The organism is Sulfurimonas gotlandica GD1 (assembly GCF_000242915.1).
Classification (GTDB): domain Bacteria; phylum Campylobacterota; class Campylobacteria; order Campylobacterales; family Sulfurimonadaceae; genus Sulfurimonas; species Sulfurimonas gotlandica.
The window spans coordinates 288,358-403,700 of record NZ_AFRZ01000001.1; the positions used below are offsets into that span (position 1 = coordinate 288,358).

At 33.6% G+C, this 115,343-nt stretch carries 107 protein-coding genes and 6 tRNA genes (2 of these 113 only partly in view); 55 read left to right on the forward strand and 58 right to left on the reverse strand.

Annotated elements, in window-relative coordinates:
- The 3 genes from SMGD1_RS01395 to SMGD1_RS01405 form a co-directional block, all read right to left on the reverse strand.
- Positions 1 to 1,168: the 5' portion of a hypothetical protein gene (locus SMGD1_RS01395; protein WP_008340013.1), read on the reverse strand. It extends 68 nt beyond the left edge of the window; 1,168 of the gene's 1,236 nt are visible here — the first part of the coding sequence; it begins with the start codon at positions 1,166 to 1,168; its stop codon lies off the left edge, out of view.
- Between the two features lie 9 nt (positions 1,169 to 1,177).
- Entirely contained in the window at positions 1,178 to 1,519 is a 342-nt protein-coding gene (locus SMGD1_RS01400; protein ID WP_008339943.1) for a hypothetical protein, read from the reverse strand.
- A gap of 115 nt (positions 1,520 to 1,634) precedes the next feature.
- Positions 1,635 to 2,867, reverse strand: a complete 1,233-nt coding sequence (locus SMGD1_RS01405) for a glutamate-5-semialdehyde dehydrogenase (protein WP_008339914.1) — start codon at positions 2,865 to 2,867, stop codon at positions 1,635 to 1,637.
- A 148-nt stretch (positions 2,868 to 3,015) separates the two neighbouring features.
- Between SMGD1_RS01405 and SMGD1_RS01410 the strand changes: the two genes are divergently transcribed.
- Entirely contained in the window at positions 3,016 to 3,774 is a 759-nt protein-coding gene (locus SMGD1_RS01410) for a pyrroline-5-carboxylate reductase (protein WP_008340426.1), read from the forward strand.
- Here SMGD1_RS01410 and thrC read toward each other — a convergent pair.
- The 8 genes from thrC to SMGD1_RS01450 form a co-directional block, all read right to left on the reverse strand.
- Positions 3,769 to 5,238, reverse strand: coding sequence for a threonine synthase (gene thrC, locus SMGD1_RS01415; protein WP_008339904.1), 1,470 nt, complete (start codon positions 5,236 to 5,238; stop codon positions 3,769 to 3,771). The genes SMGD1_RS01410 and thrC overlap by 6 nt on opposite strands.
- A gap of 46 nt (positions 5,239 to 5,284) precedes the next feature.
- Positions 5,285 to 5,656 carry a hypothetical protein gene (locus SMGD1_RS01420; RefSeq protein WP_008340076.1) on the reverse strand — a complete coding sequence of 124 codons (372 nt, stop codon included), beginning with the start codon at positions 5,654 to 5,656 and terminating at the stop codon, positions 5,285 to 5,287.
- A 113-nt stretch (positions 5,657 to 5,769) separates the two neighbouring features.
- Positions 5,770 to 6,993 (reverse strand): murein hydrolase activator EnvC family protein, encoded by a 1,224-nt coding sequence (locus SMGD1_RS01425; RefSeq protein WP_008340081.1) that lies wholly within the window; start codon positions 6,991 to 6,993, stop codon positions 5,770 to 5,772.
- Positions 6,990 to 7,802 carry a hypothetical protein gene (locus SMGD1_RS01430; protein WP_008340429.1) on the reverse strand — a complete coding sequence of 271 codons (813 nt, stop codon included), beginning with the start codon at positions 7,800 to 7,802 and terminating at the stop codon, positions 6,990 to 6,992. Before SMGD1_RS01430 ends, SMGD1_RS01425 begins: the two co-directional genes overlap by 4 nt.
- Positions 7,789 to 8,460: a cell division ATP-binding protein FtsE gene (locus SMGD1_RS01435; protein WP_008340024.1), complete on the reverse strand. Its 672-nt coding sequence runs from the start codon at positions 8,458 to 8,460 to the stop codon at positions 7,789 to 7,791. Before SMGD1_RS01435 ends, SMGD1_RS01430 begins: the two co-directional genes overlap by 14 nt.
- Complete coding sequence (gene trmB, locus SMGD1_RS01440) at positions 8,453 to 9,625, reverse strand: tRNA (guanosine(46)-N7)-methyltransferase TrmB (RefSeq protein ID WP_008340086.1); 1,173 nt, start codon at positions 9,623 to 9,625, stop codon at positions 8,453 to 8,455. Before trmB ends, SMGD1_RS01435 begins: the two co-directional genes overlap by 8 nt.
- Positions 9,626 to 9,635: 10 nt before the next feature.
- A complete protein-coding gene (locus SMGD1_RS01445) occupies positions 9,636 to 10,988 on the reverse strand; it encodes a fibronectin type III domain-containing protein (protein WP_241761419.1) in 1,353 nt (450 codons plus the stop codon).
- Positions 10,936 to 11,913, reverse strand: a complete 978-nt coding sequence (locus tag SMGD1_RS01450) for an RluA family pseudouridine synthase (RefSeq protein WP_008339919.1) — start codon at positions 11,911 to 11,913, stop codon at positions 10,936 to 10,938. The genes SMGD1_RS01445 and SMGD1_RS01450 overlap by 53 nt, the downstream gene beginning before the upstream one ends.
- Before the next feature lie 49 nt (positions 11,914 to 11,962).
- Here SMGD1_RS01450 and SMGD1_RS01455 point away from each other — a divergent pair, with 49 nt between their 5' ends.
- Both SMGD1_RS01455 and SMGD1_RS01460 read left to right on the forward strand, forming a co-directional pair.
- Positions 11,963 to 13,075: an FtsW/RodA/SpoVE family cell cycle protein gene (locus tag SMGD1_RS01455; RefSeq protein ID WP_008339924.1), complete on the forward strand. Its 1,113-nt coding sequence runs from the start codon at positions 11,963 to 11,965 to the stop codon at positions 13,073 to 13,075.
- A 119-nt stretch (positions 13,076 to 13,194) separates the two neighbouring features.
- Positions 13,195 to 13,791, forward strand: a complete 597-nt coding sequence (locus tag SMGD1_RS01460; RefSeq protein WP_008340004.1) for a transglutaminase-like cysteine peptidase — start codon at positions 13,195 to 13,197, stop codon at positions 13,789 to 13,791.
- 130 nt (positions 13,792 to 13,921) lie between these two features.
- Here the strand turns inward: SMGD1_RS01460 and SMGD1_RS01465 are convergent.
- From SMGD1_RS01465 to SMGD1_RS01495, 7 genes are all read right to left on the reverse strand, one after another.
- Positions 13,922 to 13,998 (reverse strand) — tRNA-Asp (locus SMGD1_RS01465).
- 27 nt (positions 13,999 to 14,025) lie between these two features.
- A tRNA-Val gene (locus tag SMGD1_RS01470) sits at positions 14,026 to 14,101 on the reverse strand.
- Between the two features lie 30 nt (positions 14,102 to 14,131).
- Positions 14,132 to 14,207, reverse strand: a tRNA-Glu gene (locus tag SMGD1_RS01475).
- 27 nt (positions 14,208 to 14,234) lie between these two features.
- A tRNA-Val gene (locus tag SMGD1_RS01480) sits at positions 14,235 to 14,310 on the reverse strand.
- 20 nt (positions 14,311 to 14,330) lie between these two features.
- Positions 14,331 to 14,407 (reverse strand) — tRNA-Asp (locus SMGD1_RS01485).
- A 24-nt stretch (positions 14,408 to 14,431) separates the two neighbouring features.
- A tRNA-Lys gene (locus SMGD1_RS01490) sits at positions 14,432 to 14,507 on the reverse strand.
- A gap of 74 nt (positions 14,508 to 14,581) precedes the next feature.
- Positions 14,582 to 15,751, reverse strand: a complete 1,170-nt coding sequence (locus tag SMGD1_RS01495; protein ID WP_241761420.1) for a CinA family protein — start codon at positions 15,749 to 15,751, stop codon at positions 14,582 to 14,584.
- Positions 15,752 to 15,793: 42 nt separating this feature from the next.
- Here SMGD1_RS01495 and ileS point away from each other — a divergent pair, with 42 nt between their 5' ends.
- The 3 genes from ileS to gatA are packed head-to-tail and all read left to right on the forward strand — an operon-like array spanning position 15,794 to position 20,011.
- Entirely contained in the window at positions 15,794 to 18,553 is a 2,760-nt protein-coding gene (gene ileS, locus SMGD1_RS01500; RefSeq protein ID WP_008339983.1) for an isoleucine--tRNA ligase, read from the forward strand.
- Complete coding sequence (locus SMGD1_RS14980) at positions 18,546 to 18,668, forward strand: hypothetical protein (protein ID WP_008339946.1); 123 nt, start codon at positions 18,546 to 18,548, stop codon at positions 18,666 to 18,668. Before ileS ends, SMGD1_RS14980 begins: the two co-directional genes overlap by 8 nt.
- Entirely contained in the window at positions 18,668 to 20,011 is a 1,344-nt protein-coding gene (gene gatA / locus SMGD1_RS01505) for an Asp-tRNA(Asn)/Glu-tRNA(Gln) amidotransferase subunit GatA (protein WP_008339999.1), read from the forward strand. Before SMGD1_RS14980 ends, gatA begins: the two co-directional genes overlap by 1 nt.
- Before the next feature lie 45 nt (positions 20,012 to 20,056).
- Here gatA and SMGD1_RS01510 read toward each other — a convergent pair whose 3' ends face one another.
- Entirely contained in the window at positions 20,057 to 22,564 is a 2,508-nt protein-coding gene (locus SMGD1_RS01510; RefSeq protein WP_008340118.1) for an EAL domain-containing protein, read from the reverse strand.
- A gap of 168 nt (positions 22,565 to 22,732) precedes the next feature.
- Here SMGD1_RS01510 and SMGD1_RS01515 point away from each other — a divergent pair, with 168 nt between their 5' ends.
- Together SMGD1_RS01515 and SMGD1_RS01520 are read left to right on the forward strand one after the other, a co-directional pair.
- Positions 22,733 to 23,587, forward strand: a complete 855-nt coding sequence (locus SMGD1_RS01515; protein ID WP_008340114.1) for an ADP-ribosylglycohydrolase family protein — start codon at positions 22,733 to 22,735, stop codon at positions 23,585 to 23,587.
- A 28-nt stretch (positions 23,588 to 23,615) separates the two neighbouring features.
- Positions 23,616 to 24,188, forward strand: a complete 573-nt coding sequence (locus SMGD1_RS01520; RefSeq protein WP_008340040.1) for a hypothetical protein — start codon at positions 23,616 to 23,618, stop codon at positions 24,186 to 24,188.
- 15 nt (positions 24,189 to 24,203) lie between these two features.
- Here the strand turns inward: SMGD1_RS01520 and SMGD1_RS01525 are convergent, their stop codons facing one another.
- Positions 24,204 to 24,605, reverse strand: coding sequence for a hypothetical protein (locus tag SMGD1_RS01525; RefSeq protein ID WP_008340009.1), 402 nt, complete (start codon positions 24,603 to 24,605; stop codon positions 24,204 to 24,206).
- A gap of 11 nt (positions 24,606 to 24,616) precedes the next feature.
- Positions 24,617 to 25,603, reverse strand: a complete 987-nt coding sequence (locus SMGD1_RS01530) for a hypothetical protein (RefSeq protein ID WP_008340015.1) — start codon at positions 25,601 to 25,603, stop codon at positions 24,617 to 24,619.
- 151 nt (positions 25,604 to 25,754) lie between these two features.
- On the opposite strand from SMGD1_RS01530, the gene SMGD1_RS01535 reads away from it, so the two are divergent.
- The 4 genes from SMGD1_RS01535 (at position 25,755) to SMGD1_RS01550 (ending at position 31,370) form a co-directional block, all read left to right on the forward strand.
- A complete protein-coding gene (locus SMGD1_RS01535) occupies positions 25,755 to 26,447 on the forward strand; it encodes a response regulator transcription factor (protein ID WP_008340021.1) in 693 nt (230 codons plus the stop codon).
- A 53-nt stretch (positions 26,448 to 26,500) separates the two neighbouring features.
- Positions 26,501 to 29,323 carry an ATP-binding protein gene (locus tag SMGD1_RS01540; RefSeq protein ID WP_241761421.1) on the forward strand — a complete coding sequence of 941 codons (2,823 nt, stop codon included), beginning with the start codon at positions 26,501 to 26,503 and terminating at the stop codon, positions 29,321 to 29,323.
- Positions 29,324 to 29,412: 89 nt separating this feature from the next.
- A complete protein-coding gene (gene guaB / locus SMGD1_RS01545) occupies positions 29,413 to 30,858 on the forward strand; it encodes an IMP dehydrogenase (RefSeq protein WP_008339991.1) in 1,446 nt (481 codons plus the stop codon).
- 11 nt (positions 30,859 to 30,869) lie between these two features.
- Complete coding sequence (locus SMGD1_RS01550) at positions 30,870 to 31,370, forward strand: RDD family protein (protein ID WP_008340017.1); 501 nt, start codon at positions 30,870 to 30,872, stop codon at positions 31,368 to 31,370.
- Here the strand turns inward: SMGD1_RS01550 and SMGD1_RS01555 are convergent.
- The gene (locus SMGD1_RS01555) at positions 31,367 to 31,804 is read right to left on the reverse strand and encodes a bacteriohemerythrin (RefSeq protein WP_008339902.1); all 438 of its coding nucleotides are present in this window, start codon (positions 31,802 to 31,804) and stop codon (positions 31,367 to 31,369) included. The genes SMGD1_RS01550 and SMGD1_RS01555 overlap by 4 nt on opposite strands.
- A 141-nt stretch (positions 31,805 to 31,945) precedes the next feature.
- Between SMGD1_RS01555 and gltB the strand changes: the two genes are divergently transcribed.
- From gltB to SMGD1_RS01575, 4 genes are all read left to right on the forward strand, one after another.
- On the forward strand, positions 31,946 to 36,457 hold the full coding sequence (gene gltB, locus SMGD1_RS01560) for a glutamate synthase large subunit (RefSeq protein ID WP_008339932.1): 4,512 nt from the start codon (positions 31,946 to 31,948) through the stop codon (positions 36,455 to 36,457).
- A gap of 1 nt (position 36,458) precedes the next feature.
- Positions 36,459 to 37,922 carry a glutamate synthase subunit beta gene (locus tag SMGD1_RS01565; protein WP_008339973.1) on the forward strand — a complete coding sequence of 488 codons (1,464 nt, stop codon included), beginning with the start codon at positions 36,459 to 36,461 and terminating at the stop codon, positions 37,920 to 37,922.
- Positions 37,923 to 38,217: 295 nt separating this feature from the next.
- Positions 38,218 to 38,550 carry a hypothetical protein gene (locus SMGD1_RS01570; RefSeq protein ID WP_008340043.1) on the forward strand — a complete coding sequence of 111 codons (333 nt, stop codon included), beginning with the start codon at positions 38,218 to 38,220 and terminating at the stop codon, positions 38,548 to 38,550.
- Between the two features lie 100 nt (positions 38,551 to 38,650).
- On the forward strand, positions 38,651 to 39,301 hold the full coding sequence (locus tag SMGD1_RS01575; RefSeq protein WP_008340003.1) for a hypothetical protein: 651 nt from the start codon (positions 38,651 to 38,653) through the stop codon (positions 39,299 to 39,301).
- A 137-nt stretch (positions 39,302 to 39,438) separates the two neighbouring features.
- Here SMGD1_RS01575 and SMGD1_RS01580 read toward each other — a convergent pair whose 3' ends face one another.
- Positions 39,439 to 39,792 carry a rhodanese-like domain-containing protein gene (locus SMGD1_RS01580; protein WP_008339928.1) on the reverse strand — a complete coding sequence of 118 codons (354 nt, stop codon included), beginning with the start codon at positions 39,790 to 39,792 and terminating at the stop codon, positions 39,439 to 39,441.
- A 157-nt stretch (positions 39,793 to 39,949) separates the two neighbouring features.
- On the opposite strand from SMGD1_RS01580, the gene SMGD1_RS01585 reads away from it, so the two are divergent.
- The 7 genes from SMGD1_RS01585 (at position 39,950) to SMGD1_RS01615 (ending at position 46,828) form a co-directional block, all read left to right on the forward strand.
- Complete coding sequence (locus tag SMGD1_RS01585) at positions 39,950 to 41,215, forward strand: O-acetylhomoserine aminocarboxypropyltransferase/cysteine synthase family protein (RefSeq protein ID WP_008339922.1); 1,266 nt, start codon at positions 39,950 to 39,952, stop codon at positions 41,213 to 41,215.
- 98 nt (positions 41,216 to 41,313) lie between these two features.
- Complete coding sequence (locus tag SMGD1_RS01590; protein WP_008340019.1) at positions 41,314 to 43,011, forward strand: sensor domain-containing diguanylate cyclase; 1,698 nt, start codon at positions 41,314 to 41,316, stop codon at positions 43,009 to 43,011.
- Between the two features lie 88 nt (positions 43,012 to 43,099).
- Positions 43,100 to 44,206, forward strand: a complete 1,107-nt coding sequence (gene metX, locus SMGD1_RS01595; protein WP_008340441.1) for a homoserine O-acetyltransferase MetX — start codon at positions 43,100 to 43,102, stop codon at positions 44,204 to 44,206.
- Positions 44,199 to 44,387, forward strand: coding sequence for an exodeoxyribonuclease VII small subunit (xseB, locus tag SMGD1_RS01600; RefSeq protein WP_008340046.1), 189 nt, complete (start codon positions 44,199 to 44,201; stop codon positions 44,385 to 44,387). Before metX ends, xseB begins: the two co-directional genes overlap by 8 nt.
- A complete protein-coding gene (locus SMGD1_RS01605; protein ID WP_008340112.1) occupies positions 44,387 to 45,184 on the forward strand; it encodes a carbon-nitrogen hydrolase family protein in 798 nt (265 codons plus the stop codon). Before xseB ends, SMGD1_RS01605 begins: the two co-directional genes overlap by 1 nt.
- Before the next feature lie 60 nt (positions 45,185 to 45,244).
- Entirely contained in the window at positions 45,245 to 46,078 is an 834-nt protein-coding gene (locus SMGD1_RS01610; protein ID WP_008340056.1) for a flagellin N-terminal helical domain-containing protein, read from the forward strand.
- Between the two features lie 78 nt (positions 46,079 to 46,156).
- Positions 46,157 to 46,828 (forward strand): HesA/MoeB/ThiF family protein, encoded by a 672-nt coding sequence (locus SMGD1_RS01615; RefSeq protein WP_008340116.1) that lies wholly within the window; start codon positions 46,157 to 46,159, stop codon positions 46,826 to 46,828.
- Here the strand turns inward: SMGD1_RS01615 and SMGD1_RS01620 are convergent.
- On the reverse strand, positions 46,823 to 47,263 hold the full coding sequence (locus tag SMGD1_RS01620) for a c-type cytochrome (RefSeq protein WP_008340446.1): 441 nt from the start codon (positions 47,261 to 47,263) through the stop codon (positions 46,823 to 46,825). The two genes, SMGD1_RS01615 and SMGD1_RS01620, sit on opposite strands and share 6 nt — an antisense overlap.
- 93 nt (positions 47,264 to 47,356) lie before the next feature.
- On the opposite strand from SMGD1_RS01620, the gene SMGD1_RS01625 reads away from it, so the two are divergent.
- The 17 genes from SMGD1_RS01625 (at position 47,357) to SMGD1_RS01705 (ending at position 64,031) form a co-directional block, all read left to right on the forward strand.
- Positions 47,357 to 48,493 carry a succinyldiaminopimelate transaminase gene (locus SMGD1_RS01625; protein WP_008339927.1) on the forward strand — a complete coding sequence of 379 codons (1,137 nt, stop codon included), beginning with the start codon at positions 47,357 to 47,359 and terminating at the stop codon, positions 48,491 to 48,493.
- On the forward strand, positions 48,490 to 48,990 hold the full coding sequence (locus SMGD1_RS01630; protein WP_008340053.1) for a hypothetical protein: 501 nt from the start codon (positions 48,490 to 48,492) through the stop codon (positions 48,988 to 48,990). Before SMGD1_RS01625 ends, SMGD1_RS01630 begins: the two co-directional genes overlap by 4 nt.
- 4 nt (positions 48,991 to 48,994) lie before the next feature.
- Positions 48,995 to 50,308: a UDP-N-acetylmuramate--L-alanine ligase gene (gene murC, locus SMGD1_RS01635; RefSeq protein WP_008340097.1), complete on the forward strand. Its 1,314-nt coding sequence runs from the start codon at positions 48,995 to 48,997 to the stop codon at positions 50,306 to 50,308.
- A 2-nt stretch (positions 50,309 to 50,310) separates the two neighbouring features.
- The gene (locus SMGD1_RS01640) at positions 50,311 to 50,640 is read left to right on the forward strand and encodes a hypothetical protein (RefSeq protein WP_008339956.1); all 330 of its coding nucleotides are present in this window, start codon (positions 50,311 to 50,313) and stop codon (positions 50,638 to 50,640) included.
- Between the two features lie 199 nt (positions 50,641 to 50,839).
- Positions 50,840 to 51,058, forward strand: a complete 219-nt coding sequence (locus SMGD1_RS01645; protein ID WP_008339977.1) for a cold-shock protein — start codon at positions 50,840 to 50,842, stop codon at positions 51,056 to 51,058.
- A 141-nt stretch (positions 51,059 to 51,199) separates the two neighbouring features.
- Positions 51,200 to 53,419 (forward strand): endonuclease MutS2, encoded by a 2,220-nt coding sequence (locus tag SMGD1_RS01650; RefSeq protein ID WP_008339965.1) that lies wholly within the window; start codon positions 51,200 to 51,202, stop codon positions 53,417 to 53,419.
- 45 nt (positions 53,420 to 53,464) lie between these two features.
- On the forward strand, positions 53,465 to 53,902 hold the full coding sequence (locus tag SMGD1_RS01655; RefSeq protein ID WP_008340071.1) for a thioredoxin family protein: 438 nt from the start codon (positions 53,465 to 53,467) through the stop codon (positions 53,900 to 53,902).
- A complete protein-coding gene (locus tag SMGD1_RS01660) occupies positions 53,899 to 54,345 on the forward strand; it encodes a hypothetical protein (RefSeq protein ID WP_139064115.1) in 447 nt (148 codons plus the stop codon). Before SMGD1_RS01655 ends, SMGD1_RS01660 begins: the two co-directional genes overlap by 4 nt.
- Positions 54,338 to 55,108 (forward strand): class D beta-lactamase, encoded by a 771-nt coding sequence (blaOXA, locus tag SMGD1_RS01665; RefSeq protein ID WP_008340453.1) that lies wholly within the window; start codon positions 54,338 to 54,340, stop codon positions 55,106 to 55,108. Before SMGD1_RS01660 ends, blaOXA begins: the two co-directional genes overlap by 8 nt.
- Positions 55,109 to 55,130: 22 nt before the next feature.
- Entirely contained in the window at positions 55,131 to 56,324 is a 1,194-nt protein-coding gene (locus SMGD1_RS01670; protein ID WP_008339985.1) for a BaiN/RdsA family NAD(P)/FAD-dependent oxidoreductase, read from the forward strand.
- Between the two features lie 41 nt (positions 56,325 to 56,365).
- Entirely contained in the window at positions 56,366 to 58,366 is a 2,001-nt protein-coding gene (locus SMGD1_RS01675) for an ABC transporter substrate-binding protein (RefSeq protein WP_008340059.1), read from the forward strand.
- Positions 58,356 to 60,230: a sensor histidine kinase gene (locus tag SMGD1_RS01680; protein ID WP_188093532.1), complete on the forward strand. Its 1,875-nt coding sequence runs from the start codon at positions 58,356 to 58,358 to the stop codon at positions 60,228 to 60,230. Before SMGD1_RS01675 ends, SMGD1_RS01680 begins: the two co-directional genes overlap by 11 nt.
- Entirely contained in the window at positions 60,227 to 60,916 is a 690-nt protein-coding gene (locus tag SMGD1_RS01685) for a response regulator transcription factor (RefSeq protein ID WP_008339907.1), read from the forward strand. The genes SMGD1_RS01680 and SMGD1_RS01685 overlap by 4 nt, the downstream gene beginning before the upstream one ends.
- 8 nt (positions 60,917 to 60,924) lie before the next feature.
- Positions 60,925 to 61,482 (forward strand): LemA family protein, encoded by a 558-nt coding sequence (locus SMGD1_RS01690; protein ID WP_008339958.1) that lies wholly within the window; start codon positions 60,925 to 60,927, stop codon positions 61,480 to 61,482.
- A 2-nt stretch (positions 61,483 to 61,484) separates the two neighbouring features.
- Positions 61,485 to 62,447 (forward strand): DUF3137 domain-containing protein, encoded by a 963-nt coding sequence (locus SMGD1_RS01695; protein ID WP_008340070.1) that lies wholly within the window; start codon positions 61,485 to 61,487, stop codon positions 62,445 to 62,447.
- Positions 62,444 to 63,235 carry an EI24 domain-containing protein gene (locus SMGD1_RS01700; RefSeq protein ID WP_008339982.1) on the forward strand — a complete coding sequence of 264 codons (792 nt, stop codon included), beginning with the start codon at positions 62,444 to 62,446 and terminating at the stop codon, positions 63,233 to 63,235. Before SMGD1_RS01695 ends, SMGD1_RS01700 begins: the two co-directional genes overlap by 4 nt.
- On the forward strand, positions 63,225 to 64,031 hold the full coding sequence (locus tag SMGD1_RS01705; protein WP_008340041.1) for a paraquat-inducible protein A: 807 nt from the start codon (positions 63,225 to 63,227) through the stop codon (positions 64,029 to 64,031). The genes SMGD1_RS01700 and SMGD1_RS01705 overlap by 11 nt, the downstream gene beginning before the upstream one ends.
- A gap of 4 nt (positions 64,032 to 64,035) precedes the next feature.
- On the opposite strand, the gene SMGD1_RS01710 is transcribed toward SMGD1_RS01705, so the two are convergent.
- Positions 64,036 to 66,120, reverse strand: coding sequence for an ATP-dependent helicase (locus SMGD1_RS01710; RefSeq protein ID WP_008340033.1), 2,085 nt, complete (start codon positions 66,118 to 66,120; stop codon positions 64,036 to 64,038).
- Positions 66,121 to 66,331: 211 nt separating this feature from the next.
- Here SMGD1_RS01710 and napG point away from each other — a divergent pair, with 211 nt between their 5' ends.
- The 6 genes from napG (at position 66,332) to SMGD1_RS01740 (ending at position 72,968) form a co-directional block, all read left to right on the forward strand.
- Positions 66,332 to 67,147, forward strand: a complete 816-nt coding sequence (gene napG, locus SMGD1_RS01715) for a ferredoxin-type protein NapG (RefSeq protein ID WP_008339988.1) — start codon at positions 66,332 to 66,334, stop codon at positions 67,145 to 67,147.
- Entirely contained in the window at positions 67,140 to 67,961 is an 822-nt protein-coding gene (gene napH / locus SMGD1_RS01720; protein ID WP_008339975.1) for a quinol dehydrogenase ferredoxin subunit NapH, read from the forward strand. Before napG ends, napH begins: the two co-directional genes overlap by 8 nt.
- 3 nt (positions 67,962 to 67,964) lie before the next feature.
- Positions 67,965 to 68,912 (forward strand): WD40 repeat domain-containing protein, encoded by a 948-nt coding sequence (locus SMGD1_RS01725; RefSeq protein ID WP_008339937.1) that lies wholly within the window; start codon positions 67,965 to 67,967, stop codon positions 68,910 to 68,912.
- Between the two features lie 91 nt (positions 68,913 to 69,003).
- Positions 69,004 to 69,825 (forward strand): GGDEF domain-containing protein, encoded by an 822-nt coding sequence (locus SMGD1_RS01730; protein WP_008340106.1) that lies wholly within the window; start codon positions 69,004 to 69,006, stop codon positions 69,823 to 69,825.
- Positions 69,826 to 69,850: 25 nt separating this feature from the next.
- Positions 69,851 to 70,282, forward strand: a complete 432-nt coding sequence (locus tag SMGD1_RS01735; protein WP_008339918.1) for a hypothetical protein — start codon at positions 69,851 to 69,853, stop codon at positions 70,280 to 70,282.
- A 64-nt stretch (positions 70,283 to 70,346) separates the two neighbouring features.
- Entirely contained in the window at positions 70,347 to 72,968 is a 2,622-nt protein-coding gene (locus tag SMGD1_RS01740) for a valine--tRNA ligase (RefSeq protein WP_008340054.1), read from the forward strand.
- Between the two features lie 21 nt (positions 72,969 to 72,989).
- Here the strand turns inward: SMGD1_RS01740 and SMGD1_RS01745 are convergent, their stop codons facing one another.
- Together SMGD1_RS01745 and SMGD1_RS01750 are read right to left on the reverse strand one after the other, a co-directional pair.
- Positions 72,990 to 73,553, reverse strand: coding sequence for a YajG family lipoprotein (locus SMGD1_RS01745; protein ID WP_008340034.1), 564 nt, complete (start codon positions 73,551 to 73,553; stop codon positions 72,990 to 72,992).
- A 94-nt stretch (positions 73,554 to 73,647) separates the two neighbouring features.
- Positions 73,648 to 74,457 (reverse strand): EAL domain-containing protein, encoded by an 810-nt coding sequence (locus SMGD1_RS01750; protein WP_008340050.1) that lies wholly within the window; start codon positions 74,455 to 74,457, stop codon positions 73,648 to 73,650.
- 66 nt (positions 74,458 to 74,523) lie between these two features.
- Here SMGD1_RS01750 and SMGD1_RS01755 point away from each other — a divergent pair, with 66 nt between their 5' ends.
- Both SMGD1_RS01755 and SMGD1_RS01760 read left to right on the forward strand, forming a co-directional pair.
- Positions 74,524 to 74,838, forward strand: a complete 315-nt coding sequence (locus tag SMGD1_RS01755) for a transposase (protein WP_008340464.1) — start codon at positions 74,524 to 74,526, stop codon at positions 74,836 to 74,838.
- 11 nt (positions 74,839 to 74,849) lie between these two features.
- Positions 74,850 to 75,713: an IS3 family transposase gene (locus tag SMGD1_RS01760; protein ID WP_241761503.1), complete on the forward strand. Its 864-nt coding sequence runs from the start codon at positions 74,850 to 74,852 to the stop codon at positions 75,711 to 75,713.
- A gap of 36 nt (positions 75,714 to 75,749) precedes the next feature.
- Here the strand turns inward: SMGD1_RS01760 and SMGD1_RS01765 are convergent, their stop codons facing one another.
- Positions 75,750 to 76,760: a sensor domain-containing diguanylate cyclase gene (locus SMGD1_RS01765; RefSeq protein ID WP_008339951.1), complete on the reverse strand. Its 1,011-nt coding sequence runs from the start codon at positions 76,758 to 76,760 to the stop codon at positions 75,750 to 75,752.
- 153 nt (positions 76,761 to 76,913) lie between these two features.
- Between SMGD1_RS01765 and SMGD1_RS01770 the strand changes: the two genes are divergently transcribed.
- Positions 76,914 to 78,452, forward strand: coding sequence for a SulP family inorganic anion transporter (locus tag SMGD1_RS01770; RefSeq protein ID WP_008340102.1), 1,539 nt, complete (start codon positions 76,914 to 76,916; stop codon positions 78,450 to 78,452).
- Between the two features lie 84 nt (positions 78,453 to 78,536).
- The gene (locus tag SMGD1_RS01775; RefSeq protein ID WP_008340035.1) at positions 78,537 to 81,236 is read left to right on the forward strand and encodes an EAL domain-containing protein; all 2,700 of its coding nucleotides are present in this window, start codon (positions 78,537 to 78,539) and stop codon (positions 81,234 to 81,236) included.
- A gap of 3 nt (positions 81,237 to 81,239) precedes the next feature.
- Here the strand turns inward: SMGD1_RS01775 and SMGD1_RS01780 are convergent, their stop codons facing one another.
- Positions 81,240 to 82,817, reverse strand: a complete 1,578-nt coding sequence (locus SMGD1_RS01780; RefSeq protein ID WP_241761422.1) for a hypothetical protein — start codon at positions 82,815 to 82,817, stop codon at positions 81,240 to 81,242.
- Positions 82,762 to 83,484, reverse strand: a complete 723-nt coding sequence (gene flgH, locus SMGD1_RS01785; protein WP_008340055.1) for a flagellar basal body L-ring protein FlgH — start codon at positions 83,482 to 83,484, stop codon at positions 82,762 to 82,764. Before flgH ends, SMGD1_RS01780 begins: the two co-directional genes overlap by 56 nt.
- A gap of 66 nt (positions 83,485 to 83,550) precedes the next feature.
- On the opposite strand from flgH, the gene SMGD1_RS01790 reads away from it, so the two are divergent.
- Positions 83,551 to 83,994, forward strand: a complete 444-nt coding sequence (locus tag SMGD1_RS01790; RefSeq protein ID WP_008339944.1) for a GatB/YqeY domain-containing protein — start codon at positions 83,551 to 83,553, stop codon at positions 83,992 to 83,994.
- A gap of 11 nt (positions 83,995 to 84,005) precedes the next feature.
- On the opposite strand, the gene trpC is transcribed toward SMGD1_RS01790, so the two are convergent.
- The 4 genes from trpC to SMGD1_RS01810 are packed head-to-tail and all read right to left on the reverse strand — an operon-like array spanning position 84,006 to position 87,139.
- The gene (gene trpC / locus SMGD1_RS01795) at positions 84,006 to 84,791 is read right to left on the reverse strand and encodes an indole-3-glycerol phosphate synthase TrpC (RefSeq protein WP_008340099.1); all 786 of its coding nucleotides are present in this window, start codon (positions 84,789 to 84,791) and stop codon (positions 84,006 to 84,008) included.
- Positions 84,788 to 86,074 (reverse strand): tetratricopeptide repeat protein, encoded by a 1,287-nt coding sequence (locus tag SMGD1_RS01800; protein ID WP_008340062.1) that lies wholly within the window; start codon positions 86,072 to 86,074, stop codon positions 84,788 to 84,790. The genes trpC and SMGD1_RS01800 overlap by 4 nt, the downstream gene beginning before the upstream one ends.
- On the reverse strand, positions 86,067 to 86,456 hold the full coding sequence (locus tag SMGD1_RS01805) for a YkgJ family cysteine cluster protein (RefSeq protein ID WP_008340466.1): 390 nt from the start codon (positions 86,454 to 86,456) through the stop codon (positions 86,067 to 86,069). The genes SMGD1_RS01800 and SMGD1_RS01805 overlap by 8 nt, the downstream gene beginning before the upstream one ends.
- The gene (locus SMGD1_RS01810) at positions 86,444 to 87,139 is read right to left on the reverse strand and encodes a tRNA1(Val) (adenine(37)-N6)-methyltransferase (protein ID WP_008340101.1); all 696 of its coding nucleotides are present in this window, start codon (positions 87,137 to 87,139) and stop codon (positions 86,444 to 86,446) included. The genes SMGD1_RS01805 and SMGD1_RS01810 overlap by 13 nt, the downstream gene beginning before the upstream one ends.
- 59 nt (positions 87,140 to 87,198) lie before the next feature.
- On the opposite strand from SMGD1_RS01810, the gene kdsB reads away from it, so the two are divergent.
- The gene (gene kdsB / locus SMGD1_RS01815; RefSeq protein ID WP_008340001.1) at positions 87,199 to 87,915 is read left to right on the forward strand and encodes a 3-deoxy-manno-octulosonate cytidylyltransferase; all 717 of its coding nucleotides are present in this window, start codon (positions 87,199 to 87,201) and stop codon (positions 87,913 to 87,915) included.
- On the opposite strand, the gene SMGD1_RS01820 is transcribed toward kdsB, so the two are convergent.
- From SMGD1_RS01820 to SMGD1_RS01900, 17 genes are all read right to left on the reverse strand, one after another.
- Positions 87,912 to 88,118, reverse strand: a complete 207-nt coding sequence (locus tag SMGD1_RS01820) for a hypothetical protein (protein ID WP_008340467.1) — start codon at positions 88,116 to 88,118, stop codon at positions 87,912 to 87,914. The genes kdsB and SMGD1_RS01820 overlap by 4 nt on opposite strands.
- Before the next feature lie 13 nt (positions 88,119 to 88,131).
- Entirely contained in the window at positions 88,132 to 89,448 is a 1,317-nt protein-coding gene (locus SMGD1_RS01825; protein WP_008339953.1) for a response regulator, read from the reverse strand.
- Positions 89,448 to 90,191 carry a ParA family protein gene (locus tag SMGD1_RS01830; RefSeq protein ID WP_008340028.1) on the reverse strand — a complete coding sequence of 248 codons (744 nt, stop codon included), beginning with the start codon at positions 90,189 to 90,191 and terminating at the stop codon, positions 89,448 to 89,450. The genes SMGD1_RS01825 and SMGD1_RS01830 overlap by 1 nt, the downstream gene beginning before the upstream one ends.
- Positions 90,172 to 90,441 (reverse strand): hypothetical protein, encoded by a 270-nt coding sequence (locus SMGD1_RS01835; protein WP_008340031.1) that lies wholly within the window; start codon positions 90,439 to 90,441, stop codon positions 90,172 to 90,174. The genes SMGD1_RS01830 and SMGD1_RS01835 overlap by 20 nt, the downstream gene beginning before the upstream one ends.
- 21 nt (positions 90,442 to 90,462) lie before the next feature.
- Positions 90,463 to 90,894, reverse strand: coding sequence for a chemotaxis protein CheW (locus SMGD1_RS01840; protein WP_008340064.1), 432 nt, complete (start codon positions 90,892 to 90,894; stop codon positions 90,463 to 90,465).
- 13 nt (positions 90,895 to 90,907) lie between these two features.
- Positions 90,908 to 93,676, reverse strand: a complete 2,769-nt coding sequence (locus SMGD1_RS01845; RefSeq protein WP_008340030.1) for a chemotaxis protein CheA — start codon at positions 93,674 to 93,676, stop codon at positions 90,908 to 90,910.
- A gap of 10 nt (positions 93,677 to 93,686) precedes the next feature.
- Positions 93,687 to 94,052 (reverse strand): response regulator, encoded by a 366-nt coding sequence (locus tag SMGD1_RS01850; RefSeq protein WP_008340083.1) that lies wholly within the window; start codon positions 94,050 to 94,052, stop codon positions 93,687 to 93,689.
- Positions 94,053 to 94,060: 8 nt separating this feature from the next.
- Positions 94,061 to 94,453, reverse strand: coding sequence for a hypothetical protein (locus tag SMGD1_RS01855; RefSeq protein ID WP_008339971.1), 393 nt, complete (start codon positions 94,451 to 94,453; stop codon positions 94,061 to 94,063).
- Positions 94,454 to 94,464: 11 nt separating this feature from the next.
- Complete coding sequence (locus SMGD1_RS01860) at positions 94,465 to 94,836, reverse strand: response regulator (protein ID WP_008340077.1); 372 nt, start codon at positions 94,834 to 94,836, stop codon at positions 94,465 to 94,467.
- Positions 94,837 to 94,845: 9 nt separating this feature from the next.
- Positions 94,846 to 95,676: a CheR family methyltransferase gene (locus tag SMGD1_RS01865; protein WP_008339930.1), complete on the reverse strand. Its 831-nt coding sequence runs from the start codon at positions 95,674 to 95,676 to the stop codon at positions 94,846 to 94,848.
- 2 nt (positions 95,677 to 95,678) lie between these two features.
- On the reverse strand, positions 95,679 to 96,302 hold the full coding sequence (locus SMGD1_RS01870) for a HEAT repeat domain-containing protein (RefSeq protein WP_008340036.1): 624 nt from the start codon (positions 96,300 to 96,302) through the stop codon (positions 95,679 to 95,681).
- Positions 96,303 to 96,315: 13 nt separating this feature from the next.
- Positions 96,316 to 97,371 (reverse strand): protein-glutamate methylesterase/protein-glutamine glutaminase, encoded by a 1,056-nt coding sequence (locus SMGD1_RS01875; protein ID WP_008339967.1) that lies wholly within the window; start codon positions 97,369 to 97,371, stop codon positions 96,316 to 96,318.
- A gap of 8 nt (positions 97,372 to 97,379) precedes the next feature.
- Entirely contained in the window at positions 97,380 to 98,738 is a 1,359-nt protein-coding gene (locus tag SMGD1_RS01880) for a chemotaxis protein CheW (protein WP_008340038.1), read from the reverse strand.
- A gap of 6 nt (positions 98,739 to 98,744) precedes the next feature.
- Entirely contained in the window at positions 98,745 to 100,643 is a 1,899-nt protein-coding gene (locus SMGD1_RS14985; RefSeq protein WP_008339912.1) for a methyl-accepting chemotaxis protein, read from the reverse strand.
- 18 nt (positions 100,644 to 100,661) lie between these two features.
- Positions 100,662 to 101,090: a PAS domain-containing protein gene (locus SMGD1_RS01890; RefSeq protein WP_008339910.1), complete on the reverse strand. Its 429-nt coding sequence runs from the start codon at positions 101,088 to 101,090 to the stop codon at positions 100,662 to 100,664.
- Between the two features lie 214 nt (positions 101,091 to 101,304).
- Positions 101,305 to 101,580, reverse strand: a complete 276-nt coding sequence (gene rpsO, locus SMGD1_RS01895; protein ID WP_008340111.1) for a 30S ribosomal protein S15 — start codon at positions 101,578 to 101,580, stop codon at positions 101,305 to 101,307.
- 76 nt (positions 101,581 to 101,656) lie between these two features.
- On the reverse strand, positions 101,657 to 103,996 hold the full coding sequence (locus tag SMGD1_RS01900) for an EAL domain-containing protein (protein ID WP_008340092.1): 2,340 nt from the start codon (positions 103,994 to 103,996) through the stop codon (positions 101,657 to 101,659).
- A gap of 105 nt (positions 103,997 to 104,101) precedes the next feature.
- Between SMGD1_RS01900 and SMGD1_RS01905 the strand changes: the two genes are divergently transcribed.
- The 3 genes from SMGD1_RS01905 to SMGD1_RS01915 all read left to right on the forward strand — a co-directional run bounded on the left by SMGD1_RS01905 (position 104,102) and on the right by SMGD1_RS01915 (position 107,790).
- Positions 104,102 to 104,503 (forward strand): RrF2 family transcriptional regulator, encoded by a 402-nt coding sequence (locus tag SMGD1_RS01905; protein WP_008339936.1) that lies wholly within the window; start codon positions 104,102 to 104,104, stop codon positions 104,501 to 104,503.
- Positions 104,504 to 104,597: 94 nt separating this feature from the next.
- Positions 104,598 to 106,676, forward strand: a complete 2,079-nt coding sequence (gene flhA, locus SMGD1_RS01910; protein ID WP_008340472.1) for a flagellar biosynthesis protein FlhA — start codon at positions 104,598 to 104,600, stop codon at positions 106,674 to 106,676.
- Positions 106,677 to 106,707: 31 nt separating this feature from the next.
- Positions 106,708 to 107,790 carry a DHH family phosphoesterase gene (locus SMGD1_RS01915; RefSeq protein WP_008340107.1) on the forward strand — a complete coding sequence of 361 codons (1,083 nt, stop codon included), beginning with the start codon at positions 106,708 to 106,710 and terminating at the stop codon, positions 107,788 to 107,790.
- A 105-nt stretch (positions 107,791 to 107,895) separates the two neighbouring features.
- Here the strand turns inward: SMGD1_RS01915 and SMGD1_RS01920 are convergent, their stop codons facing one another.
- From SMGD1_RS01920 to SMGD1_RS01950, 7 genes are all read right to left on the reverse strand, one after another.
- Positions 107,896 to 109,296 (reverse strand): N-acetylmuramoyl-L-alanine amidase, encoded by a 1,401-nt coding sequence (locus tag SMGD1_RS01920; RefSeq protein ID WP_008340087.1) that lies wholly within the window; start codon positions 109,294 to 109,296, stop codon positions 107,896 to 107,898.
- Between the two features lie 7 nt (positions 109,297 to 109,303).
- Positions 109,304 to 110,395, reverse strand: coding sequence for a nitronate monooxygenase (locus SMGD1_RS01925; RefSeq protein ID WP_008340474.1), 1,092 nt, complete (start codon positions 110,393 to 110,395; stop codon positions 109,304 to 109,306).
- On the reverse strand, positions 110,396 to 111,595 hold the full coding sequence (gene tyrS, locus SMGD1_RS01930; protein ID WP_008340047.1) for a tyrosine--tRNA ligase: 1,200 nt from the start codon (positions 111,593 to 111,595) through the stop codon (positions 110,396 to 110,398).
- A gap of 27 nt (positions 111,596 to 111,622) precedes the next feature.
- Positions 111,623 to 113,773, reverse strand: coding sequence for a RelA/SpoT family protein (locus SMGD1_RS01935; RefSeq protein ID WP_008340074.1), 2,151 nt, complete (start codon positions 113,771 to 113,773; stop codon positions 111,623 to 111,625).
- A gap of 6 nt (positions 113,774 to 113,779) precedes the next feature.
- Positions 113,780 to 114,001, reverse strand: a complete 222-nt coding sequence (locus tag SMGD1_RS01940; RefSeq protein WP_008339921.1) for a DNA-directed RNA polymerase subunit omega — start codon at positions 113,999 to 114,001, stop codon at positions 113,780 to 113,782.
- Positions 114,002 to 114,024: 23 nt separating this feature from the next.
- On the reverse strand, positions 114,025 to 114,735 hold the full coding sequence (pyrH, locus tag SMGD1_RS01945; protein WP_008339969.1) for a UMP kinase: 711 nt from the start codon (positions 114,733 to 114,735) through the stop codon (positions 114,025 to 114,027).
- 90 nt (positions 114,736 to 114,825) lie between these two features.
- A protein-coding gene (locus SMGD1_RS01950) for a response regulator (protein ID WP_008339925.1) crosses the window boundary here: on the reverse strand, positions 114,826 to 115,343 show its final stretch. 751 nt of this gene lie beyond the right edge of the window; only the last 518 of its 1,269 coding nucleotides appear in the window; its start codon lies beyond the right edge, outside the window — the gene reads right to left on this strand; it ends in the stop codon at positions 114,826 to 114,828.

A 115,343-nucleotide genomic window follows, 5' to 3' on the forward strand; every position in this document is an offset into this window, starting at 1 on the left:
CACCAGCTTTCATAAGAGTATCATCTTGTAAAAGAATAGCTACGGCTATTATACTCACCCCTACAGCACAAAACACAAACTGAGCATGAGAACTCTTTTTAGGAAGCATATCTGCTAGCATCGGTACTTTTTCTTTCCCTACAAGTGGTGAGAAACGCTCAAACCACACAAGAAATGGAACTATTTTATATATGTGCCCAGTTATTGCAAAGCCAAAAAAACCAAAGAAGATAAGCCAACCGCTAGCCAGTAGTAACGGCTCATAAGAAGAAGCAAGATATGCAACACCTAAGCCTAAAGCTACTAGCATAGAAAAATATGCATAGATGAGTGAGATGGCATATATATCTAACTCTTTTCTAGCTCTTGTTTTAAAAATAGTATATACAAGATAAAAGTAAAATACCATAGATGCTAATGCCAAAGTATAAGCTGTATACTCTATAAGAGCATATTTTACAAATGAAGATATCACGACTAGCACTACAGAGGTGCTCATAAGTGTTATAGAAACTTCTAAAGGCCTCATGGAAAAACCATGTGATAAGCCGAACATAGGCAATAGTACAACAGACAATCCCATAAGAGTTATAGCGATATAACCACCTATTACTAAATATACATGTGAACGAAGAAGTGACATAATATCTACTTCAATTGTACCTGCATATCCAAGAGCCATTACAAGGCCAAAGATAATCCCAAAAAACAAAAATGTATTTGAAATGAGTACACTGCCCATAACAATATTTAGCTTCTTTACCTTTTTTATAGTTGAGAATATCTCCATAACAAATATCATCATGGATATCAAAACCACAGTGCCACCGTATGGAAGCAGAGCAGGAAAACCTAAAAATCCTACTACCATTAGAATTGTTCCAATGCCAAGAAGCGGCCAGATAACATAAAAAAGCTCAACTGCAGAATGTCCTACTTCCAGAACAACTGGGATTAACTGTGCCATAGCACCAAAAATTACCATCATTACAAAACCGAGTAAGAATAAATGCACAAAGCTCAATACTTTTGGATCTTGCAATAATAGATTATCAGAAGTAAAAAAGAATATAAATACAGATGCTAGTAGGTAAAACAGACTCCCCAAAATGAAAAATGGAGAGATAAGTTTAAATGGAGGCGCAAAATCTTGCGAGATAGAAAACATTTTACTCTTTTAGTGACAAGCTGTTTGAGTTAAATCAGAATCAACACCTGAATTTACATTTGTAAATGTGATTTTAACTAAACCGCCATCCATATTTTCAACAGTGTGAGCTATATCAGCTTCAAGTTTAGCAAATAGTCCTCCAGGTGATTTAAAATTAATCATTACAAGAGTATTGTTCGTATTTTTGATAAGTCTTAAGCCACTCATGGCATTTACCATTGGATCTGGTGGTCCACATTTTGATGAATCAAAGTAATAAGTGCTTACTCCATCTTTCGCTAATTCAAAAAAATCTACAGTTGCACCAGCTACTTCTATTTTATTCGCTTCTATTGGTATCAATGACATATAAAACCCTTTTATTTTTAATTATATGTCTATTGTAATCTAGATTTATCCATTCAGCATTGATATGTATCAACAATCACTATATATTATTTATTTAGTCAAATATTGTCACTTTTTATCTGATTTGACCACTTCCATAAATTTTAAATTTATATGTAGTAAGTCCTTCTATTCCCATTGGTCCACGTGCATGAAGTTTATTTGTACTGATCCCAACTTCTGCACCAAAACCAAAAGCTCCGCCATCAGTAAAGCGTGTTGAAGCATTTACATAAACACACGCTGAATCTATGGCATTTAAAAACTTCTCTGCTGTTGTAATATCCTCAGTTATGATAGATTCAGAGTGCCCTGAACCAAATCTTATAATATGCTCGATTGCACCTTCTACACCATCAACAACTTTTATATTTAAAATATTTGCCAAATATTCTGTGTCATAGTCTTTATCATTTGCATGCTTTACTTCAATGATAGCTTGAGTCTCTAAACAGCCCTTTAGTTCTGTATGAGCCTTGTCAAACTCTTTTTTCAACTGAGGTAGAGCAAGAGATGAAATAGCACGGTCTACTAAAAGTGTCTCCATAGCATTACAAACACCTGGTCTTTGAACTTTTGCATTTATAGCTATTGCAATTGCGTTGTCAAGTTTTGCATCTTTGTCTATATATGTATGACACTGACCTTTATCATGCTTAACCACACTTACAGTTGCATTTTCACTCACATACTTTATAAGACCTGCTCCACCACGAGGTATAATAAGGTCAACATATTTATCCATCTTGATAAGTTTAGCAACACCCTCTCTTGAAGAATCTTCTAAAAGTGATACTAAAGATGTAGGCAAATCATTTTTAGCTAATACACCTTGAAGAACTTTTGCAATTGCTCTATTTGAATTTTCTGCTTCTTTTCCACCTTTGAGCACACATACATTAGAGCTTTTAAAACATAATGCTGCTGTATCACTTGTTACATTTGGACGAGACTCATATATAATGCCAATTACTCCAATAGGAATACTGACCTTCTCTATTTTAAGTCCATCTTCCGTAACCCAACCATCAAGTACACGACCAACAGGCTCTTTTAGTGCGGCTATCTCTTCTATTGCTACAGCCATTGCATCTATTCTGCTCTCATCTAATAATAGTCTATCTTTTAAAGCCGATGTCAACTTGTTTTTATGAGCATCACTCATATCTACTGCATTAGCTTCCAATAGCTCAGAAGACTTGCTTCTAAGAGCCCCAGCCATCTCTTTTAAGATTCTATTTTTGTCGCTCCCACTGATAGCAGATAAAATTCTACTTCCACTCTTTGCTTCTTCTAAAAATTTTTCCATTTAACACTCCGTCATTCTCGGGCCGGACCCGGGGAATCTAATAATAATGCTATACTATCATAAAAATATTAACTTTAGTCGTCTTAGCGACGCAAGCAAAGATAAAGGGACTTGTTCCTTTTTCGAAATAATACAATTAAGGAATATTATGAAAACTATCACTTTTATCGGAAATGGGAACATGGCACTCAGCATTGCTAAAGGTTTAAAAGAGAACTATAAAATAGAAGTAGTTGGTAGAAGTCTTGAAAAACTTGAAAAATTCGAAGAGAGTCTTGGCATAAAAATAGATAAATATATACTTGAAGACTTTGATTTAAGTGATAAAACAATCTTACTTTGTGTAAAGCCTGCGAATGTTGAGGAAGTATCTTCTAAAATAAAAGGTAGAGCTAGAGTTATATATTCGGTATTAGCCGGTACAAGCGTCTCAAAACTAAGACAAAACCTAAATCCACATGCAGTTGTGAGAACGATGCCAAATTTGGCTGCAAGTGTTAATAAGTCTATGACTACTCTAACTGGCGACATAGAGTTCAAAGCAGAGGCCCAAGAGCTTTTAGGAGCTATTGGAGTTACAAGATGGCTAGCAAACGAAAAAGAGATAGATATAGCTACAGGGCTTGCTGGAAGTGGCCCAGCATACCTAGCACTAATAGCTGAAGCACTAACAGATGGTGCGGTAAAGCAAGGTCTAAAAAGAGATGATGCTATGGCTATCATGAGAGGTCTTTTTAGCGGTTTTGGAGAGTTGATTCAAGAAATACATCCAGCACTTTTAAAAGACGGTGTAATGAGCCCAGGGGGAACAACAGCTGCCGGTTACGGAGCTTTAGAAGATGGGAATGTCAGAAGTGCTTGTATGGATGCGATTGAAAAAGCTTATAAAAGAGCACTAGAGTTATAAAAACTTTAGTATCTCTTTTTCTATATCTTCTTTTTCTATAACAGAATCATGAACTATTTTTTTGTTAAATAACTCATTTATCATAGATGGTATTTCTACATTTGCTGTTTTAGAGATAGACTCTAAAGCTACTATATCTTGTGTATCTTCTTCACCAGTCAGAGCATTTGCGATTACAGGAGAAAATTTTGTCCACTCTGCAGTTGAGTAAATGATTGTTGGTATATCTTTAGTTGCACATGACTCATAAGCTTTAAAACATGTTGCAGTGTGAGGATCCATCAAGTAACCGTTATTAAAAGTATCTTTTATATACATTTTACCTTCATCATCACTACAAAAATCAGCTACAAATATCTCTTGCAGTTGAATAAGTTCTTGAGAAGTCAATGTGTATATTTTTTTTGTATCAAGGTCATGCATTAGTTCTCTTGTTCTATCAGCTCCATATAGTCCATAAAGAACACGTTCAACATTGGAAGACTTTAAAATATCCATAGCAGGAGAAGTTGTTAAAACAAGTTCTTGGTCACGCATATCATACACACCAGTTTGTATAAGACGAGTTAGGATATTGTTCTCATTTGAAGCAATTATCAACTTTTCAACTGGAAGTCCCATAAGCATTGCATAATAACCACCTAGTACATTTCCAAAGTTTCCACTTGGCACGTTCAGATAAACTTTTTCTCCAATTTTAACCGCATCTTGTCTTACTAACTCTAAGTAGTTATGAATATGATAAATAATTTGGAAAATAATTCTTCCAAAGTTTACTGAGTTAGCAGCTGAAAGTGAAATATTTTTTTCATTTAGAGCTTCTTCAAAACTTGGAGATGAGAGAAGGTTTTTAAGAGCGCTCTGAGCATCATCAAAGTTACCCTTAATTCCTATAATTTTTAAGTTAGCAGCATCTTCCGTAACCATTTGAAGTCTCTGAACATCAGAAGTTCCATTTGCCGGATACATACAAACTACTTGAATATTTTTTTGATTTTTAAAAGTCTCTAATGCAGCCGGGCCTGTATCTCCGCTTGTTGCTGCTAAAATTAAATAGTTTTCGTCTCTTTTTTGAGCTACAGATGAAAGAATTTTACCAAACGGCTGAAGTGCCATATCTTTAAACGCACGAGTTGGTCCATGATATAGTTCACTTACATACAGCTTATCTTTTATTTTCACAACAGGCACAGGATTTGAAGCGTCATCAAACTTATCATATAAATTTAAAGCTTCATCAATAACACTCTGATCAATATCTATTTCAAAACGACTCAGTAGATCTGATGCTAACTCTTTGTATGAAGAGTTTAGATGTTTATTTAAAAACACTTCCCCTAATTCTGGTAACGTTTCTGGCACATAAAGACCACCAAAAGAAGCAATTGGGCTTAGTATTGCTTGGGAAAAAGTAACACTTGCCGGTTTGTTCTCATCACATCCACGAGTTTGAATAAAGTTCATATTTTTCTCTACTTAATTTTTTTGAAATTATATCTAAAAAATATCTCTAATCAGAATCTCCGTCATGCTTGAGAAACATTACAAATATACTAATGAGTAATAAGGTCGCTGTTATTTCATACCCTATAGCCCATACTATAAAGAATGCTGATACATCTAGTAATTTAAAATTAGCAAAATCAGCCCCGGCTATTGTGAAAAATAAAAAAATTGTGCCAACAAGGTATGGAATACCAACGATATAAAAAGTATATATTAGTGGCTCTAGGCCTTCAGGAACATAAAGATAATCTTTAAAATTTACTTCTTGTTTAGTAAAACTAGTAGGTTTTTTCTTTTTTGGAGATTTTTTCTTTTGCTCTGCACGGAGTATCTGATTATAGTAAATCATATTGTGCTGGTCGTTTTCAAACTCCATAACAGGCTCTCTTTCAATAAAATTATTAATTATTAATTTTTATTTTTTATTATATTACACTATCATAACTAAAAAATTATTAATCTTTTTTTAACTTATTATATCACTTTTTCTTATTGAAAGAGTCTTATTGGATTAATGTGGTAAGATTTTTGAGTTACCTCAAATATTAGCTCATTACTTACCCTGCCAATCGTATAACCTTTTTTAATTTTCATACCCTTTTTAATATTTGGTGATATTTGAGAAAGATTTGCATAAATTGTATGAAGACCATTCGTATGTTCTACAATTACTATATTATCAAGAACTGCAGTTTTATCAGCATATATAACTTTACCGTTAAATACAGTCTTAACTTTTGTATTTTCACTATCTGGCTTTAATGAAATAGATTCATTGAATACTTTTATTCCATAAATAGGATCAGTATACGTTCCATATCTTTTAGTTATTGTATAAGGATCAAATGGCGCAATTGTCTTATCTCCAACGTACTCTTTTGTTTTTACGTCTTGATAACTACTGCCATGTCTTTTAACTTTTGGAAGACTACTGTCTGAGACTATTTTTTGGGAATCAAATGCTTTTCTTCTCTCTTCTTGCTCTTTAGCTTTGTTAAGTTCATCCACTTTTATTATGTTCAATTTAGCTAGTGTCTTTTTAAGAGCATCTTGTTTTTCAAGAAGTTTTTTTAACTCTATTTTATATGAATTTTTTGCTATTTCAAGCTTTTTTAAAGCCAAAATATTCTTTTTTTGAGTGTTTAGTAAGTCTTTTCTTTTAGTATCTATATTTGCAATTTCAACTTCTAAAAAACTTGCATGAGTATTTAAAACATCAATATTTTTAGAGTTATCATAAAATTTTCTATTTAACTCATCAACCTTTTTCTTTGAATTGTCCAACATAACTTTGAGGACTTCAAACTCTACTAGTGATTCTTCACTTGCAGCTATTTCTTCTTCTAAAATAATTGATAAAGATACACTCTGCGCTATTGTAAATACAAGTTCTTCTTCCAATTTTTCTTGTGTAGATTTTAAGTCATTTTGAACTTTTTTAAGATCTTTTAGCTGAATAGTATTTTCGTTATGGCTACTCTCTTTTTCACTAAGTTCTTTTTTAAGAGAATCTAAGTGCTTTTGTTGAATATCTATTTCTCTTTTTTGTTTTAAAATTGCGTTTGCTGTCTCTTCCATCTTCTTATTTATGTTTAAATAACTCTGCGAAAAAGAGTTGAGTTTAGTGCTAGTCTGCTTTATATTTGCATCTACACTACTGTTTGCCAGTAAATATCCAAATGCTAAATTAAAAATTAAAAATAGACGAATCATACCTCTTCTTTGTGTCCTAAGACTATTAGAGACGCAAGTAAAATCGATAATACTATTGCCGCGCCAAAAAGAAGTGCTGAGTCATTTATAATATCGTATATGACTACATCAATACCTATATTAGTAAATTGTTCTTTAACCCATATAGATGATGATATATACACAAATAAACCAAATGCTAAAAAGCTTGCAATTATTGCATCAACAATTGCAAGTCTAAAAAGTACAGCTGAACGCAGCCAAACAGGCGCACCAAATAATCCCATAATACTCATGCGCTCACTATGCTTAAACTGCCAAATACGCAACTCTTTAAAGATAAGAAGTGTTGTGACTACAAATACTACTATTGCAAACAGCGAGACTACATTTTTAAATAGCAGTAATAGCTTATAGGTTGTGTCATGATTATGAGAAAAATCTTCAACTTTTGTGATTGATTTATTATTTAATAAATCTTTTCTCAAGTTTTTAATCTGCTTTGGACTTGGATAATGCGTAAGGTTTAACTTATAAAATTTTGGAAGAGTTAATTTTAAAAGTTCTACATTTTTTGCATTGATGTCACTGTTTAATCTCTTTATAACACTATCTACAGATAATTCACTTGAACTTGAAATAATATTATTAATTCCCAAGATTATTTCGTTATCTAATTTTTTTTGACTAACAACAATCACAGAATAATTGTTAGATAAGTTCTCTTTGTAGGCTTCTATAGATCTATCAACTATAATAAATATCTGTATTGAAAAAAGTATACTTAAAAGTGCTACAACTAAAGAGAGGTGATTTTTAAACGACTTCATGCACACTCCCATACTCAATGTTAAAGTGCTTATATGCCACATTCATATTACGAGGAATATTGTGAGTTACAACAATTACAGTAGTTTTAAGTTGCTCATTTGCACCTTCAAGAAGGTTCCAAATAAGTTGTGAAGAGTAGTCATCCAAGTTACCTGTAGGCTCATCAGCTAGAATCAGTATGGGGTTGTGTGCCAAAGCTCTAGCCATTGCAACCCTTTGCTGTTCACCACCACTAAGCTCTAGTGGATATTTTCCAGCTTGATGTTTTAGTCTAACATGCTTTAAAAGAGAGTCAACCTGATTTTGAGTTACACCCTTCTCATAGCCATTTATAATAAGAGGAAGCATAATATTTTTTTCAATAGTCCACTCTTTTACAAGCTTATAGTCTTGAAAAACTATACCTACATGTCTTCTTAAAAAGTTTAATTTAGCACTTGTTACACCCCTAAGTTCCACACCGCCTACAATTAGACTACCTTGTTTAGGTTTTAAGGCACCATAAAGAGATTTCAAAAGAGTTGATTTTCCACTACCGCTGGCACCAGTTATAAATATAAAACTGCCAGAATCAATAGAAAAATTCGCTTTATTGATGATTGTCTCACTATTAGAATATGATAGTGATAAATCTTGTGCCATTATTACCTTATCCATTAAATACCTCGTCTAAGTATTTATGTGCCAAGAGATTACTTATTGATTTTAATGGAAGAGTTGGATAGTAAGAGGCTTTTTTGTCTTTTACTAAAACATATAGATGCTCAGGTCTGTCAAAACTTCCTAATGATATACGAAGCATCACTCCATCATCTAGCTTATAAACTCTTTCAAAGTGGATAAATCCACCATCAAATCTTTGTGTAACACAATGAAGTTCTATAAGTTTTTCATCTGATAAACCAACTTTTGAAAACTCAAAAGTACCTTCTATACTAAGTTTATCAGACTCTTCTTCATTTATCATAGTTACATCATATATATTTTTCTCCATCTTTTTCCATCTATCTTCATACTTGGAACTTACGGCAATATCTTTGTTCTTGTTTATATTAAGAATAGTTTTATGAAAGTTTATAAAAGTCTCATAAGAATAAGCATAGTAGTTTTCACTATCTGTACGAAGTTCTAGTCGTCCATCAACTTTTAAAACTCTTCTTGACTCTTCTATAAATGAAGTAGAAATAACTCTGCGATGTGGCTTTTTATCCCATGGTACTGGAAAATGCACATAAATTTTCCCTACTATATTTGAAGGAACCAACTCCATAAATAGTCTAGCATCATAATCCAAAACCAGTAAATTCTCTATGTTTTGAATACTTACTTGTTTTAAGACTTGCTCAATAGAAGGTCTATGAATCTCAATACCTATAAATAAAATATCAGGATTTTGCGTAGCTTGATGTATTAGATGACGACCTGAACCAAAACCTACTTCGATTCTTATCTCAGATGCTTGTGGAAAACTATCTGCGAAATAACTAATATGCTTAAGAGCTGTTGCTTCTTCTAGGTGAATATTCTTTTGTTTTTGGGGAACATTTGAAGAGATGACGTTTAAGTCAGCCAAATCTGCATAAGCTAAAAGTGCTCTATGAACATTATGTATAGATGCTGGTCTTGTTAACTTATCAGTCTTTAAAAGGTTTTTATTTTCTTCTGCTTTTACTAGTAGAAAAAAATCATCCTCTTCTACACTAACGGAGATAAGCGTCTCATCACTATGTTTTGCATTTCTTGCAATAAAGTTAAATGAAACTTCATTGTTTTTTTGAGGAAAGTTTATCTCTTTAAACTCTTCAATATGTAAGTGTGGCATTTATCCCCGTTTAATTAAAATCTTGAGTAGGCACTATTACCTCTACTTCTTTACTTTGAGTTTTCTTAGAAAGCTCTTTAGGTTCTTCTTTTTTTACATTATTTGCAACCGTATTAGGAGTTTTAATCTCTACTTCTATACTTGGCTCTGATTTTATACCAAACTCATCAATAGCAAATACTTGGTAGTAATATGTAATATTTGGTCCAATCTCAGGATCTAAGAATTTTTTGCCAGTAATATCTACAAACTCTTCATCTTTTGCATCAAACCAACCAGTTTTAGCTTTTTTAATCACTGTATATTTTTTAACTCTTGTATCTTTATTGTTCCATTTTATTTCAATTTTATTATCAACAACTTTAGCTTCCACTAGCGATGGAATTTCAGGCTTGATTAATGTTATACCTTGAATTGAAATTTTATCGTGAATACTCTCTAAGCCATTTTTCTCAACTGCACTAACTCTGTAAAAATACTCTTTACCGTCTTCCTCAATTACATCTGTAAATGTAGGATTATAAAGTTTTGCAATTAACTCATAAGTTCCATCTGAAGTCTCTGATTTATATAAATGATAAAAAGAGAAATCTTCAGTAGTTGATTTTTCCCAATTTATCTCTATTTTTCTAGGTAAATTTGTTGTTGCTACTATATGTTTTATACTTATTGGCAGAGCTTTTGTAACAACTTGAACAATCTCACTAGGAGTAGAAGTTATACCATCGTAAGTCAACACAAGAACACGATATTTATATACATATTCATCTTTAAGATCAACATCTATAAACTCAGCATTAAGTCTGCCATCAACAGTAGCGATTTTACTCCACTTCTCTTCTTCTAATGTTCTTCTTTCAATAATATATGATTTAACTTTTTGATTTGTATGCGGTCTCCAAATAATTTTTGCAGTTCTTGGCATATTTTGAATACTTTGAATCCAAACTACTGACTGTAAAACAGGAAGAGAGTTTATAACTTTCGCTTCACTCATTTGAGATTCTGCTTCTTTGGAAAAAGTCTTAAAACTGTAAGTATAAGCTGTGTCTGGCTTTATCTCATTGTCCAGATAGTGAGTTGTAAAACGATTATCTATTGTTTTGTAGTGAGAAAGTTCGCTAGCTTCCTGAGTCATATTTTGCTTGTAAATATAAATGCCGTTTACTCTCTCATCTTCTATAGCTCTCCACTCAAATGCGACAGCATTCATGTCTACAAAAGTTCCTGTTTCTGTCAATCTCACAACAGGTAGTGTTTTATCAATTTTTATCTCATCTGCTGGTTTTGGAGAATTACCTCCACAACCACTAAGAATCAGTAGAGAAGCTGCGCAGAATGTTGCTAGTGTCCATAACTTCATTAATTTGCTCCGTATCAAATTTTTTGTCTAAATAATCTTTCATTGTCTCATCTAGAGGTGCAACAAAAGTTAGTTTTTCTTTGCTCGTTGGATGAACAAAATATATCATATAAGCATGTAGCAAAATTCGTTCCGATTTCTCTGCTTTTGGGCTTAGGGCATATATGTGATCACCTATAATATGACGGTTTATACTCTCCAAGTGAACACGGATCTGGTGAGTACGTCCAGTGAAAAGTTTACAAGCTACAAATTGCTGTTTTTCATCATTTGAAAGTGATAGAACTTTGAACATAGTTTTTGCATATTTAGATTTACCTGCGTCAGTACATGTCATTTTTAGTCTGTTATGAGCACTTCTCCCAATATTTTGTTCTATTGTAGTAATCTCATCTTTTAAAGGTGGGTTTAAAACTGCAAGGTAATATCTTCCCATGCTTTTATCTTGAAGTTGTTCAGATAAAAATTCATGAGCTTCATTGTTTTTTGCAACAACCATTGTCCCGCTTGTACCTTTATCTAGTCTATGAACTATTCCGTGTCGCTCTTCACCGCTTATATTTGATAGTCTGATTCCTTTGTGTTTGAGCCAATCAACAAGAGTTGCCTCTTTTACACTTGGTGCGGGATGAACAGTTACACCGCTTGGTTTATTAATAACCAAAACATCATCATCTTCATAAAGTATTTCAACATTAAAGTCAATATCAAGAGCCGGTGATTCCTTAGCTTCTGGAAACTCTACTTTTATATTCTGTCCAGATTTTAGCTTTACGCCTGGTCTAGTAACTAGTTTTTCATCTACAAAAACACACTTGTGTTTTATTAAAGATGCTATTTGTGAGCGTGTTTGCCCAATCTCTGATGCTAAAAATATGTCTAATCTTTCCGGATTATCGCAAACATAGCTTTTTATATCGCTCATTATGTCCCTTTTGTGATACAATTTCTAAAAATTTTTTGGAGTTACAAATTTGTGGAGATTTGATAAACGTATTTTAGCACAATTTGACTTCTTTTCTATTATCTTAATAATCCCACTGATTATAACTTCACACTGGCTTATTTCAGAAGTTGTGCCAGCTCTTGCACAAAAACAAACTACCTATGTAGGGGTAGCTTTTCTTGCATTTCTATTTGTCTTTTTGCTGCCTATTAGAAGAATGAGTTGGTTAATACCACTTATATATTGGGCAAATATTGGTCTATTACTTGCAGTTGAGTTTTTTGGTCACGCTAGACTTGGAGCACAAAGATGGATAGATATTCCATTTATTAATGCTACCATCCAGCCGTCTGAATTTGTAAAACCTGCACTAATACTGATGCTAGCCTATCTTATACACAAGAACCCACCACCTTTGCAAGGATACAGAATTGCTGATTTTTTAAAGATAAGCTTCTATATACTCCTTCCTTTTATACTTATAGTAAAAGAACCTGATCTTGGAACAGCCCTTGTTCTTTTACTTATTGGCTATGGAGTTTTATTTTATATAGGTGTCCATTGGAAGATATGGGCAACTATTCTAGCTGCTATTTTACTTCTGTCACCTCTTGTTTATAAGTTCGCATTACATGATTATCAAAAAGTAAGAATTAATGATTTCCTTAGTGAAAAACCTTCTTATCATGTGCAACAATCTATCATTGCCATAGGTTCTGGAGGCTTGACTGGAAAGTCAAAAGAAGATGCAACACAGACTCAGATGAGATTTTTACCTATTGCTACAAGTGATTTTATCTTTGCCTTTTTAGTTGAAAGAAGTGGATTTTTAGGTGCACTTGCAATTATATTGGTATATGTTATGCTTATATTGCATCTGATGAGCCTTAGCATCTATAATAACGACTACTATATAAAAGTAGTCACTATATCTATATCTTTTATGATATTCATATATATGGGTGTGAATATATCTATGACGATAGGCTACGCTCCTGTTGTTGGTGTCCCTCTGCCCATGTTTAGTTATGGAGGGAGTAGTTTTATTAACTTTATTATTTTATTTGCGATTATGCAAAATCTAGTCACTTTTAGATATAAAGATATGTATGATATCAGGGGTACAAAAAGCTTTTTATAAAATTATTTTTAAAGCTAAAAGTAAATCGTCCGATATACTCGTGATATTTAGTTAAAATTATCTGATGTTTTTAAATTCAAGGAAAAATTATTAAATTATTTATACCTTTATTATTATCAATGACTCTCTATGGTTCTGTATATCCTACTTTTACAAGCAATGAGATTCTTCATATAAAGAAGAAATCTGGAAAAAAAGCTTGCGATAGAATCCACGAGTATGATAAAAAAATAGAATCTCTGAAAAATGATACTGAGTTTATACAGCTTACGAAAGTAAATATATATCTAAATCATAAATTGAAGTATCAATCAGATAAGGTACTTAACAATAAGAGTGATTACTGGGCTACACCTAAAGAGTTCTTAACAATGGGTTCTGGTGATTGTGAAGACTATGCCATTATAAAATACTTTACACTTTTAAAACTTGGATTTGAAAAAGATAAACTATTTATAACTCTTGCTTACGATAAATATTCTAAGAGAGACCATATGGTTCTTAGTTATTTCGCAGATGTAAACAAACCACCACTTATATTAGACTCACTAAGCTACGAAGTTTTAGATCTAAACAAAAGAGCAGACTTAAAAGTAAGTGCTTTTATAAACACTAATGGAGTCTATAGACTAAGTAAGACAAGTAAGCTTAAAAAGACAAAACAGACTTCAAATAAATTTAAAGAGTTGTTAAAAAGAGTAGAGAAAGAGAGTTAAAGCTAAAAGTTTATTTTTGAGTTAGCTAATTCTATATCAAACTAGTTTGATGAGCTTTACGCTGAGTAAAATATAGTGTTAACGTAGTAAAATTGATTTTATTGATTTTGCGTATATATTGTAAAAGAAGTGGCGCGGTGGACGAGACTCGAACTCGCGACCCCCTGCGTGACAGGCAGGTATTCTAACCAACTGAACTACCACCGCGCATAATTGTAAAAAGTGTTACTAAAATGGTGGGCACTACTGGACTCGAACCAGTGACATCTACCTTGTAAGGGTAGCGCTCTACCAACTGAGCTAAGCGCCCATTTTGTAACTTTGTATAACACCAAATAAGTGGCGACCCCTAAAGGATTTGAACCTCTGTCCCTACCATGAAGTGATAGTGTCCTTGGCCACTAGACGAAAGGGTCACTTTCATAAACAAAAGGTTTATATAATGGTGGGCACTACTGGACTCGAACCAGTGACATCTACCTTGTAAGGGTAGCGCTCTACCAACTGAGCTAAGCGCCCATTAATTTACTAAAAAACAGTGGCGCGGTGGACGAGACTCGAACTCGCGACCCCCTGCGTGACAGGCAGGTATTCTAACCAACTGAACTACCACCGCATATATTGTTTTTTAGTATAAAAATGGTGTCCTGTGATGGATTCGAACCATCGGCCACATCATTAAAAGTGACGTGCTCTACCAGCTGAGCTAACAAGACATTTTCCTCTTATTCTTAAGAGGTCGAAATTATAGACAAATAGATTTTAGATGTCAAGATATTTTCGTACAAATTTAGAAAAACGTCTCTTTATCTATTAAAATAAGCATTTTTATGGCGAAAAGCACACTTTGGTGTTGCACATAGTTCCTATCTCCATCTAATCTTAGATGCATCTCAGAGTGATGAGTCTTAGAACTTGCCCCAATATATACAGTTCCAACTGGTTTAAATTCAGTTCCACCAGTGTCACCAGCTATGCCGCTAATAGAAAGTGCATAATCTGCACTACTGACATTCAGTGCACCTTCACACATCTCCTTTACTATTTCAGAACTTACAGCCCCAAACTCTTCTAATGTATCATGCTCAACTGCAAGCCAATTTTCTTTTATACTATTTGAGTAAGTAATTAGTGATCCATCTAAGATTTTAGAAGCACCATTTTCTTTTGTAAAATAGTAAGTAAGAAGACCTCCACTACAACTCTCAGCAAAAGTAATCGTTTTTTGATTTCTTGAAAGTGTTTCGATAATATACTGAATGATATTAGATGCTGCTATTAGATTTCTTGGCAGTAGTTGTTTAGCTGAGTTTATAAACTTGGATATGTTTCCGTATTTTTTACTAACTATGTCTACTCTTAGCCAGCCATCTATTAGAGTGACAACATCTATCTTCACCTCAAATGTCTGAGCTATTGGATTTAACATAGCATATACACCGTCTTTGCTTTGGTCAAATATATGGACTACTGCTTTATTTTCTTCAAAGTGAAGTAAAATCTCCGGCATCTCTTGCATTTCATCTATATACAATACGTTTGTTATGGAATCCTTATATTCAAGCAGATAACTTCTATCTTCAAAAACTGAACTATTTGAGGGAATAAGCATATTATCTTTTAAGACTTGATTATCACTGGTAACTGTACATATTACTTTACCTATAGTTGAAAAATTATGTTTTGTAGTTACAATTATCAGCTTATCAGATGTATTTAGCTCTTTTTCTAGATATAAGAATAGTGAATTATCACTCTCTTTAAAATATGTTATTGAATCAATAAAATCAGATTTTTGTCTTATTTTTCGTATGACATACTCTTGTAAAGATGTGTTATAAAAAAATTTGCTACCAATAAATAAAAGATGCACCCTCATGTCTAAACAGCCTTCTAAATCAAATTTGTGTTGGCTTATTATAGCACCATTATAAGAGTTTAAAGAAGGTTTTAAACACACAATAGATATAATCCAAAAATTTTAAACACTTTTGAGGTACAGATGGACTACAAAGAGACACTACTTTTACCTACTACAAATTTTGCCATGAGAGGCAATCTGATAAACAATGAACCTGAGCGTTATGCTTCATGGGATAAGAACAAAATCTACGAAAAAATGAAAGCAAACCGTAAGGGTGCGCCAAGTTTTACTCTTCATGATGGCCCTCCTTATGCAAATGGAAATATCCATATCGGTCACGCACTTAATAAGGTTTTAAAAGATATTATAATTAAACGTAACTACTTCGATGGCAAGTCTGTTCGTTTTACTCCGGGTTGGGATTGTCATGGTCTTCCAATCGAGCAACAAGTTGAGAAAAAACTTGGTGGAAAGCAGAAGAAAGAGCTTTTAGAAGTTTCAAAAGTAAGAGAGCTTTGTCGTGCACATGCAGCGAAGTTTGTTGATATACAAAAGAGTGAGTTTAAACAGTTAGGTATTTTAGCAGACTGGGAAAATCCTTATGTAACTATGGACTATAAATTTGAAGCAAACATCTACCGTACACTTTGTGGTGTTGCAAAAAAAGGTCTTCTGATTGAACGTAGTAAACCTGTTTACTGGTCATGGGCAGAGAGAACTGCACTGGCTGAAGCTGAAGTTGAGTATGAAGACAAAGAGTCTCACTCTATCTACGTAGCGTTTGAATTAAGTGATGAAGCAAAAGCCAAAGCTGATTTAGTCGGAAAAGCTTCTTTAGTGATCTGGACTACTACTCCTTGGACACTTCCATCAAACACAGGTATCTCTCTTCACCCAGAAGAAAAGTATGTTCTTACTACAGATGGCTACATAGTAGCCAAGGCTCTTTTTGAGTCTTTACTAGCACTTGGTGTTGTAAAAGGCGAGATAGCTAAAGAAGTAGATTCTAAATCTCTTGAAGGCCAAGTTGCAACTAACCCATTAAACGGCAGAACTTCTAAAATTGTTTTAGGCGACCACGTACTTATGGATAGTGGTACCGGTGGTGTACATACAGCTCCTGGTCACGGTGAAGACGATTACCGTGTTGGATTAAAGTATGACTTGGAAGTTATTATGCCAGTTGATGAGACTGGATGTTTTGATGAGACAGTAGTTCGTGAAAAACTACTTCCTAATCCAGAAGAATTTGTAGGTCAACTTATCTTTAAAACAAACGATAGAATTTTAGAACTTTTAGGTGATTCTCTTCTTTATCAGTCAAAATTTACTCACTCTTATCCACACTGCTGGAGAAGTCACACTCCACTAATCTTCCGTGCTACTAGACAATGGTTTATCTCTGTAGATGAGAAGCCAGAAGGTGAAGACAAGACTCTAAGAAACATAGCTTTAAGCGAAGTAGAAAAGACTCTTTTCTTCCCTAAATCAGGTAAAAACCGTCTAAACTCTATGGTAGCAAATCGTCCTGATTGGTGTATATCTCGTCAACGTGATTGGGGTGTTCCTATTGCTTTCTTTAGAGTAAAAGAGACAGGGGAAGTTCTTTTTGATGAAAAAGTTCTAAACTTTACAGCTATGATATTTGAGATGCAAGGAAGTGATGCTTGGTATTCAATGCCAATAGAGCAACTTCTTTACCCAGGTTCTGGCTATAAAGCAGATGAGTTGGAAAAAGTTACTGACATTTTAGATGTTTGGTTTGACAGTGGTTCAACTTGGAACTCAGTTTTAAAGTCTCGCAACTATGATGCTGGAGAATATCAAGCCGACCTATATGTAGAGGGTTCAGACCAGCATCGTGGTTGGTTCCAATCATCTCTATTTTTATCATGTGCTGTTGAGCACAAAGCTCCATATAAAGCAGTTCTTACTCACGGTTTCACAGTAGATGAAAAAGGTGAGAAGATGTCAAAGTCTAAAGGCAATGTTATTGCTCCTGAGAAAGTTTTAAAAGAGTACGGAAGTGAAATCCTTCGTCTTTGGGTAGCTTCAAGTGACTATCAAGGTGACTTAAAAATCTCTGATGGTATTTTAAAACAGACATCTGAGAACTACCGTAAACTAAGAAACACTTTTAGAATCATGCTTGCAAATATTAACGATCTTGAGACAATTAGCGCTTATGAAAATATGGGCGAATTAGACAAGTGGATTTTAAATGTTGCTAAAAATGTATTTAAAGAAGTTCATAAATCATTTACTGAGTACAACTACGTCAACGGTATGAGTCTACTTAATAACTTCATCGTTAATGAGTTAAGCGGTATGTACATAGATATGACAAAAGACTCTCTTTACTGTAATGCAAAAACTGACCCAAGAAGAATGGCATCTCAGAGTGCTATGGCTATCATCACTAAAAGCTTACTTCTTCTAATGGCTCCGATATTAACTTACACAGCAGATGAGATTGTAGAAAATGCTCCTGCTATCATCAAAGGTGATGCAGAATCTATTTTTGACATGACTTATGCAGAAATTCAAGCTGGTGAATCAACTTTTGATGCACTCTACATGACTAAAGCTCGTGAAGGTTTTGGAACAATCGTAGATGCACTTAAAAAAGAGAAAATCATCAAAAGTACTTTAGAGGTAGTTATCTCAACTGACTCTAATATAGCACTTGCTATTGATAGTACAGATGCTGAAGACTGGTTTGTTGTCTCTTGTGTATCAGACGAAGCATCTGGTGATGTTCTTGGAACTTTCAAAGTTGAAGATGACATATTCACTATTTCAAAAGCAACTGCTCACAAATGTCCTAGATGTTGGAAATACCAAGCAGCTAGTGAAGATACAACTTGTAAAAGATGTGAAGAAGTTGTAAGTGCCTAATTTCTCAGAGCCTGTTTCAACTACATTTATAACTATTAGCATAGTTCTAATATTTGTAGTTGTCGCTCTCGGAATTGTAGCCGTACAAAAAGTAAAAAAAGCAAAGGAAATTTAGTGATTACATTAAAAGAAGCCCTTAAATTAAATAAAGATGAACTAAACAAATTTAAAGAAGAACTAAAAGCTAAAATAGAAGCAAGACCTGAACTAAACGCTTACATTGATGTAAATAATATTGGAGAAGGTGTTCCTATTGCTATCAAAGACAACATCCAAGTAAATGGTTGGTCTGTGACTTCAGGCTCAAATATTCTTCAAGGTTACATCGCTCCATATAATGCAACTGTAATAGAGAAAATGGTCGATGCAGGTCTTAGTCCATTTGGTAGAACAAACATGGATGAGTTTGCTATGGGTTCAACTACTGAATCAAGTTTTTACGGTAAGACTCAAAACCCTCACAACTCGGAGTATGTTCCAGGTGGTAGTTCTGGTGGTTCTGCTGCTGCTGTTGGTGCTGGTTTAGCTATCGCTGCACTTGGCTCAGATACTGGTGGATCTATCCGTCAACCTGCTGCTTTTTGTGGTATTGTAGGAATGAAGCCTACTTACGGAAGAGTAAGTCGTTACGGTTTAGGTGCATATGCATCTTCACTTGACCAAATAGGACCGATGACTCAAAACGTTGAAGATGCTGCAATTCTGTATGACATCATCAGCGGTCACGATGCTAAAGACTCAACAAGCGCAGATATGAATGACAAAGTTTCAGACAAACTAGATGCAAACAGAAAAATGACTATCGCTGTTCTTCCAAAGCATATTGAAAATGCAAGTGAAGATGTGAAAAAAGCTTACCAAGTTGCTATAGATGTACTTAAAGCTGCAGGTCATACAATAGTAGAGCGTGAGCTAATGGATGCTAAGTTTGATATCTCTGCTTACTACATCACTGCAACTGCTGAAGCTGCTACAAACCTTGCACGTTATGACGGTATTCGTTATGGTAACCGCGTAACTGGAACTAACCTTGAAGATACGTTCATCAAGACTAGAAGCAACGGTTTTGGAGATGAAGTAAAACGTCGTATTCTACTTGGTAACTTTGTACTTTCAAGTGGTTACTATGAAGCTTACTATGTGAAAGCACAAAAAACTAGACACATGATCAAAGACCAATATAATAAAATCTTTGAAGATGTTGATCTTATCCTTTCACCTATTGCACCGGGTATTGCACCAAAATTTGGTGAGCTTAAAAACCCGATGGACATGTACCTAAGTGACCTTTACTCTATCAGTGTAAATCTAGCTGGACTACCTGCCCTAGCACTCCCTATCTCAAAGTCAGATGCAGGAATGCCAGTAGGACTTCAACTTATCGCTAAACCTTACGATGAGCAAACTCTTTTTGACGGTTCTCTTTCTTTAGAGAAACAAATCAACTACAACTCTTAATCATTTTTTTTTTACTTTCCCACTTTTAAAGTGGGAATAAACTATTTACAATAAAAGCTTTTCAAACTCCGAAGTTTTAAGAGGCTTGCTTTTATAATATCCTTGATAGTATTGGCAACCATGCTCTTCTAAGAAATCAATCTGTTCAATATGCTCAGTACCTTCAGCCAATATCTTATAACCAAGCGCACTTCCCATTGCGATGATTGCTTTAACAATTGCCATATCATCATTTTCAAACGGTACTTCATCTATAAATGATTTATCAATCTTTAAAATATCAATAGGGAAACGTTTCAGATAACTGTAAGATGAATATCCAGTACCAAAATCATCAATAGCTAACCTGATACCCTTTGCACGAATAGCGTGAAGCATAGCTACTGCTTCTTCCTCCCGTTGCATTACTGCACTCTCTGTCAACTCTATAACTAACTTATCAGCTGTAAAACCTGTCTCTTTTAAAGTACTGTCAATCAACCTAGTAATATTTTGGTGTCTTAGTTGATTTGCCGAGACATTTACAGATATGCTTAGATTGTAACCTTTATCTATCCACAACTTTCCTTGGCGACAGGCATCTCTAATAACCCACTCTCCAATAGCTCCAATAAGACCTGTTTCTTCAGCCAAAGGAATAAAATCATTTGGAGAAATCAAACCATGGATAGGATCATTCCATCTGATAAGTGCTTCCGCACCAACAATTCTTTTACTCTTGATATGAACCTGTGGTTGATAATATAATTCAAACTCACTGTGTTCTATTGCTCGTCTTAATCTGGTTGCCAACTCTATATGTTTTTTAGCCAACTCTGTTAATTCATCGGAGTAGTAACTTATACCACCACGTTTATCTTTTTTCCCTTTGTAGAGTGCAGTATCTGCAAACTGTATAAGTTCTTCAGCTGTCTCAGCATTTTCAGGGGCTATTACTATACCTGCTGTTGAACAAATATGAACTTCGGAAGTGTTGGATAGATAAAATGGTTTTTCTACTTCTTCCATTATCTCCTTAGCAAACATAGCAGCATCGTCACTATTATTAATATCTTCTAAAATTATTGCAAACTTATCACCGTCAAGTCTTGCAATAAAGTCTCCACCACGTATACGAGTAGATAATCGTTTAGCAATAAGAGCAAGCAGTTCATCTCCAATATCATGTCCATAACTGTCATTTATATCTTTGAAGTGGTCCATATCTAAAACCAATAAAGCTGCTATTTTATTATTTCGCTTGCATCTATGTACTACTTTTTGAAGATATGAGAACAAAAATGTACGATTTGCAAAGCCCGTTAAAGTGTCAAAATTAGCAAGTCTTTCAAGTTTGTTTTCATACTGCTTACGCTCAGTAATATCTTGAACTGTACCTATGCCTGAGACAATTGTTCCATCTTCATCAATCACAAATTTCGCTTTTTCACGAACCCATTTAGTTTCACTTCCAACAATAACGCGATGTTCAATTTCAAATTTAGCACCTTTTAGTGCTTCATCCCATGCTAATAATGCATTTTCTTTATCATCTTTGTGAATCATTTCAACAAATAGTTCGTAGTTCATCTGCGTACCATGTTCAATACCAAAGATGTTATAACACTCATTTGACCATGAAAGAGTATTTGTCTTTAAATCAATACTCCAACTACCCACACGAGCAATTGACTGAGCTTCATTCATAGCAGTCTCTTTCTTTTGAAGCTCTTCTTCACGCTTTCTTGATTCATCTAAATCTTCATTTTTTTCTCGTATCGTTTTAAGCAGTGTCTCAAAGTATGCCCCATGAATTGTTTTGAGTACTTCATGACGATTAATGATTCCTATAATCTTTTCCTGAGAGTCTGCAACTACCAGTTGATGGATTCCATGCTCTTCCATCATTTGTGCTGCTTTTTGCAGAGGAATTGATTTTACAACGAAGTGTAAATCTTTTTGTATGATCTTTTTTACAGTTGAATCTAAAGAGAAATCTTTATGAGCATAATAACGTGTTACATCTCTTTCACGAACAACCCCATGAGCTTTAAGGTTTTTCATAACGATTGCCGTATCAGCATGACGTTCACTCATCATCTTTGCCACATCAACAATAAGAGCATTTGAGTCTATCATCAATGGTGCTTCATTCATGATATCTTCAACTGCTTTTAATGCACCGACATCTATGTATCCGATATGTCTTAAAAAATCACCTTCACTTACAACACCTACAAACTCATCATTTTCATTTGTAACAATGATATGCCTATAGCCCTTATTTTGCATCATGATATAAGCATCATGCATATATATATCTTCTTTAATCATAAATAAATTACCAGCAATCACTTCTGATAAAAGAGTAGATTTTTGTAAAGAGTTTGCAATTGCTTTTAATGCGTCATGCTCAGTAAAAATACCTATAGGTTGATTATTAGCATCTACAATAACAATTGAGCTAACTGCATTGCTTTGCATATGATTTAGTGCGTCTTCAATAGTTTTATCTGGGCTTATACTTGCTATAGATTGAGATACGATAATGGAGCCAATTTTTGTATGTTTCATGCGGTCCTCTTTTAATGATAATAAAATCAAAAATAGTATATCACGTGTCCTTATAAAGTCTACTTTTATACTTCAAGCTTTTAAAATATAAAAATAACACAGCCTACTCTCAGACTATAAAGATAATATCAAACAAATAAAATATCTTACAAAATATAAGGCTCAAAAATGAACAAACAAATATCCAACTCTATAATGGCTTCACTAGTGGCAGATGCTTATGCACTTGGTGCTCATTGGATTTATGAAGAAGCACACCTTAAAAGTCTACCAATAGACTGGGAAACACTCAACAAAGCTCAGTCAATGTGGCATAAAGGCAAAGCAAAAGGTGACTTCACTCACTATGGAGATCAGACACTTTATCTTTTAGAGTATATGTCTCAAAACAAAGAGTTTGATAAAAATGACTATTATCCATTTTGGAGTGAGAAGATGTCTAATTATGCCGGTTACGTAGATGGTGCTACACGCAGCGCTTTAGTTAAGATCGGTTCAGAGTCAAATGAACTTAGCATCTGTGGACATATCGCTCCTCTGCTTATAGATGCAGATACAAAAGAAATATTTCTATCTCGCTGTAAAGAATTTGCCGAGATAACACACAACTCTAAACTAGCCGTAAGCTCCACTCTATTTTTTGCAGAGCTTTTGTGGGACTCAAAAGAGAATAAAGATATTAAAAAAAACATAGAGCTGCTAAAAAGTAAGTATCCAAAATTACTTACTTGGATAGATGCAGGAGTAAAAAGTAAAGATGCTGATACATTCAGTACTATTAGAGAGTTTGGTCCTGCGTGTGGAATTGACGGCGGTTTTGCTGGAGTTATTCATCTTTTATCATTAGAAGATGATTTTAAAACTGTTATGCAAAAAAATGCAAAAGCAGGTGGAGACTCTTCTGCAAGAGGTATGGTTGTCGCTATGATTTTAGCAACACAAGATGACTTTGAACTTCCAGATGAATGGATGAACGCTATCAACACAATAGAAGATATAAAAAATTATCTATCCTTGGTATAATACTCTAATAATTTTTCAAGGAATACTAATGTTTAAAAAAATAATTATGGGCTTATTAGCTACTCTTTTTCTTACTGCATCTTGCCATGCAAAAGATGCGGATGCTTATGATGTATATGAATGGATGGAATCACTTGAAGGCGAGTGGGTTCTATCTCCTGCGGACAAACAAACAGGAACTGACTCATACAAGCATAAAGATGTTTTACCGATGATCGGTACAAACAAGGCAGGAATATCATTTAAGTCTATTGGAAAAAAGAGCACTATACAAGAAGACCTGCTTCCAAACTCTCCTAAACAGATGGTGACTATGTACCACTGTAAAGACATTGAGTGTAATATGATAAAAGCTACTCACTACTGTATAAAGCAAAACCAACCTGAGTTTATAGCAAATTTCAAAAAGAGTACACCGACTAAAATCGTATTTGACTGCGATATGACTACTGAAATATGTCAATCTGATGAAGATCATGTTCATACTATCATCCATGAAATCACAAACAACGGCAAGCATCTAAAGACTTCATACCTAAGCTGGGAAAATAAAAAACCAAAGCAAAACAGCTCTATATATCACTTTGATAGGAAAAAATGAGTCGAATGAAGTTTATTAATTGTTAAGAAGTTTATCTTCTTTTCTGTTTTGTTTAAAATACATGCAATGTTTAAGCATACGGTTTAGCTTCTCATCACTACAATAAAAATCCATCTTTATATCTACAATAAATTCAGATGAGTCAAAACATGGCTCAACAAGTAAAACTGTTAATATATCTTTATGTTTTTTTGTAATCTTACTGATAAATTTTGTATTGAAAGGCCCATCAACATTTGTTGTGATTACTACATTAAATATTTGTGAGTCAACCATTTCATAAGCACTAGCCTCATCTTTTGCTATTCTAACATTTAAAAAAGAATCATAAAAATAGTTCAAATGAACATCAAAATAAGATTTTTTTCCTATTAATAACAGGTTGTTATTTTGTAAAATACAATTAATCTCTTTCATTTTATTCCTTTCTAAAAAAATTCCATCTCACCCTCTTGAACTTCATGAGGTGCGAACATAGTAATTATTTGTTTGATGCTAAGTGTAGTTGGTGCATGTATTTGATGTACATTGTTCATAGCAATATTTTCTACGCTAAATCTTTGAATATAGCTATCCATATCACGCACAACAGCATCAAAAAGTTTCAACATATCATCGCCGCTGTGTGTTAATACTTCCATAAATAGTTTAGTATTTACTATCATAGATTCTGATAGTTCTTTCATGCTAAAAGCAAGCTCGTCCAAATAAGGAGAGTAATGCAGTAAAACGTTAGAAGTTTTATGCAAGATTTTTGCTACTGAATTAATATCGTTTTGGTTAGAGTTAATCATAGCAAGTGACATATATTCTAATATTTCATTTAGATATTCAATCATATCATCAGCGTCGTCAGTACGAAATGTGATACTATCTTTGCCATCATCATTTTCGAGTGCAAAGTACTCTTCTAAGTTAACTTCACTTATTGTAGACTTTAAAAGCTCTTTTGATGAACATTTTTCACTAATATTGTTAGATATTTCTATATACTCTTTAATTACACCGGAAAAATTCATATCAAAGAGATCAATTGTTTCTTTAAAAAGAGTCTCTGAATGATGGATGTCATTTTCTATTAACACATCCACTACAGTATTTCGCATCCCAGAACATATTCTGTAAATTTCATCTAACATAAAGCCATGTTTAGAAAAAAACTTCAACATTACTATGATTACAGGACAGTGACCAGCTTCTTGCTCTTTACGTAAAACACCGATAAAATAGTCTAAAACACGAGAGCCAAAGTGTTTAATAAAAAAATCTGTATTAACATTATTGTGATTTAAAACTTCTTGAACACGTTTTTGCTCTTTCCACTTACTAAGTATCTCATTATGTTTTATAGTGAGTAAGTCAGCTATTACATCACTTTGAACAGACTCAAACTCTATACATTTTATTTCACTCATCAAACCAACTTGTTATATTTTTTTATCTTATAATTATCTCGAAAAGTTGTCTCAAAAAAGTCTCACTATTTACTTGTACTATTCCATCAAGAGATTATCAGTTTAATTTTAGTGAGCTTGTCTTATAATTTTTGCATCTGTAAGGAGATAAATGAATCCACTAAGTTTGAAAGTTCTAAAAAATCTAAATGTTCTGTATATAGAAGATGACCCTCTAGTCGCTAAACAAACTATTGGTTTGTTGGAGCATTATTTTTGCAATGTACTTCACAGTGATAATGCTGAAGATGCGTTAAAAATATTTAACACAGAGCATGTGCATATATTAATAACAGATATTGAACTGCCTGGGATTAGTGGTTTAGAACTCTGTGAAGAGATTAGAAAATTTAACTATCATATTCCTATCTTTATAACTTCAATTCACAATGACAAAGAGATGCTAATGAAGGCCATAAAGCTAAACTTGGTCAATTATCTCGTTAAACCGGTAAGCACTACAAGTATTACTAAAACGCTTATTGAGAGCCTTGAACATTTAAATAGAGAGGGAGAGTTTTTAGTAAGACTCAATAATAGTGTTGATTATCATCCTCTTTCTAATGAACTTGTAGTTGAGGGAAAGACAATCTCTCTTAGTTTAAGTGAAGTAAAACTTCTTGATCTGCTAATCATTAACAAAAATAAAGTTGTGTATAAAAGCACTATTGAGCATGCGCTAAACCCAGATGAGACAATATCTGACTCAGCATTTAGAAACATACTTTATAGAATGCGTAAAAAAATCGGAAAAGACTCAATAATCTCCGTATCACGTGTTGGTCTTAAGTTGTTGCTAAAATAATGAAGCACACTTTTTTATTTTTACTAATCACTCTGTGTTTCAACCAATATCTATTGGCCCAAATACCACTTCATCTAACTCAAGAGGAACAAGTCTGGATAAAAGAACATAAAACTGTTCGTGTCGCAGCAGGTTCTCATTCGGCACCGATAGAGTTCCGTGATGAAAATGGCAAATATCATGGAATCTCTATTGATTACCTAAAACATATAGAAGCTTCAACCGGTATCACTTTTGAGATTGTAAGTAAATCATCATGGGACAAAGATTTAGAACTACTCCGCGATAAAAAAATATCAATGATTTCTTCAACTAGAAATACACAAGAAGGAGAAGAAGTTGCCCTCTTCTCAAAACCATATCTATCTATGCCAATCAATATTTTTGCACGTAATGACAGCTCATATATATCTAACTTAAATAAGCTCAATGGAAAACGTGTTGCTGTTGAAAAGGGTTATTCTCTAGCAAAGTTGTTAAAACGTGATTATCCAAAAATCATACAAGTTAGTGTTTCATCAAACAAACAGGCACTTAAAATGATTATAGATGGTGATGTAGATGCTTATATAGGAAATGTATCTACAGTTACTTATAATATATTGAAGCTCCATATTACCAATGTAAATATCGTAGGTGAAACTCCCTACACTTGGAAAAGATCTATGGCAGTGCGTAAAGACTTGCCTTTGCTAAATAGCATCATACAAAAAGCCTTAGATTTAATAGAACTTCCTGAAAAAGACGTAATGCACAATCGCTGGATGACAGTCCACTATGAACATGAAATAGACTATATAATTCTTTTTTACTATTTAGGTTTTGTACTTTTAATTCTATTTTTTGCTATTTTGTGGAATATCAGCCTAAAGAGTAGAGTTGCCAAGCGCATACATGAGTTAGAGCAACATGATGAGTACTATCACTCTCTTTTTAATAACTCAATTTATGCGATTGCTATAACTGGAGCAGATTTTAAATTTACACATGTCAATAAAGAATTTTGTGACTTGCTAGGCTATGATGAGAAAGAATTAATAAACACTTTTGGTATTTTAGATGTGACATATATCGAAGATTTAAACTACTCCAAGAGTATGATTGACAAATTAATAAGAGGTGCTTCAACCAAGTATAAGATAAAGAAAAGATACCTGACAAAATCAGCTAAAGTAGTAGATGCGGTAAGTTTTATCCACGCTATTTATGATGATAACAACACTTATATTGGTGCTACTATCTCTATCTTAGATATTAGTGACAAAAAACATGCCCAAGAAGAAGTCCTAAAACATAAAAGCCGTCTTGTTGAGTTAGTTGCTCAACGTACACAAGAACTTTCAAAAGCAAATAAACTCCTTGCAAAAGCTAAAGAATCAGCTGAATTAGCCAATAAATCTAAAAATATATTTATCTCCAATATGAGCCACGAAATAAGAACTCCAATGAATGCTATATTAGGTTTTTCAAGGCTACTGTCACATACAAAGTTGAACAATCAACAAAAAACATATCTCTCAAGAGCTAAAAAAGCCACAAAATCATTACTATCACTTCTAGAAGACACACTTGATCTCTCAAAAATAGAAGCCGGAAAATTAACAATTGAAAACATTCCATTTCAACCAAAAGTTATTGTAACAGAGATAACAGAACTTCTCGAACTAAACGCAAAAGAAAAAGGTCTTTTAATTGAGTATGAGATTGATGAACACCTTCCTAAGTATCTCTTAGGAGATCCAAATCGTATTAAACAGGTTCTTATAAATCTCATAAATAATGCTATAAAATTTACTCAAGACGGTTCTATCTATGTGAGTGTATTTGTTAACTCAAAGAACATACATAACTGTTGTGTAGAGTTTGTTGTATCAGATACAGGCATCGGTATAAAAAAAGAAAATCTAGCTGATATATTCGAACATTTTACTCAAGTTGATAATAGTACGACAAAAAAAGAAGATGGAACGGGCTTGGGACTTGCCATATCCAAAGAACTTGTGAAGAGGATGGGTGGACAAATAGATGTACAAAGTGAATATAGAGAAGGCAGCACTTTCTCATTTGAGTTAACACTTGATATCTCCAAAGCAAAGTCTACTTCTGAAATTTCAGAGAATAACAATAACCCGCACTTCAAAGATATAAAAACGCTCTTAGTAGAAGATAATGAAGATAACCTTATTATTGCAATTGAACTATTAAAATTCATAGGAATAGAAGTCGATACAGCTAGGAATGGAGAGATTGCACTTGAGATGATTAGAAAAAATAATTATGATCTTGTTCTTATGGATATACAGATGCCAATAATGGATGGGCTAACAGCTACTCGTATACTCCGAAAAGAAGGCTTTATCGACCTGCCTATCATAGCAGTTAGTGCTTATGCTTCTGCCAAAGAGCATCATCGCAGCATTGGGGCAGGACTAAATGCACATATAAATAAGCCTTTTAAACTAAAAGAAATTCAAGATATAATATTTGAGTATTTTCCAGATAAAGTAATAGATGCTACCCCAGTAAACCAAATAGAGCTTAATTGGATTCCTCAACTGCAACAGATTGATTCTCTGGAATTTACAGATGATCTCTACTCTTACTGGTTAAACAAAGAAAGCTTTTTAATAGCATTAGAAAAATTTTTAAATAATATTTCAAAAGATAGAGAAGAAATTCATAATAACTACAACGAAAATAAACTCACTAAAGTTTTACAACTGCTTCATACTTTAAAAGGACATTTAAACCTTTTTGGTGCTAAAAAACTTTTTAATATTACTCAAGAATTAGAGCTTGCAATTCAAAGTGGTGATGAAACTATGATTTTAAGAAAATTTAGTGAATTTGACTCTGTTATTGATGAGCTGAAATAAGACTTTACCTTTTTTTAACCACAAAAAAGATATAATCCAAAAATTATAAAGAAATAAGCATATTATATTCTTAGCACCAAAGGATAACCATGAAAATTCGTAAAAGAGCCTTAACATTTGAAGATGTACTATTAGTACCACAATATTCTGAAGTATTACCAAAAGAGGTTTCACTAGAAACTAAGCTTACTCGTAATATCTCTCTTAAAATTCCTATGGTTTCTGCAGCAATGGATACAGTTACTGAGTACAGAGCGGCTATCGCCATGGCTAGACTTGGCGGTATCGGTATTATTCATAAAAACATGAATATAGAAGCTCAAGCAAAACAAATAACTAAAGTAAAAAAAAGTGAAAGCGGAATCATTATAGACCCTATCTATGTTCATCCAGATGCAACTCTAGCAGATGCAGATGCACTAATGAAAGAGTATAAAATTTCTGGTGTTCCTGTTGTTGATACTCATAACAAACTTCTTGGAATCCTTACAAATCGTGATATGAGATTTGAAAAAGATATGAGTAAAAAAGCTGATCAGGTAATGACAAAAATGCCTCTTATCACTGCTGTAAAAGGTATCTCTCTTGATGATGCTGGTGATATTATGCATAAAAACAAAATAGAAAAACTTCCTATTATTGATGAGGATGGTTTCTTAAAAGGCCTTGTAACTATCAAAGATATCAGAAAACGTATTGCATACCCTAACTCAAATAAGGACGCTTTTGGCAGACTTATTGTTGGTGGAGCTATTGGTGTTGGTCAACTTGACCGTGCAAAAGCACTTGTGGATGCTGGATGTGATGTTTTAGTTCTTGACTCTGCTCACGGTCATTCAAAAGGTATTTTAGATACTGTTAGAAAAATCAAAGAGACTATGGAAGTTGATGTTATCGCTGGTAACATTGCAACTGCAGAAGCTGTTCTTGCACTTATTGAAGCCGGTGCAGATGGTGTTAAAGTTGGTATCGGACCTGGTTCAATTTGTACTACTCGTATTGTTGCAGGTGTTGGCGTACCTCAAATCTCTGCTATTTCTGAATGTGCAGACGAAGCAAGAAAACATGGCGTACCTGTTATTGCTGATGGTGGTATCAAATACTCTGGAGACATCGCTAAAGCTTTAGCTGTTGGTGCTTCATGTATCATGGCTGGTTCACTTTTAGCTGGTACTGAAGAATCTCCAGGTGATACTATCATGTTCCAAGGACGTCAATATAAATCATACCGCGGTATGGGAAGTATAGGTGCTATGCAAACTGGTTCTACAGACAGATATTTCCAAGAAGGAACTGCAGCAGATAAACTGGTACCAGAGGGAATCGAAGGTCGTGTTCCTTTTAGAGGCAGCATTGCTGGTATTGTTCATCAAATGATGGGCGGTCTTCGCTCTTCTATGGGCTACTGTGGAAGTGCAAGCATTCCAATATTCTGGGAAAAAGCAGAGTTTGTTGAGATCACAAGTGCTGGACTTAAAGAGTCTCATGTTCATGATGTTATCATCACTCAAGAAGCGCCTAATTACCACGTATAAGGTATAAACTAATGAATGAAGTAAGATACGCAGGATTTTGGATTCGCTTTGTTGCTTCATTTTTAGACACTCTCTTTCTTGCTCTGCCGGTAGCTATAGTCATCTACTTTTTAAGTGATGGCAACTGGTTTGACTTCTCACAATATCAACAAAATATAGCCTACGCAATGAGTGGAAATGCGAATAAAGCTCTCTCATCTCAACCTCAGATGTCAATGAAATGGGAACTTCTTTTTGAAGCTGCCGTTTTAATCGTAACTATGGTCTTTTGGAGAAGATGGAGGGGTGCAACTCCTGGTAAGAAGTTTGTTCATATTAAAATAGTAGATGCTATTACACTTCAAGATATAGACAATAAACAAGCCATCACTCGCTCTATTGGTTATATCGTTTCTACTTTAGCTCTTATGATAGGTTTTTTGATGGTGGCTTTTAGGGCCGACAAGAGAGGACTTCATGACCTCTTGGCTGGAACTGTAGTTATCTACGATGAAGAGCTTATAGAATCTTAGAGATCTGAAAGATCAAAAATACCTTCATCTTCTTGCTCAACTAAAAATAGTTTTATTTTTGTATCTTCATGCATGATATGATCTATAAGAGCACGCTTAGCTACAACTCTCATTTTCGATTTTATAATCCCTAGCTTTGCCGGTGTAACAACAACTAGTTTAATACTTTCAATAATCTCTTCATGTAATTTTTTATGCTCTTGCAGAAGCGGATAATCTATAACAGACATATACGCTTCTTCATCTTCAAAATGTATTTGCATATAGCTATTAAACTCATATAAAATAACCCTAAGTTCTTCTTTTACATTTTTTGAATCTTCTAAATCGTAAAGTCTATTTACTAGTTCAAAAAGTTTTTTATGCTGAGTATCTATCATGTCGATTCCCAATGCATATCTATCATCCCAAGGTATTTTTTGACTAGATGGCATTCACATGCTCCATTATTTTTATATTTCCTTATTCTACCATATTGCCTTCATAAACTGAATGGGTATTTAATATTATTTTGGATATTATTTTAGGAAATTATTATTATTACTTCTGCGTAAGTTATTGTAAAAGGGAGAACTATGAAAGCCGAGTATTTACCAAAGAGAGAGGGTCTATATGATCCGGAGTTTGAGCATGATGCCTGCGGTGTAGGTTTTGTTGCTCATCTTAAGGGAGAAGCTTCTCATAACATCGTAAGCAAAGGTATTGAACTTTTAATAAATCTAGAGCATCGTGGTGCTGTCGGAGCTGAGAAAAATTCAGGTGACGGTGCGGGAATCCTTACTCAGATGCCAGATAAATTTCTACGCAGAGTTTTAAAAGAAGATGATATCGACTTACCTGAGTTTGGTCACTATGGTGTCGGCGTTGTTTTTTTACCAAAAGATCCAGAGGCTTATGCAGAGTGTAAAACAATTGTTGAAAATACTATAGAAGAGCTTGGTCAAGAATTTCTAGGATGGAGAAGAGTCCCTACTTCGAATGAGACTCTTGGATATACAGTAAAAAACGTTGAACCATACGTACATCAAGTTATTGTAAAACGAAACCCTGAACTCGAAGATGCAGAGGCTTTCGAGCGTAAACTTTTCGTAATCCGTAAATATGCACAATCAAAAGTAACAGCTTCACCAATAAACGGTACCGGGTACTTTTATATGCCTTCGATGTCATACAAGACTATCTCTTATAAAGGTCAGCTAATCACTGAGCAACTTCCTCTGTATTTTCCAGATTTAAGTGAGCCTGACTATGAGTCGGCTATTGCACTGGTTCACAGTCGTTTTTCAACAAATACTTTCCCTTCATGGCCACTAGCACAGCCATTTAGATACATAGCTCACAATGGTGAGATTAATACACTTCGTGGAAATATAAACTGGATGAGAGCAAGACAGTCGATGCTCAAATCAAAACTTTTCAGCGAAGAAGAGTTAGAGATGATTTATCCTTACCTCATCAACGAAGCAAAGGGTTCAGACTCTTCAGTTTTAGATAATGTTGTAGAACTGCTTACACTTGCAGGTCGCCCTCTTGCTCACGTTATGATGATGATGATTCCAGAAGCTTGGAAAAATGAAGAGATGGATGCAAAGCGCAGAGATTTTTACGAATACCATGCTACTTTCATGGAGCCATGGGATGGTCCTGCATCTGTAGCTTTTACTGATGGAAAGATTGTTGGTGCGACACTAGACAGAAACGGTCTTCGCCCTTCTCGCTACTTTCTAACAAAAGATGACATCTTGGTTATGGCATCTGAGCAAGGTGCTTTAGAGTTCCCTACTGAGGACATAGTTCTAAAAGGAAGACTACAGCCTGGTAAGATGTTTCTTGCAGATTTAGAACAAGGTCGCATAATCAGTGATGATGAGATAAAAGCAAATATCTCTGGAGTTCACAACTATGGAGAGTGGATAGAGAAACAAAAAATCAACATTGATGATTTAACTCTTAACAATGAAGTTAAACAACCAAACCATGATACTGTACTTCAGCGTCAAAAATGTTTTGGATATACACAAGAAGACCTCAAAGTAATCCTTACTCCAATGGCAAACACAGCTTACGAAGCAACTGGTTCTATGGGTAACGATGCGGCACTTTCAGTTCTATCAAACGCATCTATAAACCTTTACAACTACTTCCACCAACTTTTTGCACAAGTTACAAACCCTCCAATCGATCCAATCAGAGAAGAGTCTGTAATGTCTCTTATCGCATACATCGGGCCACAAGGAAATCTATTCCAAGAAGTTGATGAAGACCGTAAGTTTATTAAACTAAACTCTCCTATTTTAACTAATGAGCAGTTTGAAAAACTTAGCGGTGTTAATGAGTTTCATTTCCGTGCAAAGAAAATAAGCATTCTTTTTGACTCCACTAAGAGCGGTTCAATGAAAGATGCTCTTGACTCTGTTATGAAACAAGCAAGCGATTCTGTTAGAGAAGGGTATGAAGTAATCATCCTCTCTACAAGAGGAATCTCTATGACTAAGGCTGCTATCCCTACTCTACTAGCTACTAGTGCAGTTCATCATCACCTTATCTCAGAAGGTATCAGAACTAACTGTGGTCTTGTTGTAGAGACTGGAGAAGCAAGAGCAATCCATCACTTCGCAACACTTATCGGATATGGTGCCAATGCTATTAACCCTTACCTTGCATTTGAGACCATAGAAGATATGCGTTCTCGTAAGTTAATAAATGAAGGCATCACTCAAGAGCAAGCTGTACAAAACTACATCACTGCTATTGGCAAAGGTATCTTCAAAGTAATGTCAAAAATGGGTATCTCAACTATTCGTTCATATACAGGCGCACAGATATTTGAGGCTGTTGGACTTTCTCAAAACCTTGTTGACAAATACTTCAAAGGAACAGCTACTCGTCTTGATGGAATAGACATAGACACTATCGAAGAAGAGACTCTTCTTTGTCACTCTATCGCTTACCCTAGTGAGATTATCGAAGCAAACGACCTTCCAGTCGGTGGTCACTATGCATATCGTCAGCGTGGAGAAAATCACCTCTTTACGCCTGAGACTATTTTCCTGCTTCAAAATTCGACTAAGACAAACAGCTATGAGACTTACAAGCAGTACGCTAAGCTTATCAACGAGCCTCAAGAAGCTTTTGTAACCCTGCGTTCACTTCTCGACTTTAAACGTCTAAGCCCTATTAATATAGACGATGTGGAGTCAGTTGATTCTATCATTACTCGTTTTGCAACTGGAGCTATGAGCTACGGTTCTATCTCAGAAGAAGCACACACTACTCTTGCTATTGCTATGAACTCTATCGGTGCAAAAAGTAATACCGGTGAAGGTGGAGAAGATGCATCTAGATTTGGGACTAACAAAAATTCTAAAATCAAACAAGTTGCATCTGGACGTTTTGGTGTAACTTCAAACTACCTTGTAAACGCTGAAGAGATTCAGATAAAACTGGCTCAAGGTGCAAAACCTGGTGAAGGCGGTCAGCTTCCGGGACATAAAGTAGATGAAATTATCGGTCGTACCCGTCACTCGACTCCTGGTGTTGGACTTATTTCTCCACCGCCACACCATGACATCTACTCTATTGAAGACCTCAAACAATTGATTCATGACCTTAAAAATGCAAATACTAAAGCTCGTATAAACACTAAACTAGTTTCTGAAGTCGGTGTTGGTACTATTGCCGCTGGTGTTGCAAAAGCTCACTCTGATGTTGTACTTATTTCTGGTTTTGACGGCGGTACTGGAGCATCTCCACAGACTTCTATCAAACACGCAGGTCTTCCTTGGGAGCTTGGTCTTGCTGAGACTCATCAGACTCTGGTAAAAAACGGTCTTCGCTCTCGCATCGTTGTTCAGACTGACGGTCAGCTTCGTACAGGTCGTGATATTGCTATTGCTACTCTGCTTGGTGCTGAAGAGTGGGGAATCGCAACTGCTGCTTTAGTTGTTGAGGGCTGTATTATGATGCGTAAATGTCACTTAAACACTTGTCCTGTAGGAATCGCTACACAAGATAAAGAGTTAAGAGCAAAATACACAGGTAAACCTGAACACATTGTAAACTATGTTAAGTTCATCGCTACAGAGTTACGTGAAATCATGGCGGAGCTTGGATTTAGAACTATTAACGAGATGGTCGGTCGTACAGATAAACTTAAAGCTCGCGAGGGTGTTACTCACTGGAAAGCTAAGCATCTGCAACTGGATCAACTGCTTCATAAAGTGCATCTAAGAAGTGATGATACAGCTTATCAAACTACTGCGCAAGATCACGGCTTAGATAGTGCACTTGATAATCATTTGATTGATTTGGCACGTCCGGCAATTGCGGATGGCACACCAATAAAAGAAGAGATAAAACTTAGAAACATCAACCGTACAGTTGGAACAATGCTCTCAGCTGAAGTTACTCGCAAGTATGGTGAAGCTGGTCTTCCAGATGACACTATCCACTTCAAAGCTACAGGAAGTGGCGGACAGAGTTTTGGTGCATTTTTAAACAGCGGTATTACTTTTGAGATAGAAGGCGATGCAAATGACTACTTCGGTAAAGGTCTTTGTGGTGGTAAACTGATTTTATATCCTCCTCATAATGCGACTTACGAAGCAAATGAAAACGTAATCCTTGGAAATGTATCTTTCTATGGTGCAACAAGCGGTGAGTCTTACATCTATGGTCTTGCAGGTGAGCGTTTTGCAGTTCGTAACTCTGGAGCAAATGTTGTTGTCGGTGCTATTGGTGACCACGGTTGTGAGTATATGACTGGTGGTCGTGTAGTTATCCTAGGCGAAATCGGGAAAAATTTTGCAGCTGGTATGAGTGGTGGTATCGCTTACATCTACGACAAAAACAACACTCTGTCTCAGCGTATTAACAAAGGTAGTGTTGACCTTGACAGAGTTGAGAGTGATGAAGATGAAGCAGAGTTAAAAGCTATGATTAAAAAGTACATCAACTACACTGGTTCAAAAGAAGCTAACCAGATTTTAACTGACTGGAAGACATCTAAAGATGCTTTCATAAAAGTAATGCCTGTTGATTACAAACGAGTCTTGAAAGAACAAGCACAGAAAAAAGAGGAGGTGTAAGATGGGAAAAGTAACAGGTTTTAGAGAATACAAACGTCAGAACTTCTCACTAGCACCAGCTCATGAGCGCATTAAGCACAACAACGAGTTTGTAACTCCTCCAAGCAAGCCTGAGTTAGAAACTCAAGCCGCTAGATGCATGGACTGTGGTATTCCATTTTGTCATAGTAACTACGGCTGTCCTGTAGGTAACCTCATCCCTCAGTTTAACGACCAAATATATAAAGGCGAATGGGAGAGTGCATTCCGCTCACTTATGAGTACAAACAACTTTCCTGAGTTTACTGGTCGTGTATGTCCTGCAACTTGTGAAACTGCATGTGTACTTGGGATGAATGACGATGCAGTCAGCATCAAAGGTATCGAGTACTCAATCATCGAAAAAGCTTACGAAGAGGGCTGGATGAAAGCTCAGATGCCAAAGGTCTGTACTGGTAAAAAAGTGGCAGTTGTGGGTTCTGGTCCTGCAGGTCTTAGCGTTGCAAATCAGCTTAACAAAGCTGGACATGCTGTAACAGTATATGAGAGAGATAAGCGTATCGGCGGACTTGTTCGTTATGGCATCCCTAACTTCAAACTAGACAAAGTAAAAGTAGTTCAACGTCGTGTTGATATCATGGCAGAAGAAGGCGTAGAGTTTATTACGGAAGCCCATATCGGTGTAGATATTCCTCTAAAAACACTAAGAAATGAGTACGATGCAGTAGTTCTTTGTGGTGGTGCTTCTCTTCCAAGAGACTTGCCAATAGAAAACAGAGATGCAAATAACATCCACTTCGCTATGGAGTTTTTATCTCAGTGTAACTCTCGCATCGAAGGCGAAGAGATACCAAAAGAAAAAGAGATACTAGCAACTGGTAAACACGTAGTAGTCATCGGTGGTGGTGATACTGGTAGTGACTGTGTTGGAAACTCTGTTCGTCAAGGTGCTGAGTCAATCATACAGATAGAACTAATGTCAAAAGCTCCACTAGAGCGTACAGATGCGATGCCATGGCCACTCTACCCAAGAGTGTTTAAACTATCTTCATCTCAAGAAGAGGGTTGTACACTTGACTATGACATCCTCTCAAAATCTTTCATCAAAGATGATGCAGGAAATGTAACTGGCATCAACTGTGTGAAAATCGAGTGGGGAGACAAAGGCTTCAATGAGATAGAAGGAAGTGACTTCATACTTAAAGCTGACGTCATCTTCTTAGCTATGGGTTTCCTAGGGCCTGAGCAGACTGGAATGATAGAAGAGCTTTCACTTGATACTGACCCAAGAAGCAACATAGCAACAAATCACTACGCTACATCAGCAGAAGGTATCTTTAGTGCAGGAGATATGCGCAGAGGTCAATCACTTGTAGTATGGGCAATCCACGAAGGACGTGAATGTGCCATCGCTGTAGATGAGTTCCTATCTAAAAAACCAACACTGCTTAACGCTAGAAGTAAATCTCTTTACGAGAAGCGTTAATTTAACTTCAAAAAAGTAAAGCTTTTGCTTTACTTCCATACTTATTCTTCGATTAAGTAACATTTTGTGTGTTATGTAAGATATTTGCGAAATAACGCACAAAACAAACACTCAAACTTTAAGAATTCTATAGAATCTTTCTCTTTTTCATCAAAAAATATAACAATTAGACGTAAATTTAACAAGATGAACCTTTTTAACACGCAAATAATATGTGATTTATTTATGTGATTTAAGATTGTTTTACATATAATGTGTTTGAATAAAGAGTCATCTTACACAAAAGGATTATTATATGGCAGCATGGCTTCCTGTATTGAAAACAGCTCTTCCGTATGTTACAGAAATTTTAAAAATAACTATTCCTGCTTTTACATCAAGAAGTAATGAGAAAAAAAGTAGTGATGTTATTCCTGATCAAATTTTAGAGCTTCAGTCTGCTGCAACACAAAATGCAGAATCAGTTAAAGTATTGGCAACCCAACTGAAAGATACAATAGAAGTTATTGAGTCAAGTGGAACAAAAATTGAAAAAGAACTTGTATTATTTAAACGAATATCAATCATTTCAATTATTATTGCAATAGTAAGTATTGGATTTTCAATTTTTGTTGTTTTAAATAAATAAAGTTCTTAAAAGTAAAAGATAACAAGTACGAAGAGAGCAATAGTTTTCCCTGCGGCAAAAATATTGCTCACAACAAACGTTAAACATACAAAGGGAAAGTTTGCCTGAAACAGAAGAAGAACGTAAAAAACGAGTATTAAGAGAATTAGAAGGTAAAAATATTGCTCACTACTCTGTTTTGCTATCTGCTTGGATACAGACTAAAATGGAGCGTGACAAAACACTTGTCACTTTGTCTTCAGCAGCGATAGGCTTATTAATTACTATTTTAACAACTGTTGGTGCAGAAAACTATTGGATAATTTTATTATTCATTATTTCTATATGCTCTTTTATTATAACAATATGGAGTGCTCTAAAAATTTATGAATTAAATTCAGTTCACTTAGAAGATTCGTTGCGAGGGAAAAATGGAAAAGACCCTAAACTAGAAAAATATGATAAACGTTCAATTAGAGCATTTGTAATAGGCTCTAGTTTTGCTTTATTAATTGGTGTAACATCTGCATATCAAAAAATTATTTTAAAGGAAGAAAAAATGGGAACACAAGAACAAAATGGAAGTAAGAAAGTAATGTTTAATGACAGTTTCAATGGAATTGCTGGATTAAATCCTCAAAATATTGAAGCAAAAAGTATTAATGGTATCTCCAACTTAAATCCAGAAACAACACAACAACCTAAAGTTGAAATTTCACAACCACAAGAACAAAACTCAACTAATAATGACTCCAACAATTCAAATGGATAATAAACTAAAGGTTTAACAAAATGCAGGATCCAATATGAACCAAAGAGCGAGTTCATATTGCTCTCCTTAAACGTTATGTTCCAAATTTACATCACTGTGAATGAATCTCCACTTTTATTAAGTTAAAAGTGATGCTTTTACTTTATTTCTCTCTCCCAATCATCTTGTGTAGCGACATCATATACAGTCCAGCCTTTCTCTCTTAAAACCTTAGCACTCACACTACTGCGACTACCTGTTCTACAATATAGAACAAGCTCTTTATCTTTTGGAAGGTTGATACTGCCTTTCATAATAGCCTCTATAGGTAAATTTATAGCGCCATCAATATGCTTTTGTATAAATTCTTCACGTGTTCTAACATCTACAATAATAGCACCATTTTTTACAGCTTCTCTAGCTATTATCAACTCTTCATCACTAACGCTTGAACAAGCTGTAAATAGAGCTAAAGTCAATAACAGTATAAATATATTTATGATTTTTTTCACATTAATCCTATTATTATTTTAATTCGGAATTATACAAAAATAAAATGCAAAATAAAGCCACTAGCTTTAATATCAACTTTTAATTATTACATATTCTGATATTAAGCAATTTTTGATAAAATTATCCCAATATTTTAAACTACTCATTGGAGACATTATGGATTTACAAACAAAAGCACTGCACGCTGGTTATGAGAAAGATACACAAGGGACTATGGCTGTTCCTATTTATATGACGACAGCTTATGAGTTTCGTGATGTCCAACACGCTGCAAACTTGTTTTCTTTAAAAGAGTTAGGAAACATCTATACTCGTCTTAACAATCCTACTACTGATGTATTTGAAAAACGTTTTGCAGAGCTTGAAGGCGGTGCTGCGGCAATTGCTACTTCAAGTGGTATGAGTGCTATCTTTTTTGCTATTGCAAATGCTGCTGAATCCGGTGATAACATAGTATGTGCTAAACAGCTTTACGGTGGGAGTCTTACTCAAACAGCTCACACACTAAAGAGATTTGGCATCGAAGCTAGATATTTTGATGTTCATCAGCCAGAGCAGATAGAAGCACTTGTAGATGCTAAGACTAAAGTTATCTTTTTTGAGTCTTTAACTAACCCTAGTATCGACGTAGCAGACATAGAAGCTATTACAGCTATCGCAAACAAGCATGGCATCTTGACAGTTGTAGATAACACTGTTGCTACTCCTGTTTTATGTCGTCCTTTTGAGTTTGGTGCAGACATCACTGTTCACAGTGCTTCTAAATACACAACTGGTCAGGGTCTTGCTATTGGTGGTATCATGGTTGAGAGAAACGGAATTGTTGATAAACTAAAAGGCAATGACAGATACGCTCACTTCAATGAACCGGATGCTTCTTACCATGGTTTAGTTTATACTGACATTCCTCTTCCTCCATTTAGCCTTAGAGCTAGACTTTCACTTCTTCGTGATATAGGTGCGGTTTCATCTCCGTTTAACTCATGGTTGTTTATCCAAGGTATGGAGCATCTATCTCTTCGTATGCGTGAACACTCTAAAAATGCTCTTGCACTTGCAGAGTTTTTAGAGGCTCATCCAAGAGTTAACAAAGTAAACTATCCGGGACTAAAAAGCAACTCAAACTATGAAATGGCTCAGAAGTATTTTGAAGATGGAGCTTGTTCTGGCCTTCTAAGTTTTGAAGTTGACTCTTTAGAAGAGGCTACGAAAATAGTAAATGCAACAGAGCTTTACTCTCTAGTTGTAAATATCGGTGATAGTAAATCAATCATTACTCATCCAGCATCTACGACTCACCAACAACTAACTCCTGATGAGCTAATCGCTTGTGGTGTTCCTGCAGGACTTATCCGCATCTCTTGTGGACTAGAGTCTATTAAAGATCTTATTGCAGATATCAAGCAGGCTTTAGAAGCATAATAAAACAACATAAAATATTATTTACTAATATTTTATGTACTATTTCTTTTAAGTTTTATAATATATAATTATCAAACTTTCAAAGGAAATAGCCACAAATGCCCAGACTTACACTCTTTTTATTTCTTTTTTTCACAACACTTTTAACTGCTTCATTCATACTAACGAATCAAACTCAAAAAAACAAAAATTTCACACTAGAGTATCTTTACGATGATAGCTCTTCACTTACTATAGATGAGATTCAAAAAACAGACTTCACACAAACTATACCAAGTCAATTTACAAAAGGCTACCACTCAGGCACTTCATGGTTTAAAATAACTCTAGAAAACAAAAGTAAAAACGAAGACTTCATACTCTACTTCACTGAACCTTTTTGGTCAAGCCTAGACCTATATACAAAAGAAAATGAAGAATGGAGTGTCCAAAAAAATGGACTAGATATTTTACTAAAAGATCGTTCCATTGAAGATAATAACCCTGCGTATCACTTGCATATTCACATGGGAGAAAAGCGTACATTTTATGTAAAAGGCAAAACTGTATCTGGGCATATTGGAGAGTTTCAAATCTTTGATAAACAAGAATTCTTCAGACCAAGTCGTATAACTATTACGGAAGCCTACACTATCTACGCATTCATTTTACTGGGTCTTGTTTTGCTAAATATCTACAATTTTATTATGACAAAAGAGAGAATATATATGTACTATATAGCCTATGTATTCTCTTTTATTTTATTTACAAGTATGAAGAGTGGATCGTACTTAACTCTTGGACTTCACGGTTGGGATGAAGGACTACATGTCGTTGGTGCTTTTGTAATTCTTTTTTTACTTCTCTTCTCTGGTAAATTTTTAAAACTTAATACATACATGCCGTATATGGACAGAGTTTTCAAAATATATGCTTCAGTATTCTTAGTTTTTGCACTTTTAATATCACTAAGTGTTCCTTATTCCAGCCTACTCTTTAACATATTCTCAGCACTCTTTTTTATCCTTCTCTTGTTCACAACGATTACAGTCTGGTCAAGAGGTTTTAGATGTGCAAGATACTATTTTCTGGCACTTACAATCTTTGCTCCAACGATGCTGCTCATGACACTTACATTTAATACTATTTTAGACAACACTGATATTACCCGTTACTCATTCTTAGCAGGTGCATTTATAGAGATAATATTTTTTACACTACTTCTTACAAATAGATATCTTGATACTTACAGTGCAAATAAATGTTTAACAATGCAAACAAAAGAGCTCCAAGAGATAAAAGCTCAGCTAACTATAGAAGCAAAAACAGACCTTTTAAGTGGTTTACATAATCGCAGATACTTTTCTGAGATGTCACAAAAGAGCTTTTTGCAAGCTAAAAGGTATGAAGAAAATCTCTCTATAATACTACTTGATCTTGATAAGTTTAAAAAAATAAACGACACATATGGACATCAAACTGGTGACATTGTTATTAAAGTAACTGCGGATATATTAAAATATCTAAATAGAGAAGATGACATAGTCGCTCGTTATGGTGGAGAAGAGTTTATCATTCTACTACCTCATACAAACCTATATGAAGCTTTAGTTATAGCTGAAAACATCAGAAAAAAAATTGAATCTACTGAGATCCACTCTGAGTCAGATGATATTTTTCATGTAACTGCGAGCATTGGTGTTGCTCAATTAGACACTATAAACGATGAAAATATAAGCAAAACCATACAACGATGTGATAATGCTATGTATAAAGCTAAGCAGCGTGGAAGAAACAAAGTTTTTAGTTTATCATAGGCTCATTTTCAAGCCTTTTTGCTCCAATAAAATTAGTATTAAGTCATTTTCGCTAAAATAGCATAATTATTTTATGGAGAGTTATAAGTTGCCCTTGAACCTGCAAACACACACAGAACATTTTACTAATCCTCTCTACTTAGAAAGTGGTCGTATTTTAGAGCCTTATGACATTGCTTATGAGACATATGGTGAGCTAAATGATGATAAAAGCAATGTAGTTGTGGTTTGTCATGCGCTGACTGGTTCACACCACTGTGCAGGTGTTTATGAAGATGAGACAAAAGCTGGTTGGTGGGATGGATTTATAGGTCCAGGTAAAGCTATCGATACTGACAAATATTTTGTAATCTGCTCAAACGTAATTGGTAGTTGTTTTGGTTCAACTGGTCCGATGAGTATGCAACACCATCACCATGACCACTATCGTTACAAATTTCCTGTTGTAACTATCAAAGATATGGTAAAAGCTCAACGTATTCTTTTTGACAGATTAAATATTCATAGAGTTCACGCTATTGTCGGTGGTTCTATGGGTGGAATGCAAGCCCTTCAGTTTGCTATTCACTATCCAAACTTCTCTGACAAGATTATCTCTATGGCGTCAACTCATGCAACACAGCCTTGGGCTATTGCATTTAACAAAGTTGCTCAAGAATCAATCCTTAAAGACCCTGAATTTAAACAGGGATACTACGATCCTGAGGTTATTAAAGAGCAAGGATTGTCTGGTATGGCTGTTGGTCGAATGGCTGGACACATCAGCTTTTTATCTCATGAATCAATGGCGAGTAAATTTGGCAGAGAGTACAAAAGAACAGATGGTCTATATGAGCTTTTTGGTAAGTTTCAAGTAGAGTCATATTTGGAATACAATGGCTATAACTTTACAAAATGGTTTGACCCTTTAGCTTATCTCTACATCACAAAAGCTATAAATATTTTTGATCTCTCCCGTGGTTTTGACTCTCTGCAAGAAGCTTTAAAAAAAATTACAGCAAAATTGCATCTAATAAGCTTTAGAGATGATTTACTTTTTAAAAATACAGAGATGAAAGAGATAGCCGATACACTTAATGAAATCGGTAATGTCAACTATAACTATATAGATATTGACAGCGATTATGGGCATGACGCCTTCTTGGTTGAACTTGATAAATTTGAAAACTATGTAAAGGACGCACTAGATGAGTAAGACAGACAATTTTGAAGCAAAACTAGAAGGTGCTAAAAAGATTTTAGAGACTCTAATGAACCCTGAAATCACACTGCAAAACAGCGTAAAAGCGTATGAAAAAGGTATGGGCGAATTGGCTGAGGCTCAAAAAATACTCGAAGATGCCGTAATAAAAATAAAAGAAATAAAGAGTAGCTAATGAGAGCAGCCGTACTACAACTTAGCGCGCAAGGAATGAGTAGTACAAAACTCTACAACTACATTAGAATCGCGCATAATAAAGGTGTGAAAATTCTACTTCTTGGAGAATATATCCTAAACCCTTTTTTCAAAGAACTCGAAACTCTCTCTGCATCGATGATAAAAGAACAAGCTGAGCATCAAAGTAAGGTTTTAAGAGAACTCTCTTCTACTTATAACATGACAATTATAGCTCCTCTTGTCATTGTAAAAAAGCAAAAAGTGTATAAAACAGTTGCAAAGTTTGCACCATCATCTACAGCCTACTATCAACAACAACTTCTCATAAACTACCCTCACTGGAATGAAGAGAAATTTTTTGCAAATGAGATAAAAGAATTAGAATCACCATTGGTTTTTAAAGTAGATGGGTTTAAATTTGCCATCATAAGTGGATTTGAACTTCATTTTGATGAACTTTTTGCTGGGCTATCAGGCAAGAGTATTGACTGTGTTTTACTTCCAAGTGTATCTACTTTTGACTCTTTTGAGAGATGGAAAAACCTAATTCTTTCTCGTGCTTTTGTAAATAATTGCTACATTTTAAGAGCAAACCGTATAGGTGATTTCGCAGATAAAAATTTCAACTGGAAATTTTATGGTGACTCACTTTTAGCCTCTCCAAACGGTGAATTACTAGAGCATCTAGGAAATAAAGAAGAACTTATGATAGTTGATATGAGTCATACAGATGTGATTGCCGCTAGACGTTCTTGGGGATTTAAAGATATGATTAATAAACGGATATCAAACTAAGATATAAGCTATTATGATATAATAGTCCTTTATGTATGACTCCAATCCAAAGGATTTATTATGGGTTTTAAAATAAACAGCAACATAGGTTCTATGAATGCAAATCTACATTCAAATCTAAACAATATGGGTGTAAATAAAAGCCTTAGCTCTTTAGCATCTGGTTCAGCTATAAACTACGCTGCTTATGATTCTTCAGGTCTTGGTATTGCCAATCAACTCTCAGCACAAGTCTCAGGTCTCGGTCGTGCCATTATGAACTCTAATGAGAGTATAGGTATGGTTCAAGTGGCAGATGGTGCTCTTCAAGAGTATGGAAACAATTTAGATAGAGTTCGTGTGCTAACACTTCAAGCGTCAAACGGAACTCTAAACTCAGATGACAGAGCTATAATCCAAAAAGAGATAGATGCTCTTATGGAGTCAGCTGATGATATCGCAAAAACTACTAAGTTTAATGGTATAAACCTGCTAGACGGTACAGGTGGAAGTTCAGGAAACGGTACTTTTGTAACTCATACAGGGGCAGATGCAAATGAGACTCAAAGTCTATCTATTGGTGACGCACAGACTGCTTCACTACTTGGTGGAGTAATAGACGTAACAACACAAGCGGGAGCATCTGCATCTCTTAGCACTATTGATGATGCTATGAAGAGTATTGATGGTATGAGAGCTGACTTGGGTGCTGCTCAAAACCAACTTATGTCTAACATTAGAAATATTTCTGTGACACAAGTAAATGTAGCTTCAGCAGAATCTCAAATCAGAGATATTGACTTTGCAGCAGAGAGTGCAAACTTCTCCAAAATGAACATAATGTCTCAAATTGGTTCATTTACTCAAGCTCAAGCAAATGCTTCTACAGCAAGCGTAACAAATCTCTTTAAGTAGAAATGCCTAAGGCATTTCTACTTCCATCTATTACCAACATTTGTGATATAATCATTTTTTTTTGATAAAGGCTTAACTATGATGAAATTTTTTCACCGTCAGGTGCAACTATGGGGAGAAGATACTCAAACTCTTCTGCAAACTAAGAAGATTGCTGTTATCGGCTCAGGCGGACTTGGAAGCTCTTTAGCTTTTGCTTTAGGTGCTAGTGGCATCGGTGAGATTCATATGGTTGACTTTGATGAAGTTTCACTTCACAACATTCATCGCCAGATTGCTTTTAAAGTCGGTGATGAAGGTAAAAACAAAGCTGTGTTAAATGCCAAGCTTATAGAAGAAAGATGTCCTTATGTTAAGGCAATTGCTCATGAGTGTAACTTTGAAGAGTTTTCTAAAAAGAACATTGATGTTGATTTAATCATAGATGCTACTGATAATCTTCCTAGTAGAGCGGAGATTAATGAGTATGCAAAGAGTAAAAATATGCCTTGGCTTTATGGAAGTGTTGAAGCTTTTCATGGTCAGGTGTGTTTTATAGATGAGTCATCTTTTACAGATGCATTTAAAATTATTAAAAAAACACCGGCAGGTATTGCAGCTCCTATAGTAATGCATATAGCATCACTACAAGCAAACTTAGCTCTTAGATACCTAGCCGGTCTTAGTGTAAAAAAAGATACTTTATACTATCTATTTTTTAACGATGAGGGTGAGTTAATAACTCAAAAATTCGGACTTCCTAAGCTATAGCTTAGAGATATAGTCCGACACCGCTTTAATCTTTTCGGCATCTAGTTTAGTAGCTTGACCTTTCATAACTGCTTTCATAGTCCCACCATAAGTCCCATCTTTGTATCCATTTAGTGCTTCTGTCACTTGAAGAGCAGCCCAACCTTTGATTACTTTAGATTTTCCAAGTGCCGCTTTTTCAGCATTTTGACCATGACAGGCAGCACATGCTTGAAAAATAGCTTTACCACTTACTTCAGATGCAACTACGGCTACTGATGTTTCTTTTACAACAACTTCCTTCTGTTTTTCAACAAGCTCTTGCAATGGAGTTTTTGTAATAGCTGCCACCTCTTTTGAAACTTGTTTTGGCTCAGCTTTTTGGACCTCTTTATTGGCTTCTTCACTACACCCAAGTATAAATAATGCTAATACCATTGAAATAACTATTTTCATGAAAAACTCCTTTTTATTTTGTATAAGCATAGCGTTAAAGTGCTTCTAATAGATTTAAGATATAATTGCATTAATTTAAATAAGCGATAATACATGAATTTTGAACCATATCCATTTGAAAAACTTAATGATTTACTTAAAGATATCACGCCTAATAAGAACTATGCACCCTCAGCTTTAACTATTGGTGAGCCTCAGTTTGAAACTCCGGCATTTATACAAAACACGCTTGCAGATAACGCGCATCTGCTAAAAAAATATCCAATGACTGCAGGTGAAACAAATCTAAGAGAAGCTCAAAGAGGTTTTGTTAAAAAAAGATTTGGTGTTGAGTTAAAAGATGAAGAGATTATTCCAACATTTGGAACTCGTGAAGTACTTTTTAACTTTCCACAGTTTTTACTTTTTGATATAGAAAATCCAACTATGGCTTTTACAAACCCTTTTTACCAGATTTATGAAGGTGCTGCAATAGCTTCAAAAGCTAAGATGCTACTTATCAACATGGATGAGAGCAATAACTTCAAACCAGAAATTGATGAGAATGAACTCAGTAAATGTGATCTTGTAATCATTAACTTTCCAAACAACCCGACATCTTCAGTATTGACACTAAAAGAACTGGCTGAGTGGGTGAAACTAAGTATGAAACACAATTTTGTACTTCTAAATGATGAGTGCTATAGTGAGATCTATACAGATGAAAAAATTCCATCACTTTTAGAAGCTTCTATGTATGCTGGAAATCATAATTTTAAAAATATATTAGTAGTAAACTCTATTTCAAAACGCTCATCAGCTCCAGGACTTCGTTCAGGATTTATCGCAGGCGATAAGATGATTTTAAAAGAGTATATGAAGTATAGAACTTATGTAGGTTGTGCGGCTCCTCTTCCACTTCAAAGTGCAGCAAGCGTTGCATGGAGAGAAGAGATACACGTAGAAGCAGCCAGAAAAATATACAAAAAAAACTTTGCTCTTGCAAAAGAGATACTTGGCACTGAGATACCGGCAGCTACTTTTTACCTCTGGTTAAAAGTTGAAAATCCATTAGAATTTACAAAAAAATTATATGAAGAGTACAATGTAAAAGTTCTTCCAGGAGAATACTTAGCAAGAGAAGATGCTAAAGGCGAAAACCCTGGAAAAGATTTCATAAGAATAGCCTTAGTTGAAGACGAAGAAAAAACAAGAAGTGCACTAATAAGAATCAAGGAGTGTTTAGCATGAGCGTAGAAGATTTAAAAGCCAAGGTATTAGAGGCACAGAAGAACTCAGATATAGCCTCACTATATGTTTTAGAACAAAATGCACATGATACATTTGACGAAGAGACACTTCAAGGTTTTTATGCGAATATCTTAGATTTAGCACTTGAAAAACTTACGGACACACTTGAAGCTCATAGAGTCATGGATATGACTGAAGTTCAAGACTTTGCAACCATGAGAGCACTTTATGAGTATGCTATGGAATATTACCACTCTGGAAACATCTCAGATGCAAGTGCACTTTTTGAAGTATTAAGTGGTCTTTCTAATGATGATAAATTTTCCAGTGCACTAAAGTTTCATTGGATAGCTTCTGCAGAAAACATCAATCTTGACGATTTTATGTCTAAGATTGCGGATATGGATGCAACTCAAGATGCTGGTACGTTTTACATTAGTGAATTTACAAAAGAGGCACAAAAATTGCTAGACAAATCCCAAATAGATGGGGAGTAAGCGTATGAAAATTCATTTTATCGGAATTGGTGGAATAGGTATCTCAGGACTGGCTCAGTATATGCATTATAAAGGTCACACAGTTAGTGGCTCAGATATAGCTGACACAATCATCACTGAAAAACTTCGTAACCTAGGCATAAAAGTTACTGTTCCACATAGCGCAGATGCTATAGATTCCCAAGATTTGGTAATTCACTCAGCAATCATTCGCCCTGATAATCCGGAAATCATAGCTGCAAAAGCAAAAGGCATAGAAGTACTTGCTCGTCGTGAAGCTCTACTTCAAATCCTTGACACTTCAAAAGTTTACTCAGTTGCTGGCGCTCATGGTAAAAGTACAACTACTGCAATTTTAACAGCCATCATGAGTGGTTCTGCTATTATCGGTGCAGAATCAAAAGCATTTGGCTCAAATGTCAGATATGATGATACAAATGATATTATGCTTTTTGAAGCTGATGAGAGTGATGGAAGTTTTATTAACTCAAATCCTCACTGTGCAATTGTTATCAATGCTGAACCTGAGCATATGGAGTATTATGACTACAACTATGAGCTTTTTTATGACTCGTACAAAACTTTTATAAACTCTGCCCCGTGTCGTGTCTTAAATGCAGAAGATCCATTCTTAAGTACACTAAAAAATGATGTTGACGCTCATTGGTTATACCCTACTACTGATATTACAAATATTGAGTTCGTTCTTATAAACGATGAACCTCACACAAGATTTAATCTTAAAGACATGGGCTCATTTGATGTATGGGGATTTGGAAAGCATATCGCTTTAGATGCAGCATTGGCGATTTTAGCTGCAAATGAATCTATGGACATAGAAGAGATAAGAGCTAAGCTTCTTACTTTTAAAGGTATCAAAAAACGTTTTGATATAGTTGGAGCAGATGAAGGAAGCGTAATTATTGATGATTATGGTCATCATCCAACAGAGATAAAAGCAACCTTTGAATCTGTTAAAGAATATGCTGAACTTAAAGGCTTTGACAAAATCACAGCTATTTGGCAGCCACATAAATACTCTCGCACAATTGATAATCTTGAAGAATTCATAAAATGTTTTGAAGGTGCCGGGGAACTTATTATACTTCCAGTATGGTCAGCCGGTGAAGCGCCTCGTGATATCGACTTTAAAGAGAAGTTTAAGCACTATAACCTAACAATGGCAGATAATATTACCAGAGCAAATAACAACATCACTGTTATAAAAAATAAAGAAGCACTAAAAACTCTAGACAAAGGTCTTATTATTGGTTTTGGCGCAGGAGATATAACTTATCAAATAAGAGGGACTGCTTAAACATGGCATATATTGCAGGACTGGTAATTGTAGGGTTTTTCTTTTTAGCTCTACACTACTTTACAGAATTAACACGTAAAGAAAAAACTATGATTACTGTAGTAATTTTAGTTCTAGTTTTAAGTGCGGTAGCTTTTAATGCTTACAGCAATACACAAAGAGACAATATGCTAAATGTTGTTATGAAATTTAATCAGAACAAGACTGTGCAATGTAACGGAATAGACATTAACAACTCTAATTACACCATAAGTATAGGAACTTACACTTTCATAGGTAAAGAAAACACCCCCAATTATGGGCAAATGATTAGCGCTTCTTCTTGTGAATAGTTAAATATCAATATTTAACAACACTTTTTGAATTATTCAGCTATACTGTCTTCAATGAAAGATGATTGTAGTTACATCTTTAGTATGCTTTGTATTGATGACTCCTTGTTGACAGTAAAATTCACCTAAAAATAAACTTATATATTAGATTTTCAACCACCTTAGTAATAAGGTGTAAACAAACACACAAGGATTCACAATGGCAGAATTAGTAAATGGTACAGTTAAATGGTTTAATAGCGAAAAAGGTTTCGGATTTATAGAGCAAGAAAATGGTGGAAAAGATGTATTCGTACACTTCCGTCAAGTTAACAGCAATGGTTACGACCGTGTTTCACTAAACGAAGGTCAAAAAGTTACTTTCGAAATTGGTGAAGGCGAAAAAGGCCCTCAAGCAGAAAACGTTACAGGTCTGTAATCTTTCTCATTGAGCAGATTTTTTCTGCTCAATACCCTTCAAACAACTTCTTTTTAAAACTCTCAAATTAATCTTACTAATAATATAAATTTAGCTAAAATTGCAAACAGCAAAGCAATTAACTAGGTAAAACAATAAAATATGGCAACTGAAAAAACTTCTAAACTAGACTTACTAATAAATCAACTTGATTTAACTGAACATATAGAACAATTTAAAAGCTTTTTCTCACGAGATAGTTCTCTCTACATCGAAGGTGATCAAGAGTTTCATTTTCGTTATATCAAAGCACTCGACAACATAGAGTTTAAAGCTCCTCCAAAAATATCTGACTTTTTTAACATAAAAGGACATCTAAAAAAACGTGGTGTTCTAAACTTTGAACAAATTTTTGAAATAGTTAAGATAGTCAGATATTTTCGTTACTTTAAAAACCGTGAGCTTGATGGAATCATCGGTGAGTGGATGAATAAGTTTGAAGTTCCAGAGAAATTTCTTGAAGTTGAAAAGTATTTTGCAAACGATGGCAAGTTTGATGAAAATCTTGATGAGACTCTTTTTGGATTGAGTGCAAGAATTAAAGAGCATAAAAACAACATGAACACTTCTATGAAGAGAATGATGTCAAGTTCTAAACTTGCTGGTTACTTAGTAGATACTCAGGTTCACTATCTAAATGATGAGGAATGTCTTTTGGTTCGTGGTGGATTTAACCATGTACTAAAGGGTGCTGTAGTTGGAAGAAGTACTGGTGGTTTTTTCTATGTCTCACCCGATAGTATTCTAAAATCAAAAGAGCAGATTAGGTATATACAACAAGAGAGAGAAACAATCTTTTACACTTATGCTAAAGAATTTTCATCAACATTGGCTGAGATTCAGCCTTTTATAGCTTTTATAGATAAAGAGTTTACCAAATTTGACAATTATCAGGCCAGAGTTTTATTTGCCAAAAGTAAAAATCTTCAACTTGTAAAATCAAAAAATGACTCAAAAATTATCTTAAGTGATTTTATCCACCCTGCTATTCACAAACCAAAACCTGTAAATGTTGACTTTAGTAAAAACATACTTATGGTTACTGGTGTAAATGCCGGTGGTAAAACAATGCTTCTAAAAGCGATACTTGCATCTGCATTTATGGCGAAGTACATCATTCCTATGGCTTTAAATGAGAACAAATCACACATAGGAAGCTTTAAAGCTATTCTATCTATCATAGACGATCCTCAAAACGTAAAAAATGACATCTCAACATTTGCAGGACGTATGCAAGAATTCTCTAAAATCTTTGAGTTTAAATCTGCTTTAGTTGGTATAGACGAGATAGAACTTGGAACCGACAGTGACGAGGCGGCAGCTCTATTTAAAGTCATACTTGATGACTTGATTAAAAGAGGACAAAAAGTCGTAGTAACAACTCACCACAAACGTCTAGCTGCACTGATGGCTGATCGTGATGATGTAGAGCTAATGGCTGCCCTATATGATGAAGAACAGAGAATGCCAACTTATGAGTTTATGCAAGGAATAATCGGCAAGAGTTACGCTTTTGAGACAGCTAGCAGATATGGAATCTCGAATGTTATTGTTCAAGAGGCAAAAAGTGTCTACGGAGATAACAGTGAGAGACTAAATCTTCTAATAGAAAGAGGTTCACAACTAGAACGCGAATTAAAACAAAAACATAAAAAAGTTGATGATAGACTTGAAGAGTTGAGACTCAAAGAGCTAGACTTAAAAGAGCAAAGAGAACTGCTTTTTAAAGAGATACAAGAGCAGAAAAATGAGCTAAAAAATAGTTATGCTCTAGCTATAGATGAAGCAAAAACTGCCGCAAAAGCAGGAGATACAAAAGCCATTCACAGAGCGATGAACAAAGCAAATGAAAAGCTTCCAAAAGATAAAAAAGAACCAGTACTCAATAACTATTTCTTTAATGTTGGTGATTTTATAAAATACAGAAACAACAAAGGCAGTATAATCTCTATAAAAGATAAAAAAGAGGCTCTTATAGAAGTTGGTGGAATGAGACTTAGAGTAAAAACAAAAGATCTCAAACCTACTAAAAATATAGATGTAAAGCCACAAACAACTCTCAAAGTAAGCGTAGAGAAAAAAGCAGGTCTAAATTGTGACTTGCACGGTATGAGAGCAGAAGAAGCTGAAGAGGTGCTGGACAAATTTCTCTCAGATGCTCTCATTAACGGCTGGGACGAAGTTATTGTATATCATGGTATCGGAACAGGTAAACTCTCTTATGCAGTTAAAAACTTTCTATTATCTCATCCTAGAGTTAAAAAGTTCGAAGATGCACCACTGCATCTTGGTGGTTTTGGTGCTAAAATAGTTACTCTTTAAACAGTAATTATGATAATATTTTCTATTACCATAAAGGCTTTTTAAATGAAGATATTACTATCTATATTACTAACGTTTACATTTGCATTCTCGGCGCAGATAGATGAGTTTGCATCTGAGGTCAAATACTCAAGAGATTATAATTCTGCACTAAAACTGGCAAAGCAACAAAACAAGCCACTTATGCTTGTTGTTGTCGGTGACTACTGCCCTTGGTGTAAAAAGTTTGAGAGAAAAACTCTAAACTCTTCTTTAGTTCGAAGTCAAGTAAAAAAAGATTTTATACCTGTTATTATTGACAAAGCAAAAGACAAAGGGAAGTATCCGCCTAAGTTCAACTCTAAACTTATTCCTACAGTATTCTTTATAAATCCTAATACACAAAAACATGTTTTCGAATCACTAGGCTACTCGAAGGAAGTAGTTTTTGCAATAGATATGGATTTGGCTTTAAAAGCTTATAAAAAAAGTGAGAAAAAATGAAAACTTTTAAAGCACTTATTATTTTTCTTTTAATCCTTAGCTCGCTTAATGCCCAATCTTTTTATACACTCGACAATATCAAATCACTTAGTTTGTATATGCCCAATAAAGTTGGCTTTATGGATAAAGAGCAAAAGGATAGCTTAAAAGAGAGTGTCATAGAAAAACTAAAAAAAGCCGGTTTTATATTCGGAAAGACAGATGCCACAACCTTCATGATAAAAATAGAATCAATAAATGTTAATGATACTGAAGTTATACACGTACAACTTGCTTTAGGAGAAGAAGTTTTAACTTCCCGTCCTGGTAATATACACAGCTTCGCCCTTACCTATTTGGCAACTGATTTTATGGAGTCAGATGAACCAGTTAAAGATACAATAGAGTCAGTAGAGTCTTTGCTATCTGAGTTTCTAGAAGCTTACAAAGATGATAATGAGTAAAATAAACTATATTAATATCACTCTACTAATCTCACTTTTCTTTAGCTTTGCATCTGCAAATGATTCACAGTTTCAAAATATTTTTAAAGCAAGAGATGTTAAAGGTACACTTATCATCTCATCACTTAAGAATGATAAGAACTATGTGTACAATCAAGAAAGAGCGACGAAGAGATATCTTCCTGCATCAACTTTCAAGATTCCAAACACGCTTATCGCACTAGATGAGGGAGCAGTAAAAGATGAAAATGAAATCATCAAATGGGATGGTAAAATAAGAGCATATGATGCTTGGAACAGAGACCAAAACCTTAAAACTGCACTTCCTAAGTCTTGTGTCTGGTTTTATCAAGAACTAGCACAAAGAGTTGGAAATGACAAATACTTAAAGCATCTACAAAAGATAGCCTACGGCAATAAAAAAACAGGCTCCGATGTCTCTACTTTTTGGCTAGAGGGTGAGATAAAAATCTCTGCATCTGAGCAAATAGATTTTTTGAAAAAACTGTATAAAAATGAACTGCCATATAAAAAAGAGCATCTAGACATACTCAAAAAAATAATGCTAGTTAAAGCTGAATCAAACTACACAATAAGAGCAAAAACAGGACTCGTGGCAAAACATGGCTGGTATGTCGGATATGTTGAGACAAAAGTGCAAGTATGTTTTTTTGCACTAAATATAGATATAGATAAAAAAAGTGACATTAAATCTAGAAAAGAAATCGTTATGGAAGCCTTAAAAATTAAAAATATAATATAATTGCTAAAAGGTAAATAAGAGAATGAAAACTAAAAAAGTAGCGATTATCGGTGGTGGAGCTTCTGGACTTTTGTGTGCCATATTTTGTGCACGTAAGTCTCTTGAAGTAGATGTGTTTGAGCAAAACTCCAAGTGTGCTAAAAAGATTTTAGTATCTGGAAACGGTCGTTGTAACATTACTAACAGAAACCTTACTCCAAATGACTTCTTTAGTGATAATCCTTCTTTTGTAGTAGAAGCACTTGATAGCTTTGGTTTTGATGAGTTTAGCAAGTTTGCATCTAGCATCGGTCTTCTACTCGATGTAAAAGATGATGGAAGAGCTTACCCCCTTAGTAATGAATCTAAGAGCGTAGCTTCACTTCTTCTCTCTCACGCTACAAATCTAGGTGTAAAAATCCACACAGATGCAAAGATAACAGATATAAAAGAGCTACTTAACAAATATGACTCCGTTGTAGTTGCATCTGGTTCAGAGGCAGCTGAACATCTAGGTGGAAATGGTGATGGATATGAGTTTGCAAAAGAGTTTGGACATAACATAGTTCCAACATACCCTTCACTTGTACAGTTTCACCTAGACTCAAGCATCGCTCATAAGATGAGTGGAGTAAAAACTGTTGGGGATGTAACACTTCTTATAAATAACAAAAAAGATATCTCGACTAATGGTGATGTCCTTTTTACAAACTATGGTGTCTCAGGCTTTGCAATACTCGACATCTCTCAAAGAGCAAGTGTAGCACTTATGGAGTATGCAAAGGTAGATATCTCTATAAACCTGCTTCCATCTTTTAACGCTCAAAAGCTTTCAACTCATATAAGCAACTTGGCTAAGGCTATACCTGACTTCTCAGCTCTTGATGTATTGGCAGGACTTGTTCCTCTAAAGATAGCTCAAGGACTACTTAAAAGTATAGAAATACCACAAGAGACAAGTGCTAAAGATATCCACACCAAGCTTAGTAAAAAGATAGCTAACCAGATGCTAAACTGGCGTTTTGAAGTTACTGAGACTCATGGATTTCGTCATGCTGAAGTAAGTGGCGGTGGTGTAGATACACTAGAGATAAACCCAAAAACTATGGAATCTCTTAAACAGAAAAATCTATACTTCTGTGGTGAAGTATTGGATGTTTTAGGTAAACGTGGTGGGTACAATTTCGCCTTTGCATGGGCTAGTGCATTTCTGTGTGCAAAGGATATAAGCAAGTAAAATGTCATTTTTGCTCTATAATGATATGATAAACTCTGTTTATGCAAAAAACTATTTTTATTCTACTTTTTTTTGTCACATTTGCTCAAGCACAAGAGAGAAATGTGACGTTAGTACTTCCTTGGAAACATCAGTTTCAATTTGCCGGTTACTATATAGCAAAAGAGTTGGGGTTCTATAAAGAAGCCGGCTTAAATGTACATATCAAAGAATACGATTTAAAAAGAGATAATACAAAAGCTGTCTCTACACAAGATGTTGATTTTGGTATTGGTCATTCTTCACTAATACTAGACAAGCTAAATAAATATCCCAATATAGTTTTATTAACTGCAATACACCAATCATCCCCACTTGTTTTGTTATCTAGAAAAAGAGCAGATATAACTTCACTCAAAGATATTTCTGGCAAAAAAATCATGATGAGCCGTGATCAAACCTATACAGCTTCTATAAATGCAATGTTATCATCCGAGAATCTAAAAGCAAATAGTTATAAAGTTATAGACACTAGTTTTAACCCTATAGATTTAATCAATGGTAATGCAGATTTGATGATGTCATATTCATCAAATGAGCCTTTTGCTATGAAAGAAAAAGGTTTAGAGTATACTATTTTTGATCCAAAAGATTATGACTTCAACCTTTATAGTGACATACTCTTTACGTCATCTCAAATGATAAAAAATAATCCAGATACTGTTGAAGCTTTTTATCAAGCAACTATGGAGGGTTGGGAATACGCTTATTCACATATAGATGAAAGTATAGAAATAATTTTACAAAATTACAATACTCAATCTAGAAGCAAAAAGGCTTTAGCTTTTGAAGCAAATACTCTTAAGAAGTTGGCATACCAAGAGAAAATTCCTTTTGGCAATATATCTGATATAAAAGTAAAGGAAATAATAGATATTTACCATATACTTGGATTAATTACAAAAGATCATAAAATAGATTATTCTAAATTTATATATCAATCATCAAATAATTTAAAATTTAAAGATACAAAAGAGATTGATAACTTTAATTTTATTTTTTTATATAGCATATATTTTAAGATTTTAATAATTGCTTTGCTTCTAACTATCTTTATTGGCTTTTATTTTAAACGTAGAATGGATAAAGTTCTTGCTTTAAAAACTGCTCAACTAAACAAACAAAATAATATATTTAATAAAAATATATCTTCTTCAAAAGCAGATATAAATGGAAAAATCACTTACGTTTCAGATGCTTTTTGTTACATTAGTGGATATACAAGAGAAGAAATAATTGGTAAAACACACAGTATATCAAGAGATAAAGAGATTCCCTCTGATATTTACAAAGATTTATGGATGACAATTAGCAGCGGACATTCATGGAGAGGTGAATTAAAAAATAGAAAAAAAGATGGTAGTCCATACTGGGTTGATACTGTTATATCTCCCATCTTTGACAGCAAAAACAATATAATTGAATATGACTCTATTATAACGGATGTAACACTTAAAAAAGTACTAGAAGAGTTTAACAAAAAACTTGAAATAGAAGTAAAAGAAAGGACTATAGTATTAGAAAACTTGGCTATTACAGATAAACTAACAAATATCTATAATCGCCTTAGACTAGATCAAGAATTATCATACAACTACAAAAACTATCTTCGTTATGATAAAATTTATTCTATAATATTGATTGATATAGATTTCTTTAAAAAGGTCAATGACACTTATGGTCATCAAGTTGGAGATGAAGTTCTTCAGAAGGTATCATTTATTATGAAAGAGCTTATTAGATCTACAGACATTCTTGGTAGATGGGGCGGAGAAGAGTTTATGATTATATCTCCAAATACTGATTTAAATGGAGCATACACACTTACCCAAAATATTCGCTCAAACATAGAAAATACTATATTTGATAGTGTTAATAAGGTAACCATAAGTGCTGGTATAGCGCAGATAAACTCTAACTTAGATGAAAAAAGCATCATTACTAAAGCCGACGAAGCACTTTATAGAGCAAAAGACAATGGAAGGAATAGAGTTGAAAAATAAACTTATTTTACTTTTTTTTATATCAATATTCACTCTCCTAAATGCGTCTAACTTAATCACCATAAACTATGGTGAAACTAAAATCAAAAACTTTAATATCGGCTTTATTAGAGACACTAATAATTCAATAAATATTAATAATATTCAAGACTCAAAATTCACTACCGTTGCTAATATGCACTCATTTGGAAATACACCAGATACAGTATGGTTAAAATTAGATATAAAAAATGTTACTGATATTCAAAAAGAGATATTTGTGCATAATGATTTTGCCTATTTTTCCAAAGAAATAACGATATATGAATATAAAGATAAAAAGCTTATAGATCAAAATGTTTATAAAATATTTGATGATAAACAAGATAATAAATTAACAGGAAGTGTTTTAGTTTACAAACTAAAACTTGAAGAACAAGCTAGTAAAACACTATATATGAAGATAGTTCCAAATGTTACACATATCTATAACCTAAATATATATGATGATAAAACTCACCTAGAAGCACTTATAAATAAAGGTCTGATATCTAATAGCATCATTATAATTCTACTCTCTTTAGCTTTTTACAATATATTTTTATACTTTTTTGTTAGAAAAAAAGAGCTTATTTTTTACTCTCTTTACCTTATAAATGCTTCTATTGGTCTTTCTTATATGTATGGTTCCATCTTTCATAATTTAGGAGTTTATGGCGAGGAAGTTTACTGGATAAATATTACAGCTATTTTAGTCTCTGCATTTTTGGCACTTTTTGTAAAGTCAATTTTTAACTTTAAAAAAGAGAATAAACTTCTACATAATCTTCTTAACTCAATTATATACATAGCTATCATAGATGTTTTAATAGCAATTTTTATAGATTTACAACTTAGTATTCATTTAGTTGCTATTGTATTTTTTTATTCATTTGTGGTTATCTATTTTGTTGGGTATACTCTTTATAAACAAGAGCATCCTCTTGTAAATATTTTTCTAACAGCATATACGATTTATATAGTAGGTTTTGCAATAACTATTCTATCTTTTAATGGTGTAACCCCCATAAGTACATATACATTCCATGCTTCTGGGATTAGTCTAGTTTTAGAAGCACTTTTGTTTTCTTACCTAATTTATTACCATATAAAACTACTTGAAAATAGATTTTTAGAACAACAAAATATTCTAATACTCAAAAATCAAAAAGCTCAGATGGGAGATATGATTGAAGTAATCACCCATCAATGGAAACAGCCACTAAGTACTATAGGCTCTATCATTATGGTTTTGCAGTACAAAATAAACGACAAGATTGAAATATCATCTGAGTATCTAAATGAAAAGCTAACTCAAGCTAATGAAAATGTTTATTTTTTATCTGAGACTATAGACGATTTTAAAAACTTTTTTAACTCAACAAAAGTAAAAACAGAGTGTGATCTTAACAAACTTATTGAAAAAGCCATTTCACTTAGTAGGGATACTATTTTAGCAAATGAAATCACAATCAAGTATGACCTAAAGTTCACAAAAGAAGTATCTTTATTTGAAAATGAACTTCTTCATATTTTATTGAATATTATTCAAAACTCTAAAGAAGCATTTAGAGATAATAAAATAAACTCTAATAGTATTAAGATGATAAAGATTATCGGTAGAACTCAAGATGATATGACATACATAGATATTATAGACAACGCTGGTGGTATATCTGAAGAGAATTTACCCTACATTTTCCATGAAAATTATACAACAAAAGAGAAAGAAAAAGGTACTGGCTTAGGACTTTATCTATCTAAAGTAATCATAGAAGATCATATGAATGGATCGATTGAAGTTACTAATATCGGTGAGGGAACAATGTTTAGGATTATATTATGACAAATGATTTCAAGCTACTTTATGTAGAAGACAACAAGGTAGTAAGAGATAATTTTGTAGAAATATTCAGTCGATACTTTAAAGATATAACAACTGCAGACAATGGTAGAGAAGCATTGGAAATATATAAAAAAAATAACTTTGACATTGCTATACTCGACATATCTATTCCTGAAATCAATGGATTGAGCTTAGCTACAAAAATAAGAGAGATGAATAGGGATATAGAGATAATAATGTTAACTGCATATGCCGATCAAGAAAAATTACTTCAAGCTATAAACCTAAGGCTATTCTCATATCTTGTAAAACCAATAAAGCAAAATGAGCTAGATATTACTCTTAAAGAACTTATTAGTAGACTTTCAAAAGGCTCTGCATTGGAGTTAAAAAATGGTTACACTTGGAATATTAAAATAGAAAAACTATATTACAACAATTCTGAAGTAAAAATAACCAAGAATGAAATATCTTTAGTTAAATTTTTATCTGCTAATTCACTTAGATATTATAGCGCTTGTGAAATAGCAGATGAAATATTTGGCGATAAAAAAGAGAGTGATGGTAAGTGCAATAACACCATTCAGCTCATCTCAAGATTTAAGAAAAAAATGCTAAACTTATGCAATAAAGAGCACTTTTTTATAGATAACATTTATGGCCTTGGCTATAAAATAACTTCATAGGATTCAGTATGTCTACATCTTTAATTATCGTAATAGTAATTGCCCTAGTTTTAATTCTTATGTACAACTCTTTAGTTGCGAAGAAAAATCAAGTTGAAAATATCTTTGCCAGTGTTGATACCGTCCTAAAAAAACGTTATGACCTTATTCCAAATCTTGTAGCAACTGTTAGTAAGTATATGGAACATGAGAAGTCACTTCTAACTGAGGTTACTAAACTTCGCGCAGATGCAAATAAACCAAACATCAGTGATGAGCAAAAAATAGCTCTTGACGCTAAGATAAGTTCAGCTCTTGGCTCTATCATGATTGCTGTTGAGAACTATCCTGATCTTAAAGCAAATGAAAATGTTATGCACTTGCAAGGCACACTAAATGAGCTTGAAGAGCAGCTATCAGCAGCACGTCGTGCTTATAATCAAGCTGTAACTGACTACAACAACGCAATAGAGATGATACCTACAAACTTTATGGCATCTGCTATGGCTTACAAAAGAAAACAGGTATTTGAGATAGTTGAATCTGAACGTAAAAACGTAAATGTTAAAGAGCTTTTTAACTCTTAATAATGAAAAATGCAAGTGAACTGACTGACTTTTACTACAAAACACTCTACCCTACACTTCAAGAGTTAGAAGAGGATAGAAAACATTTACGCCACAGAATAGTTGTCGTAGGTATAATCTACTCTCTTGTGGTTGTATTAATAGCCTTTTCATTATCTTCCTTTATTGCTCAAAGTCCAGACTTTCTTTTTTTCATAGGTTTTGGTTACTTTGCTCTTGGTGCAATAATCTACAAATTTCTCATAAAAGACTACACAACTGAGTTTAAACAAAGTGTCATAAAACCACTCATACATGCCATTGACGATAAACTATCATATAACTCTAATCATCACGTTACTGAGCATATATTTACACGTTCAGACCTATTCTCTGAACCTGACAGGATGAATGGTAATGACTACGTTAGAGGAAATATAGATGGTACAAAGATAGAGTTCTCTGACATTCATGCCGAGAAACGACATAAAAATTCTAAAGGTCAGGAGAGCTGGAGTACTATTTTTAAAGGGCTTTTTATAGTAGCGGAATTTAACAAGAACTTTCATGGAAAGACTCTGGTACTTCCAGACACTGCACAGAGTACTTTTGGGAATCTCATAGGAAACTGGTTACAGTCAAATAACTTTAGCAGGGATGAACTTGTAAAAATGGATGACAACAACTTTGAGAAAGAATTTGTTGTTTACTCATCTGACCAAATAGAAGCTAGATATATTCTATCTCACTCACTTATGAAGAAGCTTCTTGATTTTAAAAATAAATCTGAGCATCCGGTATATATCTCTTTTATAGGCAATCATATTCACATGGCTGTATACTATGACAAAGATCTTTTTGAGCCATCTGTATTTCGTTCACTATTAGAGTATAAAATTGCAATGGAGTATGTAAAAACTCTTCACCTGGCTATCTCTATAGTAGATGAGCTAAAACTAAATCAAAAACTTTGGAGCAAACAATGAGTGAAAAAAATCTAATACTACTTAGTGTCAAAGACTTCTTTACAAAGCAGATGCTCAAATACTCTCTAGCGCCATTTATATTTACTATAGTAACTATGTACATTTTGTTTTTTGTTGTTGCAGGAATAGGAGTAGAAAGCCTAGGTCAGATGCAAGTTCAAACAACAGAGACTACAATGCAAAATGGTGTCCCGCATACTGAGAGTATAAGTACGCTTATAGAAGGAACTGCAATTATCCAGTTTTTAATGAGTTATGCAGTTACTTCATGGATTGCAACTTTCCTTATCTATGCGATAGGGAGTTTCTTAGTTCTATATGCTTCTATATTTATAGCTATTCTTGTCATAGGCTTTTTAACTCCTTTTGTTCTTAAAGAACTACAGCGCAGACACTATCAAGATGTAGAGATGATTGGATACTCAAATATTATTTCAGGCCTCTTTTTAGTTATGAAGTGGGCTACGATAATGCTTCTTCTGTTTATATTTTTAATACCATTTTATTTTATACCACTTCTGAATATAATTGCTTTTAATCTTCCTCTATATTACTTTTTTCATAAGATGATTACATTTGATATCTCTTCAAATATCTGTACAAAAGAAGAAAACAAGAAGATACACTATTTCTCTGCAAATAAGATAAGACTAAAAACATTAGTTCTGTATATCGTTTCTCTAATACCGTTTGCTATATTTTTTGGTGCTATCTATTATGTAATATACTTAGGTCATACTTATTTTCTAGAAGTAAGAAAACTTCGCAGTGAGAATCATGCCAACTAAAAGTATTTCGTCTGTTTCCATATCAATAATACTTCTTTTAATCATTGCCTTTATGGCTTCTCAGGCATATATGTACTCCATGAAGTACGATAAAGAGATGCTCTCTCATGCTCAAAATAACAAGATAGAAAATAAAATAGACAACTATATACAAACTACAAGTAATTCAATACAAAAGTATTTATCAGACTATTTAGGAAGTGATTCTAAAGAAATAAAAAAACAAAGCTCTGCAGAAATTCAAATAAACAAAGAAAATACCAAACTCTATACTATGCTCTATTTTGTGGCATTAGGATTACTGCTTCTAACATACTTTTTCTCCTCAAAAGAGCTTTTTGTTATCTCCATTCTTAGTGCTGCTCTTATCTCTTGGTTAGTTGGAATATTGGCACCGATTATGACGATTGAGATTTTTAAAGATCTGCCGATTTTTGGCTTTACTATATTTAAATATGAGTCAAAGGGAATCTGGACTACAGTTGAGAAACTGTGGCTTTTACAAAACTATCTTCTGGCTGTTATGATTGGGCTCTTTAGTATAGTCATACCTATTGTTAAAACTATCTCTTTGTACTTTAGTGCCCTAATGAAGGTAAACGTGAAATATATAGATTTTATAGGTAAGTGGTCGATGGCGGATGTTTTTATTGTCTCACTACTACTTACAAATCTCTCTCTAAGTGCAGACGAGTTTACAGATGCTAAAGTTCAAGTAGCAATTTACTTCTTTTGTGCATATGTAATTCTTTCAATAATCTCTTCGTACATCATAAAAAAAGAGAGCCAAAAGTAAAATTCTACTCTTCATTTTCTTTGTCTAACTCTTTTTGAATCAAGGCTTGATAGGCTTCATCTTTAGGAACAAGTCCAGCTTCATAGAGAAACTGAGAAGGCACAAAGTTTATCTTTTTCACCTTGTCATATTTTGCATAACTAAGATAGAGAATATCTTTTGCACGAGTTACAGATACATAAAAAAGACGTCTTTCTTCATCTAGTGAACCACCTCTTTGCATCAATTTTCTATTTGGAAACCTGCCATCCATTAAATCTATTATATAAACTTCTTTATACTCTAAACCTTTAGATGCATGGACACTTAGAAGGTTAACACCCTCCCCCTGAGTTAAGTCAGATGAGCCTAAGATCATAGCATTTAAAAATCTGTCATGTTCTACATATGGCTTGGAGAGTTCTTCTAAAAGCATCATCTTTCTTGTTATTCTTGTAAGTGACTCTGTCTTTTGCTTTTCATCTATAGAGCCGTCTTTTAACTGTGCTCTTTTGTTTGATAAGTGATCAGCAATGTATTTAAATATAGCAGATGCAGCAATTTTTTTCACAACTGTTCTTGGCTGTTTAATACCTTTTAAATCACGATATAGAAGATAAAAATCATGTAAGAAAGTAGCACTGTCTTTGGTAAGTTTTGGGTGCTTTAAAATTGGATTTTTCATAAACTTTGCTTCAAAACCAAGCTTTGCAAACTTCCCGACAGCACCTAGTTCTAAGAAATCATCAAAGAGACCTAGTTGATGATTTAGTTTTCTCTTCTCAAATGGATTATTTATGGACTCATCAGGTGCATAAAGACCATAAAATATACTTCCATGTCCTAGAGTTTTAAGTGCAATATATATCTCTTTTGCCATTGCACTTCCAATGCCACGAGCAAACTCAAAAAGATGTATGAAAGACATCATGTCAGACTCATTTACCAGCAAAGTATAAAAGTCTAATATCGCTTTTACTTCACGTGAGTCAAAGAAACTGGTCCCACCTTTTCTTTTACATGGAATATCAAGTTCACGAAGACCGACTTCAATGCCATCAGCAGAAGAGTTGTTTCTAAAAATTACTGCTATCTCTTCATGAGGTGTTTGTGTTGCTCTTATTTTTGCTGCTATTGCATGATACTGATCGAAGAGTTCATCATAAGCAAGAAGTGTAGGAGCTTGTGAAGGTTGATTTCTTGTAACTTCGAGCTGTTTAGGATAGATGCGTTCATTATGTTCTATAACCTTTGTTGCAAGGGAGAGTATAGGTATAGTTGAACGATAATTTTTTGTAAGTGTATGCACAGTAGCATCTGGATATTTTGTAGCAAAAGAGCCAATGATAGAAATATCTGCACCATTAAAAGCGTAGATGCTTTGGTCATAGTCTCCAACACAAAAAAGAGATGGTGGATTCATTGTCTCAATAAGTGTTCCCTGAAGAGCATTTGTATCTTGATACTCATCTACAAGAACTTCTTTATAGCCCAAATCTTTTGTTTTACAAATATCTCTGAAATTAAGTAGCAAATCGTTAAAGTTTAAAAAACCATACTCTTTTTTCAAAGCTTCAAATTCATCAACTACATCTGCATATATAATAGCAAAAAGTTCGTGTTCAGGGTAAGTTTCAATTATCCAATCTTCAAAGTGCTTTTCTAACTCTGTGTTTTGATAAAAAGAGTATAGGTCATAGAGATAATTTCCGCCATATGGAGTTATTTCAGCCCCTATGTGATCAAATGAGCGCTTTTCAAAAACACTTCTAAATAGTGTTTTTAGTTCACGCTGTTGTTTTAGAACAACTCTTCCATCAAGTTTTTTTAGCCACCTGTAACTAACTGCATGAAAAGTTCCTGCATCTATCTTAGATGCTACATCTTTACCAAAGTATTCAGCTACTCTCTCAACCATCTCTGCGGCTGCTTTATTTGTAAAAGTAAGTAGTAATATTTCTTGCGGTTTTACACCATTTCCCAAGAGATGCCCGATGCGTCCAACTATCGTAGATGTCTTTCCAGTTCCAGCAGATGCAATGATTAGATTTTGTGCGTCATTTGAAGTTGCTGCAACATATTGTTCTTGATTTAGACGAGATAACGGCAAATATAAACTCCTGCACAAAAATTTAAGAGTGTGATTATACTCACAAAAGCTTTACTAGATTTTATCTCTTAAAATTATGCACAGATACTATAAGTTAAACTAATATTATATTTAAATATTTGTTTAATTTTTTAAGACTATAATAATAACAATTTATTATACACATGCCTAGAAATGTTTTAACTATAGTATTCTACCAAGGAGTGCGAAAATGGAAAAACTAAACTCTTCCACAAGACGATCTTTCTTGCATAAAATCATGCAGGGAATCGGATATAGCGCATTTGGAGTAATAGCATGGAGTGCCTACCTCTCTCAATCACAAGCTAAAAGTCTGATGCTCAGACCACCTGGAGCGATTGCTGAAAAAGATTTTGTTCTAAACTGCATTCGTTGTGGAATGTGTGTTGAAGCTTGCCCATATGATGTACTAAAACTCTCTACAATATCAGATAAAATTTCTATCGGAACTCCTTACTTTACTCCAAGAGAAGACGCATGTAGACTTTGTTCAGATGCACCATGTACCTCAGCATGTCCAACAAATACACTTGATATAAACGTATTAACAGTTGATGATAAACTTGACATAAACAGTGCAAGAATGGGTCTTGCAACAATCAATACTCAGACTTGCTTGGCCTACTTGGGGCTACAATGCACTATGTGTATTCGAGCCTGCCCACTTGCTGACAAAGCGATTGTACTTTTAAGTGAGCGTAATCCTCGTACAGATATGCATGCCTTTTTAAAACCAGTCGTAGAGCCTAATTACTGTACCGGATGCGGTATGTGTGAACATGCATGTCCTACAACAGTTGCATCTATTAAAGTTCTTCCTCTTTCCATTTCTAAAGGCGATATAGGCTCGCACTATGTTGTCGGTTGGGAAGCAAAAGATGAGGAGAGATTAGATAAGGCTGTCTCAACGGAGATAAAGGTGGAGAGAACTAAAAGAAACGAGAAGAGTGCCATTGACAACGTCAACGATGTAGATGGAATTCTAAAGGGACTTTACAATGAATAATATTTTATATAAAAATCGTTTCTTGATTTCAAGAAGATTTACTCAACTATTTATACTCACACTATATTTTGGTGCAAATGCTTATGGATGGAATGTAGTTACAGGTAATCTAAGCAGTTCAATAATTTTTGGAGTAATTCCTCTCTCTGAGCCATATGCAGTACTTCAAATGTTTGCGGGTGGTGCTGTTATCTCAGCTGATATTTTAATGGGTGTACTTATTGTTTTATTTGCCTATGGAGTTGTAGGCGGTCGTTTTTTCTGCTCTTGGGTATGTCCAGTTAATATCATCACTGAAACTGCGACATGGTTTAGAAAGAAGCTTGGACTAAATCAAAAAGAAAACACTCTTGTCTTTAGCCGTAACATTCGATATTGGGTTATAGCTGTTTCGTTAATCTTGTCATTTGTATTTTCAATAGCTGCCTTTGATATGATAAGTCCTATTGGTATCGCGCACAGAGGTATTATATTTGGCTTCGGTTTTGGCTGGTTTTTTCTTCTGGCTATTTTTCTTTTTGACCTTTTCTCACAAGAGTATGGATGGTGTGGTCATATCTGCCCACTTGGTGGATTTAATGCGCTTATAGGAAAATACTCACTTGTTAAAGTCAGTCATGACAAGGACAAATGCCTCTATTCTATGGCTTGTTTTCAAGCATGTCCAGAAGTAGAAATACTAGGAATGGTAGGAATGACAAGCAAGCCAATTACAGGTGCAGCTTGCATAAAGTGTGGGCAATGTATTGAAGCTTGTGAGAATGACGCATTTAAAGTTTCTATAGTAGGTTTGGCTCAACAACTTAAAGGATAAATTATGAAACTCTTAATATCTCTAATACTACTACTTAGTGTAAATACTTTTGCCAAAGATATAACTCCATATAAGTATATTAAAGCCAGTGAAGCAGTATCTGATTTTGTAAAAGTTGATGACACACTTATTATAGCAACAGAAGAAGGAATCATCGATATCTATAATTTAAAAACAGACAAACTTATTGATAAAATTGTACTAAAAAAGCATAAAAATATTCTAGGAGATGATATACGTTCCCTTGTTGTAAGTGTAGACTACATGGATGGAAAACTCATCTTTATTGTGCGGTTGCTTAACACTTTGAGAGAATTTTATATTTACGAAAATCATAAAGTAACAAAAATTCTAGATAAGTCTCATAACTTAGCACTTCAAAAAATTAAGTTTGTAGATGCAGCCACTGTAATGATGGCGACAATGGATAATGCGTTAATACTATTTGATTTAAAAACTAAAAAAACTATCTACAAGAAACAACTAAACCTCGCGAGTTTTTCAGACTTTACATTCAGTGAAGATAAAAAGTATCTTTTTACATCTGATGAAACACCGCAAATAAGCAAGATAGAGATTAAGACTGGGAAGATAGTAGATATATACAATAAAGCCAACAAAAGAGATATCTTTTCAATTGATTATAAAAATGGTCTGCTAATTAGTGGTGGTAAAGATAGACGTGTAATTCTCTATAAAACACCAAAAATCTACAAGATGACTAAAGGTGAATTTTTCATCTATAGTGTAGCCCTAAATCCAGATGCAACAATGGCTGCATTTGTAAAAAATGAAGATAGTGAAATTTCTGTTATTGACACAATAACTCTAGAAGAAAAGTATGTTCTAAAAGGTCATAAACAGACTTTATTAAAGATATATTTTAACGCCTCCGACCAGTTAATAACAGCAGATGAGGCAGATAGATTGATGTTTTGGAAACTAAAATAATTTTGTATTTAAAATGTCAGTGCTTTAAATATATACTTATTTTTATATGTTATAATTGTGTATTAAGTTATATAAATTAAGGTAGCACACAATGCAAGCCCAACAAGACACTCTCAAAATAATATCTAATGAAACAAAAAATTCTATTGATCAACTATCTGTAGTAACTCCAAGCATGTATGCTTCTATTTTTTCAAAATTTGCTAACAACCATAATGCGGATATAAATAATGAAAAAGAACTTGCAAAAGAACTGATGATTATGGAGTGTTCAAACCTAACCGACCTGCAAACTCAAGCTTCCAAAAGTGCTATGCAGTTAAGTGACAGTACTACAAAAGCTATAAATGCAATCAAAGAAAAAGATGAGAAACTACTAAATATTGTACTACAAGAAACAGAAGCTCTTCGCCGTGAAGTAGAAAAACTTAAAGAATCAGTATATAAAGACGAACTTACAAATGTACAAAACAGAAAATGGCTACGTGACAACTTCTTAAAAGAAAACTCAGATACTCTTAAAGAAGCTGGAACATTAGCTATAATTGACTTAAACTATTTTAAAATTGTAAATGATACATTTGGTCATATAATAGGGGACAAAGTTCTTATCTTCATTGCTAACCAACTTAGAAAAACAAAGTACAGTGTAGTGAGATATGGTGGTGATGAGTTTATAATTATGTTCTCAAAAAAAGTTTCTTCAGCAAAAGCTATAGCAAATTTAAATACTATTAGAGAAGATATTATTTCAAAGAAACTAAAAGCGCAAGATGATTCATTTCATGTGAGCTTTTCATTTGGGGTTTGTGAGTATAAAGCTGGCGCAATTTTATCAGATGTTATTGAAGATGCTGATAAACATATGTATGAAGATAAAATTGAGATCAAAAAAAGAGTTACGGGAATCTAAAACTCTTTCATATAAGGGAAATTAGATGTCTAAAGATGAAGATACAAAACTGTTTTTAAACACAGGACTCTCACATATTGACGTAGCTAAAGCATTAGTTGAAGATATACAGTCTTCAATTGAGTACCTGACATACAATATTAGACGTTATAAAGTACCTGTTACATTAGTTTTATTTTACTCACAAGAAGATATATCTCAAAGCCTAGAAGATAGCATGAGATTAACAGATGTAATTCATACTATCAAGCTCGGTGATGCTTATTTAAGCTTTGTTTTTTTACTATTTACAGAAGAAGTGGATTGCTATTCTTTTGTAAAACATGTTGAACATACTAAACTAGAAGATATTAAAAATTTCTTCTATTTTGAGAAACTCCCCCATACTGTGCACAATTATTATAATTTTATAAACTCATACCTTTTTGAAATAGAAAAAAAAGAAACCTTTTTCTAAGCAAATCATCACCTCTTTTAAGATATAATCGCGCAATTTTAAGCACTCTTACAAGGCGATATATATGTCAAACGGCTATGAACCAAGCAAAATAGAAAACGAAATTTATAAAATATGTGAAGATAGAAAGTACTTCGAAGTAGATGGCAACAAAGCTATCCAAGAAGAAGGAAAAAACTTCTCTATCATGATGCCACCACCAAATGTTACAGGTCGTCTGCACATTGGTCACGCACTTACATTTACACTTCAAGATATTATCACTAGATATAAAAGAATGGATGGTTACAAAACTCTTTGGCAACCAGGAACAGACCACGCAGGTATCGCTACTCAAAATGTTGTTGAAAAACAACTTTTAGCAGAAGGAACAACTAAAGAAGAGTTAGGTCGTGAAAAGTTTTTAGAACGTGCATGGGCTTGGAAAGAAGAGTCTGCTGGAATCATGACAGACCAACTTCGTAAAATGGGTGTAACTCCTGCATGGGAACGTGAGCGTTTTACTATGGATGCTGGACTTCAAAAATCTGTAAAAGAGGCTTTTGTTCATCTTTACAACGAAGGTCTTATCATTCGTGGAAACTATATGGTTAACTGGTGTACTCACGATGGTGCTCTTAGTGACATAGAAGTTGAACACGAAGATCATGATGGTAAATTTTACCATATCAAGTACCCTTTTGCAGATGGAAGCGGACATGTAGAAGTTGCAACAACTAGACCAGAGACATACTTTGGTGATACTGCTGTTATGGTTCACCCTGATGATGAGCGTTACAAAGACCTAATAGGCAAAAAAATCCGTCTTCCTCTACTTCACAGAGAAGTAGCTATTATCGCTGATGAACATGTTGATATGGACTTTGGAACTGGTGTTGTAAAGGTTACTCCTGCACATGACCAGAATGACTACGAAGTTGGAAAACGTCACGACTTAGAGTTCATTACTATTTTTGATGAAAAAGGTATTTTAAACGATTACGCTGAAGAGTTTAAAGGTCTAGAGCGCATGGAAGCTCGTGACATCATAGTTAAAAGACTTGATGAAGAAGGCTTTATTGTTAAGATTGAAGACCATAAACACCAAGTAGGACACTGCTACAGATGTAAAAATATTGTTGAACCTTACATCTCGAGACAATGGTTTGTTAGAAAAGAAGTAGCCGATAAATCTATAGAGAAAACAAATGCAGGTGAAGCTAAATTCTTCCCTCCTCACTGGATAAACTCTTATAACTCCTGGATGGGTGACTTAAGAGACTGGTGTATTTCTCGTCAGCTTTGGTGGGGACATCAGATTCCAGTATTTTACTGTGATGACTGTGACCATGAGTTTGCATCTCAAGAAGAACGTCCTGAAGCCTGTCCAAAATGTGCATCAAAAAATCTGACTCAAGATCCTGATGTTCTTGACACTTGGTTCTCTTCAGCTCTATGGCCATTCTCAACTCTAGGTTGGGGTAATGGTGATTCTGAGATGGACAAACTTTTCCAATCAGATGACATGAAAGATTTTTATCCAAATACCCTTCTAATCACTGGTTTTGACATTCTTTTCTTCTGGGTAGCTAGAATGATGATGATGGGTGAGAACTTCAATGGTAAACTTCCTTTTAACCACATTTATCTTCATGCTCTTGTTCGTGATGAAAAAGGTGAAAAAATGAGTAAGTCTAAAGGAAATGTAATCGATCCTTTAGATATGGTCAACAAATACTCTGCTGACATATTAAGATTTACTCTTGCTATCTCTGCTGCTCAAGGTCGTGACATAAGAATGAGCCAAGAGAAGCTAGAGCTAAACCGTAATTTTACGAACAAACTTTACAATGCAACTAAGTACCTACAGATGAATGTAGACACTTTCCCTGACATAAAAGGTTTTTGTATTGAAACTACTTTAGGTCGTTATATGGTGTCTCGTCTAAACTTAGCTACAAAAGAGGTTCGCGCAGCTCTTGATGAGTACAAATTCAACGATGCAGCAACTGTTATGTACAGATTTCTTTGGAACGAGTTTTGTGACTGGGGTATCGAGCTTTCTAAAGCTGACAAAGGTTCTATTGTAGAACTTGGAGCTATCTTTAAAGAGGCTATGAAACTTCTTCACCCATTTATGCCGTTTATTACTGAATATCTTTACCATGAATTATCTGGAACATCTTTAGAGACTTCCGACTCTATTATGATTTCTTCATACCCAAGTAAGACTAAGCAGAGAAAAGAAGAGAAGAAATTTGAAATCATTATGGACGCTATCGTATCCATTAGACGTGCAAAAGTTCTTGTAGATTTAGCTAATCAAAAGATTGAAAAAGCATATGTGAAAATTGATGGCATCTCAGATGCTGACAAAGAGATGATGCTTCCATTCATTGCCAGACTAGCTAAAGTTACAGAGGTTGAATTTACTGAGATAAAAATTGATAATGCAGTAAGTGATATAGCAGATACATGTGAGACTTTCATACCAACTGATTCTATTGATTTAAGCTCAATCATCTCTAAACTCTCCAAACAAGATGAAAAACTACAAAAAGAGATAGACAAACTTAGCGGGATGCTAAACAATGAGAGATTTGTTGCAAATGCTCCTGAGGACGTTCTGGTTAAAAATCGTGAAGCTCTAGCAGATGCACAAACGAAGCAAGTAAAAGTACAAGAACAATTAAACTCTCTTAAATAAATTTTAGGAGAGTTTAAAAGATCAATGCGCAGTTAATCTTGAAACAATATCATTTATACTATCTGAAAACAGCTCATTTAAAAACGGTTCTAAATCTTTAGAACTGTATGATGGTGATATCCACTTTGATGCTGAAGGTTTAAAGTTCTGAGTTACAGTCTCCGTACCTTTTTTTATAATAACTTCTAGCTCTATCTGACCCTTTAAGTTTTTATCAAAACTTTTATCATTATGAATAAGCTCTATATTTTTTATATTTATATTCATAACTAAATCTGCATTTACATCTGAGCTAGCTTTAAATCCAGCCATACGAAGTGCACTACTTAATCCGTCTTTATATTTTTTCTCAAAATCTTCAGTACTAAAAAGATTTGTAGTTTTTTTACCATCTTTAAGTATATAACCTATAGTTCTTTTATCATCTCTAACATCTTTTACAGACTCAATATAGACACTCTTTTTCTCTTTTGAAGTCTCTCCTGTATACTCGGTATTATACGAAGAAAGATTTATTGACTCATTTTTATAAGAACACCCACCTAAGAACACTACAACTGCTAACATATAAAATAGATTTTTCATACTACTATATCTCCTAATTTAAATTGGTTTAGAGTATATCACAGAATGATTTCTAAACATAAAACTATCTAAAGTAATTCTCTTACATATTCATCTACTTTTTTACTAGATGCTCTGGTTTCCCCAAGTAAAATCCTTGAGAATAGTCTATTCCCATCTCTTTTACTATAGTATGTATCTCTTGGCTATAAACAAACTCAGCAATTGTTTCTATATTTAATCGTTTAGCAAAGTCTACAATCAGTTCTGTTACTATTTTTGCACCATTATCATGGTCTATATTTTTTATGATTGAACCATCTATTTTAATAAAATCAACATTTAGCTTCATCAAATAATCAAAATTTGAATATCCTGTACCAAAGTCATCTATAGCTATTTTACAACCTAAACTTTTTACACTATCTATAAAAGTACTGACCTCATTATAGTTCTCAATACCTTCATCTTCAACTATTTCTATTATTAGTCTTTGTCCTAGACCATCATACTTCTCAATCTGATCTTTTAATAAGTCTACTATATCTTGATTTAAAATATCTTCTAATGTAAGGTTGATTGAAAAAAAGTCTTCTTTATCTTTAAAATAATCAATTGATTTTTCAATTACTATTTTTGTCAGCTCAGGATAGAGTCTTGATTTTTTTGCTATTGTTAAGAATTTAAATGGAGATATAACTGTTCCATCTGTATCTATCATACGAATCAAACACTCATACTTTTTTGCGCACGTAGATGTATTACATACTATTGGCTGAGCAAACATAACTATTCTGTCATCTTCTATCGCAGCTTTTAATTTTTTAGTCCAATTTACATTGTTCTCAAGTTGCTCTTTTATCTCTATATTTTCATCAAAAAATACAAACTCTTCATTATTTAACTTAGCATGATTAGTCGCCATTTCAAATTGATGTGGCTACACTTATTCATACTTAGAAATTAAATAAGTCTAAGCTAAAATAAAAGTATGAAGAGAGTAGAAAATATGAAAAATAGTCAGTATACAAGAGAGTTTAGAGATTCAACAATACAGTTGGTGTTAAACAGTGGCGACTCAGTTCTAAAAATTGCTAAAGATTTAAATGTAAATCCTAAGACAATTTATAACTGGATGAATGAATACAAAAAGACAAACCAAGATACAACTAAACCGATAGCTCAATCTCCTAAAGAGACTTTAGAACAAGAGAATAAAAGATTAAGAAGAGAAACCAAACTCCTTAGACAAGAGCGTGATATATTAAAAAAGGCAGCAGTATACTTTGCAAAAGAAGTTCAGTAAAGTATGCGTGGATAAAAGATAATAAAACGAGCTTCAATATAAATATAATGTGTAAAATTTTAAAAGTGAATCTATCAAGCTATTATCATTGGGTTAGAACTGGCTGTGTAGTTAAAAAAGTGGATAAAAAACTTAATGAACTGATAGAAACTACTTTTATGCAGAGTAGATGTAAATACGGCACAAGACGGTTAAAGGATAAGTTAGAACGATTATATGGGCTTGTTATCTCAAGAAAAAGAATTGGTAATATTATGAAAGATTTAAATCTTATCGCCAATAAAAAGAAAAAGTTTAAAATTAGTACAACTGATTCAAATCATAACTTACCCATTGCACCTAATCTTTTAAATAGAGATTTTTATGCATCTGCCCCTGATAAAAAATATGTTGGAGATATAACATATATACCAACAAGCCAAGGATGGCTTTATCTTGCAACTGTTATAGATTTATACTCAAGAAAAATTGTTGGCTGGTCAATGGATGATAATATGAAAGTTAATTTAGTTAATGATGCTCTCATTATGGCTTTAAAGAGTAGGAAGCCACCAAAAGGCTTGATATGGCATACCGATAGAGGAAGTCAATATGCTTCATACTCTCACAAAGATTTATTAACAGAAAATGATATTATTCAAAGTATGAGTAGAAAAGGTAATTGTTGGGATAATGCGGTTGCAGAAAGCTTTTTTCACACATTAAAAACTGAACTAACACATCATGAAATTTATGAGACTAAGGCTGCTGCTAATCAATCTATATTTGAATATATAGAAGTCTATTATAATCGGCAAAGAATGCATAGCTCAAATAATAATTATTCTCCAGTTGAGTTTGAAGAGCTAATGCTACAAAATGAAATAGCTGCTTAGAATTTTATATTCTTTGTATGATATAGGGTTGACACATCAAATTTTTGAAAGCATTGTCGAGAGTTCTACAAGAAGTCTATCCCCTGTATCAAAACCATAATAATCATTTATCTCTTTAAACTTTTCTATATTTATAATGGCAAGTTTTAGCTCTTTATTCTCTTGTAAATCTTCAATAAGCTTTTGTCTATTTGGCAATTGTGTCATGTCATCTGTAGTTTGGAACTTGATTTTTTTCTCTTGAAGAATCAGATCAGTAACATCATGTCTAATGGCAAAAAACTCTTTTATCTCACCATCATAATCAAGAATAGGAACAATAGTAGATTTTACATAATATGTTTTTTTATCTTTAGTCCTATTTTTTATAACACCCTTCCAGATTTTTTTATCAAGTATGGTCTTCCATAAATTACTAAAAACTGAATTTGGATTTTGCGGATGCCTCACGATACTATGAGACTTACCAATAACATCTTCTCTAGCAAAACCAGACATTCTACAAAACTCATCATTTACATAAGTAATAATTCCGTTTATATCTGTCTTAGTTACAATAGCACCTTCATCAACTGCTTTTTTGTATTCATCAAGTAGTGTTGAATTGACAAGAAGCTCTTTATCTTTTTTAGTTAACTCTGTTTGAAGTTCATCACTCTGTTTTTTTTGGTAAGTTATATCTGTGATGTAGCCCTCTATATCTACAACTTCACCGCTATCATTATATAGCCCTATTCCTTGTTCCCAAACCCACTTCAAACTGCCATCTTTAGTATATATTCTATATTCATAACTAAATGGTGTATTTGATTCTAAAGCTTTAGTTACTTCTATATATGTTAGGTTCAGATCATTTTCATGAATTATAGAAGCATATGACATGCTTTTATTATATAGTAGCTCCTCTATTTCATAGCCAGTCAACTCTTTACAGCCTTCACTAACAAACTGCATTGTCCAGTCACTATCATACTTGCATCTATATAGCATTCCCGGTAATCTATTTAATAATTCTTCAACATTAGAATTTTTTAAATCATCGCTCATTACCTGTCCTTTAATAACTTATACATTAATTGTATCTAAAAAGTCACAAAACATATGTATTATATATGTATATATATTATACAAGCAAATCTTCATAACTCTTTAGATATAATCGCGAAATTTTAAAAATACCACTTTTAAGGCTTCTCACAATTGTTTGATTTAAAAAAATACACATCAGCCAATATCAAAAATGATATTCTCTCTGGTTTAGTTGTTGCTGTTGCACTGGTTCCTGAAGCTATTGCATTTAGTTTTATTGCTGGAGTTAGTCCTGTTGTTGGTCTCTACACTGCATTTATCTTAGGTCTAATCACTTCTCTTATCGGTGGTAAGCCTGGTATGATCTCTGGTGCTACCGGTGCTGTTGCTATCGTTTTAGTTGGTCTTGGTATTGAAGCCACTGCATTACTAGAAGCACAAGGTGCCTCAAGAGAAGCTATAGCAATGGGAGTTCTACACTACATACTACTTGCGACTGTTGTAGCTGGACTTATTCAAATATCTATTGGGGCATTAAAACTTGGTAAATTTATTCGTCTAGTTCCAACACCTGCAATTCATGGTTTTGTAAATGGTCTTGCTATTGTTATTGGAACTGCTCAGTTTAAATTTTTTGAAGGTCAAGGTTACATGATGTATGTTTTAGTATTTGTTACTATGGCTATCATGTATCTTCTTCCAAAAGTGACAAAAGCTGTTCCTGCCGGACTTGTTGCAATAATTGTAATAACGATAGGTGTCTATTTTACAAAAGCTGATACTCTTTTACTTAGTGGTCTTGATGATATGAGTAAATATGCAGGACAACTTCCAAGCTTTGGGATTCCTGAGTATATATTTAGCATAGATGCTATCATTATGGTTCTTCCATATGCTGTTATCGTTGCTCTTGTTGGTATTATCGAGTCACTTCTTACACTTTCTGTTTTAGATGAACTTAGTAATACTCGTGGTTCTGCAAACAAAGAGTGTATAGCTCAGGGAACTGGAAACGTAACATGTGGTTTCTTTGGTGGTATGGCTGGTTGTGCAATGATTGGTCAAAGTATCATCAACTACACTTCCGGTGGTATCGGTAGACTTTCATCATTTGTTGCAGCTGTAGGACTTATTATTTTAGTTGTATCAATGAGTGGCGTTTTAAATGCTATTCCGGTTGCTGTACTTGTTGGAATCATGTTTATGGTTAGTATCGGTACTTTTGAGTGGTCAAGCTTCTCTCGTTTGAGTCGTATGCCAAAAACTGATGCATTTGTAATGGTTGCAGTTACTGTTATTACAGTTGTAGAAGATTTAGCTGTTGCAGTTATAGCTGGTGTGATTATCTCTGCGTTAGCTTTTGCCTGGAAACATGCAAGAATATTTGCACGTATTCATACCGAAGCTGATGGAACTAGAGTTTATGAGCTTGACGGTCCTCTTTTCTTTGGTTCTGCTACTACATTTGCAGATAACTTTGACATACCAAATGATCCTCCAAAAGTTGTAATTGACTTTAAAGATGCAAGAGTTATGGACTCTTCAGGTGTTGAAGCGATAGATGCAATAACAAAAAAATACGAAGATGCTGGTAAAAACCTACTTCTTCGTCACCTCTCTGCTGACTGTAAAGCAATCCTTAAAAAAGCCGGTCCTCACTGTGCTTATGAAGAAGATGATCCAACATATAAAGTTGCATATAACTACTAAACTTTAATGTTTCATTGACAGACTAATGTATTTAGTTTGTCTTTGGTCAATAAATAAATCTGTTATTTTTGATAAAATCATTCTATGAAAAATAAATCTCTTAAATACAAAATATTTATAATATTTTATATTCCTGCAATTGCTCTTATATATTTTTCTTATACATCCGTAGTTCATGAGTTTAAACAGCTTAACTACAGTTCCGCATTCAAACTATCAGCACATGTCACAGACGTTTTAGCTAACTTTATTCATAACATACAGATAGAAAGAGGTTTAAGCGCTGGATATATAGTAATAGAAGATAAAAATCTATACAAAGAAAAACTAAAACAACAACATACTAAAACAGATAAAGCATATAATGAACTTCTAAAAATAATTAAACTAAAATCAGAATCTAAAAGAGAACTAGAGAGTATCGTCGACTATAAAGCCAAACCAGTCGTAAAAGAGATAATGCAAGACTTAAAAAGTTTAAAAGAAGTCAGAGAGAAAGTTTTAAACTCATCTATTAAATTTGATGATGAAATAAACTACTATACAGATATAAACAGAAAAATAATCCTCATTATAAAAATATTTAATATATCATTTAAAGATATAAAACATGATACACAATCAATCATTGAGTTGCAAAAACTAAAAGAGTATGCGGGTTTAGAGAGAGCATATATATACAATCAACTACTATATGACACCACTGATGATAAAATTATTCTAGAGCTAAAGAACTTTCAAGAAAAGCAGAATGAACTTACTGAAGATTTTTTTGCCAGTTCTTCCAACGAGTTAAATAAAATATATAACGAATCTTACAATATAGCTGTAGAAGATAAATTGAACTACTGTAGAAATAATATATTAAATTCCTCACTGCATAATACTAAGGAAGCCGATAAGTGTTTCAAAGCAAGTACAGAATATATAGAAATATTTGCCGGTATATCTACAAAAATATTAGATAGATATAAAGATAATGCAAATCAAATGTATGACAAATCATTACACTCTCTCTATATAACTATCTTTTTATGGTCAATTTCTATTATAGCTCTAATATTTTTGACATATATATTAAAAAGATTAATTACTAAAGAAGAAAAATACATACAAGAGTTAAGAATAGCAGGTTATGCATTTGATGCTCAAGAAGCCATGGTAATTACAGACTTATCCGGAACTATTGTAAAAGTCAATAAAGCATTTACAGATATTACAATGTATGAAGCTTCAGAAGCAATAGGGAAAAATCCAAAAATTCTAAAATCACATCTTAACGATGATAAATTTTATAAAGCTATGTGGAATGAAATAATTAGCTTTGGCAAATGGAAAGGTGAAATATTTAACAAAAGAAAAAATGGAGAAATATACCCTGAAATATTATCTATTACTGCAATAAAAAATGAAGATAATAAAACTACTAACTATATAGCTCAATTTACTGATATAACATCAATTAAAAAAGCTCAAGAAGATGCACAGTATCAAGCAAATCATGATTTTCTAACAGGTCTATTAAATAGAAATTCTCTTATAGAGAAACTACATGAAGAATTCATAAAAGCAAAAAGACATAACTTTACACATGCATTCTTATATATTGATATAGATGACTTTAAAAAAATAAATGATCAATATGGACATAATATTGGAGATATGTTGATAGTGGAAGTTTCACAAAGGCTAAAACATATTCTAAGAGAAGACGATGTAATAGCTAGAATCAGTGGTGATGAATTTGGAATCATGTTGCTAAACTTTGATAAAGAAAATTCAGATATTGCAAAATGTATAAAAGGAATATGTACAAAGATTTTAAAATCTATCTCAGAATCTTTTCTTATTTATGAACATAAAATAGATATAAGCTTAAGTATAGGGATAAAACTATTCCCAGATAATGAAGAGCTCAAGGACGAAGTTATAATACATGCAGATACAGCTATGAATCAATCAAAAGCTCAAGGAAAGAATCAGTATGTATTTTTTGACCGTCAAATTGACAATGAATTAAAGAAATATATTGCTCTTGAAAAAGAGATAAAGAATGCTCTTAAAAATAATGAATTTAAATTTTATTTTCAACCAAAAGTAAATGTTAAAACTGAAAAAATAGATGGAGCAGAGATATTAATAAGATGGTTGCATCCAGATAAAGGCCTACTCTATCCAGGATCATTTTTAGATGTAGCACAAGAAATTGGTGTTATACCGGATATTACCTCTCTTGCACTTAAAAAAGCATGTGAATTTTTAAAATCTTCTACAGAAATTTTTGATGGAGCAATCGCTATTAACATTAGTTCAGAAGAGCTTCTTAAAGCAGATTTTGAAGAAAATATCATATCAACTATTTTACACTACAAAGTAGACCCATCAAAAATAGAATTAGAGATAACAGAGAATGACATCATAAAAGATTTTGATTTAGCAATTATCAAAATAAAAAATCTACAAAAACTTGGAGTTAAGTTTTCCATAGATGATTTTGGAACTGGTTATTCATCTATAACTTATCTTCAAAAACTACCAGTAAATACTCTTAAAATAGATAAATGCTTTTTTGATAATCTTTCCCTTGATTCAAACAAAGAACTTGTTAAAATTGTAATAAATATGGCAAAAACATTCAATATGAATATTATTTCAGAAGGCATAGAGAGTAATGAACAGTTAGAGTTTATAAAAGAGTGTGGATCAGACCAATACCAAGGATTTTACTTTAGTAAAGCAATTGATGAGGAGAGTTTCAACACACTCCTCAAAATTAAGAAATAGTAATTAATCTTTCTTTACAAGCACAAAACTCTCAGGTATTAAAGACTTATATTTGGGCATACTTTGCCCAATACTCGCATTAATATATGTAGGATCTGCTACAATCAGTTTTCTTTGACCTGCTTTCACACTGTCTCCTGACATAGGAACATATAGAGCAGTTGCCATGTGATCTTTGTATTTAACACCGACTACACTGACACCAAATAGCTCTTTAACAAGATAAGAAAACAGAACTGCTCTGTCCTCACAATCTGATTTATCAAAGTATAGTGTTTCATTGGCAAACATGACTTTTTCTCTTCCAAATTGCTGATTATCTCTTTCATACTTAAAAGATTTTTGAACGAAATGAAGAACAAAGTTCATAGCATCTCCAGCCTTTTTGCCATCAACATACTTTTTAAGATCACTAGCAACAGATTGATAAGTTCTGCTGTCTATAGGGGCATTGAAATAAGTTTCATAGTCTGCCTGTGGATATGTAGCCATAAAATCTATAAGATTTTGGTTATACTCAAATGAAACATTATATGTTTTTCCAAAATCTTCAAATGAAAGAGTTTTTTTCTTCATTTTAGACGTTAAATTAGGAAGTGTATTTAAAGCCAAATCTAGTGGTTTTGTTGCACCAGGATAGTTTTGTTTATATGAGTATAATCTACCCACGCTACCTTTATTATAGTTAGATACTACATAAAACTTTTTATCAGAAAAATTATAGTTTGGAGTTGCATAAATTATTTTTTTAGAATAATGCATTAATATAATATGTCTTTGAGCAAGTCCAATTTTCACAGCATATCCAAGTTTATTAAAGATAAACCAACTAAGTAGATTTGAGTTATCTTGATTTGAATGTACACTATTTGATATATCTAAAACTAAAAGATAAATACCCCAATCATTAAGATTCATTTCATTACTAACTCTTTTTATTTCACCTAAAAAGTTTTCATATTCACTTGAAGCTGCACTGTCAAAAAAGTTTGTTATACCTTCTTGACTCTGAGGATAAAACTTTGCACTTTTAATACCTGTTGGCACATCAAAGCCCAGTGGAGTTCCATAAAAATTAAAGCTTATATCTTTTGAAACTACTTCGACTTTTTTTGGTTCAACTTTAACAATTTCAACTTCCTTTTTTTTAGGAGTTATCACTTCTTTTTTAACAATCTCTTTTTGTGGTTCTACAACTTTTACTTTAACTTCCGGTTCTTTGAAGATAATAAACTTTTGAACCGGTTTTGGCTCGACATGTATTACTTTTTTAACCTGAATACTTACTTTTGGTCCAACACTTTTGATTTTTACAGGTTCTGCAGGAGGTATTTCTCTTGGTTTAGGTTTTTCATATAAAGGAGTGCCTTTATATACATTGTAAGCTTCCCATTGTTGTTTTAAGTATTGGTTAAAAGCGTTATCTCTCTCATCTTTATACTTAGTAAATGATTCAGCTTGTGATCGTTTAAACTCTTCAAAGCTTTGAGCACTGAGTGCAGATGCACTAAGTAAAAGTACTATACTAAAATGGCCAAGCAGCCTGAATAATTTTGGTTCCCCATCCTTGTTTTGTTGCACGGTCTACATCCCCTTGAGTTTGGTAAAGAATCTTAGCTTCGCTCATTTGAGCAGAATCTATTTTATTATATTGGTCAATATCGTATGGACGAATCACACCACTAATTTGAATAATCTGTTTTTGTTCATCAACTAAAATTTCTCTTTTTCCAGAGATAAAATAGTTTCCATTTTGCATTACTTTTACTATTCTAGCAGAAACTGTGGTAGTAAAAGACGCGTCTTTAGTTGCACTGCCAGCACCCTGATAAGTACTTGTAGAAGTACCTGTAAAACCAATATTTGAGAGTCCATTAAGCTTATTTGCATAAGAACTAACAGCAGGGTTTCCACCTGTTGCGGCAAAAGTTCCACCACCTAAAGCACTTGTGTCAGCTTCGCTTAGATCTTTAGCAGCAGTACTTGAACTCTGTGCATTTTCAGAAATCACCACCCTAACAATGTCATTTACATGCATCGCCTTGTGGTCTGAAAATAGAGGATTATCACCTTGCCCAAAAATACTTCCAATTGAAGTATAATCCTGTTTATCTTCTTTACTTGGCATCTGTTCTACATACGCAGGGGGCTCAAAATTTATCTCTGGTTCTGTAAGGTTAGCTGTACATCCAGATAAAAAAAGTATAGCATAAAAAGACATGAAGAATATTAAAATTAGTTTTATCATTATTGGCTCATTTATAGAGATTGGATTTAGATATAATACTAGCAAAAATAGTTCCAAAGGATATTTATGACTCTAAGAGAAACAATCAATCAGCATGTGAAAGATGCGATGAAAGCTAAAGATACAAAAACTAGAGATGCTCTTCGTCTTCTTACTAGTGCTTTTAAACAGGTTGAAGTTGATGAAAGAAAAGAGTTAAATGATGAAGATGTTATAAAAATTATTCAAACTCAAGTAAAAAAGAGAAATGACTCTGCATCTCAGTATAGAGATGCAGGCCGTGATGATTTAATGCAAATAGAACTTTATGAGATTGCTACATATATGCCATATCTTCCTGCTCAACTAAGTGATGATGAACTATCTTCTGCACTTAAAGATATAATCACAAAAGTTGGCGCTTCAACTATTAAAGATATGGGAAAAGTTATGGGAATCGCTTCAAAAGAGTTATCTGCTAAAGCTGATGGAAAAAGGATAAATGAGTGTGTTAAAGAACTACTTGCATAGCAAGTAGTTTCTCAACCAAACTTTAATTTACGTAAAGCTGCTTCTTCATCGTCTTGACGCATTAAAGATTCGCCAACAAGAAAAGCATCTACTCCAGCTTTACTCAGATCTTCTAACTGCCCGTGCTCATATATACCACTCTCTGCAACGATAATTTTGCCATTTGGAATCATTGGTATCAATTCATATGAAAGATTCATATTCATCTCAAAAGTTTGTAGGTTCCTATGGTTAATACCTATGATATCACTTCCAGCATATATTGCTTTAATTAAGTCTGATTTATCGTGAACTTCAACTAATGCTTCCATTCCAAGGTGTCTTGTGTATGCTAAAAGCTCTTTTAACTCTTTCTTGCTAAGGGCAGTTGCTATTAAAAGAATAAAATCAGCCCCATGAACCATAGCTTCTAAAATCTGATATTTTGAAACTATAAAATCTTTTCTTAAAAGTGGAATTCCAACATATCTTCTAATCCCACCAAGATAGTCTAGGGAACCTTGAAAAAAATGAGGTTCTGTAAGTATAGATATAGCACTAGCTCCTCCTCTTTCATATGCTTGAGCAATTGCTAGCGGATCAAAATTTTCACGGATAACACCCTTAGAAGGAGAAGCTTTTTTCACTTCTGCAATTATTCTATACGGATCTTCCTCTGTAGCTTTTAAATATGGAAATACATCTCTTGGAACTCTTGCATTAAAAGCCAGTGAGCGACCAAGCCAATCTAGGGAGAACTCTTTTTCTCTTTTTACTAAATCTTCTTTTGTTTTTTTTATAATATCATCTAAAATCATTTTTTCTTTTTACCCTTAACCTTTTTATTTTTACATTTTTTTATAGCTTCAACATGTATTAAAACTTCTGGATCATCTCCACCATCTAACTTTTTAACTTCAGAAATAATCTTATTGGCCTTGTTGCATTCTCCAAGTCTATAATATCCCCAAGCAAGTGAGTCAAGATAAAAAGCAGACTTTGGGTCTATTTTCAAAGCTTCTCTAACATAATTCATACCTGCTTTTACATCTATAGAATGATCTATAAGAAGATAACCAAGATAGTTTAAATAGAGTGGTTTTTTTTCAACGCTTACTACTTTTTTCAACTTCTTAATCACTGAGTTTTGCATCTTCTTGTCGTCTCTATTTTTATAACTCTCATACTCAAAAATCGCACTTTGACCTAGATGATTAATATCACCAGTTTCATAGTAAAGTTTAGTTGCCAAGGCAGATGCTTGTTTATAATTTTTAGCATTTATATATACTTGAAGCAGAAGTTCATCATCACTTCCACTCTTTTGTAAAAAGCTCATTAGTTTAATATACTCTTTTTGATACGCATAAATTTGAACTATTTTTTTTGCTACATCATCACTTTTTTCTAATTCATACATTCTTAGATAAATAGACAAAAGACCATCTACATCATTTTCATTTGAGTAAAATCCTATAAGTCTCGTACATATAACTTTAGAACATCCGTGCATTCTTGCATGAGTTTCCAGTTGTGCAATAGCTTCTTTGTTTCTTTGTAAATTTACATATAGAATTATTGACATTCTATCTAATATTTTTTCATTATAGTCCCTAGTATAAGCGCTTTCTAAATACTTAAGAGCTGTATCATACTTTTTTTGTTTTACATATATTTCACTTACTAAAACATAATCATTTACTTCTTTTGTTCGCTCAACCAAGGCTAAGGATAACACTCTAGCATCTTCATATTTTTGATCTCCAATCAGAGCAACAACTTTTAGTCGCACTAGTTTAAAATCATCCATTTTACCTTCTGTCACACTATCTACTCTAGAAACTACTTGAGCGTTGTTATGTGCTGCCAAATCATCTTGAAGTGATTTATAAAGGTACTCTTTTTTATTTGATTTTTCATAAAGGGCATTAAATAAAACAGAAGCAGAATTATAGTCTTTTAACTCCTCAGCTCTTAGAGCAAAGAGTATATATGCATCTTCTTCTTCAAAAGCTTTTTCATTTGGTTTTAGAGACCCTGTATTAGAAAAACATCCACTAATCAGTAGTGCTAAAAACAGAGGTAAAAGTATTTTATACATTCTCATTTCCTATTATTCCAGGGCATTCTTCCCGTAACTCGTCCACTCTTTGCTTATAATAATCCCAAAAAGGGAATGTTATACATTGAGAAGGACGTGCCGCGTAAACTTTACATCCGTTTATCTCTCTATCATAAAATATGCACTCATGAGAGTCATTATACTTTATCTCTTTTATAGAATACTTATAGCCTTTTTTAAAAAGGTACTTATTTACAAAATCTCTAATATCTAGTTCTAATAATTCACTAATATTTTCTATTTCATTCTTAGTTACATATATATATCCGCTTTCACCTGTGCAGCATCTTCCACCGCAAGTTGAACAAGCAGAACTGTCAAAGGCATAGTTAAAGCCATCTTCTTTCATTACAGATGACATTTAATGCTCTGTGTTGAAGCTTTTTTATATATACGCTTAGCTTCCTCTGAAAACTCACTACCATCAAAACTAATCAATGGTTTGTGTACTTTCATAAGTGATGAAGAGCCATTTCTAACATGCAACATAACTAGTGAAGCTCCTCTATCTACTTTTGGATGAACAAACCGTACATCCACTACTCTTAATTTAACACGATCAAGTTCAGCACAGATAAGTCCAAACTGAGATGCATCATAACAAAAGATAAAATGAGATCTCGGATTTAACACTCTTGAGACCTTCTTAAAAAATGCTCTTAAAGGTAAATTGATATTATACCTTGCATTAAATAACATCTCATTTTTACTTACAGATACCTTGTCATAATAAAACGGAGGATTAGATATTATATAGTCGTATTTTATATTTTCATCAAGCTCTACAAAATCATTTTTATGTATTTTATAGTCTATTTTATTAACTCTAGAATTAATGGTAGCATACTCTACAAATGCCTCTTGTTTTTCAACTGCTTCAAGTTTAACCTTTGGGTTATCACGAGCAACCAAAAGCCCTACAATGCCGCAACCCGCACCAACATCTAGAACTCTGCCTTTTGGATTAAACGAGTCTATAAAATCATACAAAAAGACTGAATCGCTGTTATAGCAGTAACCTTCTTGTGGCTGATAAAGGAGCATATAGAGTACCTTGAAAATATTTTAGATATAATTTTGGTATTATAGCTTAAAGGTTTTAAATGATAATTATTCCAGCACGTTTGGCATCTACAAGATTTCCAAAAAAAGTTTTGGCTGATATTGGTGGTCTGCCTATGGTTGTTCGAACTGCAAAAAGAGTAGAGCATCTAGATAGAGTTGTTGTAGCAGCAGATGACGAAAGTATCATCAAGATATGTAGGGAACATGGCATAGAAGCTATGCTTACATCAACAACTCATAAAAGTGGTACTGATCGTATAAATGAGTGTGCAACTATACTAAATGTTAGCGATGAAGAAATCATTATCAATGTTCAGGCAGATGAGCCTTTTATAGAGACTGAAGTCGTTGAATCTCTTATTTTAAAACTAAAATCTCTTCAAGAAAAAAATGAAAAATTTATAATGGGCAGTTGTTACAACGCCATTAATGCAGAGTCAGCTAAGGATCCAAACCTTGTTAAAGTTGTTTTAGACGATGAAGATAATGCAATTTACTTCTCAAGATCACTTATCCCTTATAATCGCAGTGGAAGAGCTACATACTTTGGGCATATTGGAATCTATGGATTTAGTAAAAAAAGTCTAAAAGAGTTTTGTAATCTAAGCGATGCACCAATTGAGGATATAGAAGGACTAGAACAACTTCGTGCTATTTACCATCAAAAAAAGATAACTATGATAAAAGTTGCAAGTACAGGTTTTGGGATAGATACACCTGAAGATCTGGCTAGAGCTATAGAGATATTTCTCTAGGTTCTAGCCTTGATATAGATAGTATAGTCTCCAAACTGCTCATTCAGAGAAAATTCATGCTTTTGACAAAAGCTTGAGTTCATTTTTTCAATCATCATCTGAGCCTCTTCTTTGGCTTTTTCTTGTGTTTCAAATTCTAAATTTTCCGCCATCCCACTTTTTAAAAAACATCTGCAGACATTCTCTACTCTGACTTTGTACATAATCTATTCCTATCTAAAAATCAAATATATCATCTAAATCATCTAGAGATTCATTAGTATTATCATTCATCTTAAGCATTCCGCTTATAGTTTCACAATTTACTACAATGGTATCATTCATAAAATCTGCACTTGGAGCACCTCTATGAAAAGACATTTGAATCCATGTTGACATATCATTGCTAAAAGCTTTACACATTGCTCCTAAGTCTGAAGAGTTTTCAATAAATTCTTTTGAGTGCTCAGACATATCATATGCTAAAGCTGTAAGTGCTTTTGAAATCACATATACTTCGCCATATGTAGATAAAATAGAGCCTAGTTTTTCTAAATAACCATATATTGCCACCACTTCATCTTCTGTTATATCACCACTGCCAACTACAAGCATCAACGAAGCAAGTTTTGTTGAATACTCTTCTAAATCATAAAGATCATCCCCATCAATATAGTCAAAGACAACTAACTCCTGCGATACATATTCTACTGGAGATGCGATTAAATCATCAACATTTTCTATAACAACAGGAGTTACAGCAGGCTTCTTATGTAGTTCTATTTCATCTTTTTCATATACTTTAGAAAGTTCAAAAGATATTTTTGTATTATCAATTTTATATTTACATTCAAGTTTGTTTTTCTTTAGAATTAATTCTGCAAGATTTTTAGGTAACTTGTCTATTCTTGTTAGAGTAAAGTATTGATATTTATCTGATTCTTCAATATAGATGCCACTTTCAATTGATAGTTTTACTTGTAACTCTGCTATACTAAATATAGTACGAACAACATCACTTAAAGATTCATTTTTCTTAGTTGCACTTAAAAGGAAAAACTCCCAAAACTCTGATAGTGAATCTTCTGATTTTATGATAAAGTTTGTGTGCCTAGAATATATTTCATTTGTAAATATATTCATAGTTCTTGTATTTATTTTTTCATGCCCTCTGGCTTCTATTAGAGTGATATAGCTTTCTATTCTACTTGTGAAAATATCTGCATTCACAGGTTTAGAAATATAATCTTCAGCACCAATATTTAATATCTCTTTTTTTCTGTCACTGTCATCAACCGCAGAAACAGCAATAATCATTACCGATAAGTTAGTTTCTCTAATAATTTTAGTAGCTTCAATACCATCCATATTTGGCATCATGATGTCCATCAAAATAATATCAAAAGCATTGTCTTTAGACTTTTGTACAGCTTCTAATCCATCACTGGCTTCATCAATAATAAACTTCGTATTATGATCTTCTCCATAATCTTCAAGAAGAAGTTTTAATATCATACGGTTGTTCACATTATCATCAACTATTAATATTTTCATTACGATATCCTCTCTAGCAACTCTTTTACACACTGATTATAATCTTTCATACCTTTAGATCTTTTCTCGTCTAAGACTATTGGTGATCCAGATTCAAACTGGCGAGCCAATTTTATATCAACACCTATAGGAGAGAGTAGTTTTTCCGCTCCAAAAGATGTTTTTACCTTATCGAGAGATTCTCTATGCTCATTAATATGCGGATTATACATAACTGGCAATATAGACACATCAGCAATTTCACGTCCAAGCAGAGATGCACTCTGGTAAACAGCACGCAACATTTGACCAACAGCTACTACACCTAAATGGTGTGGCACAAAAGGTATGACAACTGCGTCTGCAACTTCTAAAGAATTCTTTAGCAGTGCATCAAACGTTGGTGGGGTATCTATCACACAGTAGTCAAAAAATTCAGCAATACTTTCTCTTTTAAAACGGCTTTTTAACACACCTCTTAAATCTGAATACTCATAAACATCAAAAAAAGCTAGAGCAGGAGAGAGAGTTAGATTATCGTGGACTGTGGGAATAAAAGTCTCACTGAGAGTATGTCCTGTAAAAATAGAGTGTACTCCAAGATCTTCACTAGGTTCGCATCCAACACCTATGCATGCATGACCTTGCGTGTCAAAATCCAGAAGTAAAACAGATCCATGTTTTGCTAAAGCACTTGCTATATTTACAGCAGTTGTTGTTTTAGCAGATCCACCTTTACGATTACTAATTACAATGGTTTTCACTAGTGTCAAATCCTTCTAAAACCTGTTGAAAAAGTTTTTTACTATCTCCAAATTCATAAGAGACAGCATAGTTTTTCTTATATGCCATGATAAGTTGTAAAACTGCCAAGTGGACATCTTCACATTCACTGAAGTTAAATATTACTTCATCTCCAGCACAACCTTGTAAAAAATCTCTAAAAGATACTACTTCATCTTCATAAATCACAGATGCGAATGTAGCTCTATTTTCTTCATATGTTATTGCCATTATATACTCCTGATATAAAATCTAACTTGGTAATTTTAAAGTTTTAATAACATTAATTAAAACACCATCTAAATCTAAAACACCTGAGAGTTCTAAAAACTCACTTATATTCTGTTTTTCATCACTATTCATAATCTGTGAATCTTTTACATGCGCTATGTCATCAATAGAGTCCACTTTAATAGCGAAGCGCGCAGAACCATTTTCATAAAACAGAAGTTTCAGTGAAGAATCTTCAACACTTTTATTTTCATCTTTGTGTGGAGGAAGCCCTATAATTTTGCGAAAGTTTAAAACTTTTATCACACTGCCCTCATAAGAGATCATTCCATCTATTAAATCATGAGCATTTGGTATCTCAGTCAATTTAACTATTTGAATAATTCTCTGTATATTTTCAATATTTAAAGCGTAATGACTACTTCCAACATTAAAAACAATTAAATCAATCATACCTAAACCCTCTCTATGCTACAGCAATATATTCTTTTAATTTCTGTGAAATACCTAAAAGACCAATAGGATCAATAGCCATTATAATCTGCCCATTACCAAGTAGTGCAGTACCACTAAATAGAGGATGCTTTTCCAAGATTCCAACTAGAGGTTTTTGAACTACATCTAACTGTCCTAAAAACTTATTAACTACGACTGCCAAAAGATTGTTTTTAATATTTAGAACAACGATAGAAAGCGGCTCATCTTCCACTACCTTTTCATTTAACATTGATTTAATAAACAGAAGTGGAATCACCTCACCTCTTATGTAAACAAATGGCTCATTATGAAGATATTCAATCTCAGAACGATAAATTTTAACAGTTTCACTTACACTATCCATTGGAAGTCCATAGTGAATATCGTTCATCTGAATATGAAGAAGAGATGTCACGGCCAAAGACATAGGAATAGATAAAGTAATAAGAGTTCCTTGGTTTGGTTTAGTTTTAATTCCGATACTGCCACCAAATCCCTCTATAGACTTTTTAACAACATCCATTCCAACGCCACGTCCACTAAACTCTGTTATCTCTTCTGCCGTTGACAAACCTGGAAGTAAAACTAACTCAGCCATTTCATCTTCACTCAGCGCATCTATCTGCTCAGGAGTCATAAGTCCTTTTTCTAGAACTTTACCAGCTACCCTATCTACATTTATGCCAGCACCATCATCTTGTATCTCAATAATAATTTTATCTGATTGTGCAAAAGCCTTAAGTGTAACATTACCACTGGAATTTTTACCTTTTTGCTCTCTGACATCTGGCATTTCTACACCATGATCTAGCGAGTTTCTCATAATATGAATCATTGGATCAGCCAGCATCTCAATCATGTTTTTATCTAGCTTTGTCTCCCCACCATACATCTCCAACTTAACTTTTTTACCAAGTTTTTTAGAGATATCACGAACAAGTTTAGGATATCTGTCAAATACATAGGAGATAGGTAGCATTCTCATGCCCATGATTAAATCTTGAAGTTGCTCAGAGAGACGGTTTATGAAAATATACTTATCCATAATCTCTCTTTTTATAGTCTCGTGAGTCATTCCAACAACATTATCAGCTAGGTATGGAAGAGAGTTTTTAGCAACAAGCAACTCACCTACGACATTCATTAGACTATCTATAGACTCTTGATCTATCTTAACAGTTTTACCAACTACTGTCTTATGAGTTTCAACTTTTTTACTCTCTACTTTTTTTATAGATTCAGAGGCAACAAATTCTTGAGTGAATACTTCTTCTGTATCTTCTACTTCATAATCAATTACAGTTTCTATATCCATTTCTTCTGGTTCTATTTTTTCTGTAGAACTGCCTACTTGTGATTGTAAAAAAACTTTTATCTCATCTTTTGTTTTAAAATCTTCTGGCATCTCAGGCACAAATTTCCTGATTTTATCCATCATCATTTTTACGCGTTGTAAATCATCATCACTCTTAATATAATCAACTGCCAATAACTGTTGCTCTGATATATTTTTAATTGTTTTCACTATATCTTCAGTTAATTCTATAGTTTTATTAGATTCAGAAAGTTCTAGCACTTCTGATTCTTCTTCTGAAGCTTGTGCTTCAAGTTCAGCCTCAATCTCTTCTTCAATATTATCTTCTGTTATTGAAACATCTTCTAGAGCGTCTGTTAATTCAATATTTTCATCTGGTGTATATACTTCACCACGATAAAGGTTATTAAAAAAACTACAAAGCTTTGTTGTGTCATAATCAGCTATCAAGCCGCTAATATCTATAAATCTTTGAAGTTGCGCATATTGAAGTGTATCATTTCCAACTAAAGCCATTGAACGTTTTACTTCTTCAACAATTGCTGCTAAGTCTAAATCTTCAGCTATATTATTTAGCTCTTTTAACGAGTCTATCTTGTGTCCGCTCTCTCCGACATTGATAGAAAGAAGGGTTGATATATCTAAAGGTAAAAATTGAAGTTCATCTATAAAGTTAAATAGTGCATCTTCAATCTCTTCAAAAGTAGCTTTTATAAATGCTGTTAGTTGAACTCTCAGCAGTAAACCATCTTCATCTTCTGTACCGCTTAGTACTGATTTTGCATTATCATCACTCATACAAGAGTAAACACCAAGAACTTTATCACCCAAAAGAGATAGTGTGTAAATTGGATCATTTCCATAAACCATACATGATTCATCTATATCAAAGACAACTGCATAAAAGTTTTCATTTGCGCAAAACTCTTCATCAAGGTCTGTATTTTTAAAAGCTATTGTTTGTGATGAACATTCACGCAGAGTATTTAAAGGCATATTAACTACTGATGCAGCATCTTCAACTAGTAAAAAACCTACTTCCCAACTAGCTACTGCCTCAGCATCTTTACCCATCTGCTCACTCAGTGATGTAATGATTTTTTTAAGTGTATCTTCATCAGCTTCTACTATGCCTTGTGTCTCTTCAGCAGCTTCAATTAAGTTAAGAACTTCATCAAAAGCGTCAAAAAGTGCTTCTGTCATACCATCAGCAAACGCTATTCTACCGTCTCTAAGCATGTCCAGCAAATCTTCAGCATGGTGGGTTATATCTCTTACACTATCAAACCCAACTATGCCGCTACCACCTTTTAAAGTGTGAGCTGCTCGAAATACTGAATTTAAAAGTTCAGGATCAGCACCACCAATATCTTCAATATTTTGCTCTATAAATGCTAAGTTTTCTCTAGCTTCGTTTAAAAACTGTTCTAATAATGGATCCATAACTTCCTCCCTAACTCTTAACTAAAATATCTATATATGCCTGAAGCAGATCAGGTTTGATTGGCTTTGTTTCAAATAGATTTGCACCAACTTTATAAGCGGAAATTTTATCTTCTAGTTTTGCCTGAGTTGTAACCATAATCACCGGAACATTTTTATGATTAGGTTGCTTACGCAAATCACTTATAAAAGAGTAGCCATCCATTATGGGCATATTAACATCTACTAAATACAGATCTATCTTTGCATCTAGACTCTTCTCTAATGCTTCCATACCATTTTCTGCTTCTATAATATCAAGTCCTTGAGACTTAATAATAGCTCCATGATAATTTCTTACTGTTTTTGAATCATCCACGACCATAATAGTTGGCATAATATCTCCTAAAAAAATTCTATCTCATCAGTTTCATCTTCATGGCCAAGTTTACCAGAAAATGCATCTCGTCTATCTTGTGCAATTTGCAGAGTTTTTGATAGTTTAACATGTAGTTTTTCAATACTCTCACTTGCTATCTTCTCATCTGAATCATAGGCATTTTCAAAAACATCTATAGCTATTTGAACACTGTCTATAGCCTCAATAGTTGCACTTAACTGCTGAGAAATAATATCTTGATACTGCAATCCTTTTGCAGCACTTTCATCTAACTCTATAGAGTTTTTCTCAATAAATGCACTAAGCATTAGCATAGAGTCTTGAGACATCTGTATAGTCTCCTCTTCAACCCTCTTTATATGCGAAAGCAGTTCATTTATTGAAGATAACATATTCATATTTTTCTCCACTACGCTAATCTTAATACTCTTGTTATAGCCTGTTTTAACTGTGCTGGGTTAAATGGTTTTACAATCCATCCAGTAAGTCCTAAAGCTTTGCCTTTTTGTTTGAGTTCTGCTTTTGTCTCCGTTGTTAACATAAGACATGGTGTTCTGCTAGTTGAAGGAACTTTTCTTAAAGCTTCCAAGAACTCAAACCCATTCATTACAGGCATGTTAAGGTCTGTAATAATCAAATCAGGTGTCATACCTGCCTGAATTTCTGCTAGAGCAACTTGTGCTTCTGTATATTGCTTAACTTCTATTGGCATAGAGTTCGTCACCATTCTCGTTGACGCTAAAGCTGTCTCACTATCATCTACAAATATTACTAATGGCATTTTTTTCTCCTATTTTTGATAAACTAAAGTATTGTCTATTTTTTTAGCCGTAAAAACAGACACTATCCTACTCATATACTCAGCATGTCCTAAAAGAACATAACCACCTGGGTTTAGCATGTCATAAAATGTCATTGCTACCTCTTTTCTAGATGCATCATCAAAATAAATGAGCATATTTCTTGAAAAAATCACATCAAACTTTCCAAGATTTCTCATCTGAACCTTATCAAATACATTTGCAACTTGAAAATCAACACTACCTTGTAAATCTTCTCCAAGCTCATAACCTAAACTTTTTTTATTAAACCATTTAGATAAAATACCTTTTGGAATAGCGTGAACAGATCGTTCTGTATATTTGGCTTTTTTAGCTTTTTCTATAACAGTTGAGTCAATATCAATACCAACTATCTCAATATCTCTCTCCTCTATAACCTTGCCTTCTTCAACAATATGAAGCACCATAGAATACGGCTCTTCGCCAGTAGAACATGGTGACGATAAGATTCTAAGAGTTTTAGAAGCCGGTAGAGTCTTGTGAAGCTCTGGTAGAATTTTATTTACTAAAGCTTCAAACTGATCTTTTTCTCTATAAAAATATGTCTCATTTACTGTAACTCCATTCATCAACGCTTGAAACTCTTCTCCATCTTTATCTTCAAAACGAAGTTTAAAGAAGTACTTTCGAAAACTATCCAGCTCTAAAGTAGAAGCACGAGAATCTATATACTTAGCAAGCTTTTCATAATGCTTTTCTTCTTCCAAGTAGATGCCACTTTTTCTATAGACAAACTCACTCATCTTTAAAAAATTCTCTTTAGATAAAAGATATGCCATCATTATCCCTTAATCATCTTTATTGCGCCATCAACTGCAAACTCAACATAAAATTCACCGTTAAACCTCGACTTTAAAGATTCTAAGAGTTCTATATCTTCTTCTTCTCCTATCTCACCCATATAATCTACTGCTGTCATTGCAACGTTTATATCTTCTTCATCTTCTAAAAGTTCAACCAACATATCTCTAGACTCTGCAAAATCTACATCACCTAAAACATTAATAGCAAAGATTCTCAAATCCCTGTCATCACCTATAAGAAATTTAACTATATAATATTTAATAGCATCTCCAAAATCCCTAAGTATAGATATCCCTAAATTTCTCACATAGGCATTATCAACTTTTAATAGTTCCATAATAGCTTCTATCGGCGCGATTTCAGGGTCCATGTTTGATATGGCAGCAGCTATCTTAGTTAAAGAATTCTTGTCTAGATTCTCTCTTTTGATGCAAGAAACAAGATAATCTCCCGCTCCATCAAACTTCGCGATCTCCTCTATGGCATAATCTCTGTTATCTTGATTTTCACTTGATTCAAAATACGCTACTGCTTCTTCAAGAGTTGAGAATGTTTGTAAATCTTCAATATCTTGCTTTACATGGTTTTTAATCAAAGCCATAAGTTTATCCCCTTTACTTTAGTGTAACTATCTTTTTCAAAATATTTGGAAAATCCAACTGCTCAGACACACCACCACGTTCATATGCTTCTTTTGGCATTCCATAGACTGTAGCACTCTCTTCACTCTCACCTAGAGTATATGCACCGGCTTTCTTTAGCTCAACCATTGCATCTGCACCGTCATCACCAATCCCAGTTAGAATAACGCCTATTATATCAGGGCCATTAAAAACGCTTAGTGCACTATGCATCATATCATTAGCACTTGGTTGAAAAAAGTTATTACCCTTATTTTCATCTTCTCTTATGACTACTTTTCCTGATGTTTTTTTAGAAAAATTCATGTGAACTCCACCACGAGCCACATAAACATTTCCAGGTAATAACTCCATATTATGAGCACTCTCTATAACATTTAAAACACAAGAACGATCAAGTCTTGCTGCGAATGTCTTTGTGAATTGCTCTGGCATGTGTTGAACAATACAGACAGGGTGCTTGAAGTTTTGCGGTAAAGAAGAACAAATTTGTTCTATTAGCCCAGGTCCACCAGTTGAAGACCCTATTAGAACTACCTTTTGGATATCTCTAGAGTCTGTTGTCTGCTCAAGCTTTTTTGCTACTACTTTTCTCTCTCTTTGAGCAGGTCTTGATAACTGTCTTTGAAGTCTTCTTTTTGGTATTCGGCTAAGAGATTTGACTTTTTGTAAAATTTCTTCACGGTTTTCAATTTTTCCGACATTCATAGTTCCAGGTTTTGGAATATAATCTATGGCACCTAAGTCAAGTGCATCCATTGTTATACTGGCATTTTCTGTAGTTAAAGAACTAACCATTAGTATCGCTGATGGTTGTTTTTTCATTATTTGTCTTACTGCTTCTAATCCATCCATAACTGGCATATTTATATCCATAGTAATTACATCATATTGAGTTTTAGTCGCCTTATCTACAGCCTCTTGTCCATTTTTGGCAATATCAATCTCATATTCTAATGTTGATATTATCTCGGTTAATTGTTTTCTAACAAGCGCAGAGTCATCAACTATCAGTACTTTTTTTGCCACTATTTCTCCTAATTTGAAACTATCTTTTGTATATCCATAGATAGTATTAATCTCTTCCCACCATCTAAATGAAGAACATTACTAAAAAGCTCATCATCATGAGTTCTTAATTCATCTATCTTGATATCCATAATATCACTAATACTATCAACTATAAAACCTATTTTAGAATCGTTAATTTCACAAACTATGATTTTTGAATCTTCATTTATTTTTGTCTCAATTGACAACTTTTTAAATAGAGAGACAATAGTAACAATCTGCCCTCTAATATTAATAACACCATCTACACTATCATCGCTGTATGCAACTTTGGTTGAATCAACAATATCAATTATTTCTGCTACAAACTCAACATTAAAAGCGTATTCTTTATCTGCAAGCTTGAAAACTATAACTTCGAGTGCTGTTAAAGAGCTATCTTCAGCCTTAATTTTGTTTTTTTCTTTAGAGTCAATATATCTACTGTTTTTAGAAAAAATCTCTTCCAACACTTCTTTATTAAAAAAAGATATTAAAGAGTTATTATCATGAATAACACCAGATATTTTATTATCTTCAAAACTATCCCTCATGTATTCGATATCCCTATCAGGAAAACTTTTTATATCTATAATATCATCAACTAGAAGTCCAATTGTTTCATCACCACATGAAGTTATTAAAATGCGATTTTTCTCATTCTTATCACTGTTAAACCCATAATAAGAACGCAGGTCTATTACTGCAATAAGCTCTTCTCTTAAAGTAATAAGACCCAGTAGATCTTTAGAACTTCCAGCTATATCTGTATAATTTACATCTGAGAGTATTATCTCTCTTAAATAGTCTATATTTAAAGCAAACCTCTCATTTGACATTGCAAAAATCAAAAATTTTGTAGAGTTTTCTTCTTTAGTGTCAAAAAGTTTTACTTTTCCACTATGCACTTCTTTGGATTTTATTTCAACTTTAGAAATATTAGAGATTAGAGTTTCCAAAGATATGATTTGAACTAAATAGTCTTTGTACTTATATATAGCTATTATAGGATCATTAGCATTATCTATATACTCAATATTAGCTTCTTCTATATCTACAGTATTGTAAACTTCACTAACTAGGAGTGCATTTGATGAAAGATCACCGTTAAGACTTAAAAGCCTACTATTTTGAGCTTTTAAATCTACTTCTGGCAGGTCTAATAAGAGATTAACGTCAACTATGCTTACTATATTTCCACCTACACCACAAAGTCCTCTAGTACCGTATGGTCTTAAAGGTAGGTCCATAAGTAATGGAACTCTAGAAATCTGATTTATATCTTCAGTTGAAATACCATAATTCTCTTGAGAATTTTTAATAATTAGAATCTCTTGGATCTGCATCTTAAGTTACCCCTGTTGAAGCTCATCCGCCATTACAGCCAACTCTTCTACACCTTCACCTATGTGTGAAACTGTCTCAATTATCAGTTCACTTGCTTTACGAGATTCCATAGCATTTCTAGCACTAAGTTCTACTGCTTTTTGAATCTCACTAATACCAATAACAACCTGATTCATACCTTCTAAGTTTTGATCATTTATAGCTTTTAGACCAGTATATCTATCTAGCAGATCTACAAGCATATCTGTAATCTTAACAATATCATTAATTAATATATCAATAAGAGATTGCTCATTACCTTGAGATGCTAAAAGATTATTCCAATCTGTTCTTACAGTATCTATCTCAGAGTTCATTGATTCTACGATATCATTAATCTTATCTGTATTTGACTCTGAGTCCTTTGCTAAGTTTCTAATATCTGAACTAACAACTGCAAAACCTTTTCCAAAGTCACCAGCACGTGCTGCTTCTATTGAACCGCTAATTGCAAGCATGTTTAACTGAACAATAGAATTTGAAATATTTCCAACTGTTTTATCAACATTTCTTGTATCTTTTACGATTACACTCAGTTCAGCAGCTGCGCTGTTTCCCTGACTTATAGAGTCACTAAATGCACCTCTAATCTCGCTCACGGTATTTTTAACACTATTAAAAGATACTTTTAATAAATCAAAATTTCTTCTTGCAATTTCAATTAATTTATCAATATCTTTAGCCGCATCTATACCTGCTTCAATCAGTTCTTTATTTCTGAGAGCACTTTTATTTGTAGTATGTGAAGATGATTCTATCTGGTTTAGTGCAGTAGTTACATCTTCAAGAGCATTTTGAATATCTTCCATTGAACCGCCAATTGTATCGGCACTCATTGCAATATCTTCAGCTGATTTCATTGTGTCAGTAGAATACTTTAACTCTTCTGCTAAATTTGAAAGTTCTTTGATGTCATCTTCTGTTTGAGCAAGAGCTTCTGATTGAATATCTATACCGTTTAGAGTCTTTTCTACAGATAGAGCAATTTCACTAGAAGCTGTTGCTATCTCTTGTGAGCCATCATTGATTTTAGCCACAAAGTCACCAAGTCTTTGAGTGTAAGTGTTTACACTTCTAGCAGCTTCAACAGAGTAGACAGCTATCTTTGTCAGCTCTTCCATTTTTGCACTAAGCATATTGCCTTTAGAGCCATTGTCCGAGATAGTTGTAGTTGTTTTACCAATACTCTGAATTATATTATCTATACTTCCTTGGATTTTTGTAACAAGTTCTGAAATAAACTCAGCATTCTTTTCACTCTCACCAGCTAACGCACGAGTCTCATCAGCAACAACTGCAAAACCTTTACCATGCTCTTTAGCACGAGATGCTTCAATAGCAGCATTTAGTGCAAGAAGGTTTGTTTGATCTGCAATTTTTGCAATAAATCCAACAGCATCTCCAATATTTTGAGATGATATTTTCAACTCTTCACTCTTAGTTGATGATTCTTGAGCCACTTGAACAGCTCTTGCCATTCGTCCGACAGAATCATTAACTTTTCCTACAGATGCCATAATATTTTCACCTGTAGATAGTGTAGATGAAATTACAGTATTAATTGTTAAGTTCATTCTGCTGATATTAGTATCTATAGCTTTAACATTTGCTAGTGCTTGCTCACTTGCACCACTATTTTCTTCAGCAGCAGTAGCAATCTGTTCCATAGAAGATTTCAACTCTTCAATAGCACTTACGCTCTCTTGTGCATTTTCTAAAATAGTCATGGACACACCAGCTATGCTCTCACTGATTTGTTGTTGTTTAGCTAGAGTTCTTTGTCGTCTTTTATCTCCACCGCCGACACCTTGTGCTACTACTGCAGCTGAAGATGAATCTGAAGTGTGTTTTCTCATTAATGCCATTATAAATTCCTTTGGATTCTAATCTAGAGTTGCGTAAAGCACTTCTGCTTTTTTAATTTCTTCACGAGATGGTTTAACTCGGATAGAAACATATTTAGTTTTTCCATTTTTATCTACTGATCGAAGAACTGTTGCATATACCCAATAGTATCCGCCGCCTTTTCTTGCATTCTTTACATAGCCTGTCCAAAAACCTTTAGATTGAACATCATCCCAAAGAGATTTAAAAGCAGCTCTTGGCATATCTTGATGACGAACTACATTATGAGGCTGACCAATCAACTCATCTCTGTGTAAATTTGCTATCTTTAAAAAAGAGTCACTAGCATATTCAACTATACCCTTTTCATCTGTTTCACTTAAAAGATATAAATCGTTATATAAAACTTCACCATCTTCTAAAAATGTTAGACCATCTGTGCTTACTTCACTGTTGTTTTTTGACACACTAAACCTCCCAAAAAATCTTTTGTGGCATAGCTTACAATGTAGGTACTGAAATTAAATTTAAAGAAATGAGATTTTGTTAATATATGCAACTTTAATAAGGTTGTGGGTTAATTACGAGGTTTTATTATTAGATTATTTTATAATTGTATGAGTTGGTGGATTGATTTAAAACCCTCACAAAAGAGGGAATTAAGTTGTAGAATTAAAAAAATTAGATGTTATCTCTAATACCTAAATCTTGTACTAGTTTAAGATAAGCATCTTTATCTTTTCTTTTAAAGTACTTCATTAAACGACGACGTTGACCAACTAATTTAAGTAGACCTAGTCTTGAAGCGTGATCTTTTTTGAATATTTTTAAGTGCTCTGTTAACTCTGCAATTCTTGTTGTTAAAAGTGCGATTTGAACTTCACTTGAACCTGTATCACTCTCTGAGCGACCGTATTTTGTTACAATTTCTTGTTTTTTAGCCGAATCTAAAGCCATAATAGCCTCCTGATGGGTATAATAATCTAACGTTTATACTAAAGTTGTATAAAGTTGAAATGGGATTATAGCAAAACTATATTAAAAATGGTTTAGGTTCACTAAAATAGTACCCTTGAGACTTTTCTATTCCCAACTCTTTTACTTTTTGAAAAATCTCTTCACTCTCAACAAATTCTGCAATTACTTGAATGCCCATCTTTTTAGCAAAATCTACTATTACAGTTGTAATAATCTCTGAGTTTTTATTATCTAAAATTTCTTTGATTATTGAACCGTCTATCTTGATAAAATCTGCTTCTAGTCTCATTAGATACTCAAAGTTAGAATAACCTGTTCCAAAGTCGTCTATCGCTACTCTACAACCTAATTCTTTTACACTTTTAATAAATCTCTGTATCTCATCAAAATTCTCAATACTTTCAGACTCAACAATCTCAAATATAACCCTGTGAGATATGTTATAAATATTTAACATCTCTAAGATATAAGCATTTATCTCTTTATCTAGAATATCGTCTATACTGATATTTACAGAAAATTCAAAATCATTTTCTCTAAAGTTTTCAAAACTTTTTTGAATTACAATTTTAGTAAGTTGTTTATATAGTTTTGCTTTTTTTGCAATCTCTAAAAAGAAGTATGGTGTTATTACTTTATCATCTGAATCTATTAATCTTATGAGTGATTCATATTTATTGATTTCCCCAGTAGCGTTATCTACGATTGGCTGAAAGAAAAGAACTATTTTATCATTTTTAATAGCTTCTTTTATTTTTTTCGTCCAGAGCATATTGTTCTCATACTCTTTATCCAAATTCATAGCTTTATCATATACAAGAAGGTCTTTTGCATCTCTTCTTGCTATTTTAAGAGCCATGTCTGCTGTGATAAGTAGTTGATCTTTCTCTTCTAGAGAGATACTTATTGTTGCGTTTAACTCTACAGTCTCATCTTTTACTTCATAGACGTGTGCGTTTATAAACTTCGCAATTGATTGCGCTTTTTGCACAACAGTGTGTGCTGGCATATCTATAGTAAGAATTGCAAACTCATCACCACTTACTCTAAATAGTCTCAACTCTTCATATAGGCTACAGCTTTGGAGTAGCTTAGAAGAAAACTCAACTAAAATAGCATCACCGAGTTCATGTCCATAGAAATCATTGATCTGAGAAAAACTATCTATATTTACAAGGATTAAAAATATATTTTCTCCATAGTCTATCTCTTCTTTTAAGGCATTTCTATTGCCAAGTTTTGTAAGTGAATCTGTGTTAGCAAAAGTTTTTAATTCATTTTTTTGATAGATTAATTGAGTTATATCATGTCTAATTGATATATACTCAGTAATATCGCCCTTAGCATTTATGATTGGTGTAATTGTTGCATCTACCCAATATGTTGAACCGTCTTTTTTAACATTTCTTATTCGTCCCTGCCATGTCTCTCTACTAACAATTGTTGACCATAATTTTGTGTACATAGCTTTAGAAAAAGATTTATCTCTTAAAATATTGTGATTTTCCCCAATAACATCTTCACGAGAGTATCCTGTAATCTTGCAAAAGTTATCATTTACATATGTAATATTTCCATTTAAATCTGTCTTAGATACTATAAGATTGCTATCTATAGCGTCTTTATAACTCTCCAAAAATGATAAAGAGTTTTTTAACTCATGTGTTCTTTCATCAAGTTCTGTTTCTAATTTTGCTTGTAATTTTGAAAAAAATCGAACCAGATAAAATGCAATTAAAGAAATAACAATCATAAGTCCCAAATCATATAAAACTGACCCTAAGAACTGTCTGTTTATTATGTTGTCTACATGAAAAGTTGGAACTTTAATACTTAATATACCTCTTATATCACCTATTTTATAGTCATATGCTTTATCATATTTCTGAGATATAAACTTTGGAGCTTTTGATTTCTCTCCATGACATTTAAGACATTTTTTTTCTATTTTAAGAGGAGTAGCATACTGATAAAATTTATTTTCTTTACTAATGTATTCTTTTGCATCTGAATTTTTCTTAAAATACTCTATAGCTTTTAATTCATACTCATCAGCTTGATTTTTAGGATTTCTTGCTCTATCACTAACTGTTTGCATTGTAATTTGAAGTCTATTTTGCTCTGAGAATTCTTTAGAGATTTTAGCAGCGGAAAATGCCGGTAAGCCAGCAAGTGTTTTTTCATCTAGTGGGATTATTTTGTTTAAGTAAAGATCTTGATAGTAGTTTCTATGAGTCATATATAGGGAATCAACTAGCTTTGACTGTTCAGATACAAATAGCTCAACACTCTTTTTGTTCTCATAATAGTTCAAAGATATTCTGACAATAGCTATGATAAAAAACATAATAGGGACTATTATGATTAATTTTTTTGAAATAACTTTATATGACATGACGCTATTATACAACTTTTATTTTAATTTCAAACTTCAATTAAAAATTTATCTTCTTTAGATATAATCTCTTCTAATTTAAATCTTAAATAAAAAGTAAATATTATGCTAATAACTCGTGCCAGTGAATACGCAATACTCTCTCTTATTGTTTTATCAAAAGCTACTTCACCTATGGACAGCGAAACTTTATCTAATCAACTATCCATACCTAAAAGTTTTTTAGCAAAGATTTTACAATCCTTAGCAAAAAAAGGAATCTTAAAATCTTTTAAGGGTGTAAATGGTGGGTTTACCTTACTAAAAGATCCAAAAGATATAAGCATGCTCAGCGTAATGAGTGCAGTAGAAGGAAAAGCACCCGCTGTATTTGACTGCTCTCCATCTCAAAAAGATTGTCCTAGTGATCGAGCTGAACTTTGCTCTATTTGGCCATTTTTAAACAAACTACAAGGCAAAATAGATGACTTTTTAGCAGAATTGTCTCTTGATGATATTTTAGAGTAGCAGTTTGGCAAGAAAACTTACTACCAGACAACAAATCGGTACAACATTAAACTTTCTTCTTGGGCAAAAAGATTTAAGTGTCGTCATATTTGTAATGGCTATTTTAGCTATTATTATTGTTCCTCTTCCTTCAGGTCTGCTAGATGTGCTGCTTACAGTTTCAATGGCTTTAGCAGTCTTAATTTTACTTATATCGCTTTATGTGCCAAAACCAACCGATCTAACCACTTTTCCTACACTCATTCTTATTCTTACATTGTTTAGGCTCTCTCTAAACATAGCAACTACTAGGATGATTTTAAGTCATGGCCACGAAGGCAGTACTGCAGTAAGTAGCATCATTACCAGCTTTGGAGACTTTGTTGTAGGTGGTAATTTTGTTATCGGTATCATAGTCTTCTCTATCCTTGTTCTTATTAACTTTATGGTTATTACAAAAGGTTCTACGAGGGTTGCAGAGGTTGCTGCTCGTTTTACACTAGACTCAATGCCTGGTAAGCAGATGGCTGTAGATGCTGACCTTAATGCTGGCCTTATTGACGATGCACAGGCTAAACAACGGCGTGCTGAAATCCTTCAAGATGCAAACTTTTACGGAGCTATGGACGGTTCGTCTAAATTTGTAAAAGGTGATGCTGTAGCAGGTATTGTTATTACACTTATAAATATTATTGGCGGATTCCTTATCGGAGTATTTCAACATGGCATGACAGTTGGAGACAGTGCTTCTACTTTTACACTACTAACTATCGGTGATGGTCTAGTTGGTCAAATTCCAGCTCTTATTATCTCTACTGCAACCGGTATCATGATAACTCGTTCTTCTGGAGATGGAGACAACTTTGCAGAAGGTACGATTAACCAGATGATGGGTAATGCAAAGATTATGATGATAGTTGGTTTTATCATGATTTTATTTGCTTTAGTGCCAGGACTTCCAACGGCTTCTATGGGCTTTGTAGGAATAATGTTTGCACTTCTTGGTTGGTCTGTTTACAAATATGAAAAGGGTGAACTAACTATCCTTGATATAGATAATATTTTATCTCCAAAAGCTAGAGAGCAACAGCAGAAAGAACAGGCAGCTGCTAAACCTAAAAAAACAAATGAAGAGATAGCAAAAGAAGAGGAAACTGCGCTAGAAGATATACTCAAAGTAGAGATGCTCGAACTTACTCTTGGTTATCAACTTATTCGACTTGCAGACAGCTCACAGGGTGGTGATTTACTAGAACGTATCCGCTCAATGAGACGCAAAATAGCATCTGACTTTGGTTTTTTAATGCCTCAAGTTCGTATACGTGACAACTTGCATCTGCAACCTGAGCAGTATCAGATTTTACTAAAGGGAATCTCTATTGGTGAGGGGCTAATCAAACCAGACAAATTCTTAGCAATGGATAGCGGAATGGCTACTGGTGAGATAAATGGAGAGAAAACTAAAGAGCCTGCTTTTGGTCTAGATGCTATGTGGATACTTCCTGAACAAAAAGAAGATGCAATCATCAACGGATACACCGTTGTTGACCCTGCTACTGTTATCTCTACTCACATGAGTGAGTTGGTTAAGAGAAATGCAGAAGATCTACTTACTCGTCAAGAGGTTCAAACTCTAATTGAAAAAATCAAAACTGACTTCCCTGTAATTGTTGATGATGTTCAAAAAGTTGCTTCCATTGGTCTAATTCAGCGCATACTAAAAGGTCTCTTACACGAGAAGATTCCTCTAAAAGATATGCTTACTATTTTAGAAACTATCGCAGATATTGCAGAGTTCACTAAAAATGTTGATATTATTACAGAACAGGTTCGCTCAAAACTTTCTCGTATCATTACACAGATGTATTCAGGCGAAGATGGTGTAATAAGACTACTTACATTTGATACATTATCAGAACAACTTATGCTAGAAAAATCACAAGAAAAAGACGGTGTTAGAAATCTTCTCTTAAGTGTAGGAGAGATAAATCAACTAATCCAAGCAACAAGTAAAAAAGCTCATGAGCTACTGCAAAAAGGTGTATCTCCTGTTGTTATAATAGTAGACCCTCAACTTCGCCGTGGTGTAGCAGAGATTTTTGAAAGGTTTTCTTTAGATGTTGTAACACTATCACACGCAGAGATTGATTCAAGTGCAACTTTTGAAGTTATGGGTTCAATCTCAATAGAATAAGAAATAAAGTATAATAAACTCAAGGAATATAATGAAAAATAAAATAATCTACCATTTATCACATATTGACTTAGATGGCTATAGCTGTCAGTTAGTTATGAGATATACTCCATATAAAATATTTAATTATAATGCTAACTATGGAGCAGAAGTTAAACAGAAATTAGAATTAATATTAGAGAATATAAACAAAAGTAACTCTAGTGCTACTATTTTAATTACTGACTTGAATCTTACATTTGATGAATCAAGATGGCTTAACAATGAAGTTAAGATGATGAATGAAAATAAAAAAGATATAACTCTGACTCTTTTAGATCATCATGGAAGCGGTGAAGACAGTGCAAATAAATATGAGTGGTACTTCCTTGACACCTCTAGATGTGCTACTAAAATAACTTATGACTATGCACTAGAGCATTTTGAACTTGATGAGCCTACTTGGATGAACAAATTTGTAAATGTTGTTAATGCAGTTGATTTATGGAAACAAGATGAAGTAGAAAACTTTGAGTATGGAAAAGTTTGTATGCGACTTGTGACTGAGACAAGAGAACTTAACAAAGTTATGTTTGCAGATGTTGATAACAACTACAAAATCTCACTGCTATTAGAAGCTACAAAATATATTAACGAAGAGAATGCTCCAATAGTTCTAGATGAAAAAATTCACCTTATTAAAAAAGAATTCTTTCGAGAAGATAAAAATGACACTCTCGATAATTTAGCTACTAAATATATTGTAAAACTATTAGGTGATGCAAGAGATGAAAAGACTATCTACTACAAAGGCTATAGAGGCTTTTTAAGTTATGGTGTTGGAAACACTTCTATAATCGGCAATGGTTTTTTACTTGCCTATCCAGAGTATGATTTCATCGTTGATGTAAGTTACCGTGGGACTATGAGCCTCAGAGCCAACAACAAAGTAAGTGTTTCTCAAATCTCAAAAGAGTGGTCAAATGGTGGTGGACATCCAAATTCTGCCGGTGGAAGAATCATAGGCTTTAAAGAACAATATCGTTATGATAAAGTTAAAAAACAGATAGAGAAAATCATCAATGAGAAAGAATCTGTTGCCGGTGATTTAGAGTATAAAAAAGAAGAATACTAACAAGATAAATATACCTCTGACCTCTGCTTCGCTCAGAAGCAAGCTTTAGTAGCCCGAGCGGCTGAAGCGATCATATATGGACTTGTTCATATATGAATTAAATAATCAATTCTTAGCGAAATATCTCTCAATACCATTTGCCAAACCCAAAGCCATAGTTTTTCTATATTTATCATCTACTAATCTTTTTGCTTCTTCTGGGTGAGAAATAAAACCAACTTCCACTAAAACTGCTGGCATCTGAGCACCTACAAGAACCCAAAAAGGACCTTCTCGAACTCCACCGTCTCTTACTCTATAGTTTTTATTTACCGAACCCAACATTCCTCTTTGCAAATCTATAGCAAGTTTGTTTGAAGCAACTATCTTATGGCTATTTAAAAAATTTAAAAAAGTGTCTTTACCATACCTGTTCATATCACTTAAATCTGCTGAATTTTCTTTAGCAGCAACTTTTTCTGCACGTTCCGAACGAGATGGAGATAAAAAATAACACTCGACACCTTGAGCCTTATTTGCATTTTTTCTACCTACCGCATTTGCATGAATACTCACAAATATATCTGCTTTTTTAATATTAGCGTATTCTGTTCTATTACTAAGCTTTACAAACTTATCTCTGTCTCTAGTCATATAAACTTTATAGCCTCTCGATTTTAAAATATTTTTTAACTCTTGCGCTATTTTAAATACTACAACTTTTTCTCTATAGTTTCTATAACCCACTGCCCCTGGATCTTTTCCACCATGTCCCGCATCTATAACAATTGTTTTATTTCTATCAGCTCTTAATGGTATTGTTGATTTAACTATTGTCTTAAAAGCTTTTGAATACTTATCACTTGATTTTGAGAGCATATGCACAACTAACTGATTAGAATCTTTTTTAAAACTTATCTCTACTTTTTGAGAGTTCTCTACTACAAGCCTAAGAGTATTCGTATTATATTGAGCTAATTCAATTCTATCTATATCGTTTTTTCTAAGAGTTTGAGACTCCGTAAGCATAGAAGCTTGAATATCAAATATATATCTGTATCTTTCATTTTTAGAGTCATAAAGTGTAAAGTAGTTGATTTGATTGCTTCTTAATTTATTGTCAAATTTCAAAATAAGCTTATCATCTTTCCATCTAACTGATTTTAGTTTATGTGAAGATTGTAGTTTAATATTTTTGGCTTGAGAAGATGTTTTCATTGGTTTTGGTACTGGGGTTTGATAAGAAGTTTTTGGTTTTATTTTTGATAGTTCATCTGAGTATTGGGAGACATCTATATGAAGTTTATTTCCACTCTTAACAATACCCTTTAAAGAATTAATCCTAAGCTTACTGTCTTCAGACATAATAGCACGCAGATATAGATTTTTATAGTCATTATACGCGCGAAAATGATTCGACTTAGAGGTACTTTTCATAAAGCCATCGGCTCGTTTTAAAATCTCACTATCACTTTGTGCATAAATAGAGATAGCAAGAATAAGAAGCAGACTAAGAAGACGGACCATTCTGTCTCTATTCGCCTTGTGTAAGTTTCTCTATCAACTCTTTAACTGAGATAATCTCATTTAACCTGTAACCATTCGTTCCTGAGAAAAATAGGCCTGTCTCAGTATTTCCTAAAAATGCATCACTAAGTCTATCAGCTATACAAAAGCCAACTTCTTTCGCTTCTTCACCACGATTACATGGAGCTACACAGTTTGAAATACATTTAATAGCTGGGCCTTCTCTTTTTTCAATTAAGTGAGTAAGATTAGTAACCACACCTTGAGCTGGATATCCAACAGGAGAAGCCATAAGTTTTATATCTTCTTTTTTAGCATTTAGTAGAACATTTTTAAGGTTTATATGCGCGTCACATTCATGTGTACCGATAAAACGAGTTCCCATTTGAACACCAGATGCACCAAGAGATAGCATCTCTTCTATGTCATTTTTATCCCAAACACCACCAGCTGCGATTACAGGAATATTGCCCCAAGTTGCCGCTTCTTCTACTACTGGACCTACAATGTTTTCTAATTGGTTCTCAGGTAGTTTACACTGCTCGTACGTAAAACCTTGATGTCCACCACTTTTAGGGCCTTCAACTATTACAGCATCTGGAATTCTGTTGTATCTCTTTTGCCATCTTTTACAGATAATTTTAAGAGCTTTTGCAGATGAAACAATAGGAACAAGCGCTACATCAGGAAAACCTTCAGTAAATTCTGGCATATTTGTCGGAAGTCCAGCACCTGTGATAATAATATTTGCACCTGCTTCACAGGCATCTTTTACAACACGACCATAATCATTCATAGCGTATAAGATATTTGCAGCTAATGGTTTGTCACCACATATTTTTCTAGCATTTGCAAATATTTTGTGTAGAGCTTGGGGTGAGTAAAAGTTTGCTTCACTTAGAGGTCTGTCTGCAACTAATTTCTTTGAGTATGTCTTATCTTCATAGTAACCGGTACCTACGGCACTTATAACACCTAATCCACCCTCTTTCGATACATTGCCAGCTAATTGATCCCAACTGATACCAACACCCATACCACCTTGAACTATAGGCTTTTCTACTACATATTTTCCAATTTTTAATGACTCAAAACTCATCTAATTAACCTTTAATTTTGCAAACTTTCTTTTTCCAACTTGAAGTATATACTCCCCCGTCGAAAGTTGTAACTGTATATCCGAGATTTTTTCTTGGTTTATTTTAACAGCACCTTGCTTAATATCTCTTCTTGCCTGTGAAGTAGATGGCTCAATGTTACAATCTACTAAGGCTTGAGCAATCCAAATCTCTCCATCGCAACTAAATTCTTCTATTTCTGTTGGAATTTGACTTTTAGCATGTACTTTTTCAAACTCTTCTTTTGCATTTTGGGCAAGCTCATCATTGTGAAATCTAGCAGTAATTTCAATTGCTAAATTTTCTTTTACTTTTTTAGGGTGAAGAGATCCATCTTCTACACCACTTTTAATAGTTGCGATTTCTTCTAAAGATTTTGTACTTAGGAGTTCGTAAAATCTCCACATTAAATCATCTGAAATACTAAGGACTTTTCCAAACATATCATTTGGCTCATCAGTTACACCAATGTAATTATTCAAAGACTTACTCATCTTTTGAACACCATCAAGACCCTCTAAAATAGGCATCATTAAAACTGCTTGTTGTTTTTTTACATCGTAAGTTTTTTGAAGCTGTCTTCCCATAAGAAGATTGAACTTTTGGTCAGTTCCACCAATTTCTACATCACTCTTAAGATGAACACTGTCATAACCTTGAAGCAGTGGATACATAAATTCACTAACTGCAATAGGAGTATTTGACGTGAATCTTTTTGAAAAATCATCACGTTCTAGCATTCTTGCAACAGTGAGAGTAGAAGCTAATTCTAGCATACCAGCAGCACCAAGTGGTTCTAACCAATCCTTGTTGTAAACTATCTCTGTTTTACTCTCATCTAAAATTTTAAAAGCTTGTGTTGTATAACTTACAATATTTTTTTCAATATCTTCTTGGCTTAAAACTTTACGAGTTGCACTTTTACCAGTTGGATCACCAATAGTTGCTGTAAAATTACCTATAAGAAACTGTACTCTAGCTCCATATTTTTGAAATGTTGCAAGCTTTTGTAAAAGTACCGTATGACCCAGGTGTAAATCTGGTGCAGTTGGATCAAAACCAGCCTTTACAGTATATGTTTTTCCCTCTTCAAAATACGCTTTTAATAACTTTTCAATTCTTTCATTATCAATTATTTCAGCACTGCCTCTATCTATTTCTCTTAAAGCTTCTTGTAACATATATCTTTTCCTAATTTTTTTTAATTTCTATCGATATGCATCATCAGTTCGTATGAGATGTATAACTTTTATTTTTTGCTCCATTTTAGTGCGAAGCAAGTTAATATCTGAATCTTTAGATTCAAATCCAAGCTCACAAAAGCGTGATGATTCACTTTTGTTCTTTCCTAGTTCTATAGAGTTTATATCTATATTTAGTTTTACTAAAAAGTTTAAAAAATCTGCCAAAGTTCCTTTTCCACTATGAAGAGAAACTATTACATTATAGTTGTAAACATTTTGCTTTTCCCATCTAACAAAAAGCATAGGCTCGTTTGCATCTAGTTTTTTACTAGCAGTTTTACACATTTTATGGTGAATATGTGCTTTGCCTTTTTCTAAAAACGCAACTATTTCATCACCTGATTTTGGATGACAGCAGTAATCAAAAACAATATCACTAACATTTAAAGTACTATATATTTCTAGGCCTCTTATGCTATATGGCTTTAACTTAAATCTATGACGAGACAAAAATCTCTTAAATCTAGAGTTCTGGCTTATCTCTATTGTATACCTATGGATTACATCACGTAAATGTTCTATATCAGAAGGTATAGATGCTACCTTTTCACAATTGTGTTTATCAAACCAGTCTACAACTCTAGAGTGGTTTAAATTCATCGCAGTAGCTACAATGTTTACACTGGATCTGGAATCTATGTCTCTGACTCTAGCGTTACAATTTAATCTCATATTTGTTTTTGCTTTAGATGTCTTTACAGCATCTATCCAAGAACATCGTGTAACAATCGTATCTGCAACATTGATCTTAACAATATCGCCATTGTGAAGCTCACTTAAAAGTGGAGTTTTCACTTTGTTTACGAGTGCGGATTTTGCTGTATTACCAACTGCTGTATGAACAATGTAAGCAAAATCCAGAACAACTGCACCACGAGGAAGAGTAAAAGCCTCTCCTCTTGGAGAAAAAACAACTATATCTTCAGAGTAAAGATCATTTTTAATAAGAGCATAAAAATCTTCTACAGATTCATTTTGATAGCCCAAGTTATGTAACCAATCAAGCTTAATGTTGTTTCCGCCACTTTTGTATTTCCAGTGTGCAGCAACCCCTAGTTCTGCAGTTTTATGCATATCAAAAGTTCTGATTTGTACTTCAAATATTGCTGTATGATAAAAAACTGTAGTATGAATAGTCTGATATCCGTTATCTTTTGCAACTGCTATGTAATCTTTAAATCTTGAAGAGAGTGGCTGGAAATGTAAATGAATCAGACCTAAGATATTGTAACATTTTACAGGATCAGTAGTTAATATTCTTATGGCTAAAAGGTCTAAAACCTCATCTATAGAAACACCTTTTCTCTGCATCTTTAAGTAGATAGAATAGCGGTGCTTTACACGTGAGAGTATCTCAAAATCATCTTCACAAAAACCATTTTTAGATAAAAGTTTATGAATTGACTCTTTAAACTCTTCTAACTTCATCTCTATTGCATGGTAGTTTGTATCAAGATAGTTATCTATGTGATGTTTCTCTTCTTTAAAAAGATATGAAAAGCTCAAATCTTCTAATATGTTTTTCAAAAAAGAGATACCTAAACGGTGGGCAATAGGAGCATAAACAACAAGCGTTTCTTCAGCTATTCTTATCTGTTTATGATCAGGAAGAGCATCAAGAGTAAGCATGTTATGAAGTCTGTCACAAAGTTTTACAACTAAAACTCTTACATCTTCAATACTTGCAAGTAGCATTTTTCTAAATGATAATGCTGATACAACAAGTCTTTCATTAGAGCTTGAAGGAATTAATTCTATATCCCTGATACTGTCAATTTTTGTCAATCCCGCAACTAAATGAGAGACATCTAAACCAAAAAGTTCCGTAATTTTTTCAATAGAAACATCTGTATCTTCTACGACATCATGGAGAAGTGCAGCAATAGCCATAGATTCATCATTTGTAATAGATGACACTATACTTGCTACTAAAATCGGATGGATTATATAGGGTTGGCCACTCTTTCTAAACTGCTCTATATGTGCTGTTTTAGAATATTCAAGTGCTTCGCGAAGCTTATCACTTGGAGTGATCTGCGAAAAGAGGTACTCTTGTGCTGAGTCAACATCATGTATATGTTTAACTTTCTCGATATCTACTTGACGAAGACTCAACTTAACTTACTTCTCTAAATCTGCAAAACCCTTAATTTTTATAAGGCCTTGTGCAATCTCCATTAAAGCTAAATCTGCCGCTTTAATGCTTTTTGGATCAATATTTAACTTGCTAGTTGCACCATTTAAAAGTTCATCACTTCTTTTTGCTACTGCTAATGCCAACTGATAACGATCCATATTCGGGTTTTCATCTAAAACTTTTGCTGTTAATTCTTCAACTTTCATTACTTATATCCTTAATTTTATTACTATCTTACTATTGAGCAATTTGCCATATTGCCGTTTAATATATCTAATAGATTGCCTTTTTTAGACATATCACAAACAATAATAGGTAACTTATTGTCTTTTGCCAAAGCAATAGATGTATCATCCATAACCTTGATGTGGTCTGTAAGTGCTTGCTCATAAGTTAGCTCTGGTATTTTCACAGCATCACTGTATTTTTCTGGGTCTTTATCGTAAACACCATCAACTTTAGTTGCTTTGATTATAACCTCAGCACCTATCTCTACAGCTCTAAGAGTTGCAGCTGTATCTGTTGTAAAGAAAGGATTGCCTGTTCCTGCCGCAAAAATAACAACACGGCCTTTTTCTAAATGACGAACGGCACGACGATTGATATACGGCTCTGCAATCTGTTCCATTTTTATAGCTGTTTGCATTCTAACCTGAAGTCCTGCATGTTCACAAGCTTCTTGCATAGCAATTCCATTAATAACGGTTGCTAGCATTCCCATGTAATCACCAGAAGTTCTTTTAATAATTCCATCTTTAGCAGCTGATACACCACGGATGATATTTCCACCACCAATAACAATACCGACTTCGATGCCGGCATTTACCAGTGACTTTATCTCTTGAGAGATATAGTTTAATATCTGTGTGTCAATCCCATGACCTGCTTCACCTGCAAGAGCTTCACCTGAAAACTTAACCAATACCCGTTTGTTAGCCATGAAATTCCTTTATATCTAAATCCGCGAATTATATTCAAAACTGTCTTTGATATTGCTTTGAGAAAATTCATCTATTTAATAATTACTAATTTATACCACCATATTCTCAAATTTTTTGTCTATTTCTTTAAGTAATTCATCTATTTTACTGTTAAAACCTGCGTCTATGCTTGTTTGAATCGGTATATAAAACATACTGCTTTTTTCTAGTTTTGTATTACTGTCATCTTGGGCGATCGAAATATACCCTATTTTTCTGATGGCTGATTCGACTATGTCTTTTTTATCTTTTCCTCTAATAAATACAAATTTATTATGTCCATAATATGCTGCAAATACTCCATTTTCATCGAAGACGTTTTTCTCATTTTTTAATACTTTTGCAATATTTTCATCAACATGATTTCTTACTTCTCTGCCATGCCATTTTGTCATTTTCTCTATATTTTCAATTCTTAGTAAATCTATTATCAACGTTCTTGAATTACTCAGACGATACTCTATTTCTGCAGTCATGGCGTAAATATTTGGCAGACCTGTCTTTACATTTATATTGATTAGTTCTTCTTCTTCAGTTATATCGGTAAAAGAGATTATATATCTGTTCT

Excerpts from the sequence above, each read along its gene's own strand:
- SMGD1_RS01605 (WP_008340112.1), top strand. The coding sequence starts at position 44,387 with ATGAGAGCAGCCGTACTACAACTTAGCGCGCAAGGAATGAGTAGTACA.
- napG (WP_008339988.1), top strand. The coding sequence starts at position 66,332 with ATGGAAAAACTAAACTCTTCCACAAGACGATCTTTCTTGCATAAAATC.
- SMGD1_RS01670 (WP_008339985.1), top strand. The coding sequence starts at position 55,131 with ATGAAAACTAAAAAAGTAGCGATTATCGGTGGTGGAGCTTCTGGACTT.
- ileS (WP_008339983.1), top strand. The coding sequence starts at position 15,794 with ATGGACTACAAAGAGACACTACTTTTACCTACTACAAATTTTGCCATG.
- SMGD1_RS01410 (WP_008340426.1), top strand. The coding sequence starts at position 3,016 with ATGAAAACTATCACTTTTATCGGAAATGGGAACATGGCACTCAGCATT.
- SMGD1_RS01765 (WP_008339951.1), bottom strand. The coding sequence starts at position 76,760 with ATGAGCGATGATTTAAAAAATTCTAATGTTGAAGAATTATTAAATAGA.
- SMGD1_RS01510 (WP_008340118.1), bottom strand. The coding sequence starts at position 22,564 with ATGAAACATACAAAAATTGGCTCCATTATCGTATCTCAATCTATAGCA.
- guaB (WP_008339991.1), top strand. The coding sequence starts at position 29,413 with ATGAAAATTCGTAAAAGAGCCTTAACATTTGAAGATGTACTATTAGTA.
- pyrH (WP_008339969.1), bottom strand. The coding sequence starts at position 114,735 with ATGGCTAACAAACGGGTATTGGTTAAGTTTTCAGGTGAAGCTCTTGCA.
- SMGD1_RS01915 (WP_008340107.1), top strand. The coding sequence starts at position 106,708 with ATGAAAAATAAAATAATCTACCATTTATCACATATTGACTTAGATGGC.
- SMGD1_RS01880 (WP_008340038.1), bottom strand. The coding sequence starts at position 98,738 with ATGCAGATCCAAGAGATTCTAATTATTAAAAATTCTCAAGAGAATTAT.
- SMGD1_RS01925 (WP_008340474.1), bottom strand. The coding sequence starts at position 110,395 with ATGAGTTTTGAGTCATTAAAAATTGGAAAATATGTAGTAGAAAAGCCT.
- SMGD1_RS01570 (WP_008340043.1), top strand. The coding sequence starts at position 38,218 with ATGGCAGCATGGCTTCCTGTATTGAAAACAGCTCTTCCGTATGTTACA.
- SMGD1_RS14985 (WP_008339912.1), bottom strand. The coding sequence starts at position 100,643 with ATGGCATTAATGAGAAAACACACTTCAGATTCATCTTCAGCTGCAGTA.
- SMGD1_RS01810 (WP_008340101.1), bottom strand. The coding sequence starts at position 87,139 with ATGCTCCTTTATCAGCCACAAGAAGGTTACTGCTATAACAGCGATTCA.
- SMGD1_RS01525 (WP_008340009.1), bottom strand. The coding sequence starts at position 24,605 with ATGAAAGAGATTAATTGTATTTTACAAAATAACAACCTGTTATTAATA.
- SMGD1_RS01630 (WP_008340053.1), top strand. The coding sequence starts at position 48,490 with ATGAGCGTAGAAGATTTAAAAGCCAAGGTATTAGAGGCACAGAAGAAC.
- napH (WP_008339975.1), top strand. The coding sequence starts at position 67,140 with ATGAATAATATTTTATATAAAAATCGTTTCTTGATTTCAAGAAGATTT.
- SMGD1_RS01740 (WP_008340054.1), top strand. The coding sequence starts at position 70,347 with ATGTCAAACGGCTATGAACCAAGCAAAATAGAAAACGAAATTTATAAA.
- SMGD1_RS01825 (WP_008339953.1), bottom strand. The coding sequence starts at position 89,448 with ATGAAAATATTAATAGTTGATGATAATGTGAACAACCGTATGATATTA.
- trpC (WP_008340099.1), bottom strand. The coding sequence starts at position 84,791 with ATGATTTTAGATGATATTATAAAAAAAACAAAAGAAGATTTAGTAAAA.
- SMGD1_RS01425 (WP_008340081.1), bottom strand. The coding sequence starts at position 6,993 with ATGATTCGTCTATTTTTAATTTTTAATTTAGCATTTGGATATTTACTG.
- SMGD1_RS01900 (WP_008340092.1), bottom strand. The coding sequence starts at position 103,996 with ATGTCATATAAAGTTATTTCAAAAAAATTAATCATAATAGTCCCTATT.
- SMGD1_RS01460 (WP_008340004.1), top strand. The coding sequence starts at position 13,195 with ATGACTCTCTATGGTTCTGTATATCCTACTTTTACAAGCAATGAGATT.
- SMGD1_RS01555 (WP_008339902.1), bottom strand. The coding sequence starts at position 31,804 with ATGCCATCTAGTCAAAAAATACCTTGGGATGATAGATATGCATTGGGA.
- SMGD1_RS01640 (WP_008339956.1), top strand. The coding sequence starts at position 50,311 with ATGGCATATATTGCAGGACTGGTAATTGTAGGGTTTTTCTTTTTAGCT.
- SMGD1_RS01435 (WP_008340024.1), bottom strand. The coding sequence starts at position 8,460 with ATGGATAAGGTAATAATGGCACAAGATTTATCACTATCATATTCTAAT.
- SMGD1_RS01735 (WP_008339918.1), top strand. The coding sequence starts at position 69,851 with ATGTCTAAAGATGAAGATACAAAACTGTTTTTAAACACAGGACTCTCA.
- SMGD1_RS01920 (WP_008340087.1), bottom strand. The coding sequence starts at position 109,296 with ATGGTCCGTCTTCTTAGTCTGCTTCTTATTCTTGCTATCTCTATTTAT.
- SMGD1_RS01775 (WP_008340035.1), top strand. The coding sequence starts at position 78,537 with ATGAAAAATAAATCTCTTAAATACAAAATATTTATAATATTTTATATT.
- SMGD1_RS01905 (WP_008339936.1), top strand. The coding sequence starts at position 104,102 with ATGCTAATAACTCGTGCCAGTGAATACGCAATACTCTCTCTTATTGTT.
- SMGD1_RS01705 (WP_008340041.1), top strand. The coding sequence starts at position 63,225 with ATGCCAACTAAAAGTATTTCGTCTGTTTCCATATCAATAATACTTCTT.
- SMGD1_RS01820 (WP_008340467.1), bottom strand. The coding sequence starts at position 88,118 with ATGTACAAAGTCAGAGTAGAGAATGTCTGCAGATGTTTTTTAAAAAGT.
- SMGD1_RS01730 (WP_008340106.1), top strand. The coding sequence starts at position 69,004 with ATGCAAGCCCAACAAGACACTCTCAAAATAATATCTAATGAAACAAAA.
- SMGD1_RS01405 (WP_008339914.1), bottom strand. The coding sequence starts at position 2,867 with ATGGAAAAATTTTTAGAAGAAGCAAAGAGTGGAAGTAGAATTTTATCT.
- murC (WP_008340097.1), top strand. The coding sequence starts at position 48,995 with ATGAAAATTCATTTTATCGGAATTGGTGGAATAGGTATCTCAGGACTG.
- SMGD1_RS01625 (WP_008339927.1), top strand. The coding sequence starts at position 47,357 with ATGAATTTTGAACCATATCCATTTGAAAAACTTAATGATTTACTTAAA.
- SMGD1_RS01675 (WP_008340059.1), top strand. The coding sequence starts at position 56,366 with ATGCAAAAAACTATTTTTATTCTACTTTTTTTTGTCACATTTGCTCAA.
- trmB (WP_008340086.1), bottom strand. The coding sequence starts at position 9,625 with ATGCCACACTTACATATTGAAGAGTTTAAAGAGATAAACTTTCCTCAA.
- SMGD1_RS01690 (WP_008339958.1), top strand. The coding sequence starts at position 60,925 with ATGTCTACATCTTTAATTATCGTAATAGTAATTGCCCTAGTTTTAATT.
- SMGD1_RS01450 (WP_008339919.1), bottom strand. The coding sequence starts at position 11,913 with ATGAGCGATATAAAAAGCTATGTTTGCGATAATCCGGAAAGATTAGAC.
- SMGD1_RS01940 (WP_008339921.1), bottom strand. The coding sequence starts at position 114,001 with ATGAAAGTTGAAGAATTAACAGCAAAAGTTTTAGATGAAAACCCGAAT.
- SMGD1_RS01725 (WP_008339937.1), top strand. The coding sequence starts at position 67,965 with ATGAAACTCTTAATATCTCTAATACTACTACTTAGTGTAAATACTTTT.
- SMGD1_RS01645 (WP_008339977.1), top strand. The coding sequence starts at position 50,840 with ATGGCAGAATTAGTAAATGGTACAGTTAAATGGTTTAATAGCGAAAAA.
- SMGD1_RS01400 (WP_008339943.1), bottom strand. The coding sequence starts at position 1,519 with ATGTCATTGATACCAATAGAAGCGAATAAAATAGAAGTAGCTGGTGCA.
- SMGD1_RS01650 (WP_008339965.1), top strand. The coding sequence starts at position 51,200 with ATGGCAACTGAAAAAACTTCTAAACTAGACTTACTAATAAATCAACTT.
- SMGD1_RS01535 (WP_008340021.1), top strand. The coding sequence starts at position 25,755 with ATGAATCCACTAAGTTTGAAAGTTCTAAAAAATCTAAATGTTCTGTAT.
- SMGD1_RS01610 (WP_008340056.1), top strand. The coding sequence starts at position 45,245 with ATGGGTTTTAAAATAAACAGCAACATAGGTTCTATGAATGCAAATCTA.
- SMGD1_RS01805 (WP_008340466.1), bottom strand. The coding sequence starts at position 86,456 with ATGTCATCTGTAATGAAAGAAGATGGCTTTAACTATGCCTTTGACAGT.
- SMGD1_RS01520 (WP_008340040.1), top strand. The coding sequence starts at position 23,616 with ATGTTTAAAAAAATAATTATGGGCTTATTAGCTACTCTTTTTCTTACT.
- SMGD1_RS01840 (WP_008340064.1), bottom strand. The coding sequence starts at position 90,894 with ATGATTGATTTAATTGTTTTTAATGTTGGAAGTAGTCATTACGCTTTA.
- flhA (WP_008340472.1), top strand. The coding sequence starts at position 104,598 with ATGGCTATTTTAGCTATTATTATTGTTCCTCTTCCTTCAGGTCTGCTA.
- SMGD1_RS01865 (WP_008339930.1), bottom strand. The coding sequence starts at position 95,676 with ATGGCATATCTTTTATCTAAAGAGAATTTTTTAAAGATGAGTGAGTTT.
- SMGD1_RS01515 (WP_008340114.1), top strand. The coding sequence starts at position 22,733 with ATGAACAAACAAATATCCAACTCTATAATGGCTTCACTAGTGGCAGAT.
- SMGD1_RS01585 (WP_008339922.1), top strand. The coding sequence starts at position 39,950 with ATGGATTTACAAACAAAAGCACTGCACGCTGGTTATGAGAAAGATACA.
- SMGD1_RS01420 (WP_008340076.1), bottom strand. The coding sequence starts at position 5,656 with ATGGAGTTTGAAAACGACCAGCACAATATGATTTACTATAATCAGATA.
- thrC (WP_008339904.1), bottom strand. The coding sequence starts at position 5,238 with ATGAACTTTATTCAAACTCGTGGATGTGATGAGAACAAACCGGCAAGT.
- SMGD1_RS01590 (WP_008340019.1), top strand. The coding sequence starts at position 41,314 with ATGCCCAGACTTACACTCTTTTTATTTCTTTTTTTCACAACACTTTTA.
- SMGD1_RS01870 (WP_008340036.1), bottom strand. The coding sequence starts at position 96,302 with ATGGCTTTGATTAAAAACCATGTAAAGCAAGATATTGAAGATTTACAA.
- kdsB (WP_008340001.1), top strand. The coding sequence starts at position 87,199 with ATGATAATTATTCCAGCACGTTTGGCATCTACAAGATTTCCAAAAAAA.
- gltB (WP_008339932.1), top strand. The coding sequence starts at position 31,946 with ATGAAAGCCGAGTATTTACCAAAGAGAGAGGGTCTATATGATCCGGAG.
- SMGD1_RS01860 (WP_008340077.1), bottom strand. The coding sequence starts at position 94,836 with ATGCCATTAGTAATATTTGTAGATGATAGTGAGACAGCTTTAGCGTCA.
- SMGD1_RS01695 (WP_008340070.1), top strand. The coding sequence starts at position 61,485 with ATGAAAAATGCAAGTGAACTGACTGACTTTTACTACAAAACACTCTAC.
- SMGD1_RS01835 (WP_008340031.1), bottom strand. The coding sequence starts at position 90,441 with ATGGCAATAACATATGAAGAAAATAGAGCTACATTCGCATCTGTGATT.
- SMGD1_RS01855 (WP_008339971.1), bottom strand. The coding sequence starts at position 94,453 with ATGAATATGTTATCTTCAATAAATGAACTGCTTTCGCATATAAAGAGG.
- SMGD1_RS01660 (WP_139064115.1), top strand. The coding sequence starts at position 53,899 with ATGAAAACTTTTAAAGCACTTATTATTTTTCTTTTAATCCTTAGCTCG.
- SMGD1_RS01750 (WP_008340050.1), bottom strand. The coding sequence starts at position 74,457 with ATGGCGACTAATCATGCTAAGTTAAATAATGAAGAGTTTGTATTTTTT.
- SMGD1_RS01620 (WP_008340446.1), bottom strand. The coding sequence starts at position 47,263 with ATGAAAATAGTTATTTCAATGGTATTAGCATTATTTATACTTGGGTGT.
- SMGD1_RS01755 (WP_008340464.1), top strand. The coding sequence starts at position 74,524 with ATGAAGAGAGTAGAAAATATGAAAAATAGTCAGTATACAAGAGAGTTT.
- flgH (WP_008340055.1), bottom strand. The coding sequence starts at position 83,484 with ATGATAAAACTAATTTTAATATTCTTCATGTCTTTTTATGCTATACTT.
- SMGD1_RS01530 (WP_008340015.1), bottom strand. The coding sequence starts at position 25,603 with ATGAGTGAAATAAAATGTATAGAGTTTGAGTCTGTTCAAAGTGATGTA.
- blaOXA (WP_008340453.1), top strand. The coding sequence starts at position 54,338 with ATGAGTAAAATAAACTATATTAATATCACTCTACTAATCTCACTTTTC.
- SMGD1_RS01745 (WP_008340034.1), bottom strand. The coding sequence starts at position 73,553 with ATGAAAAATCTATTTTATATGTTAGCAGTTGTAGTGTTCTTAGGTGGG.
- SMGD1_RS01790 (WP_008339944.1), top strand. The coding sequence starts at position 83,551 with ATGACTCTAAGAGAAACAATCAATCAGCATGTGAAAGATGCGATGAAA.
- SMGD1_RS01845 (WP_008340030.1), bottom strand. The coding sequence starts at position 93,676 with ATGGATCCATTATTAGAACAGTTTTTAAACGAAGCTAGAGAAAACTTA.
- SMGD1_RS01430 (WP_008340429.1), bottom strand. The coding sequence starts at position 7,802 with ATGAAGTCGTTTAAAAATCACCTCTCTTTAGTTGTAGCACTTTTAAGT.
- tyrS (WP_008340047.1), bottom strand. The coding sequence starts at position 111,595 with ATGTTACAAGAAGCTTTAAGAGAAATAGATAGAGGCAGTGCTGAAATA.
- SMGD1_RS01565 (WP_008339973.1), top strand. The coding sequence starts at position 36,459 with ATGGGAAAAGTAACAGGTTTTAGAGAATACAAACGTCAGAACTTCTCA.
- SMGD1_RS01445 (WP_241761419.1), bottom strand. The coding sequence starts at position 10,988 with ATGAAGTTATGGACACTAGCAACATTCTGCGCAGCTTCTCTACTGATT.
- xseB (WP_008340046.1), top strand. The coding sequence starts at position 44,199 with ATGAGTAAGACAGACAATTTTGAAGCAAAACTAGAAGGTGCTAAAAAG.
- rpsO (WP_008340111.1), bottom strand. The coding sequence starts at position 101,580 with ATGGCTTTAGATTCGGCTAAAAAACAAGAAATTGTAACAAAATACGGT.
- SMGD1_RS01550 (WP_008340017.1), top strand. The coding sequence starts at position 30,870 with ATGAATGAAGTAAGATACGCAGGATTTTGGATTCGCTTTGTTGCTTCA.
- SMGD1_RS01700 (WP_008339982.1), top strand. The coding sequence starts at position 62,444 with ATGAGTGAAAAAAATCTAATACTACTTAGTGTCAAAGACTTCTTTACA.
- SMGD1_RS01685 (WP_008339907.1), top strand. The coding sequence starts at position 60,227 with ATGACAAATGATTTCAAGCTACTTTATGTAGAAGACAACAAGGTAGTA.
- SMGD1_RS01850 (WP_008340083.1), bottom strand. The coding sequence starts at position 94,052 with ATGCCAACTATTATGGTCGTGGATGATTCAAAAACAGTAAGAAATTAT.
- SMGD1_RS01800 (WP_008340062.1), bottom strand. The coding sequence starts at position 86,074 with ATGTATAAAATACTTTTACCTCTGTTTTTAGCACTACTGATTAGTGGA.
- SMGD1_RS01615 (WP_008340116.1), top strand. The coding sequence starts at position 46,157 with ATGATGAAATTTTTTCACCGTCAGGTGCAACTATGGGGAGAAGATACT.
- SMGD1_RS01655 (WP_008340071.1), top strand. The coding sequence starts at position 53,465 with ATGAAGATATTACTATCTATATTACTAACGTTTACATTTGCATTCTCG.